87 protein-coding genes, 1 tRNA gene, 1 pseudogene, 1 riboswitch and 1 other annotated feature are annotated in these 100,039 nt (G+C 43.7%); of the genes and pseudogenes, 27 read left to right on the plus strand and 62 right to left on the minus strand.

All coding sequences use genetic code 11. The annotated features are described in order from the left end of the window. Nucleotides 1-46: 46 nt before the first annotated feature. Both NIE88_RS12840 and NIE88_RS12845 read right to left on the minus strand, forming a co-directional pair. A complete protein-coding gene (locus tag NIE88_RS12840) occupies nt 47-1,795 on the minus strand; it encodes a M3 family oligoendopeptidase (protein WP_253062647.1) in 1,749 nt (582 codons plus the stop codon). A gap of 284 nt (nt 1,796-2,079) precedes the next feature. Next, nucleotides 2,080-3,336, minus strand: coding sequence for an MFS transporter (locus tag NIE88_RS12845; RefSeq protein WP_253062649.1), 1,257 nt, complete (start codon nt 3,334-3,336; stop codon nt 2,080-2,082). Nucleotides 3,337-3,776: 440 nt separating this feature from the next. Here NIE88_RS12845 and NIE88_RS12850 point away from each other — a divergent pair, with 440 nt between their 5' ends. After that, nucleotides 3,777-4,655: a LysR family transcriptional regulator gene (locus NIE88_RS12850; protein WP_253062651.1), complete on the plus strand. Its 879-nt coding sequence runs from the start codon at nt 3,777-3,779 to the stop codon at nt 4,653-4,655. A gap of 104 nt (nt 4,656-4,759) precedes the next feature. Here NIE88_RS12850 and NIE88_RS12855 read toward each other — a convergent pair whose 3' ends face one another. Then, complete coding sequence (locus tag NIE88_RS12855) at nt 4,760-5,740, minus strand: YitT family protein (protein WP_253062653.1); 981 nt, start codon at nt 5,738-5,740, stop codon at nt 4,760-4,762. 418 nt (nt 5,741-6,158) lie between these two features. On the opposite strand from NIE88_RS12855, the gene NIE88_RS12860 reads away from it, so the two are divergent. From NIE88_RS12860 to NIE88_RS12875, 4 genes are all read left to right on the plus strand, one after another. Further along, nucleotides 6,159-7,064, plus strand: coding sequence for a DsbA family protein (locus NIE88_RS12860; protein WP_253062655.1), 906 nt, complete (start codon nt 6,159-6,161; stop codon nt 7,062-7,064). A gap of 186 nt (nt 7,065-7,250) precedes the next feature. Then, entirely contained in the window at nt 7,251-8,480 is a 1,230-nt protein-coding gene (locus NIE88_RS12865) for a DNA polymerase IV (protein ID WP_253062658.1), read from the plus strand. Then, nucleotides 8,477-8,842, plus strand: a complete 366-nt coding sequence (locus tag NIE88_RS12870; protein WP_253062660.1) for a YhjD family protein — start codon at nt 8,477-8,479, stop codon at nt 8,840-8,842. The genes NIE88_RS12865 and NIE88_RS12870 overlap by 4 nt, the downstream gene beginning before the upstream one ends. Before the next feature lie 78 nt (nt 8,843-8,920). Further along, nucleotides 8,921-9,091, plus strand: coding sequence for a hypothetical protein (locus NIE88_RS12875; RefSeq protein ID WP_253062662.1), 171 nt, complete (start codon nt 8,921-8,923; stop codon nt 9,089-9,091). Between the two features lie 53 nt (nt 9,092-9,144). Here the strand turns inward: NIE88_RS12875 and pepF are convergent, their stop codons facing one another. From pepF to mecA, 3 genes are all read right to left on the minus strand, one after another. After that, a complete protein-coding gene (gene pepF, locus NIE88_RS12880; RefSeq protein WP_253062664.1) occupies nt 9,145-10,959 on the minus strand; it encodes an oligoendopeptidase F in 1,815 nt (604 codons plus the stop codon). Between the two features lie 84 nt (nt 10,960-11,043). Then, nucleotides 11,044-12,273 (minus strand): competence protein CoiA, encoded by a 1,230-nt coding sequence (locus NIE88_RS12885; protein ID WP_253062666.1) that lies wholly within the window; start codon nt 12,271-12,273, stop codon nt 11,044-11,046. 188 nt (nt 12,274-12,461) lie between these two features. Then, the gene (mecA, locus tag NIE88_RS12890; RefSeq protein ID WP_253062668.1) at nt 12,462-13,163 is read right to left on the minus strand and encodes an adaptor protein MecA; all 702 of its coding nucleotides are present in this window, start codon (nt 13,161-13,163) and stop codon (nt 12,462-12,464) included. Between the two features lie 311 nt (nt 13,164-13,474). On the opposite strand from mecA, the gene NIE88_RS12895 reads away from it, so the two are divergent. Further along, nucleotides 13,475-14,158 (plus strand): TerC family protein, encoded by a 684-nt coding sequence (locus tag NIE88_RS12895; RefSeq protein WP_253062670.1) that lies wholly within the window; start codon nt 13,475-13,477, stop codon nt 14,156-14,158. 96 nt (nt 14,159-14,254) lie between these two features. Here NIE88_RS12895 and spxA read toward each other — a convergent pair whose 3' ends face one another. From spxA to NIE88_RS22450, 3 genes are all read right to left on the minus strand, one after another. Beyond that, entirely contained in the window at nt 14,255-14,650 is a 396-nt protein-coding gene (spxA, locus tag NIE88_RS12900; RefSeq protein WP_253062672.1) for a transcriptional regulator SpxA, read from the minus strand. A 311-nt stretch (nt 14,651-14,961) separates the two neighbouring features. Then, the gene (gene bcaP, locus NIE88_RS12905) at nt 14,962-16,380 is read right to left on the minus strand and encodes a branched-chain amino acid transporter BcaP (RefSeq protein ID WP_253062673.1); all 1,419 of its coding nucleotides are present in this window, start codon (nt 16,378-16,380) and stop codon (nt 14,962-14,964) included. 320 nt (nt 16,381-16,700) lie between these two features. After that, entirely contained in the window at nt 16,701-16,826 is a 126-nt protein-coding gene (locus NIE88_RS22450; protein WP_290446476.1) for a hypothetical protein, read from the minus strand. Between the two features lie 329 nt (nt 16,827-17,155). Here NIE88_RS22450 and NIE88_RS12910 point away from each other — a divergent pair, with 329 nt between their 5' ends. Further along, nucleotides 17,156-17,317, plus strand: coding sequence for a hypothetical protein (locus NIE88_RS12910; RefSeq protein WP_253062674.1), 162 nt, complete (start codon nt 17,156-17,158; stop codon nt 17,315-17,317). Nucleotides 17,318-17,348: 31 nt separating this feature from the next. Here NIE88_RS12910 and NIE88_RS12915 read toward each other — a convergent pair whose 3' ends face one another. From NIE88_RS12915 to NIE88_RS12935, 5 genes are all read right to left on the minus strand, one after another. Next, nucleotides 17,349-18,344: an ABC transporter ATP-binding protein gene (locus tag NIE88_RS12915; RefSeq protein WP_253062675.1), complete on the minus strand. Its 996-nt coding sequence runs from the start codon at nt 18,342-18,344 to the stop codon at nt 17,349-17,351. Beyond that, complete coding sequence (locus NIE88_RS12920; RefSeq protein ID WP_253062676.1) at nt 18,344-19,363, minus strand: ABC transporter ATP-binding protein; 1,020 nt, start codon at nt 19,361-19,363, stop codon at nt 18,344-18,346. The genes NIE88_RS12915 and NIE88_RS12920 overlap by 1 nt, the downstream gene beginning before the upstream one ends. A 17-nt stretch (nt 19,364-19,380) precedes the next feature. Further along, complete coding sequence (opp3C, locus tag NIE88_RS12925; RefSeq protein ID WP_253062677.1) at nt 19,381-20,391, minus strand: oligopeptide ABC transporter permease; 1,011 nt, start codon at nt 20,389-20,391, stop codon at nt 19,381-19,383. Then, a complete protein-coding gene (locus NIE88_RS12930) occupies nt 20,388-21,320 on the minus strand; it encodes an ABC transporter permease (protein WP_309247038.1) in 933 nt (310 codons plus the stop codon). Before NIE88_RS12930 ends, opp3C begins: the two co-directional genes overlap by 4 nt. 182 nt (nt 21,321-21,502) lie before the next feature. Continuing rightward, nucleotides 21,503-23,182 (minus strand): peptide ABC transporter substrate-binding protein, encoded by a 1,680-nt coding sequence (locus NIE88_RS12935; protein ID WP_253062679.1) that lies wholly within the window; start codon nt 23,180-23,182, stop codon nt 21,503-21,505. 280 nt (nt 23,183-23,462) lie between these two features. On the opposite strand from NIE88_RS12935, the gene NIE88_RS12940 reads away from it, so the two are divergent. Continuing rightward, a complete protein-coding gene (locus tag NIE88_RS12940; protein WP_253062680.1) occupies nt 23,463-23,849 on the plus strand; it encodes a DUF3899 domain-containing protein in 387 nt (128 codons plus the stop codon). Between the two features lie 274 nt (nt 23,850-24,123). Here the strand turns inward: NIE88_RS12940 and opp4A are convergent, their stop codons facing one another. From opp4A to NIE88_RS12965, 5 genes are read right to left on the minus strand one after another with little or no spacing between them, the layout of a single operon-like run. Next, nucleotides 24,124-25,881, minus strand: coding sequence for an oligopeptide ABC transporter substrate-binding protein (gene opp4A / locus NIE88_RS12945; protein WP_253062681.1), 1,758 nt, complete (start codon nt 25,879-25,881; stop codon nt 24,124-24,126). Between the two features lie 22 nt (nt 25,882-25,903). Then, entirely contained in the window at nt 25,904-26,812 is a 909-nt protein-coding gene (locus NIE88_RS12950) for an ABC transporter permease (protein ID WP_253062769.1), read from the minus strand. Between the two features lie 20 nt (nt 26,813-26,832). Further along, nucleotides 26,833-27,798 (minus strand): oligopeptide ABC transporter permease, encoded by a 966-nt coding sequence (gene opp4B, locus NIE88_RS12955; RefSeq protein WP_253062683.1) that lies wholly within the window; start codon nt 27,796-27,798, stop codon nt 26,833-26,835. A gap of 19 nt (nt 27,799-27,817) precedes the next feature. Continuing rightward, nucleotides 27,818-28,744: an ABC transporter ATP-binding protein gene (locus NIE88_RS12960; protein ID WP_253062771.1), complete on the minus strand. Its 927-nt coding sequence runs from the start codon at nt 28,742-28,744 to the stop codon at nt 27,818-27,820. A 1-nt stretch (nt 28,745) separates the two neighbouring features. Further along, nucleotides 28,746-29,699 (minus strand): ABC transporter ATP-binding protein, encoded by a 954-nt coding sequence (locus NIE88_RS12965; protein ID WP_253062773.1) that lies wholly within the window; start codon nt 29,697-29,699, stop codon nt 28,746-28,748. 358 nt (nt 29,700-30,057) lie between these two features. Beyond that, nucleotides 30,058-30,301: a binding site (T-box leader), on the plus strand. A gap of 62 nt (nt 30,302-30,363) precedes the next feature. Between NIE88_RS12965 and trpS the strand changes: the two genes are divergently transcribed. Then, a complete protein-coding gene (gene trpS / locus NIE88_RS12970; protein ID WP_253062685.1) occupies nt 30,364-31,356 on the plus strand; it encodes a tryptophan--tRNA ligase in 993 nt (330 codons plus the stop codon). 59 nt (nt 31,357-31,415) lie between these two features. Here trpS and NIE88_RS12975 read toward each other — a convergent pair whose 3' ends face one another. The 4 genes from NIE88_RS12975 to NIE88_RS12990 form a co-directional block, all read right to left on the minus strand. Beyond that, nucleotides 31,416-32,306 (minus strand): helix-turn-helix domain-containing protein, encoded by an 891-nt coding sequence (locus NIE88_RS12975; RefSeq protein ID WP_253062687.1) that lies wholly within the window; start codon nt 32,304-32,306, stop codon nt 31,416-31,418. A 243-nt stretch (nt 32,307-32,549) separates the two neighbouring features. Beyond that, a complete protein-coding gene (locus NIE88_RS12980; RefSeq protein ID WP_253062688.1) occupies nt 32,550-33,299 on the minus strand; it encodes a DUF3603 family protein in 750 nt (249 codons plus the stop codon). A gap of 201 nt (nt 33,300-33,500) precedes the next feature. After that, nucleotides 33,501-34,739 (minus strand): beta-ketoacyl-ACP synthase II, encoded by a 1,239-nt coding sequence (fabF, locus tag NIE88_RS12985; RefSeq protein ID WP_253062689.1) that lies wholly within the window; start codon nt 34,737-34,739, stop codon nt 33,501-33,503. Between the two features lie 81 nt (nt 34,740-34,820). After that, a complete protein-coding gene (locus tag NIE88_RS12990) occupies nt 34,821-35,756 on the minus strand; it encodes a beta-ketoacyl-ACP synthase III (protein WP_253062690.1) in 936 nt (311 codons plus the stop codon). Nucleotides 35,757-35,964: 208 nt separating this feature from the next. On the opposite strand from NIE88_RS12990, the gene NIE88_RS12995 reads away from it, so the two are divergent. Next, complete coding sequence (locus NIE88_RS12995) at nt 35,965-36,315, plus strand: YppG family protein (RefSeq protein ID WP_253062691.1); 351 nt, start codon at nt 35,965-35,967, stop codon at nt 36,313-36,315. A gap of 95 nt (nt 36,316-36,410) precedes the next feature. On the opposite strand, the gene NIE88_RS13000 is transcribed toward NIE88_RS12995, so the two are convergent. Continuing rightward, nucleotides 36,411-37,082 carry a Rossmann-fold NAD(P)-binding domain-containing protein gene (locus NIE88_RS13000; RefSeq protein ID WP_253062692.1) on the minus strand — a complete coding sequence of 224 codons (672 nt, stop codon included), beginning with the start codon at nt 37,080-37,082 and terminating at the stop codon, nt 36,411-36,413. A gap of 150 nt (nt 37,083-37,232) precedes the next feature. Continuing rightward, nucleotides 37,233-37,559 (minus strand): metal-sulfur cluster assembly factor, encoded by a 327-nt coding sequence (locus NIE88_RS13005; RefSeq protein ID WP_253062693.1) that lies wholly within the window; start codon nt 37,557-37,559, stop codon nt 37,233-37,235. 182 nt (nt 37,560-37,741) lie between these two features. Here NIE88_RS13005 and NIE88_RS13010 point away from each other — a divergent pair, with 182 nt between their 5' ends. Continuing rightward, the gene (locus tag NIE88_RS13010; protein WP_253062694.1) at nt 37,742-37,993 is read left to right on the plus strand and encodes a NifU N-terminal domain-containing protein; all 252 of its coding nucleotides are present in this window, start codon (nt 37,742-37,744) and stop codon (nt 37,991-37,993) included. Between the two features lie 117 nt (nt 37,994-38,110). On the opposite strand, the gene nagE is transcribed toward NIE88_RS13010, so the two are convergent. Further along, on the minus strand, nt 38,111-40,009 hold the full coding sequence (gene nagE, locus NIE88_RS13015; RefSeq protein ID WP_253062695.1) for an N-acetylglucosamine-specific PTS transporter subunit IIBC: 1,899 nt from the start codon (nt 40,007-40,009) through the stop codon (nt 38,111-38,113). A gap of 582 nt (nt 40,010-40,591) precedes the next feature. Between nagE and NIE88_RS13020 the strand changes: the two genes are divergently transcribed. Beyond that, nucleotides 40,592-42,514 (plus strand): S53 family peptidase, encoded by a 1,923-nt coding sequence (locus NIE88_RS13020; protein ID WP_253062696.1) that lies wholly within the window; start codon nt 40,592-40,594, stop codon nt 42,512-42,514. Nucleotides 42,515-42,666: 152 nt separating this feature from the next. Here NIE88_RS13020 and asnB read toward each other — a convergent pair whose 3' ends face one another. Further along, complete coding sequence (asnB, locus tag NIE88_RS13025) at nt 42,667-44,517, minus strand: asparagine synthase (glutamine-hydrolyzing) (RefSeq protein WP_253062697.1); 1,851 nt, start codon at nt 44,515-44,517, stop codon at nt 42,667-42,669. A gap of 214 nt (nt 44,518-44,731) precedes the next feature. On the opposite strand from asnB, the gene NIE88_RS13030 reads away from it, so the two are divergent. After that, entirely contained in the window at nt 44,732-45,328 is a 597-nt protein-coding gene (locus NIE88_RS13030) for a lysozyme family protein (RefSeq protein ID WP_253062698.1), read from the plus strand. 37 nt (nt 45,329-45,365) lie between these two features. Here NIE88_RS13030 and abc-f read toward each other — a convergent pair whose 3' ends face one another. From abc-f to NIE88_RS13045, 4 genes are all read right to left on the minus strand, one after another. Further along, nucleotides 45,366-46,982, minus strand: a complete 1,617-nt coding sequence (gene abc-f, locus NIE88_RS13035) for a ribosomal protection-like ABC-F family protein (RefSeq protein ID WP_253062699.1) — start codon at nt 46,980-46,982, stop codon at nt 45,366-45,368. 131 nt (nt 46,983-47,113) lie between these two features. Further along, complete coding sequence (locus NIE88_RS22830) at nt 47,114-47,242, minus strand: RAxF-45 family protein (protein WP_373689439.1); 129 nt, start codon at nt 47,240-47,242, stop codon at nt 47,114-47,116. A gap of 28 nt (nt 47,243-47,270) precedes the next feature. Further along, the gene (locus tag NIE88_RS13040) at nt 47,271-47,408 is read right to left on the minus strand and encodes a hypothetical protein (RefSeq protein WP_253062700.1); all 138 of its coding nucleotides are present in this window, start codon (nt 47,406-47,408) and stop codon (nt 47,271-47,273) included. 377 nt (nt 47,409-47,785) lie between these two features. Continuing rightward, complete coding sequence (locus NIE88_RS13045) at nt 47,786-48,646, minus strand: YitT family protein (protein WP_253062701.1); 861 nt, start codon at nt 48,644-48,646, stop codon at nt 47,786-47,788. 176 nt (nt 48,647-48,822) lie between these two features. Here NIE88_RS13045 and NIE88_RS13050 point away from each other — a divergent pair, with 176 nt between their 5' ends. Then, a complete protein-coding gene (locus NIE88_RS13050) occupies nt 48,823-49,350 on the plus strand; it encodes a hypothetical protein (protein WP_253062702.1) in 528 nt (175 codons plus the stop codon). An 84-nt stretch (nt 49,351-49,434) separates the two neighbouring features. On the opposite strand, the gene NIE88_RS13055 is transcribed toward NIE88_RS13050, so the two are convergent. The 6 genes and pseudogenes from NIE88_RS13055 to NIE88_RS13080 all read right to left on the minus strand — a co-directional run bounded on the left by NIE88_RS13055 (nt 49,435) and on the right by NIE88_RS13080 (nt 57,704). After that, complete coding sequence (locus NIE88_RS13055) at nt 49,435-49,899, minus strand: hypothetical protein (RefSeq protein ID WP_253062703.1); 465 nt, start codon at nt 49,897-49,899, stop codon at nt 49,435-49,437. 24 nt (nt 49,900-49,923) lie between these two features. After that, entirely contained in the window at nt 49,924-50,523 is a 600-nt protein-coding gene (locus NIE88_RS13060) for a TetR/AcrR family transcriptional regulator (RefSeq protein WP_253062704.1), read from the minus strand. A gap of 159 nt (nt 50,524-50,682) precedes the next feature. Further along, nucleotides 50,683-54,246 (minus strand): annotated as a pseudogene (gene nifJ / locus NIE88_RS13065) (pyruvate:ferredoxin (flavodoxin) oxidoreductase); the annotation flags it as partial. A 211-nt stretch (nt 54,247-54,457) separates the two neighbouring features. Further along, a complete protein-coding gene (locus tag NIE88_RS13070) occupies nt 54,458-55,627 on the minus strand; it encodes an ABC transporter permease (protein ID WP_253062708.1) in 1,170 nt (389 codons plus the stop codon). Then, nucleotides 55,614-56,756, minus strand: coding sequence for an ABC transporter permease (locus NIE88_RS13075; protein ID WP_253062710.1), 1,143 nt, complete (start codon nt 56,754-56,756; stop codon nt 55,614-55,616). Before NIE88_RS13075 ends, NIE88_RS13070 begins: the two co-directional genes overlap by 14 nt. 15 nt (nt 56,757-56,771) lie before the next feature. Continuing rightward, the gene (locus tag NIE88_RS13080) at nt 56,772-57,704 is read right to left on the minus strand and encodes an ABC transporter ATP-binding protein (RefSeq protein ID WP_253062712.1); all 933 of its coding nucleotides are present in this window, start codon (nt 57,702-57,704) and stop codon (nt 56,772-56,774) included. Nucleotides 57,705-57,883: 179 nt separating this feature from the next. Between NIE88_RS13080 and NIE88_RS13085 the strand changes: the two genes are divergently transcribed. Further along, the gene (locus NIE88_RS13085; RefSeq protein ID WP_253062714.1) at nt 57,884-58,954 is read left to right on the plus strand and encodes a sensor histidine kinase; all 1,071 of its coding nucleotides are present in this window, start codon (nt 57,884-57,886) and stop codon (nt 58,952-58,954) included. After that, a complete protein-coding gene (locus tag NIE88_RS13090) occupies nt 58,954-59,577 on the plus strand; it encodes a response regulator (protein ID WP_253062716.1) in 624 nt (207 codons plus the stop codon). Before NIE88_RS13085 ends, NIE88_RS13090 begins: the two co-directional genes overlap by 1 nt. Nucleotides 59,578-59,687: 110 nt before the next feature. On the opposite strand, the gene NIE88_RS13095 is transcribed toward NIE88_RS13090, so the two are convergent. From NIE88_RS13095 to NIE88_RS13125, 7 genes are all read right to left on the minus strand, one after another. Continuing rightward, entirely contained in the window at nt 59,688-63,092 is a 3,405-nt protein-coding gene (locus NIE88_RS13095; RefSeq protein WP_253062718.1) for an AAA family ATPase, read from the minus strand. Then, nucleotides 63,079-64,284, minus strand: coding sequence for an exonuclease SbcCD subunit D (locus NIE88_RS13100; protein WP_253062720.1), 1,206 nt, complete (start codon nt 64,282-64,284; stop codon nt 63,079-63,081). Before NIE88_RS13100 ends, NIE88_RS13095 begins: the two co-directional genes overlap by 14 nt. Further along, nucleotides 64,281-68,024, minus strand: coding sequence for a helicase-exonuclease AddAB subunit AddA (gene addA, locus NIE88_RS13105; RefSeq protein WP_253062722.1), 3,744 nt, complete (start codon nt 68,022-68,024; stop codon nt 64,281-64,283). Before addA ends, NIE88_RS13100 begins: the two co-directional genes overlap by 4 nt. After that, on the minus strand, nt 68,014-71,511 hold the full coding sequence (gene addB / locus NIE88_RS13110; protein WP_253062723.1) for a helicase-exonuclease AddAB subunit AddB: 3,498 nt from the start codon (nt 71,509-71,511) through the stop codon (nt 68,014-68,016). Before addB ends, addA begins: the two co-directional genes overlap by 11 nt. A gap of 202 nt (nt 71,512-71,713) precedes the next feature. Further along, entirely contained in the window at nt 71,714-72,004 is a 291-nt protein-coding gene (locus tag NIE88_RS13115) for a thiamine-binding protein (RefSeq protein ID WP_253062724.1), read from the minus strand. A gap of 24 nt (nt 72,005-72,028) precedes the next feature. Then, nucleotides 72,029-72,466 carry a peptidylprolyl isomerase gene (locus NIE88_RS13120; protein ID WP_253062725.1) on the minus strand — a complete coding sequence of 146 codons (438 nt, stop codon included), beginning with the start codon at nt 72,464-72,466 and terminating at the stop codon, nt 72,029-72,031. Nucleotides 72,467-72,508: 42 nt separating this feature from the next. Then, nucleotides 72,509-73,156 carry a phosphatase PAP2 family protein gene (locus NIE88_RS13125; protein WP_253062726.1) on the minus strand — a complete coding sequence of 216 codons (648 nt, stop codon included), beginning with the start codon at nt 73,154-73,156 and terminating at the stop codon, nt 72,509-72,511. Between the two features lie 114 nt (nt 73,157-73,270). Between NIE88_RS13125 and NIE88_RS13130 the strand changes: the two genes are divergently transcribed. Further along, the gene (locus tag NIE88_RS13130; RefSeq protein ID WP_253062727.1) at nt 73,271-73,717 is read left to right on the plus strand and encodes an OsmC family protein; all 447 of its coding nucleotides are present in this window, start codon (nt 73,271-73,273) and stop codon (nt 73,715-73,717) included. Here NIE88_RS13130 and NIE88_RS13135 read toward each other — a convergent pair. Continuing rightward, nucleotides 73,701-74,030: a DUF948 domain-containing protein gene (locus NIE88_RS13135; RefSeq protein ID WP_253062728.1), complete on the minus strand. Its 330-nt coding sequence runs from the start codon at nt 74,028-74,030 to the stop codon at nt 73,701-73,703. The genes NIE88_RS13130 and NIE88_RS13135 overlap by 17 nt on opposite strands. A gap of 180 nt (nt 74,031-74,210) precedes the next feature. Between NIE88_RS13135 and fabL the strand changes: the two genes are divergently transcribed. Together fabL and NIE88_RS13145 are read left to right on the plus strand one after the other, a co-directional pair. After that, on the plus strand, nt 74,211-74,966 hold the full coding sequence (fabL, locus tag NIE88_RS13140) for an enoyl-[acyl-carrier-protein] reductase FabL (protein WP_253062729.1): 756 nt from the start codon (nt 74,211-74,213) through the stop codon (nt 74,964-74,966). A gap of 147 nt (nt 74,967-75,113) precedes the next feature. Then, nucleotides 75,114-75,476: a nuclease-related domain-containing protein gene (locus NIE88_RS13145; protein WP_253062730.1), complete on the plus strand. Its 363-nt coding sequence runs from the start codon at nt 75,114-75,116 to the stop codon at nt 75,474-75,476. Nucleotides 75,477-76,211: 735 nt separating this feature from the next. Here the strand turns inward: NIE88_RS13145 and NIE88_RS13150 are convergent. Then, nucleotides 76,212-76,766 (minus strand): superoxide dismutase family protein, encoded by a 555-nt coding sequence (locus NIE88_RS13150; RefSeq protein ID WP_253062731.1) that lies wholly within the window; start codon nt 76,764-76,766, stop codon nt 76,212-76,214. A gap of 154 nt (nt 76,767-76,920) precedes the next feature. Here NIE88_RS13150 and mscL point away from each other — a divergent pair, with 154 nt between their 5' ends. Both mscL and NIE88_RS13160 read left to right on the plus strand, forming a co-directional pair. Next, nucleotides 76,921-77,382, plus strand: coding sequence for a large conductance mechanosensitive channel protein MscL (gene mscL / locus NIE88_RS13155; protein WP_253062733.1), 462 nt, complete (start codon nt 76,921-76,923; stop codon nt 77,380-77,382). A 200-nt stretch (nt 77,383-77,582) separates the two neighbouring features. After that, entirely contained in the window at nt 77,583-77,864 is a 282-nt protein-coding gene (locus NIE88_RS13160; protein WP_253062735.1) for a hypothetical protein, read from the plus strand. Here the strand turns inward: NIE88_RS13160 and NIE88_RS13165 are convergent. Continuing rightward, nucleotides 77,854-78,348, minus strand: coding sequence for an NUDIX hydrolase (locus NIE88_RS13165; protein WP_253062737.1), 495 nt, complete (start codon nt 78,346-78,348; stop codon nt 77,854-77,856). The genes NIE88_RS13160 and NIE88_RS13165 overlap by 11 nt on opposite strands. 219 nt (nt 78,349-78,567) lie before the next feature. Between NIE88_RS13165 and NIE88_RS13170 the strand changes: the two genes are divergently transcribed. The 3 genes from NIE88_RS13170 to NIE88_RS13180 all read left to right on the plus strand — a co-directional run bounded on the left by NIE88_RS13170 (nt 78,568) and on the right by NIE88_RS13180 (nt 81,056). Beyond that, nucleotides 78,568-78,843, plus strand: coding sequence for a YdbC family protein (locus NIE88_RS13170; RefSeq protein ID WP_253062739.1), 276 nt, complete (start codon nt 78,568-78,570; stop codon nt 78,841-78,843). A 265-nt stretch (nt 78,844-79,108) separates the two neighbouring features. After that, nucleotides 79,109-80,023, plus strand: a complete 915-nt coding sequence (locus tag NIE88_RS13175; RefSeq protein ID WP_253062741.1) for a 1,4-dihydroxy-2-naphthoate polyprenyltransferase — start codon at nt 79,109-79,111, stop codon at nt 80,021-80,023. A 100-nt stretch (nt 80,024-80,123) separates the two neighbouring features. Further along, nucleotides 80,124-80,251, plus strand: a riboswitch (FMN riboswitch). Nucleotides 80,252-80,453: 202 nt separating this feature from the next. Next, on the plus strand, nt 80,454-81,056 hold the full coding sequence (locus tag NIE88_RS13180; protein ID WP_253062743.1) for an ECF transporter S component: 603 nt from the start codon (nt 80,454-80,456) through the stop codon (nt 81,054-81,056). A gap of 79 nt (nt 81,057-81,135) precedes the next feature. Here NIE88_RS13180 and NIE88_RS13185 read toward each other — a convergent pair whose 3' ends face one another. Further along, the gene (locus tag NIE88_RS13185) at nt 81,136-81,231 is read right to left on the minus strand and encodes a YjcZ family sporulation protein (RefSeq protein ID WP_093673370.1); all 96 of its coding nucleotides are present in this window, start codon (nt 81,229-81,231) and stop codon (nt 81,136-81,138) included. A gap of 97 nt (nt 81,232-81,328) precedes the next feature. Next, complete coding sequence (locus tag NIE88_RS13190; RefSeq protein ID WP_253062745.1) at nt 81,329-81,841, minus strand: acyl-CoA thioesterase; 513 nt, start codon at nt 81,839-81,841, stop codon at nt 81,329-81,331. 446 nt (nt 81,842-82,287) lie between these two features. On the opposite strand from NIE88_RS13190, the gene NIE88_RS13195 reads away from it, so the two are divergent. Further along, nucleotides 82,288-83,262: a 3D domain-containing protein gene (locus NIE88_RS13195; protein WP_253062747.1), complete on the plus strand. Its 975-nt coding sequence runs from the start codon at nt 82,288-82,290 to the stop codon at nt 83,260-83,262. 235 nt (nt 83,263-83,497) lie between these two features. Here the strand turns inward: NIE88_RS13195 and NIE88_RS13200 are convergent, their stop codons facing one another. The 3 genes from NIE88_RS13200 to lplA all read right to left on the minus strand — a co-directional run bounded on the left by NIE88_RS13200 (nt 83,498) and on the right by lplA (nt 87,089). Next, nucleotides 83,498-84,601 carry a D-alanine--D-alanine ligase gene (locus NIE88_RS13200; protein ID WP_253062749.1) on the minus strand — a complete coding sequence of 368 codons (1,104 nt, stop codon included), beginning with the start codon at nt 84,599-84,601 and terminating at the stop codon, nt 83,498-83,500. Nucleotides 84,602-84,735: 134 nt separating this feature from the next. After that, a complete protein-coding gene (locus NIE88_RS13205; protein WP_253062751.1) occupies nt 84,736-86,001 on the minus strand; it encodes a M48 family metallopeptidase in 1,266 nt (421 codons plus the stop codon). 98 nt (nt 86,002-86,099) lie between these two features. After that, a complete protein-coding gene (lplA, locus tag NIE88_RS13210; RefSeq protein WP_253062753.1) occupies nt 86,100-87,089 on the minus strand; it encodes a lipoate--protein ligase in 990 nt (329 codons plus the stop codon). Nucleotides 87,090-87,292: 203 nt separating this feature from the next. On the opposite strand from lplA, the gene NIE88_RS13215 reads away from it, so the two are divergent. After that, complete coding sequence (locus tag NIE88_RS13215; RefSeq protein ID WP_253062755.1) at nt 87,293-87,943, plus strand: histidine phosphatase family protein; 651 nt, start codon at nt 87,293-87,295, stop codon at nt 87,941-87,943. A 48-nt stretch (nt 87,944-87,991) separates the two neighbouring features. Here the strand turns inward: NIE88_RS13215 and NIE88_RS13220 are convergent, their stop codons facing one another. The 5 genes from NIE88_RS13220 to NIE88_RS13240 all read right to left on the minus strand — a co-directional run bounded on the left by NIE88_RS13220 (nt 87,992) and on the right by NIE88_RS13240 (nt 96,694). Further along, the gene (locus NIE88_RS13220) at nt 87,992-90,877 is read right to left on the minus strand and encodes a YhgE/Pip domain-containing protein (RefSeq protein WP_253062757.1); all 2,886 of its coding nucleotides are present in this window, start codon (nt 90,875-90,877) and stop codon (nt 87,992-87,994) included. Between the two features lie 112 nt (nt 90,878-90,989). Then, on the minus strand, nt 90,990-91,562 hold the full coding sequence (locus tag NIE88_RS13225) for a TetR/AcrR family transcriptional regulator (protein ID WP_253062759.1): 573 nt from the start codon (nt 91,560-91,562) through the stop codon (nt 90,990-90,992). A gap of 97 nt (nt 91,563-91,659) precedes the next feature. After that, the gene (hemH, locus tag NIE88_RS13230; protein ID WP_253062760.1) at nt 91,660-92,616 is read right to left on the minus strand and encodes a ferrochelatase; all 957 of its coding nucleotides are present in this window, start codon (nt 92,614-92,616) and stop codon (nt 91,660-91,662) included. Between the two features lie 267 nt (nt 92,617-92,883). Further along, nucleotides 92,884-95,034 (minus strand): transglycosylase domain-containing protein, encoded by a 2,151-nt coding sequence (locus NIE88_RS13235; RefSeq protein WP_253062761.1) that lies wholly within the window; start codon nt 95,032-95,034, stop codon nt 92,884-92,886. Nucleotides 95,035-95,272: 238 nt separating this feature from the next. After that, nucleotides 95,273-96,694 (minus strand): amino acid permease, encoded by a 1,422-nt coding sequence (locus tag NIE88_RS13240; RefSeq protein ID WP_309247039.1) that lies wholly within the window; start codon nt 96,692-96,694, stop codon nt 95,273-95,275. Nucleotides 96,695-96,997: 303 nt separating this feature from the next. Here NIE88_RS13240 and NIE88_RS13245 point away from each other — a divergent pair. Beyond that, nucleotides 96,998-97,070: transfer RNA gene (locus NIE88_RS13245), tRNA-Ala, on the plus strand. Nucleotides 97,071-97,310: 240 nt separating this feature from the next. Here the strand turns inward: NIE88_RS13245 and NIE88_RS13250 are convergent. The 5 genes from NIE88_RS13250 to NIE88_RS13270 form a co-directional block, all read right to left on the minus strand. Then, nucleotides 97,311-97,499, minus strand: a complete 189-nt coding sequence (locus tag NIE88_RS13250) for a DUF4368 domain-containing protein (RefSeq protein WP_253062762.1) — start codon at nt 97,497-97,499, stop codon at nt 97,311-97,313. A 64-nt stretch (nt 97,500-97,563) separates the two neighbouring features. Beyond that, a complete protein-coding gene (locus NIE88_RS13255) occupies nt 97,564-97,872 on the minus strand; it encodes a hypothetical protein (RefSeq protein ID WP_253062763.1) in 309 nt (102 codons plus the stop codon). Nucleotides 97,873-97,999: 127 nt separating this feature from the next. Continuing rightward, complete coding sequence (locus tag NIE88_RS13260) at nt 98,000-98,416, minus strand: flavodoxin domain-containing protein (protein ID WP_253062764.1); 417 nt, start codon at nt 98,414-98,416, stop codon at nt 98,000-98,002. A 22-nt stretch (nt 98,417-98,438) separates the two neighbouring features. Next, nucleotides 98,439-98,807: a hypothetical protein gene (locus NIE88_RS13265; protein WP_253062765.1), complete on the minus strand. Its 369-nt coding sequence runs from the start codon at nt 98,805-98,807 to the stop codon at nt 98,439-98,441. After that, entirely contained in the window at nt 98,804-99,439 is a 636-nt protein-coding gene (locus tag NIE88_RS13270) for a TetR/AcrR family transcriptional regulator (RefSeq protein ID WP_253062767.1), read from the minus strand. The genes NIE88_RS13265 and NIE88_RS13270 overlap by 4 nt, the downstream gene beginning before the upstream one ends. Nucleotides 99,440-100,039 lie beyond the last annotated feature (600 nt).

Genomic DNA, 100,039 nt, shown 5'->3' on the forward strand with positions numbered 1-100,039 from the left:
GGATAAAGTTCTGGAACCGGGTGCTTTTGGTATACGTTCATTAACATTAATAACTGCTGTCATCAACCTGATCAAGCCAATCGGTTACAGCTTTAACAATCAATTCAACGCAGCCTTCTTTAAATGGCGATTCCAGGCCGGCTGCCCTTACCAATTCCAAAAATGATTTGCTTCCGCCCTGCTTGCACAAATTTAAATAGTCTTTCCATGCAGCATCATAATCTTCCTGTGATTTTTTCCAGAACTCAAACGCACATACTTGAGCTAATGTATAGTCAATATAATAGAACGGTGACTCATAGATATGTCCCTGACGCTGCCAAAATCCGCCATTCTCAAGGAATTCAAAGCCATCATAATCACGGTATGGCAAGTATTTCTTTTCAATAGCCTTCCATACCTGCTTACGCTCCGCCGGAGTCATTTCCGGATGTTCATAAACAACATGCTGAAATTCATCAACACTCACACCATAAGGAAGAAATAAGAGCGCATCGCTCAAATGTGAGAATCTGCGTTTATCCGCATCTTCTTTAAAGAACAGATTCATCCACGGCCACGCAAAAAATTCCATGCTCATCGAATGGATTTCAGCACCTTCAAAGGTTGGCCAGCGATATTCGGGTATATCACTATGTGTTGTGTAAACCTGAAACGCATGACCCGCCTCGTGTGTTAAGACGTCGATATCCTCCGACGTACCGTTAAAGTTCGAGAAAATAAATGGGGACTCATAATCAAAAATATATTCGCAATAGCCGCCTCCGGCCTTGCCTTTTGTTGCCAGCAGATCCATTAGGTGGTGATCAAGCATAAATTGAAAAAATTCTCCGGTCTCCGGTGACAGCTCTGCATACATTTTCTTCCCGTTTTCAATGATCCATTCGGCGGTTCCTTTTGGCGCTGCATTCCCAGTCGTGAATTGGAACGGAACATCATAGAACTTTAATTGTTCAACACCGATACGCTCGCGTTGACGCTCATACAGGCGGTTCGCTGCAGGAACCACATATTTGCGAATCTGTTCACGATAGTTTTTGACCATATCGCGGTCGTAGCCAATACGCGCCATTCGATAATAGCTGAGATCAGCATAATTATCAAAACCAAGCTTATGTGCGATCTCTGTTCTGATTTTAACCAATTGATCATAAATGTTGTCAAACTCCTGTTCATGATCAGCAAAATAACCGAAATATGCTTTAAGCGCCGCTCTTCTCACTTCACGATCAGGAGATTTCTGGAATGGAACCAACTGAGCCAGCGTACGCTCCTCACCTTGAAACGGAATTTTTGCAGCAGCAATTAATTTGGTATATTTGGATGCCCATTTGTTTTCTTGCTGCATCAGCGGAATCACTTCAGGCGAAAAAGATTTGAGCTGTGCTTCGGCAAGCGCAAAAAGCTGTCTGCCCCATCTCTTTTCCAGCTCCGCACGGAATGGTGAAGTGAGGAGCAATTTATAAAACTCGGTTGTTTTTCCTTCAAAGATCGGCGTCGTTTCATCGGCAAAGTCATTCTCATCCTTATAGAAAGGATCCTCCGTATTGATCGTATGCCTGATTTCAATGAGTCGAAACATTGTGTCCAAATGCATACGCATGCGATTGATTTCTTCAACTGCATGCACTGCTTTATCAAGTGTCTCGGCATTTTTAAATGCATCGAATGCTTTGTCAAATGCTTCCTCATATTTAGTGACATCTGGTCGTTCGTATTTATAGTTTTCAAAAACGGTCACTGCAAACACTCCTTTTTCAAGTCCTTCTTCTCTTTCTGTCTCATTTTTCCACATCCCACCTATTATATAAGGAAAACTTGGTGAAGCCAAGCAACAGCGAAGGCTGAACCTGAGTTGTGGCGGACAGGACGGCTTAATATCGAATGAGTCACCGAACGTACTTCCGTATGATCAGGACGTGAGCAGCGTTAGTTGAATAACCTTTATTTATCCGATCACTTACACTTGTTTCCTCTAATCTTTTTTCTTTATTCATTTTTGTAAAGAAAATAGAGACAAAGAACCCGGTGCACCGTTCCTTTCGGATTGAGCACCGGGTTCTTTCATGATCATGTTTATTAAATATGCTGTCCCGCAACTTTTTGGTGATGGTGGTTGTGATGATGAAGGCGGAAACGATGACATTCACCATGTGTTACTAATCTGCGTACATAGTAGCAGAGCAAAATGCCAATCAGGCAAAGCAAGGATATCGAGATGACGACTCCGCCCCAGCCATAGGACTCGAGAAACAATCCGCCTACAGGCCCGATTACACTTGATCCGACGTAATAAAACAACAGATAAAGTGACGAAGATTGTGCTTTCTCCCGCCTGTTCGCCAAAATGCCGACCCAGCTGCTTGCAACCGAATGTCCGCCAAAGAAACCAAACGTAAACATCGCCAGTCCGAAAATCTTCAGCATTAGCAATGAAGACATCGTAATTAACAGACCGCAAGCCATCAAAATCATGCACAGTGCAATCACTCCGGAACGACTGGTGTGATCGGAAAGCTTACCCATCCATGTTGAACTGAATGTACCGACAAGAAAAATGATAAAGACAAATCCGACCACAGTCTGGCTTAAATGATAGGGCTCTTCCATAAGCGGGATACCAAAATAATTATATACCGTCACAAAGCTTCCCATCAGGATGAATCCAATTAAGTAAAGGAAAACAAGCGCCGGTGATTCAATATTTTCGAGAAAGCCGGCTGTCGTTCTTTTAATAGATCCGCGTTTGGCATCAAAATGCTTGGACCTTGGAAGCAGCATAATGAATAAAGCACCCATCACAAGATTCACCAATCCTAAAATGGCAATTGCCGCATTCCATGAAAAAGTGTCACTGAGTGTTCCGACGATCAGTCGGCCGGCCAAACCGCCCAAACTGTTGCCGCTGACATAGATGCCAATCACATAGCCGAGTACTTTTTTGTCAAATTCTTCATTGATATAGGCCATCGCAATCGATGGGTAGCCGGCAAGCAGCGCGCCTTGTATAAAACGAACGGCGATCAAAAGTGGAAGGTATTGGATGAAACCAACAACAATAGACAGAACTGCTGATGAGACAAGCGCCAGTACCATCACTTTCTTACGATCATACATGCCTGAGGTAAATGAAACAAATAATAGAAAAATAGCCAGCGCGCCGGTCGCTGCCGACAAGGTCAAGCTTGCCATAGCCGGCTGCACATGAAATTGAGCGGCAACAACAGCAATAACAGGCTGCGTGCAGTAAAGATCGGCAAACATGATAAAACTTCCCAGAAACAAAGCCACTAATGTCTTTTTAAAGGCCTTGCTTTCCGGTGAAATATAATCCATGAAAAATTCCCATCCTCTCTGTTTCTCTTTGTAACATCCATACTATGACAATCCCCATTCATTGTCTAATAAATATTGTGAATGATATTCATGCATAAGGATTCATAGTCAACACATTCAATCACACCTATAAAACACATACGCATTACATCTGTGTGAATTCTGTGTGGAGGCAGGTTTGATCCATCAGGCCTGAGAATGACACGTCAACTGCTCGCCTGCTGCCGCGGGCTTCCCGCATTTACGCGTTTCACCTTTTGCTTTGCCGAAAATCATATGCTTTCAATAAAATGCTTTAATATCGGGATTTTTCACCATATCTATGTTAATATATGAATACGTATTTCAGTACCGATGCCGCACTCATGACGGCATCTTTAATTAGAAAGCGGTTATTACTTTGCTATTATTCCCCATCCTTTTTAGGAGTGATTCATTTTATGGAGTGGCAACAGATTGAATATTTTCAAAAGGTCGCCCAGCTTCAGCATATGACGCAGGCAGCAGAGGCACTGTCAATCTCTCAGCCCGCGCTCAGCAGGTCGATTGCACGCCTTGAAGAGGAACTGGGAATTTCTCTTTTTGAGCGGCAAGGAAGAAGTATCATTTTAAACCAATACGGCAAAGTATTCTTAAGACATGTCAATCGGATCTTAAAAGAGATCGATGACACAAAAAAGGAGATTCAGTCTCTGCTTGATCCTGAATACGGTGAAGTTTCATTAGGCTTTCTGCATACGCTCGGCGTGAATATGATTCCGAATATTCTTCGCGCATTTCAGAAAGAACACGCCAATACACGAATTAAGCTCTATCAAAACAACAATGTCTCGCTGCTCAGACAACTTCAATCAGGAGAAATTGATCTGTGTCTCGTGCATCACGCTTTTGATGATCCCCATATTCAATGGGAAAAGCTATGGGACGAAGAGCTTTTCCTCATGCTCCCGTGTACCCATCCGCTCGCGCGCAGAGAATCCATCACATTGGATGAAATCCAATCCGAACCGATGATTGCGATGAAAGAAGGCTACGAGCTGCGCAAGATTGCCGATAATCTTTGCCGAAAAGCAAATTTCACACCAATTGTTACATTTGAAGGCGAAGAAGTAACGACGCTTGCCGGTCTGGTTGCGGCGGGACTGGGCGTTGCATTGCTTCCAGACCAAAAAGATATTGATGACAGTAAGGTGGCCAAACTGCATGTAAAGTGGCCAAGCTGTTCAAGGCAGATCGGGCTTTCATGGTATGAAGACCGAGCTTTGTCTCCTGCGGCTGCCCACTTCAAACGCTTTGTCTTTACCCATTATCGAGAATGAAAAAGAGGAGGCCGCCCATCTGAGCGTTCTCCTCTTTTTCAATGCTGTGTTTCTTATTCATCAAATTTTCGTGAAGATCTGAATCAGGTTTTCCATCCACCAATTTATTTGACAGCCGACGTATTGAATAACTTCTGAAACCGCTCGTAATCCTGGGGCCCCAGTGTCTGCTCTACCTTTAAGGTATGTTCCCCATGCTTCATGGCTTGGATCGCCCGCTGCTGTTCCTCCGTGTGGAACGTGCCGATAATTTTATTTGTTTCAAGAATATTTGTGAATGCGTTCGGATCAATGCTTTTAATCAGCCGCTCCATTTTATACAATTCATAATGGCTGATGACCATCATCAATGTACTCTTTTTGCTGCCGGTAAATCCTCCGTACGACGGAATAACCGTCATTCCGCGGTCAAATTGATCCTGAATTGCTTCAATCAGCCGCTCCGACCGATCTGTGACCGTTATAACCGTCAACTTCTGATACTTTGTATGAATCATGTCAATGACGTAGCTGTTTACAAAACGTGAGATCAACGTATAAAGTGCGTACTGCCATTCATACACTGCACCGGCAATCACAATAATAATGCCGTTCAGAATCAAGAAATATTTACCTGATGATGCATTGCGATTATGCCTCGTTAAGAAAATAGCAATGATATCCAATCCACCTGTTGAAATACCGTATTTCAGGGCGATACCGACTCCGAGCGCGGAGATCATTCCGCCGAATATAGAATTGAGCAGAATATCTGAAGACAACGGGTGCACCGGCAGAATAGTCAAAAATAATGAGGTCAATAGAACAGTAATGAAACTGAATAGGGTAAAACTTTTTCCAACCTTATACCATCCAAGTGCGGCAATCGGTAAATTCAAAATAAGAATCAGCAGACCAATTGAAAGATGAAGATTAACCCCATCAAGCAGAATATCTGAAATCAATTGGGCGGCACCGTTTATTCCTGCCGCATAGACATGAGCCGGTACAAGAAACAGATTCATGCTGAGCGCACATAAAAAAGCAGCACAAACTGAAATACATGATTTTTTGATTAATTCACTAATGGAAAAAGCAGGTAACATATCGTTCTTCCTTTATTCACTTTATTTTTTCTTAGCTCCCCGGGTCTCAAATTATAGCACCTTCATTTACGGATTCAACCTTTGAAAACATTTTCCCAACACTTTCATTTATTAAACAAAACGCATTTTTCAAACAGTTCTGCCCGCAACAAAGCAGTGCCCGAATCTGATTAGTTGCCCTCAATGATCGGAACTTGTTACAATATAGAAAGTTTCAAGACGATGGAACCATAAAGATGTGCTTCCACCATTCAACGATTGAAATGGAAAGAATATAATAAAGGCAGGTTGACTTTATCAATAATGGATAAAGATATGATGAGATGGACACATGCGATTATCGGCACAGCCCATCTGAATCGGGCGTCATTTCTGATGATGCCGCCCTATTTAAAATTTCTTCCAGAGGTGGGATCCCATGACACGTTTTGAGAAAGGGTCCATATGTGAGGGAACACCGGGAAATGAGTCGTGTACATTAAGAGCCGGCAGGAAACGAACCTTCCAACGCGTTGAAATTTTAACATTTATTGATCCGCTTTGTCCTGAATGCTGGGGTTTTGAACCTTTACTTAAAAAATTTATTTTTCAATATCATGACTATTTTACATTTCGCGTTTTGTTAACGACAAACCATGACACGGTGAATCGCTGTCAATTCAACCGTGCAAAAAAAATCGCCGAGGAATGGGACAAATATGCCCGCCTGACCGGCATGTGCTGTGACAGTGACGTATGGCTGGAAAATCCGCCATCTCCCTATTCGATCGCTTATGCGATTAAAGCTGCCGAATTCCAAGGAGGCGCGGCCGGGCAGATTTTTCTTCGCCGTGTGCGTGAGCAGATTTTTCTCAGAAGACAGGGCTTGAATAAATTTGAAGAGCTGCTCGATGTCGCGCGGCTTGCCGGGCTGAATGAACAGGAATTTTCTAATGATTATCATTCCAGCCGCCCGATTAAGGCTTTTCAATGTGATCGCCGATTAGCTAATGAATTGGCCATTACCGAGCTACCAACGTTGGTTTTCTCGGCCCCTTGCAATGACTCTGAAGCCATTAAGGTAAACGGACATTATCCTTATTCCGTTTATGTGCAGATTCTGACCGAACTGTTGGGCGGACAGCCAGCTCCGGCGCCAAACATCCCGCTCAAAGATTATTTTCAGCAACAATGCTTTCTGACCACCCAGGAAGTCGTTGTCATTTATGATTTAACCGAAGAAGAAGCATTAAAGGAACTGCACAAACTGCAGCTGCAGCAAATCATCGAACCCGTTTCATTAAAAAGCGGCGAATACTGGTCCTATGTCAGGCATTCCGAATAACGACAAATCTGCTGCGTTGAATTTCACAGAAACAAATGGCCTTGTTCTAAAAAAGAGCAAGGCTTTTTCATTGCCTTGAATTATTTAATAAAACCATTATAACGAACACATGTTTTTATTTCCAGTTTCAAAAGAACACATGTTCGTTTATAATAGATCCATATCCAATTAATTGAGGTGTCCTACATGGATCGAGTAATCTTCCTGATCGATATGCAAACGTTCTATGCTTCTGTCGAGAAAGCAGACTTTCCGGAATTCAGAAACAAACCCCTGATCGTAGCAGGCGATCCGAAACAGCGAAGTGGTATTGTTTTGGCTGCATGCCCGATTGCCCAGCAATTCGGCGTACTGACGGCTGAGCCGCTCGGTCAGGCGTTGCTTAAATGTCCACAGGCAGTTATTCGGCTGCCGCGCATGCAGCATTACATTGATGTGTCTACATCCGTTACGGATTTTCTCAAAAAGTTCACCGATCTGGTCGAGCCCTATTCGATTGACGAACAGTTTATCGACGTGACCGGAAGTTTACCGCTTTTTGGTCCGCCGTGGATCATCGCTCGGAAAATTCAACAACGCATGCAGGAACACTTTGGCATCTATACCCGCATTGGAATCGGACCAAACAAAGTACTGGCCAAGATGGCTTGTGATCATTATGGGAAAAAGGACAAAACAGGAATCTTTGAGCTAAATGCCGGGAATATAGAAAAATATCTTTGGCCCCTGCCCATCGGCGGATTGTTCGGCGTTGGACATCGAATGGAACAACATTTCACCGGAATGGGAATTCGCCGAATCGGCCATCTCGCCCATTTTCCGCTCCCTTTACTGCGCAAGCGCTGGGGTGTGAACGGAGAACTGTTATGGCGTACCTCACGCGGTCTGGACAGTGCTCCGGTTTCCATGAATACGTTCACAGAACAGAAAGCGATCGGACACCACATGACTCTGCCGTACGACTATTCGGAAATACGCGACATTCGTGTGATCCTTCTTGAATTGAGCGAAGAGGTCGCTTATCGGGCCCGCAGCAGACATTATATGGGGCATGTTGTCTCCGTCGGCATTTCTGGAACTTTTCAGCACCATATCGGCTTTCAACGCCAAGTCAGGCTTCCCTTTGCGACAAATTTCGACATGGATATTTACCATGCGGCCAATCGACTTTTTACAGAGAGCTGGAACCGCCTTCCGGTACGAGCCGCCGCAGTGACGCTCAATGATCTTCAGCCGGTATCAGCCAGCTATCAACTGGATCTCTTTGCCCGCCTTGAAGAAAAGGCAAGATTGAATACCGCTGTGGATAAAATTTATCAAAAATATGGAAAAACAGCTATTTTTCGGGGTTCCTCACTCATGTCATCCAGTCAGCTGCGCGCACGGGCGGGTAAGATCGGGGGGCACTGCAAATGAATGGTTACCAGCGATTTCTGCCCGCCTCGGAGATGACCGAGAAAGAAACAAAAATTGTTGCCGAATATATGCTGCTGCCGCTCATTAGAACGTCATTTGAACATGATCGCAAAATTATCGCCCATGCGGACGTTAAATTCAAAACGATTTACTTGGAACTATTGGATGCCGTCATTACTCAGGTAACACTGGATCTGCGAAGAAATAAGCAAGAGATTTTCAGCAATCATATTCGCATGACCAGGCGTGGCTGGTTCAATTATGAAGTATACGTACGGGGCCGCCTATTTGAATTTGTCTATCAAAAGAGCTTGGCCATGGATTGGATTTACGAACGCGTACGCGGCTATCTCAAGCTCTAGCATTTTTTACTAGTGTTTCACATGTTTGCTCTCAAACCGGCATAGCATGATTTAAAGAAACTGCGAAGGGTGAATGCCATGAAGCTTGCTATTTTCTGTCTTCTGAGTGCTGGTACCGTTTTTTGTTTTTATTATTTTCTGCTTGGGCTGCTGCATTTAGAATCTCTGCTGCTTTCCGGGGCAATGCTTTTCGTGATTATTTTCTTCACGGTGTGCTTTCTGACTCGGCACCGGAGAGGGAAAGAATAAAGGCAAGAACCGAGGTTCCGGTCCTTGCCTTTATTCTTTCAATTTGTTCCGTTTCAGCTAAACAGCAAATGTTCGGTTTCATCCAGAACGTTGGCAAACACATCCATTGCCTGTTGAACCGGCTTAGGGTCCGTCATATCAACGCCTGCTTTCTTAAGCACTTCAATCGGTGAATCTGAGCTTCCTGATTTCAGATAGTTTTTGTACCGCTCAACAGCCGGTGCGCCTTCCTGCAGAATTTGCGAAGAAAGAGCTGAAGCAGCGCTGAAGCCTGTCGCATATTGATAAACATAGTAATTGTAATAGAAATGCGGGATGCGCGCCCATTCAAGACCGATTTCTTTATCAACGACAATATCCGTCCCAAAATAAGTTTTATTCAAGTCATAATAAGTTTTCGTCAAAAGATCTGCGGTCAACGCTTCTCCGGCGCGTGCCTTCTCATGAATAATGTGCTCAAATTCCGCAAACATCGTCTGCCTGAATACCGTTCCTTTGAAGCCCTCCAATTGATTATTCAACAGATAGAGTTTCCGCTTCTTATCATTTGTATTTTTAAGCAGATAGTGGTTCAGCAGCGCTTCATTGCACGTGGAAGCAACTTCTGCAACAAAGATTGAATAGTCGGAATATGGGTACGGCTGGTACGTACGGGAATAGTAGCTGTGCATCGAATGACCAAGCTCATGCGCCAGTGTGAACATGCTGTCAACATTATCCTGCCAGTTGAGCAGAATGTAGGGCATCGTGCCATAGCTGCCGCCTGAGTAGCCGCCGCTCCGTTTGTTTTGCGTTTCGCGCACATCAATCCAGCGTTTCTTAAAACCGTCCAGAATGACGTTCAAATAATCATCGCCAAGTGGCGCTAAGGCTTTAATGACAATTTCCTTCGCTTCATCATAAGTCACTTTAATCTTCGCATTCGGAACAAGAGGAGCATAGAGATCATACATATGAAGTTCATCAACATTGAGTGCCTTTTTGCGCAAGGCCACATATCGGTGCATCAACGGCAGGTTGTCATGAATCGTTTTAATCAGATTATCATAAACCGTTTCCGGAATATCATTACCGAACAAAGCCGCTTCCCGTGCCGACTTATAATGGCGTGCATTCGCATAGAACGTATCTCGCTTAATCTGCCCGCTCAAAGTCGATGCCAAGGTATTCTTAAATGCACCGTACGTCTTATAAATACCTTCGAACGTCGCTTTGCGTACCTGCCGATTTTCACTTTCCATGAGCGTCCCATAACGCCCGTGTGTAATTTCAACGTCCTCTCCGTCCTCACCCTTGATCGTTGGGAATTTCAGATCCGCATTGTTAAGCATACCGAACGTTGTCGATGAAGCGTTGGTAACCTCTTCGGCCGCCGCAAGAAGCGCTTCTTTTTCACTATCAAGCACATGAGGACGCGTCCGAATGATTTCATCAAGTGCATGGCGATAGAGCTGAAGATCCTTACTATCGTTAATAAAACCGTTCAGCGTCTGCGGGTCAATGGCTAAAATTTCAGGAACAGCAAAAGCTAACTTGCTCCCTGCCACTGCAACAAGATTGCCGGCGCGGTCATGAAGCGCCTGATAGGTTGCACTTGCTGTATCCTCATCTGATTTCATGTGTGCATAGACGTAGACCTTATATAAAAGTTCCGTCAGTTCATCTTGTTTCTTAAGGAACGCAAGTAATGTTTCGGCAGAATCTCCGATTTTCTCCTTAAACTGTTCCGCTTCAGCGATTAAATCCTTAATTTTTTGAAACGCATTCTCCCACGCATCCACATCAGGAAAAATTGCTTCGAGATCCCATATTTCCTCAACTGGAATATCCTCTCGTTTTGGGAGCGCAGTTGTCTTTTCACCAGCCATTGCGGCACCTCCATTGTTATTGCTTTTCCAAAAAATGTATCAATCATATCGTACTTCTTTTTCATCATTTACGCAAAATTTAGCTTATTCGTTAATTGGATTTAAAAGAAGTGATTTCTCCAGTCGCTCCAGTACACGCTGATCTTCCTCAAGCAATCGAGAAAGCAGCAGATCTTTTGGGGGCAGACCGATAAGCCGATAACGGTCATCCATTTTTTCAGCAACACGCAATCGAACCAGTTGCTCTAAATAGATGCTGACAAGCTGGTCTGCAGTTTTCAATGGACAAAGCGGAAGACAGCGAAGTTCATACAGCGCCCCCATCCCCCTCAATGCGGCTTCCTCAATAATTTGTCGGGGCATTACATAATGTTCAGGTTCAAGAACACCCATAAAAAGATAGACCCACATCTGCCACAGCAAAGGAGGATTCATAAGATGAATAAAGGAACAATGCGGCAGCCCGACAAAGGATGGATAACAGGCAAAATAGTGTCTTAATTGATAGGTTTGCGTCCGCAATACATATTCTTCATGTGTCATGCGATGAGGAACTGCCTGACGTTTTCTTCTTTTCGCTTCAAGCCAATAACGTTTGAACGGAGCAGGCAGAAATTTCTGTGGCGGAGAAATTAACTGATAAGGCCTGAAGTCTGAGAGTGTGTTGCTGTTTTCCTGGGAAATAAAATGTGTTTTCGAAAGTGGAGAAAGAATGTGAACACAGCGGATAAGCCGAGCAGAAGGATCATAAAAACAAACAAAATAAGGGGAAGAAAACGAATGTGTTTCGGGAAAGGTTCTTGATTGGCGAATCGCCATAGTAGTAAAACCGGATAAGCGAATCTTGCCCCGCTGCCGATGATAATGATCAGTGCCGATGACCCACACCGGCGTCATATGTGCGTCAAGATACCCTTTTGAACGCAAGATGAACGAATGCTCAGGGATTACACTGCATTGGTACTCAATGACGGTTGGTTCAAATCCCGGCAAATACAAATCTGGTCTCTGCCTGAGTGCGGGCAGATAATGTTCCAATTGTGGTGATCGTCCCGTATCTTTACACCAATGAAAGAGATCTTCTTTACCTGATACATGTGCGAAGGTTTCCGGTTCGCCATCTGCAAAACATGCATGATGCGGCTGGTGTGCAAAATGCCAACATCGTTTTGTACCCATCTTCAACCGCACCGGCGCCCGGCAAACAGGACAATAAAACCCATCAGTTTTCCCCATCCGCACCAGCTTTTCACGAGACCATATTCGGGTAATCAACGAAATTTGTTCAGCGTCTTTCGTTGACGCGATGAGCACAAAATCACCACCTATTTCTTTTATTTTTATGATTCGACAGAAATGATTGCCATTCCTTCTTATGTGTAAGAAAAATTCCGCACAATGAACAGGCATTCACCAATACTCAGCAGCCTCTTTGGAAAAAAGCAAAAGGCCTGCCATTGGCAGGCTTTTCAGATCATCTTTTATAGATACTTTGGGGAAACTTACGAAAGCAAGGGGAAATGAGATTTTATTGTCTGCAAGGCATGGTCCTTTATCAGTTCCTTCCCATATTCCATGAGAACATACTGCGTCATACTTGTATCAAGACCGAATTCAAGCATCTTGCTCAAGTCATCATCCTGACAATCATCTGATAATTCATCGGTGAATGTAATATTTAAATAATAGTGATTTTTGTACACATATAATGCGGTATCCATATCCTCATGCGGCTCAAAAGCGTGGCTGAGTGAAACCAAGTTCTCAAGATCATCGAATTCGATAATGAAGGAAATTGGCTGTGAATCTTCTTCGGCCTCATCATCCTGATCTTCGCCGTCCTTCATTGCCTCAGCCTCAGACATGTTCGATTGATCAGAATCCTGATCCTCGCGATCATTAATTGGAATATCCAAATGCTTATTTTCTGAGATCGGCAACTGAAGATTCGCCCCGTCCTTGGAAATTTGAGCACGGGTTACAATAATTTCCATACCCTTCTCAAGCGCCTGAACTTGAATCCAAAGCGGTCCCTCAAGTGAGAATGATTCCTGACTGTGCGCCTCATCCATCATTTGCCAGAAAAGTTCTTCACTTCGATCACGATTATACCAAATTTCCTCACGGTCAAAACCAAGATCTTCAATATCCAAATAACTGATGTAGAATTTCAGTGTGTTTTCGTTAATTCGTTCGATTTTCAACGCTATCTCTCCCTTCTTCATCACTAGTTATGGGAGTGACCAACTGCCAATGGGACAACATCGATCCTGTACCTCTATTGTATGATAAAACCTTCACTATTGAAATAAAAAGTGCTCCTTATTTCAAACATTCCGCACTTGCCTTCTTAGCATGCAAAATAAGTTTAATTGCTTCATTTTATTGATCGGGCAGATTATTTATGCAAAGAAAACAGCGGAGGCAGCCCATGTCTGTCAAACAGATTGACGGAATGATTCGGGACAAGTTTGCATAAGTTTGAACGGAGGCAGAGGAAAGGAGTTATCAACGCATGTCTTTTGATCTCAATACCCTGTTTTTTATTCTAAAAATTATTTTTATAGATATTATTTTGGGCGGAGACAATGCGGTCGTTATTGCGCTTGCCTGCCGCAGACTCGCAGAGAAACAGAGGAACGAAGCCATTTTTCTCGGTACCGGGCTTGCCGTCATTGTACGGATCTGCTTGACAGCAATTGTTGTATCCTTGCTGAACATCCCATTTCTGATGCTCGCGGGAGGCCTCTTCTTAATCATCATTGCCATCCGCCTAATGACAAACAAAGAAGAAAAACATAATGTTCGTGCAGGCACGTCGATGTTTGCCGCCGTCCAAACCATTGTACTCGCAGATGTCGTCATGGGTTTTGACAACATGCTTGCCATAGCCGGTGCTTCAAACGGTCATATCGGTTATATTGCTATTGGACTTATTTTTTCCGTCCCTATCATTGTTTGGGGAAGCAAGATGATTCTCATCGCCTTAGAACGCTTCCCGATTTTGATCTATGCCGGCGGCGGCGTTCTTGGCTATACTGCATCGGAAATGATTATGAGCGAACCGAAAACGCATTGGCTGTTTGAGAATTCTCAGCATTTGGTCCATTTATTTCCCATCGCCCTTATTGCCGCATTAATTATTATTAGCTGGCTGACCAATCTTTTTTCTTCAGCTCAAATTGCCGGTAAATCATAAATTTCGTCAAATAAGAACGGCCACGCGATGATGAGCGGCCGTTCTCAACATAAAGCAAACGGATGTCCTGCCGGACATCCGTTTGCTGCTTATTCTTTAATTAACCAAGCGTTGCGCTTCCTGAAGCTGGAATGTACGTACTTTTCTCGGAAGAAAGCGACGAATTTCATCATCATTATAGCCAACCTGCAGCCGCTTATCATCAAGCATAATCGGTCTTCGCAGCAATCCCGGATTGTCTTTAATCAATTCGAAAAGCTGCTGGATCGACATGGTTTCCAACTGAATATTCAATTCTTGAAATGCTTTTGACCGTGTCGAAATAATTTCATCTGTCCCATTTTCGGTCATGCGCAAAATATCTTTAATCTCTTCAACGGACAACGGTTCGGAGAAAATATTTCGTTCTCTGAAAGGTATATCATGTTCCTTCAGCCAAGCTTTTGCCTTCCTGCACGATGTGCAGCTTGGTGATGTATACAATGTAACCATAATTCGCCCTCCTTTGGATAATAGAAACGTTCTATTTCTCTAAGGCTTCTTTTATTATATAATAATTCTTATAAATTTTATACCCTTTTTTATATGAAAATAATTTCATATTTCATCATTATATGCGTCTTTTTTCACCTTTATTCGACAGCAAAATTATTTTCATTAGTTTTGCTCATTCTCATTTCGAACAATTACACACAAATTACAGGCTCATTAAGAAACAGCAACAAAGTTTAACAACACTCAAAAAAAAGAAAAGAAGACTATTCTTCTTTTCTAAAAAAATGATCTTTTTCACTTGAACCGCATTATCGGTTTTGTTTTTGCAACTTGCCGAGTTCGCTGTGCCTGAACCCGAAAAACAGATAAATAACTAGTCCGATACCAAACCAGATTAAGAAACGAATCCACGTCTGACCTGACAGATTAACCATAAGAAAGCCGCATGAAAGAACAGAAAGGAATGGAATCACATAGACCAGCGGAACCTTAAAGTTACGTTTGATGTCCGGTCGTTTCACACGAAGGACAACTACACCAATCGAAACAACAATAAATGCAAAAAGTGTACCGATATTTACAAGTTGAGCCAATTCATCAAGCGGAACGAGCGCTGAGAAAATCGTTGCCATAATCCAAGTCAGAAGAATACTGAATATCGGGGTCTTGGATTTCTTAGACAGCTTTGCAATTGATTTTGGCAGCAGTCCATCACGGCTGATTGCAAAAAACAGTCGGGTTTGACCATACATCATAACAAAAAGTACCGTAGTAATACCAAGAATAGCGCCGAGCGAAACGAATCCCGCTACCCAGTTCTGATGAACAAAGCGAAGGGCAAAGGCAACAGGATCACCAACATTTAATTCAGTGTATGGAACCATTCCTGTCAGTACGACCGAAACGGCAATGTACAGAACCATACAAACGCCTAATGACGAAAGAATACCGATCGGCATGTCTCGTTGCGGATTCCGCACTTCCTCAGAAGCTGAAGACACTGCATCAAAACCGATGTATGCCAGAAAGGCGGTTGCTGCCCCTTGTACAACACCGCCAAAACCATAAGGCATAAACGGCGTCCAATTAGACGGCTGCACATAGAATGCACCGACAATGACAAAAAGCAACACAACACCGATTTTTATAAGCACCATAATGTCGTTAATTCTACTTGATTCCTTAACACCACTGAGCAGAATTGTTGATAAAAGGAGCACAATTACAGTCGCCATCACGTCAACGTAAGTTCCCTTACTGGGATCAAACGCGGCGCTGATCGCGGTAGGCAGGTGAACTCCGAATCCCTTCAGCAGTTCCTGAAAGTAAGCAGACCATCCACTGGCCACAACTGAGCAGGCAAGACCGTACTCAAGAATTAAATCCCAACCAAGTATCCAAGCAAAGAGCTCACCGAAAACTGTATAACTGTACGTGTATGCACTGCCCGAAGCCGGAATCATCGAAGCAAATTCCGCATAACACAAAGCAGCGAATGCACACGCAATTCCTGACAAAATAAAAGATAAAATAATAGCGGGTCCCGCATTTTGTGCAGCAACAATACCCGTCATAACAAAAATGCCGGTACCGATCACCGCTCCAACGCCAAGCATGGTCAAATCGAATGCACCCATGGCTTTTTGCAGCCCGTTCTTGCCGCTCGCCTGATGAATGGTATAGTCCATAGGCTTTCTTCTGAATAACGCGCGAAACAAATGCCTCATCCTTAAAATCTCCTTCTGTATGTCCTTAATAACACAACTTAATGGGTTTTATTTATTCTTTTTTCAGAATCTTACCAATTTGATTTTTCTCTCTATTTTCCCACTAAGTCGTAAAAATTATTTTACATGTTACCTGATTCTATGTAAAGGTACTAATTACATTTTTTATTTACAGTATTTATTTCTCCTTCACCCAGATAAACCTCATCTCATTTCCCACTTCTCACGATCTAAATTTTTCCACCAAAAAGGACTTCTCAAAAAGCAAGAAGTCCACTCATTGTTTACAATATATCTATGTGGATAAGCCACCTAATACATCACGCCGGCAATTTCAAGTTCGATGACGGTGCGTCCTGTGACTTAGGCTGCAACTGTCCTAATGTCTCCTTCAACCATCTTCTGATTGAATTTTTGCGCCTCCGCCTGACTTCCTTCGGTTTCACCGATAATCGCCTCCTTAAATCATCGTATATACAAAGTTCTTTTCCCGTGATTCTTAACAAAAGAGTACCTGTCTCTCTTTATTCTCAACCCGTCATGCCTACTTGTCAAGGTAATTTTTTGACTTGTTTCCGTCGTCTGCCACTGCCAAGAAGACGTACCTTATACAACTTGAAATTCACATAGGCTTGTGATAAGCTTGGACATCAGTATCAACGAAACGCCGCACCCCAGCCACATGATGAAGAGGTCCTACAAAATCCTCTTTCTCTTATACTATACGTGAGAAAAGCAAAAAGTATTCAAAAATTACCCTAACGGAGTTGAGATCATGGCACGTCTCATAACAGTCATTCTTACCCTCACGCTCGTTCTGACTATTCTTTTGTATCATTTTTTCAATGTGCTGACTATGCCAATCATCACTATTTTGCTGCTTTTCACTGTCATCAGTTATTTTGTGCAGCTCTATACGACCCACAGAAAAAAATAACCTTGCGTTGCCATTCACGCAAGGTTATTTCTTAAGCTTTTTCAGTTTTCATTTCCTCATCATGAAGATGGCAAGCAACCCAGTGCCCTTCTTCTACCTCATGCCATTTTGGTCTTACTTTCGCACACACGTCCATTGCAAATGGACAACGTGTTCTGAAACGGCAGCCGCTGGGCGGATCAATCGGACTTGGTACATCGCCTTCCAGTATAATCCGCTCACGCGAACGCTCAATTTTAGGATCGGCAACCGGAATCGCCGACAGAAGCGACTGTGTATATGGATGAAGCGGATGCTCATACACTTCATCGCTAGTCGCAAGCTCGGCCATATTGCCGAGATACATCACACCGACGCGATCGCTGATATGCTTTACCATTGAGAGGTCATGGGCAATGAAAAGATAGGTCAAGCCTTGCTTCTCCTGAAGCTCTTGAAGCAGATTGACAACCTGCGCCTGAATTGAAACGTCCAAAGCTGAAATCGGTTCATCGGCAATGATAAAATCCGGATCAACAGCAAGTGCTCTCGCGATTCCAATCCGCTGCCTCTGACCGCCGCTGAACTCGTGCGGATAACGATTAGCATGCTCACGATTTAAGCCCACCGTTTCAAGCATCTCATAGACCCGCTCCATGCGTTCTTTTGGTGACTTAGCTAAATGGTGAATATCCAAACCCTCGGCAATAATATCTTTAACCATCATTCTTGGATTAAGTGAAGCATACGGATCCTGAAAAATCATCTGCATACGTTTTGATAATTTTTTCTTATCACTGTGATTTAGTTTTCCACCAACATCTTGATCGTCAAAAATGACTTCACCCTCGGTGGGATCATAGAGCCGAATAATCGTTCGCCCAGTTGTAGACTTTCCGCATCCAGATTCACCAACAAGTCCCAATGTCTCGCCTTTATATACATCAAAGGTTACGCCATCTACTGCTTTTAAAACATCATGTCGGGAAACATTAAAATATTTTTTCAAGTTTTTCACTTGAAGCAGTTTTTCTCTTTGTTCAGCCATTATGATTCTCCTCCCACACCAATCGTTGTCGGCGGATCTACTTTTGGTGCCCGTTCATCAAGCAGCCAGCAAGCGGCCTTCTGTGTAGCCGAAAGTTCTGTATACGCAGGCATATGCTCAGTACAAACTTTCATTGCATGCGGACATCTTGGTGCAAACGGACAACCCTTTGGCGGATTGCTTAAATCAGGAGGTGTCCCTGGAATGGCCAACAGTTTGTCTGTTTTCGCATGCAGCTTCGGCATGGAGGATAGCAGACCCCACGTATATGGATGTTTGGGATTATAAAATATTTCATCCAAAGTACCCGTCTCCACAATCTTTCCTCCATACATTACAGCAACACGCTGCGCCAAATTGGCTACCACACCTAAATCGTGGGTAATCAAAATAATCGCTGTTCCTGTTTTCTCCTGCAAATCGCGCATCAAATCAAGAATCTGCGCCTGAATCGTCACATCGAGTGCCGTTGTTGGTTCATCTGCGATAAGAATTTTAGGGTTGCAAGCTAATGCAATGGCAATAACAACACGCTGCCTCATTCCGCCTGAAAATTGGTGTGGATATTCATCCACACGTTTTTCCGGATTTGGTATACCTACCAATTGCAGCAGTTCAATTGCACGTTTTTTTGCATCATGCTTTGATAAGCTTTGATGCTTAATTAAACCTTCCATAATTTGCTTCCCAATTTTCATGGTTGGATTCAATGCAGTCATTGGGTCCTGAAAAATCATTGAAATTTCTTTCCCACGTACTTTTTGCATTTGCTTCTTGGAGTATTTAACTAGGTCTCTACCTTCAAACAAGATTTCACCAGTTGCAATTTCTCCAGGTGGATTCGGAATAAGTCCCATAACTGCTTTAGAAGTTACTGATTTACCTGAACCGGATTCACCAACAATTGCTAAAGTCTCACCTTTGTTCAGTTGCAGGCTAATACCGCGAACCGCTTGAACGTCTGCCCCAAATATATGAAAGATAACATTTAAATCTTTAATTTCTAATAGATGATTCATTTATTGCACCTCCCGTATTATCGACGCAGCTTCGGATCAAATGCATCACGAAGCCCGTCCCCCATAATATTGAAACAAATCAACAGGAGCGAAATAATAATCCCTGGATAAAGGGTCTGATATGGATGAATCTGTAGCATTTGATATCCGTCATTAATAAGAGAACCTAATGAAGCTTGAGGCTGGCGAATTCCTAAGCCAATAAAGCTGAGAAATGCTTCAAAAAAGATCGCATTGGGGACAGAAAACATTGTATTAATGATTATCATACCAAGTGAGTTGGGAATTAGATGTTTAAAAATAATACGTCCATCTCCAGCACCGAGTGTACGTGATGCAAGAACAAATTCTTGATTTTTTAACTTTAACATTTCTCCGCGAACAATTCGTGCCATGGAAAGCCAACTTGTTGCAAGAATGGCAATCGTTATTGTAATTAAACCTGGCTGCATTATTAGAATTAATAAAATGATCCACACAAGACTCGGGATACCGGCAATGACTTCGAGAATACGTTGTAGAGCATTGTCGACCGCACCTCCAAAATAGCCAGATACTCCACCATAAACAACACCTATAAGAACATCTGCTAGTGTAGCAATGAGAGCAATAATTAAGGAAATTTGGGTTCCCTTCCACGTTCTCGTCCACAAATCACGTCCAAATTGATCAGTACCAAACCAATAATTTTTTGATATATTCTTTTCCTTATAAATATCGACACCATTTTCATACCCACTGAATGCCGGCAGCCATGTTAATCCTTCAATTTTTGGCGGAAGGTTGGCACGTGACACATCCTGATTATCGATATCATATCCAAAGATATGGGGACCAATGAGCGCTAATAAAATAATGACAGTCAGAATAATCATAGACAACATAGCACCCTTATTAGTCAAAAAACGGCGAAGTGCATCTTTCCACGCACTCACACTTTTACCGCTAATCTTCTCACTTTCAGTGTCACTCAGATATGCTGGTACAAATAATTCTTTAGTAACTTCTGCATTAGATTTGGCTGTCATATTGATTTTCCTCCAGATACACGAATTCTCGGGTCAATGACGCCGTACAATACATCCACAATCAGAATAGTTACAATAAATAAACCCGCATATAATTCAGTAGTCCCCATAATCATTGGGTAATCATTGGTTACAATTGCGTCAACGAATTGCGACCCAATTCCTGGTATAGCAAAAATATTTTCAATAACCAGTGAACCGGTCACAACAGCAGACGTTAAGGGACCGATAACGGTAACAATGGGAATCATCGCATTACGAATAGCGTGTCTAAATATAACTGCATTTGTACTCAAACCCTTTGCCTGTGCAGTCACTATGTAATCCTGATTAAGTACTTCAACCATTTCTGTCCGCATAAACCGCGCAATTGTGGCCATAACACCAACACCGATAGAAACTACTGGCAACACATGAGTCATTGGGCCGCTCCATCCAATGACAGGAAAAATGCGAATCTGAACGGAAAAGAAATATTGCAGAATCGCGGCAAAAATAAAAGAAGGGATTGAAATAAATACTACAGCGAGCGTAACAGTTCCCCAATCAAGAAAACGCCCGCGATAAATGCCTGAAACAATACCAAGAAAAATACCCAAGACTGTTCCAAAAATCATTGATTCAAAACCTAGTTGCAAAGATATCGGAAATCTTTGAAATAAAAATTCAGTCACCGGCTGCATTCCATACTGAAATGAGCCGCCCAGATTTCCATGAATAAAATTCCACAGATAATGCAGGTATTGAATTGGTATCGGCTGATCCAATCCATAATAATGTTTTAATTGGTTTAATTGTTCAGGTGACAGACGATTGGCAAATTTGAACGGTGTACCCGGCAACATTTTCATTGCCAAAAAAGTTAATGTAATCACGACATAGAAAGTGACAATCATATAGCCCACACGTTTCAATATATATCGAATCACAGAATGCATCCTCCTACCTTAATATCTAAAATAATTCTATATAATGATTATGTGCCTGCCCATTTTACCACATTAAACTAATAAAAATTTTAACAAATTAATGGAAAGGAGAGTACATGCCAAAGCGACATATACTCTCCTTCCAAATCTAAAACATCAATCAGAAAAAGATGCAGCACATATTAATGCTTTAAGATATAAGCCTTCGCGAAGTCAAACTCTGGACCGTAAGAAGGTTGTGAATAGCCTTTAACATAAGACTTCTGCGACCAAGTATATCCCTGCTGGAACAGAGGAACGATCGGATATTCAGACATCATTAGTTCTTCTGCCGAAACCAAATCATTCCAACGCTTTGTCGTATCAGCGGTGTCTGTCTGCGCATCTTTAATCAGTCCATCAAATTTCTTATTAGACCAGCCGATCGTGTTCATTGGATTTCCGGTTGTCCACATATCAAGATAAGTCATCGGATCCTGATAATCTGGGAACCAGCCACTGAACGCAATATCATATTTGAACTCGTTGTTCAACTTCAAATAGTTTGCCCATGGCTGTTCATTCACATCAACAGTTACCCCTGGAAGATTTTTCTTGATCTGATTTGCGACATACGCATCAATTTGTTTTGCCTTGCTTGTGTCTTGGCTCAAGAAATTGATCTTGAGTGTTTTAATACCCAGTTCTTTCTTAGCTTTATTCCAGTAAGTTTTCGCTTCCGAAGCTTCTCCTGCTGAAAAACCATCCGGATGTTTTGAACGGAAATCCTTGCCATCAGGACCATTAACAAAATTCTTTGGAACAACATAGTTTGAAGGAACGGAACCATCATTCAGAATTGCTGAAGTCAGCCCCTGACGATCAATTGCTGCATTCAATGCTTTTCTCAAATTAAGATTTTTTAAATATTTGTTCGTTTTCTCGTTAATATATAAATAGTAGGTACCAGGATTTGTTGCAGTTTGAATTTCTTTTGGATATTGTTTCTTAAACTGGTCAATAAACTCCGCAGACAATTGAACAATGTCACTTTGTCCGGTTTTGTACATATTTATTGCAGTACCTGTTTCTTTTACAACTTTAAAGTTCACAGTTTGTAATTTAGTACTTTTAGCATTCCAATAATCTTTGTTTTTCTTGTATGTCCACCCAGTGCCTTTTTCCCATTTAGAAAGAACAAATGGACCGCTGTAAAGAAGTGTATCAGTGGAAGTAGCGTATTTATTTCCTTGTTTCTTTACAAAATCTTCACGCTGAGGCATAAATTGCGGTTGAGAAAGAATGCTATAAAAGAACGGTGGAGCTGCTTGTTCCAACGTAACTTGCAACGTCTTATCGTCCAGTGCCTTAACTCCCAGTTTTTCATATTTGCCATAGAAAGCTTTATTCGTAGAATCTTCAATTTTAGCCGCATTTTTGATTCCTACAGATGCAAATAGGAAATTATAAGCAGGCTTTGCTTTTGGATCATTCTGACGTTGCCAGCCATAAACAAAATCTTGAGCTGTTATAGGTTTTCCATCAGACCATTTTGCATCACGAAGTGTGAATGTATAAGTCTTCTTATCCGCACTTACTTTCGGTGCGCCTTTAGCCAAGTCCCATTCGAACTTATTGTCATGCATTCTTGTTAGACCAGCCTCAGTCATTTCAATAGCATTTGTTGAAGTTGTGTCTGTTGCAAGGTTAGGATCAAGCGTTGGGATGTCAGCATTAATTGACATAGTTAATGTTTGATCTTTGGCTAATTCTGAACTGCTCCCCTTTTCACTGTCCTTACTGCTCGAACTTCCGCAAGCAGAAAGAACCAGACTGAGTGCTAACACAAATGAAAGCACTAAAGACCATTTTGCTTTTTTCATAAAAGCAATAACCTCCCCTAAATTCGTTATCTTTGTTTAGGTGAGCTTCCTTTCTATTCTGAAAGTTCGACTCAACCTACAAATGCTATTATACAAGTTCTTTTTTCAATTTGCATCGTTTTTTTTTGGTTTTCATAGTTTTCTCAATTATGAACTGTCGATTTCATTGGTTTCATGGGGTTTTTTCATTTAAATTTTTTATCATTATGTTATATTTTCTGACAAAAACATTTGCATGTGATTGTTTCCTACTGTTAATATTGGCTGGGAGGGGATTTTATTGAAAGATTTTTTTACAACTTTTCGAATTTCATTTCCTGCTGTTGCATTTTTTGAACTGATCCTTGCTTTGTTTGCACAATTCTTTTATAAAGATCCTTTTTCGATTCGTTCTATCGTCGACGGATTATCAACGGTCAGTTTGCTGTTTTTCAGTGCCGGATTGTTACTCTTTGTTTATCAAGGCGGAGGATTTGATGGCGTGGTCTACAGTTTCAGAAGATTTGCCCGCAGTATTAGAAATAGACAAATCGGTGAAAACGATGCCGAGGCTCCGCTAGCAGAAATGAAGCATCATGATGGAAAAAAGCGTGCCTCAATCACTTGGCCGCTTATCATCGATAGCTGTCTTCTTTTTATTGCTTCATTGCTTCTTTCACAAATGTGAATTGAGCAGAATTATCGATGGATTGGCATTCGTCGGATAACACAACTATAAAAGCTCCCTGATTTGTCAAGGTTCAATATTAGTATTTTGTTCTTTTTCAGTAGCCCGAATACTTTACTATGCCTTCTTCAGATTTCCACCTCACGATTAACATATCTTTGCTCCGGTCCTTTCACAGACTTTCATCACGAAGTTAAATTATTCCTAATTAACTTTGCACATAAAAAAGAGCACTGCCTCATTTTGAGAACAGTGCTCCTTTTTAATTTTATTTTTATTTCACGGATTTATTGCTAGTAACGCTAACCTTATAAAATTTGGTGAATGGATCAATGGTCCAGTCTTTTACACGTTTGTTAACAGCATATGTCTGGTAACGGAAGAACGTTGGAATGACCGGTGATTCTTCTTTCATCAGTTCCTGCCATTTTTTATAAACCGATTTCCGATAATTCTTGTCAAACGCTTTCGGCGACAGACCTTCTGTCAACAGCTTATCATTCTCACTATTCGTCCAGCGTGTCATATCAAATTGAGCTGTTTTTCCATACAGACCAGACGGATCGACGTCGGTGCCAGTTGCCCATGCAGCAGCATACACATCAATTTTGGGATCATCTTTCTCAATATTGTCATAGAATGAGTTAAATTCTTGTAAACGACCGTTTAACAGCTTAACATTTAAACCAATTTTCTTCCAGCTTTGAATATAGTAATTAGCCAAGGGTTCAGCCACTTTCGAACCGCTCATTGATGAGAAGGTAATTGTCAATTTCTTGCCTTTAGGATCTTCACGAATACCGTCTTTATTGACATCTTTATAACCGGCTTCATCCAGCAGTTTCTTTGCTTTCTTAACATCCTGCTTAGCTTTTGGCAGACTGCTGTCATACCAAGTTGGGAAGGAAGGCGGAATTAGAGAGTTGGCTGGTTCGTACAGTCCGTTATACAGCTTATCGCCTATCTCTTTAAAGTTAATAGCAAGCCCCATTGCTTGACGAAGGTTTTTATTATTCATCTTGCTCTTAGGATTCATGATATTTTCGCCTTTTTTTGCATCCCATTTTCCAAGTTTAAAACCGATGTAGCTATATGCTAAATCATAGCTGCCCAAGATTTGATAATTCTTCCCTGTTTTAAGATCTGGGTATTGATCTACAGGAACGCTTGCTACATCAATCTCGCCCTTTTTCAATGCAGAAACGATTACCTTTGGACTTACGACCTTAATAATAACACTTTTAAGCTTCGGCTTACCCCTCCAATAATTGTCGTTTCTTACAAGTTCTACAGACTCACCAGGTACAATCTTTTTCACTTTAAAAGGTCCAAATCCAATAGGTGCTTTACGTACTTGAGTCGATTTAGCCATATCTTTGATGGCTACACCCTTGAAATAATGTTTTGGAAGCGGCGTTGTGTTTAATCCGGTAAGAACGGTTGGTGTCGCTGATTTAAAGGTGATTGAAACCTCCTTGTCATTTAAAACTTTAATACCAGAAATATTTTTTGCCTTCCCGTCATGATAGTCTTGGATACCGACAATTTGTTGAACTGTTCCATCATAGCGGACACCTGTATAGGCTTTATTCGCGATTACTAAAAATTTATATTCTAAATCCTGTGCTGTAACTGGCTTTCCATCAGACCAATTGACATTTTTCTTAATTTTGATTGTTATCGTTTTTTTATCTTTTGATAATTTATATGTTGCCGCCCCAGAATCATCAATCTCATAGTCTTTGTTCATACCAAGTAGTGACTCATCAAACCATTGAATAATTTCCCAGTCAGGCTGACCGTCATAGAATGTAGTGTTCAATGTTCCTGCAAACGGAGTATCTGAGACAAGTCCATAAGTCAGGACACCATCTTTAATTGCTTTTTTCTTATTCGTTGTTGTTTTCGGAAATTTACTTGCTTCTTCCTTTTTTACAACCTTGTCACTCGAACTGCCGCCACAGGCTGATAGAACAAGTGAAAGTACAAGAAAAATGGTAACGAGTAGCGATGGATAAGCCTTTCTTTTCATAAATTTTCTTCCCCCTTTTTTATTAGCCTTTCCTTTGTCTTGCATCGGTCGCACGCTTTAGCGCTTGACCGACAAAATTTATACATAACATCAGTACTAAAATAAGTACTGACGCAGGTACCCATACCCACCATTTATTTTGAATTGTATCCGCATCCTGAGCATAGCTAATTAAAGTACCAAGACTCGGTGTGCTTTCCGGTAGTCCAAATCCGAGAAAGCTTAATCCGGATTCAATCCCAATATTGCCTGCCAAATTAAGCGTCAAATTAACGATGATAATCGAGCTTAAATTAGGTAAAACTTCGCGTAAAATAATCTTCCAGTTCGGCGTTCCTAATGTCTTCGAGGCAGATACGTAATCAAGCTCGCGTTCGGCTAATGTCTTAGAACGAATAAGTCTGGCTTTTCCTGTCCATAGAAATGCGCTCATTACAAATATGAACGTCCACAAATTGAATTTGGGAACAATCGTCGCGCAAACAATTACGATCATAAGAAATGGCAAAACAAGAACAAAATCAATAATTCTCATGATTATATTATCAGCAATACCACCAAAATAACCGGCTATTAAACCGACTGTAAGACCGATGATACCTGTAATCAACGTGATAAGAAAACCAATTGAAAATGAATTCCGTGTTCCGATAATGAGCTGACCAAAAATGTCTCTCCCTCCTTGATCTGTTCCCAATAAATGATCTTCAGACGGCGGAGCGTTGATTTCCAGCAAATCAATTTTGACAATCTGATCCTGATTTAAAACAAGCGATGTAATATATACAGTACTTAACAATAAAATTAAAATAATAATCGAAGCCATAGCCAGCTTATCTTTAACCAATTCCCGCCCTAATATAGCAAGTGCAGACGGACTTTTTTCTTCCGAGTTCACAGGTTGTGTATTCAACGGTTCAATTAATCTCATCATGTTGTGTCCCCCCTTTCTTAATCAATACGAATTCGTGGATCAACCGCGCTTAAGATAATATCTGACAATAATGTTCCAAGTAGTGCGGCAAAACCGGAAATCATGACTAACGCACTAACAACTGTGAAATCACGCTGCTGGATTGAATCCAAAAAGAGCTGTCCCAAACCCGGATAACTATAAATTGATTCGACAAAGACCGATCCACCGATAAGTCCTGTTATGTCATAGCCCAAAAAAGCAGCGATCGGTAAAAATGAATTACGAAGGATATGCCTTGAATAAACTTTTGACTCTGGTACTCCTTTCGAGCGTGCTGTAGCCACAAAATCTTGTATTTTTGTATCAATGACTTCGTTCCTCAGAAATTGAATCGTTGTTGATGTCGCGAGCAGCGCACCAGATAATGTAGGCAGGACAAGGTGTGTAAACTTGCTGATAAAGTAATTTAAAGTACCTGGAACAGCCTGAGGATCTACACTTCCCCCAGATGGAAAAAGATTTAACTCAAATGAAAACAGGAACATCATTAAAATGGCAAAAATGAATAAAGGAGTGGCGTATGTAAAATATGTATAGCAAGTAACCCATTTATCCAGCCAAGAATTTGTCCAGCGCCCGCTTGCGACCCCGAAAGGAATTGCTATGGCATAACTGACAATCAGTGTTGCTGCCGCGAGCAATAATGTGTTCCAAAGCCTTTCACCAATTAAATCAGTAACTGGAATTTTATGCGTATAAGACATGCCTAAATCACCATGAATCGCATGATTAATCCAGCGAATATATTGAACCTGAATGGGATCATCCAAGCCTAGTTTTTGCCTTTGTTCCGCAATTACTTTAGGATCTGCATGCGCGTTCTCCAGCTGCCCACTTAAAGCATCACCTGGCATGGCTTTTGCCAGAGTAAAAATGAGTACACTTAAAATAAATAACTGGGGGATCATAATTAAAATTCGACGTAATAAAAACTTTAGCATCTTCAGTTACCCTCGCTTTCTACGGCAGCGCCACAAAATGTGTCGGTGATATTGCTTTAAGTTGATACGCCTTTCCGTCATTATCAAAGTAATTTTTATAGGATTTGTTATACTCATCATTTATTTGGTGGCGAATAGCGGATTGCTTCTCACGATGTGCAGGATCGATATTAGGAATAGCTGATATCAATCGTTTTGTATAAATATGTTGAGGATTCTCATAGATGTCACGGCTTAACCCCTCTTCTACCAACCGGCCCTGATACATGATGCCGATTCTGTCACACATGTGCCTAATGACACCCAGATCATGACTGATAAAAAGATAGGTTAAATTAAATTCTTTTTGAATGTCTTGCATAAAGTTCAAGACTTGAGCCTGTACTGATACATCCAATGCCGAGACAGGCTCATCTGCAACGATTAATTTCGGATTCAGCGTCAAAGCTCGTGCAATACCGATTCGCTGTCTTTGTCCTCCTGAAAATTCATGAGGATATTTATAAATAGAATCGGAGCTAAGGCCTACCCGTTCCATGTATTCTCTTGCAACCTTATTCTCCTCTTTACGAGAAAGATGTTCATAATTTCGAAGCGGTTCGGCGATGATATCGACAATTCTTTTTTTCGGGTTTAACGATGAATACGGATCTTGAAAAATCATTTGAATATCCTTACGAAGTTCGTGCATTTTGTGAGCACTTACACTCGTCAAATCCGTTCCGTTAAAAAGCACCTGCCCAGACGTTGTTTTGGTCAATTTTAGTAAGGCACGACCTGTCGTTGATTTGCCGCAACCAGATTCTCCGACAAGACCATATGTCTCTCCTTGCTCAAGGCGAATATTGATACCATCAACCGCTTTTACGTAATCAATTACCCGTTTAAAAAACCCACCTCTGATTGGATAATAGACTTTAAGATCCTTTACTTCTAGAAATGCCATATTATTTTTCACCCACCTTCTCGTTTGGAAAATAGAAATGTTTATAACATGAACAGCGAACCCAATGATTAGACTCAACTTCATGCATGACTGGATGGTCTTCATGATGAGAGGCATCAATCCAAGGAATACGCGGGCTAAATCTACAGCCTGATCTGGGAATATTTTGCAATGAGGGTACGATTCCTTGAATGACATGCAACCGGTCATCGTCGCTCGACGATGAGGGAATCGAGTTAAGTAAAGAACGTGTATAAGGATGCAGGGGATTGTTGAACAACTGCTCAACAGCAGAAAGTTCAACAATTTGTCCTGCGTACATGACAGCTACACGGTCAGCCATTTCCGAGACAACCCCGAGGTCATGTGTAATGAGAATAATACCTGTATTTGATTTTTTTTGCAGTGTTTTTAAAAGTTCCATAATTTGCGCCTGAATGGTTACATCTAGCGCCGTTGTCGGTTCATCTGCAATAACCAAAGCCGGTTCACATGCAATCGCAATAGCAATCACAACACGTTGACGCATACCGCCTGATAGCTCATGTGGGAATTGATTATACGTCAAGCGAGGATCCGGAATTCCGACTTGTTCAAGAAGATGAAGTGTCTTTTCTCTTTTCTCTTTTTTTGAAAAACTGGTGTGATAATTCATACTTTCTTCTATTTGTTGTCCAACACGCATAAGGGGGTTTAAAGCAGTCAATGGATCCTGAAAAATCATGCCTATGTCTTTGCCTCGTATTTTATTAAGTTGGGAGACTGATAAAGATAATAAATCCGTCCCCTGAAAATAGATATGCCCCTTAATCAGCGAACGCTCTTTATTATGTAAGCCCATTATTGATAAGGCTAAAGCACTCTTTCCACAGCCTGACTCACCAACAATTGCAAGTACTTCATTCGGAAACACATCCATAGTGATATTGTCAACAGCGGGATAGTAGCTATTCATAATTTTAAAAGAAGTGTTCAAATTTTCTAATTTTAGCAATTGGAAGCGATCCACATAAGTATCTCCTTTCCTTCAAAAAATTATGCTAAATTTATAATTCAGAAAAAAAAGTATTTAACATATTCGTTTGGTATAATTTACAACTTTTTACTCTTGTTTGCAAGAAGAAATTTTTTTCCCAACTGATTTCAAACATGCTAACCCGTTGCAATCACTGTACCCTTATCATTTATTTAATTCAAAATAATTATTAAAAGCTTCAGTCATATCATAAAAAAAGGCAATATTTTTTAGAATGATATTGCATTTGCTTTTCTTTTTATATTTGACTATAATATTCAGCAACAACAGTGAATATGAAGATGCAATGAAGAAGAAGAGTACCGGCAGAAAGTCTTTAGAGAGCTCGGATGTGGTGGAACCGGGTGATGGACTGCTTGGGAATGGACTTCTGAGCCTCAATCCGAACCTCGGCATTAACCCGTCAGTAGGCATTGACGTCTCCACACGTTATTGTGGTGATGATTCTTGTTAGGATCAGATTAAGCTGTTTCTGTTTCGCAGAAAAATTAGGGTGGTACCGCGGTCTATTCGTCCCTTGTGGATGGGTGGGCCTTTTTATATTGTCTAAAAGAAAAAGATAAAATTAGGAAGGTGACTTATTTTGGCAAAAATATTTTCCGGCGTTCAGCCGACCTCAATCCCAACACTTGGCAACTATTTAGGTGCAATGCGCAATTTCGTAACCCTTCAGGAAGGAAACGAATGCGTCTATTGTATCGTTGATGAACATGCGATCACCGTACCGCAGGACCCAAAGGAAATTCAAAAGAACATTCGCAATCTAGCTGCTCTTTACCTAGCTATGGGCATTGATCCACAGAAATCAATTCTGTTCATTCAATCCGAAGTACCTTGCCACGCACAACTTGGCTGGATCATGCAATGCACAAGCTATATGGGTGAACTGGAACGCATGACACAGTTCAAAGATAAATCAAAGGGTAAAAAAGCAATTCCGGCCGGGCTGCTCACCTATCCTCCGTTGATGGCTGCGGATATACTGCTCTATCAGACAAACCTTGTCCCTGTAGGTGCGGATCAGAAGCAGCACATGGAGCTGACACGTGACCTGGCTGAACGGTTCAACAATAAGTATGGTGAAGTATTTACAATTCCGGAACCTTACATTCCGCCCGTTGGCGCACGCATCATGTCGCTTCAGGAACCCGCGAAGAAAATGAGCAAGTCGGATTCAAATCGAAAAGCAACAATCTTTACATTGGACAATGAAAAAGACATCATCAAGAAAATTAAATCGGCGATTACCGATGATGAGGCATCCATCCGCTATGATCGAGACACAAAACCCGGAGTCTCCAACCTGCTCGATATTTTCTCCCTCTGTTCAGGACGATCCATTGACGACTTGGTCGCTGCCTATCAAGGAAAAGGCTACGGAGAATTTAAAACCGATGTTGCCGAAGCGGTCGTGAACGTACTGAATCCGATTCAGGAACGATTCAATGATCTGATTGAGTCTTCCGAACTCGATGACACTCTCGACAAAGGTGCGGAGAAAGCATACACGATTGCTAAGAGAACCCTGAACAAAGCAGAGAAAGCACTCGGAATCGGACGTCGAAACAAGCATTAATATTCTGACTAAGAACAGCCACTATGTGATGGATCGTCACTCGGTGACTGTTTTTTTATTTATAAAAATTTATGCTTGTTATTTTTTAATATAGTAGAATTTAGTACATCCTGAAGATAGTTGGCGTGTGTACTGGCCTGTGAAGCACTACCCAGATCAGTGAAAATTTTAATGGCTTTTGCCGCCATTTTTTCTCCACGTTGGCGATTTCCCATCTTAATTGCGTAAATCCCCTTCAAAAACATCAGTTTAATTTTCATGTATGCATCTTTCTCTTTATCCAGGGACTCATCCAGAAGAATAAGAAATGTGTTTGCTTCCGGAAGTCGGTTATTTTCGATTAAAGCAACAATCGTGTTAAGCAATATTTTTTGCTTCTTGATGTCACCTTTCCCCAGCGGATTATAGTCCATACTTTTTTCGTAAGCCATATGGGACAGCGCAATGATTTGATCCACAGGAAAACTGAACATTGAATTTGTATAAATCACCAATTCATAGTAACCCCACACATCCACATTTGAGAAATAATCACTCAGGATTTTAACCATTTTCAAATCCGGTTTTTTCTTGGAAATTCGCCGTATATACAGCTCGGCAATGATTGAAAAATGCAGATAATAATTTTTTCCTTCCATTATATATATTCTTTTTGTTCGATCTCGAAGAACCTGAAGCATGTGCAGATTATCTTCTCTTACATAGTCCTTCAGATCATCAAAAAATTTCTGAAAATGAGTAATCTCATAGTCATTATTCACGTAAAGAAACTCGTCCATCGACACATTTAATTTGTTAAGCAGGTTGAGAAGATGCGTAAACGAAATATCGCAATCACCGCGTTCAAAACGGGAAAGAAAAGCGACAGACACTTCTCCCTTTGCAAGCTCGGCCAACGTCATATTTTTCGTTTTTCGAATGTATCTTAGGGTAACTCCCGGATGATTCATAGGCACACCTTTTTTTAATATATTAAAATTTTTTGTTCGTTCATTTAGTTTCTTATGCAGGGATTCGCACAAAGACAATACGTTACGTCGCTCATCATAACTTGTATCTAAGTTATAGTTTATCAAAAATCACGGGACTATAAGCAAACAAGGTATTCAATTTCAAAAAAATTTATGATTTTGAATGAAGCAAGAAAAAAGATCAGGCAAATACCTGCCTGATCAATCTAAGTTCTGTGTTTTCTATTGCACTTTCGAGCCATGTTCCAGTTCCCATAGCTTTTCGAAATAAGACTGGCCTTTGATCATTCGCTCGCAAAGATCACTGTGCTTGTCCGACCATCCTTTTTTCATTCCTAAAATCAATCCCTGCCACGCCTCATCAAAGGTCATTCGACGGCTTTCACTATATTTGGTTGGATACCATTCTGTATACCAATAGCGCATTTCTTCGACATTTCCAGATGAATAGAGCTGATCAAGTGCCATAAACAGCAGTTGCTTCAGTTGTCTTTCTTTTCTTGTCAGACCAATCATACACTTGGGGTCTAGCGACAGCATATGATATTCCTTTTTTTGAAGACATCCGGCAGGGAGCGGATAATGGTCAATATCCATTTTTGTCGCTCTCTGCAGAATCGAACTCTCTTGTCTCGGAATCAGCCGACTCTTTCGCACAGGAATTGAATATCCCAAAGTATCAGCGACAATGCTGCGTTCTCCATCAGTCGCAATAAAACAATATTCAATAATCTCTCGTTGATTGTTTTTACAAATTACGCTTCGATTCCGAACATCCTTCAACAATTCTTGAGGAAGATCCTGCAAGTCGTTTTCAATGTAGTCAAGGAGTGGCTTTTCCACTTTAATCAGTGGAATCTGGTCAAGAAGCTCTATAAAATCATGCTTGCGCCATTCAAAAAATTCGCAAACATTATAGCCGTTCTCTTCACCCTCAAACCAATTTACCCAGATATCACTGACAATTTCCATGAGGCTCCATCTCCTCCGTTTGATTTGACAACATTATGGACATTATTGGAAGATTTTATTCGCCCAAGCATAATTTTTCACGAGTGCATCTCTATCACAACTGTATGCGCCAATCTACGAATCTATGTATTCTCTCAGGATCGTTATTACAGAACGAAAAAACGCCTGCGAATGAATCGCAGACGCTTTGTAAAAAATGATTCAGGCTTTAAATTTTTTAAATGCAAGTGTCGCATTATGGCCGCCAAAACCAAATGAGTTGCTTAACGCCACATTAACTTCTTTCTTCAGCGCTTCATTTGGCACATAATTCAAATCACACGCCTCATCCGGTGTCTTGTAGTTGATGGTTGGCGGAACAATTCCTTCTTCAATCGCTTTAATGCAAAGGATCGCTTCTACCCCGCCGGAAGCCCCCAGTAAGTGGCCGGTCATTGATTTCGTTGAACTGATTGCCAAATCATGGGCGCCGTCTCCAAACACGGCCTTAACTGCCTTTGTTTCTGTAGAATCATTGGCTTCTGTGCTTGTACCATGTGCGTTTACATAGTCCACTTGATCCGACTTCACAGCGGCGTCATCAAGTGCCATTTGCATCGAGCGGATAGCTCCTTGTCCATTAGGATCCGGACGTGTCACGTGAAACGCATCACTCGTGGCACCGTACCCTGCGATTTCTGCATAGATGTGTGCACCGCGTTTTTGAGCGGATTCCAGCGATTCAAGCAGCAATACACCCGCTCCTTCACCCATAACGAACCCATCACGATTTTTATCAAATGGACGGCAGGCTGTTTTCGGATCCGGATTTGTAGAAAGGGCTCGAGCCGAAGTAAATCCGGCAAAGGACATATTCGTAAGCGGTGCTTCACTGCCGCCGCAGAGGATTACATCGTTGTCTCCGCGTTGAATGGCTTTATAGGCACTCCCAATTGAATCCGTTCCTGTAGCGCAGGCCGTCACCGTACAGGAGTTGATCCCTTTCGTTCCTAGTAAAATAGAAACCTGTCCCGACGCCATATCCGGAATCATCATGGGAACAAAAAAAGGGCTTACACGACGAAATCCTCTTTCTATCGCGACACGCAGCTCTTTTTCGTAGGTTTCCATCCCACCAATACCTGACCCGATCCATACACCGGTACGTTCTGCGTTGGTTTCATCAATTGTATAGTCAGCGTCTTCAACAGCCATCTTTGCTGCCGCTACAGCAAATTGTGCAAAACGATCCATGCGAAGCGCTTCTTTGCGATCAACAAATTTTTCAGGATCAAAATCTTTGACCTCACCGGCAACCTTAGCACGGAAATCGTCAGGGTTCACACGTGTGACAATGCCAATGCCTGATTTGCCGGAAATAGCATTCACCCATGTTGTCGCAACATCGTTGCCAAGTGGTGTCACAGCTCCTAATCCGGTCACAACAACTCGTCTTTTCATTCAATTCTCTCCTTTTGCTAGGATTGGAACCTTTATAAAATAAGTAATAAATAAATAATGGCTATACGATTAAATAATCTGTTACTTGCCCCATTTTAACGTGAGTGCGCCCCAGGTCAGCCCCCCGCCGAAGCCTACCATCACAAGCACATCTCCATCTTTAATCTTCCCTTCCTCAAGCGCATCAATCAGAGCAAGAGGAATTGAGGAAGCGGAGGTATTGCCGTATTTCTGAATCGTTTTGATCATTTTTTCTTCAGGAATTCCAAGTCTCTCTCGTGAAGCTTCCATGATTCTTATATTGGCTTGATGCGGAATGAGATAATCAATATCTTCTTTTTTAAGACCGGCCTTTTCCACCACATGAACTGCCGATTCGCCCATTTGGCGAACAGCAAATTTAAAGACTTCCCGTCCATTCATTTTAAGGTACTTGCCGTCTTGATACAAATAAGAACCGCCGCTTCCGTCAGCGCCTAATTCAAACGACAAAATGCCCTTACCTTCTGAAACATTGCCGAGAACTGCCGCCGCAGCTGCATCGCCGAAGAGAACGGCGGTTCCACGATCATCCCAATTTGTAATTTTCGACAGTTTCTCAACACCGACAACGAGTACATGGCGAAGTGTACCATTATCAATAAACTGTTTCGCTGTAATCATTCCATAAATAAATCCTGAGCATGCAGCACTGATATCCATTGCAGGTATACGCCTTGCCCCCAGACGATCCTGAAGCATACACGCGACGGTAGGAAAAGGATGATCGGGTGTAACCGTTGCAACGAGAATTAAATCAATATCGAAAGCCGTCAATCCTGCATTTCTGATCGCTTGATTGGCAGCGGCGAATGCCATATCCGACGTATCTGTTTCATCGTCAGCGATTCTCCGCTCCTCAATTCCGGTTCTTGTCCGAATCCATTCATCGGAAGTATCCATGACTTTTTCTAAATCGGTGTTTGTAACCACACGTTCGGGAACAAACTTGCCCATTCCCAATATTCCCGCGGACATCCGCAAATCCCCTCTCAGATCTTAACAGTATATATAATAACTTGGTAACAATATAATACACTAAAAATCATTTGTCCAACAGGCTTCATAATAAAAGGAAAAGCGGCCTGTCTCTGCCCGGCTCATCGACTAAAGGCGAATGAATCACACATTCATCACTTTAAGGGCATAAGATATGATAAAGGCCAGATGTAAAGGAGGGAGACTCTTGATTCAACCTGCTCAAAATCCAAGAGACAGTCACTTTGACCCATTTACGTATCTGATGTTTGGTTCCCAAATTCCGCCCGTGCAGCAATCACAAACCTACCAACCGCCACAAGCATTCTATCAGAACAGCGGCTGGCAGGCAAGTGGAATGAACGTGCCGCCTGTGCAGCCAGTACAGCCAACGCAGCCCGCGCAACCCGGATTTTTAAAACCGTTTCTCGGCCAAGACGGCCACATTGATGTGGGCAAAATGGTAAATGGGGCAACGCAGCTGGTAAACGTCATTAATCAAACGGCACCGGCAATCAAACAATTGTCTCCGCTGCTCAATTTCTTTAAGAAGCCATAATTATTAAAGCAACAATAGTAAAAGAACCGTTCCGCCGAACGTACGTTCGTTAGAGCGGTTCCTTTTATTCGATCAGAAAGGAACTTAACCAATCATCACGTTGTTCTTTGCAGCCATTTCTTATAATCCTGCGGCAAAAGACTGCTGAGTTTTTTATTGATCGCAGCATTCGGGTCGAGTCCTTTCTTAAAATGAACAGCATCAAGACCCTCATGATCCTTTTTCATTAATCCAATAATCAACGCTGCTATAACTTCACCATCAGCCCTTTCAGAAATCAGGTTCAAGTCCGTCCGAAAAATAACTGCCTCTTTTCTCTTTATTTTTCGCAAAAGGTTAACAAAAAACAATTCCATTTCATTCGCAGCTTTTCCTCGGGCAGAAATCGGATGCGCCGGACTTTTCATCCATGTCTCCTCAGCACGTTCCCCACACACTTCCAATGAAGAAAGAAAAAGTACACGTTGCATTTGCGGCAAATTCACAAATAGGCGACGTATTCTTTTCTTCAACCGATCATTGCTTTCCCGATTTATTCGAAAGGTGTCGGCAAGAATAAGATACGTTCCTTCCGCCCGCTGCTCATCTCGTTCACACTGAAACAGCGCGTTGCGCCCCAAAAAAAGTTCGTTTTCTTCTTCACGATCCTTCTCTTCTTCGCTCGTCGCCGAACTAATGGAATAGACGCGAATTCCCGCGTCAAGCAGTCTTTCAGTAAGAAAAAAGCCAATAGACGAGAGTCCGCCAAACACCAATGCTTCTTCCATCAATTTACCCCCTGCTCCCGCACAAAAACATGCACATAAAAAGATATGCCGAGAATGATGCGTTCATCACCTGAGACGGTGTTAAGGTGAAACGCAAAAATACCGAAGCAGAATTTGCGTCCTGCTCCGGCCGATCATGCAGCAAATGGTTCATTCTGAAAGTCCAAGTGCAATTCGGGCATACCGCGACATGCGCTCCTTCGTCCACGGCGGATCCCATACAAAATTCACATCTACTTGATTTACTTCGTCGATCTCTCCAAGTGTGCGCTTAACGTCATAGGAAAGAGACGCAGACAGCGGACAGCCCATAAAGGTCAGCGTCATGGTTACAATTACATTGTTTTCTTCATCTATATCGACGCCATACACGAGCCCCAGGTTGACGATATCTACGCCTAATTCAGGATCAATAACATCTTCCAACGCCTCAAGTATGCGGTCTTTCAATTCTTCAGAAGAACTGTTCTCAGCCACTGCAAATACCTCCTTCCTCTTCGAACTTACGTTTAGTATAACTGAATATCCGGCCTATTTCATCTCTCAGATCGTCTCCATGTTGCCATTCCAGGATTCCTTTTATGCGATTTGTTCCCTCATGATATATAATGAAAAAAACGACATGATTCGATCACTTAATCATAGAAAGGAAAATCCAGATGAAATTGACCATGACGTCCACGCCAAACCCGAATGCATTAAAATTCACCGCTGAAGAATCTCTGTTTTCAAAACGGATCGAAGTCTTCAAAACGAATCAGACAAATTCTCCAATTTTAACAAAATTAATTGCAATAAACGGTGTCATCAGTCTTTTCGGTTTCAATAATTTTATCACCGTCTGCAAATCACCGGAAGCCTCATGGGATGATCTGCTTCCTCAGATTAACGCAGCACTTAAGGAATTATAGGTCGTTCTTCCTTAAATTAAAATCTGAGAATTCGTGTTTGTCATACGGGGGACTTTATGAATACAAAGAAAAAAAGTCTGCGCCGTCAAACACACAGACTTTTCGCTAACCGTTCAATTAATCAAAGGTGACAATATCTGATTCGTTCAGCGCCACATGTCCGCTCTTTTTAAGCACAACATGCTTTGATGGGTCAAGGTTTGTAAAGATTACAGGACTGATCAGCGAAGGAACTTTATCCTTAATTGCCTCAATATCAAAAGATATCAGTTTCTGCCCTTTTACAACGCCCTCGCCCTCCTGCACGTAATTGATAAACCCCTCGCCATTCAACGTGACCGTATCAATGCCGATATGAATCAATACCTCTAAGCCATCGCTTCCCGTCAAACCAATCGCATGTTTTGTCGGGAACACGCCGCTTACTTTTCCGTCAACTGGAGAAACAACCAGTCCTTCCTCCGGATCAATAGCAAAACCGTCGCCCATCATTTTTTCGGAGAAAACTTTATCCGGAACATCAGTAATTGACAGCAGTTTGCCTTTTATTGGCGCGCATACAGATTCTGCTCCGATCGTTACAGTCACCAGACTTGGCTCAGACGCCGTTATCCCAGTATCAGGAAGATCGGCAGATGATTGAACGAGTTTCTTCATTGCGTCTGCGACGAACTCCACATCGGTGCCAACGATAATCTGCAGATTCGTCTTATTTACTTTGACAACTCCATGAGCTCCGTGATGTTTCATTGCCGTACCATCGGCAATCTGCGAATCCGCAACCGTCAATCGGAGACGAGTCGTACAGTGATCAATGTTGGTAATATTTTCTTTGCCGCCGATATCTTTGATAAATCGAGCCGCCATCGCTTCATATTTATCGCCCGTTTCGCCAGCAGCGTTCGGATCAGGATTCGTCTCAATAAGATCATCGTCCTCACGACCGGGGGTCTTCAAATCGAACCATTTGATTGCAAAATAGAAAACAACAAAATAGATTGCCGCAAAGATAATGCCGACAAACAGTAACAGCAGTGGCTTTTGCGCAATTCGATAATTAATAATATAGTCGATTGCTCCTGCTGAAAAACTGAATCCGTCATGAATACCGAGCATATAAGTGACAGCCAGTGATAATGCGGTCAAAATAGCATGGATGACATAGAGTGCAGGCGCGAGGAACATAAATGAAAATTCAATCGGTTCCGTAACACCGGTGACAAACGATGTAAGTGCGATACCTGCGAGCATGCCGGTAACCGCCTTGCGTTTTTCCTTTTTTGCAGCGGCAATCATGGCAAAGCATGCGGCTGGAAGACCGAACATCATGATCGGGAAAAAGCCTGAGAGCAGCAGCCCGGCGTGCGGATCTCCATTGAGAAACCGCGTAATTTCACCGTGAAATCCTTTAAACGTACCGAATTCAAACCAGACAAGCGTATTTATAACATGATGCAGACCAAGCGGCAAAAGCAAACGATTTAAAAGTCCGTAAATCGCAGCACCAAAGACACCGGCATCATATAACCATGTCGCCAGATGTGACATGCCTGTCTGAACATACGGCCAGACATAGCCGAAAATAAATCCAAGCACGAGCATTGCCCCTGACGTCACAATCGGAACAAAGCGGCGGCCGCCAAAGAAAGCGAGCCAGTCAGGCAGCTTAATATTATGATAACGATTATAAAGCATGCCGGCAATGATTCCAGCAATGATTCCGCCGAGTACACCAAGATTTATCGTCTTATTCAGAGAAGTCGCACAGGCGCTGAGTACGAAAAAGCCCATCGCGCCGGCAAGTGCGGCCGCTCCATTGTTATCCTTGGCAAAACCTACAGCAATGCCAATTGCGAAAATTAATGCAAGATTTGAAAAAACCGCGTTCCCGGCAGCCGCAATGAACGGTATATTAAGCAGATCCGGCTGACCAAAACGCAATAATAAGGCCGCCGCAGGAAGCGCAGCGATTGGAAGCATGAGCGACTTGCCTATTCTTTGAAGAAAACCCAACATAATATCTCTCTCCCCTGTGATCAATAATAAAAATATGAGGTCATAAACGGCAAAAAAGCAAACCGTTTCTTACAAATCAATGCTCCCCCTCCTTTGATTTTTGTCATTGTTCTTCTACTATTCTGTCATTTTTGCATAAAAAGATCGGGTTGTCTAGACATTTAGTTAAATTATTTGTCAGATTAATTAACTTTATATGTAACTTTTTTTCACCTTATTAATTCTTATGCTGTATTCATCAGATTATTAGTTAATCGAGCAAACCATCCGAGCTCAATCTTTCCTATTCGTTTGCAGTAACCGCGTACACAGAATAGGGGGACTTATGTACCTTTTTTCACTTACCTTGATCAATCGTCTTTACTGTCTATGTTCATCCCATCGTTTTTTTGTGACATTTGTCCTATTTATTCTAGGTTTTTATTCCTATTTCTGCCAATTAAGCGCGAATAATGTCAAATTATTTTGAACATAGATGCTTAATCTATCAATCTATCTAGAGTATAATCAATCTTATTTAATAGAGATAAGGGAGCATCATCGTTCATTACAAAAAATAGATTACAGGGAGATGATTCATCAATGTTGAAAAAATGGGGCAAATTAGTCATTACTGCTTTTCTATCATTGCTACTTGTCTTTAGTTTGCTGCCGTCCTTTGCAGCTGCGGCATCCTCGAATAAAGCGGATCAGGAACTGACATCTGTCAAACAAGGAACCGGACGCTCCGTATTGGAAAATGCCGACTATTTCGGCGATCTTCCAGATGAAACGCCAGTTTCCGTAGATATCGTCTTAAAAGCCAACAATGAACGGCAGTTGCAATCCTATATAGCGAAAACGGTTGATCCGAGCAGCGCGTTCTATCACAAATACCTGAACGTCACTCAATTTAAAAAAGCATTTGGCGCATCAGACATCACGGTTAAAGCACTCACTCATTACCTGAAAAAATACCATATCCATTCCAAAGTGTACGAAAATAACCTGATTGTCTCCGCAAGTGGGACTGCCGGAGACTTCAACAAGGCTTTCAGCGTCACCATACGAAAAGCAAAATTCAGAGGTAAAAGCTTCCATGCAGTAAAAAAAGGACCAAAGCTACCCCGCTTTCTTGCGAATCATGTATTGGCGGTTCTTGGCTTAACCAACTATTCCGAGCTGACGCCTCGCGCAGTAAAACGGCCCCTTAAAATGACACCGAACGCAAGCGGTGGACCGCTCAATCTCGATCCTTCCGATCTTATTAAGCAGTACAATGTCAGCCCGTTGTATGATCAAGGGGCAACCGGCAAAGGGCAGACAATAGGTATCGTTACGTTAGCAGACTTTAACGCTGAGGATGCTTATAGTTTCTGGGAACAGGAAGGCATTGATGTTAAAGCAGATCGCATTCACAAGATTCTTGTCGACGGCGGGTCCGACTGGAACGGATATGAGGAAACGTCGCTTGATGTTGAGCAATCCGGGGCGCTTGCTCCACAGGCGGACGTTAATGTCTACATCGGACCGAACACAGACGCCGGGTTCGTAAACGCGTTCGCCACCGCAATTAATGAAAACAAAGCCTCACAGATCTCTGTGAGCTGGGGACTCAGTGAATCGGCAATCAGCGCCGCTATTAAAGATCAAACCGAGGATCCCGCTTACGCTCTTGTCTACAATCAGTTGTTTGAACAAGCCGCAGCTCAAGGCATTTCGATGTTCGCTTCCGCTGGGGATGCTGGCGCTTATGACGCCAGCCGCGATGTGGGCACCTACAATTTAGCAGTTGATAATCCGGCCGACAGCCCTTATATTACCGCCGCCGGAGGAACAACACTCCCCTGGTCCTATACAACGAAGACAGGGGTTCAAGTCAACGTTTCATCCGAACGTGCCTGGGGCTGGAATTATCTTTATCCCTATTTTGATTCGCTCGGTCTCGGAACGCCGGAAGGATGGGCAAACTATTACTTTGTCGGCGGGGGCGGGGGCTTCAGCAAGCTGTTCCGAACTCCTGATTATCAGAAAGGGATTGCCGGCGTCAATCGTTTTACAGCCGTTCAGCTCTGGCAGCCAAGTTCTGATTTTGGTTCGGTCACGCGGCTCAGTGATCCGAAGACTGTTACAGGGAGATCAAGCGGAAGAAATATGCCTGATGTATCGCTCAACGCGGATCCATATACAGGTTATAAAGTATTTCTCTCCGATCCTAATGCACCAGGCACAAATTCCGGATTCAGCACATTTGGAGGAACAAGTGTCGTGTCGCCGCAGCTTGCCGGCCTGACTGCGCTGATCAACAGTACGCAAAAAGGACGCATTGGTTTCTGGAACAGTCAAATTTATCGATTCGCCAAGCAAAAGAACTCACCGTTCCACCCGCTAAGCGCGACTGGAACAGAAAATACCAATCTCTATTACACTGGTACAAAGGGGACCATTTATAACCAGAGCACCGGACTCGGTACAATTGACGTTGCTTCACTTGCAAAGCATTTTAAGTCTCCTTATTCGCGCTGACCCACATTTCGAACCAGATCACAAATGAACACATGAGAATAACAAAGAACGGCTCAACCATCCTAACTTGGCGGAGCCGTTCTTTCTTTATTGGTTTTCATCCAAAATTATCTCTGATTTAAAAGCGTCGGCGAATGTTCTTTTGAATACAGTTATTGATCAAGAATGTTCACATTGTACGTCTTTAGCCATTCGTTCATTTGCGCCATATGGGCAATCAGCTGAGGACCGGACATCAACTGACCGAACCATGGCGTTTTAAATGAATTACCTTTCGTATCAATGAGTGCCTGCAGTTTCTGTTTGTCTACTAATTCAAGCAATGGCGAACTTGGCGTATCGACCACCTTCTGCAGCCATTTTGAGACAGCTTCCGTATACTTCGGATGATAGGTTTTCGGATACGGGCTTTTTTTGCGATAAAGCACATCATCAGGCAGATAACCCTTGAGTGCTGCGCGCAGAATACCTTTCTCATGACCGTCCAGCATTTTCATCGTCCACGGCACATTCCACATGTACTGGACGATTCGGTGGTCAGCAAATGGCACGCGTACCTCAAGGCTTGCACCCATACTCATGCGATCTTTACGGTCAAGCAATGCAGTCATAAACCAGTTCATGTTCAAGTAGAATAGTTCGCGCCGTTTCGCATCGATAACCGATTCGCCCTCGAGCTTAGGCGTTTCGGCAACCGTCTCGTTAAACCGTGCCATTTCGTATTCTTTAAGGTTTAATTTGCTTCCCCATTTGTCATTGAGCAGATCCTGACGTGCATTGATTGAACGCATCCATGGAAAGCCTTCTTTAGCCGATGTTTCTGGGCTGTGAAACCAAGGATAGCCTCCGAAGATCTCATCAGCGCACTCTCCGGAAAGGGCAACGGTAAATTCCTTGCGAATCCCCTCGCAAAGCCAGAGAAGTGAGGAATCAACATCGGCATAACCTGGCATATCACGAACCACAATCGCTTTTTTCAGATAAGAAACAAGCTGTTCATTATTAATAATGAGATTATGGTGTACCGTACCGAGGTATTTGGAAACCTCTTCAATGAAGGGCGCGTCACTATTCGGCTGGAATTTACTTGTTTTGAAGTAACGGTTATTGCCCACATAATCAATGGAAAAGGTATGCAATGGCGGACGTTTCTGTTCTTGAAAGTATTCGGAGGCAATCGCCGAAATACCACTGGAATCCAGCCCTCCCGACAGAAAGGTTGCCACCGGAACATCCGCATAAAGCTGACGTTTAACCGCATCCGTAACAAGATAACGCAGATGGACAATCGTATCCTCCAAACTGTCTGTATGAACATGGCTCGCCACATTCCAGTAACGCCATATTTTCATGCCGTCTTTCGTAAATGTGAATGCATGAGCCGGGCGAAGATCATGCATACCCAAATAGACGCCGTGTCCCGGCGTCCGCGACGGACCGAGTCCGAATACTTCATACAGCCCTTCGCGATCTATTTCCGGCCGTACGTCGGGATGCGCAAGAATTGCCTTCAATTCAGAACCAAACAGCAGTCTGCCGCCCGATTCCTTATAGAAAAACGGTTTGACACCCATGCGGTCGCGTGCACCGAATAAGGTCTCCTTGGCAGTATCCCAGACCGCAAATGCAAAAATACCATTGAAATGATCGACGCAGTTTTCCCGCCATTCAATATAAGCGGTCAGCAGTACCTCAGTATCTGAGTGCCCCTGAAAGGTGTAGCCCTTTTTTAACAGATCCAAACGAATTTCCTCAGTATTGTATAGCTCTCCATTGTAAACGAGTACGTACTCATGATGATTCACTGTTTTTTTCATCGGCTGACAGCCGCCTTCAGGATCGACAACGACCAGGCGTGCGTGCCCAAGCGCTGCATGCTCCGACACATAGGTGTTCAAATCGTCCGGCCCGCGATGATTCATCGTTTCAGCCATCCGTTTGATTGTCTTTCCCGCGCCGCGCAAATCCTGCCGCCAGTCGATCCAGCCTGTGATTCCGCACATTTCTCATGTCATCCTTTCTTGCCGCCATTGGGCATTAACCTCATCACATCTTATGCAATACTGCTGGGCACGTGAGCAATGATGCCGCTCATTCCCAGGTGCATTTCTGAACCAATGGCCGGAGAGAATCATCTAATTTTTAATAAGACGGTCGAAAAACGCTATTTTCATTGAAAAATATAATGAACGAAATGAAAAGGCAGAGGAATAACGGATGACCAAAATTATCAAATTAATCGTCTCTTCTTCACTGATCATCGCTATTTCTTTTGTGCTCCTCTATATCATTTCGAGTATGTATAGTCCACAGGCCGAGCATGTACCGCTTCTTAACGATCAGCGAGTCATCAGTCCGGAGGTTGAACAGTACCGTCCGATTATTGCTCAAACGGCCAAAGCGAATGGTGTCGAACAGTATACGGATATCATCATGGCAATTGCCATGCAGGAGTCAAAAGGAAAAGCTGTTGACGTGATGCAAGCTTCTGAAAGTCTGGGGATGCCCAGGAATTCCATAACTTCCCCGAAAAAAAGCATTCAGGCAGGGACTCACTATTTTAAAAAGGCATTGATACGATCAAACGGTAACCTTGAACTCGCGCTCCAGAGTTATAATTTCGGCCTCGGCTTCGTCGATTATGTCAAGGCGCGCGGCGGTAAATACACGCCGCAGCTGGCACGTCAGTTTTCAGAAGAGAAGTCTAAGAAACTCAACTGGGCCAATTACGGAGACCCTAAGTACGTCGAGCATGTGATGCGCTACTATACGAATGAAAAACAAAAACGCGCATTGACGAAAAAAAAGAATTAAAAGAAACCCGCGAGTGTGAGCACCTCGCGGGTCTTCTTTAACTTGTATGCGCGGATTCTGAAAAATGTTCCTCTCTCGTTAATCGGCCATTCTGAAGCCAATAAATCTTGTTGAAACACTTTGCCAGAAAATAACGGTCATGACTCACCGCAAGTACGGTACCCGAAAATCGGTTTACGGCTTCTTCCAAAATTTCGCGCGACTCAATATCCAAATGGTTCGTCGGTTCATCAAGAACAAGCACATTGATCTTTTTCATCATTAAGTCAGCCAGACGGATACGTACACGTTCTCCTCCGCTCAGTGAACCGACTTTGCGGAAAACATCTGATCCATAAAACATAAACTTCGCCAGTTCATGTCTTGCCTCTCCTTCGGTCAATTGGGCATGCTCGCGAAAGACATCAATCACGCGTCGTTCCTTTTCCGCCTCCTGCTCAAACACATGCTGTGACAGGAGCCCGATATTCAAGTTTGTCCCATGATGAATGGCGCCGTGAATCGGCCTCCATTTTCTGAGTAAACAGTTTAATAGCGTCGTTTTCCCGGCACCATTAGGTCCTGCGACTGCCACTCGATCGCGATAACGAATATCTAGATTCACATGTTCAAACAACGGTTTATGATTAAAACCTGCGGATAAATCCTTGCAGCTGAGTACGCGATTTCCCGTGCGGTTGCCATGCGCAAAATCAAGTGCCATCTTATCAGCCTCCATTTTCGGACGCTTCAGCCGTTCCATTCTGTCCAGCGCTTTTTCCATACTCTTTGCTCTTCGGTGCATGGCAGCGTTCGGCGGTTTTGCCTGATTGGCCCATTCTTTCAGTCGTTTAATTGCTTCTTTCATTTTCTTGATCTTCTTCTGCTGGTCTTCATAAGCAGCAAATTCATTCAGCAGCCGTTCTTGTTTTTCTTTAACAAAATCGGAGTAATTCCCCTTGTAAGCAATCATCTCGCCGTCATCAAGGTCAAGCACCTTATTCACGGTACGATCGAGAAAAAAGCGGTCATGAGAGACAAGCAGAACCGTTCCTTGATATTGCCTGATGTACTGCTCCAGCCACTCTAACGCCAGGATATCCAGATGGTTCGTCGGTTCATCAAGTAAAAGCAGATCAGGTTCCAGCAAGAGCTGAAGCGCGAGTCCGACCTTTGTTCGTTCGCCTCCGCTCAGCGAAGCAAACGGACGTCCCAACAGCGGCTTAATTTCAAGCCCTTCAGCAACTTGATCAATTTTATAATCTATTTCGTAGCCGCCCATTTCCTGAAACTGTTCTTGAACATGCGCATAATCTGCCAACAGCTTTTCAAGCCGCGCCTCACTCGCAGTTGCCAATGCCTTTTCCAGTGTTCTCATCTTTCTTTCTACTTTTCTACATTCTGAAAAAGCACTCATCAGTACTTCACGCGCCACACGCCCCTGCCCGTCGGGAAGCTGACGCAAATAGCCGATTGATGCGCCGTTTTTAATAGCGATCGCGCCTTGATCCGGCGTATCGATACGCGCGATTAAATGAAACAGGGTTGTTTTCCCGCTCCCGTTCGGCCCGACAACGGCAGCCTTTTCATTCTCCAGCACTGAAAAACTGACATCGTGCAGAATTTCATTTCCAGCAATATTTTTTCGTACATGATCTGCCTGGCATATCATCATTTTCAAGTCACTTCCTTATTTTTCTACATGCAAAAAATCCACAGGCGTATTTACCCATGGATGATTTCAATCTTGATTCAATTAAAAAAATAATTGAGTTCCGTTAGTGGGTCATGCGTCCATTCACAAAGCTATGCTGTTTTTTCTAAAAAAGGGCAGACTGATCCCTTGAAGAAAAATGCAGCAAAAATCGCGCGGATGATATAGAGAAATGACTTCAACTGAGCGCGACACTTCGTGATTAATGACAATTGACCCACCTCCTTTTCCTGCTTTATGAAAAGTTTATCAGATTGATCGGTTAAGCGCAACAACGGAATCAATTCCTTTTTCAATGCCGCCCTCCACTCCGCGGTCATAAAAAGAGTTCGGCCACTTGAGTACTTCTTCTCGGATTTCTTCCGGGAGTTCTTTCGCTTGGTCCATCAATTGATCCTCCTCTTTCTTGTTTAATTGAAGATAGGTTTCGAAAAATCCATTGATTATGCTTTCACGTGCTTCACTAGACGCATGCCGATCATCTGCCTGATAAAGGGTACCGAACCTGCACACGTTCCTTTTTGGAGTAGTTTATCCTGCTCATGAGCGCGGCAACGGAAGGATTATTGCTGCGTATGAATTTTCGCCAATTCATTTTAGCAAACTTAAGCTTTGATGAAACGGAGTATAAAAAAGCTCACTTTCATCTCCAAAAATCATCAAACAGGCAGTAAATGAGCGAGACATAACCTATAGTTTTATATGCCTTCAAAAAAAGCGGATTTCTCCGCTCCTCATTCACCCTTCATTCACGCGTTTTTCCATCAAGCATCCTTCTTACGTACAAACAACCCAAACACATCCGTCGTCTCGACAATATTGGTAAAGGCACGCGGGTCTACTTCTTTGATGATTTGCTTCAACCGATACAACTCATAACGAGTAAACACAATCATCAGCAAATCCTTATCCTTATTCGTATAGCCGCCCTTCGCCGATATTTTCGTAATTCCCCGATACATTTGGACGGATATCGCTTTTTGAAGTTCATTTGCTTGATCCGTAACCACCCATGCAGTCAGCTTTACATAACTTGTATGAATGGCATCAACGACACGGATGCTTACATAAAGCTGAAGCAACGTGTACAAAGCCCGGCGCCAACCGAACAGAAATCCAGCGGAAAGGATAATTACAGCATTAAGCGCGAACATGTAAAAACCGATCGGACGATCCTTGACGCGGGTCAGAATCATTGCGATGATATCCATCCCACCGCAAGAAGCACCGAATTTAAGTGTTATTCCCGAGCCAATCGCTTGCACCACGCCGCCAAAGACTGCGTTCAGCAAAATGTCATTGGTCAACGGATGAAGCGGGATAATCTCCATAAAGAGCGTTGTCAGAGCGACACTGATTGTGCTGTAAAAAGTAAAACGGCGCCCCACTTTAATCCAGCCGGCATAGATGACTGGGATATTCATTAAAAGGAGCAGAATCCCGGTACTTATATGAAAAGCGGTCGGCTCCAGCATTGAGTTAACGAGCTGGGCAATACCGGTAATTCCTCCGGCAAGCACCTTTGCAGGAATGAGAAATAAATTCAGAGCAGCCGCATTCAGCAGCGCCCCGATAATAACAATCAATAATACTTTGAATTCCTGATAGAGTGATATCCCTTTCATATTGTCGTTCCTTTCAGAATGGCAGCTGATGTTTATCTCTTCCACCAGACAAAGCTACCGATTCACCATGTATTATTAACAAATTAACACATGGTCAACCAATGCTCAAACCTTTTTATGCATCATTTTTGTAAAAGATGCACAAGCTAAGAAAAACTTAATTTGGAGGATCGTTTATGAAACGGACACGTTTGCTTCTTCTGCCCATCCTGATGCTTACGATGATGCTTCCACAAACCGGTCAAGCCACATCGGTCCACAATTCAATGGAGGCACCAGACCACAATTTCAAGCATCAGTGGCTGGTACAGGTTATTGACAAATACGCCCCCGCCGATCTTGCCCAGACGATGAAAAAGGATATGAATACACATCACCGCCTGATGGGTGAATGGCGCCAGAGCTCAGATTTCAAAAAACAGAAACAAAACTGCAAAAAAAAATGGGACAAACAAGCCAAGAAGATTCAGGCGATACAAAAAGAGCAGAAACAAGGAAAAATCTCAGCTGAGGAGGCCCATCAAAAAATTGCACGGCTGTTTCACCATGCTAAATTTGGCGGCCGCCATCACGCGATGCATCACCTGAGAGCCGCAATCCAAAAAAATGATCGGCAAGCAATTGTCAAAACGTTGGAACAGATGGATCATCACATTCAGCAAGCCAACAAACGCTTAACCAAAAAACTCGGTAAAACGGGCTGATCAAACAAAACCGCTATTCAAAAAACGGTGCAAATTCATCAGTTGAATTTACACCGTTTTTTATTTATAGGTTTACTCCCAACATTAAATGGAATAATGCTTTTTCACCGAGGGAAGTACAGTCACCGCTTGGATGGCTAGGCCAAGAAAGATGTAAAAAACATGGATAAACACAATGTCGTGCATAAGATAGGCTTCAATGGTAATCCATCCGATCAAAATGAAACCGATATAAAGCGAATGATTCCATGCAGCGGAGGCTGAAGCATCAAATCGAATACGTTCACCAATAAACATCGGCTTTTCGAAGATCAGCAGAAATGCGATATAGATCGGATAGACACCCAGGACAGAGAATAAGATGATACCCGGAATCAAAAATGAGTCAAAGACTGTGTACTTCAGCAGATATAACGGCATATGCAAAAGTGTACCGTCAGGCGACAAAATTAACGCACCGCCGCCAAACACTGCGCCAATTCCAAGAAAAAGTTGTAAAATGATCAAAATGAAGCAAGAAACGGTTTTTCCATTGTTCGTTCTGGTCATGATAAATCCTCCAATGCCTTGTTTTTAATTGCGAATTTCAAGTCCTCGAAACAAATAGTCTGCACTTGCCATCATCATGGCGGCCAGTTCGGCATGTTCTTCGGCTGTCGTGCAATGTGCATACTGCATACTGAGCATGAGTTGTTCATTGTTGAAAAGCGTTGCAATGAGCTCCTTCTCACATCCCTTGATTTTTCCCTTCCGCTCCATGAGTGTAAGTACTGAAACATAATAAGCGACATTTTCCCGAATAAGTTCTTTCTTAAATATCTCTGCGGCTTTTTCGTTATAGAAGTGTTCGGAAAAAATGATTCTCGCCATCTGTGTCCATGTTTTATTGATCTTCTTGCCATAAGCCCTGATCAAGGATTGAAAGAGTTCAACCGCATTCATTTGATCAAGCATCCGCTCAATTTGCACTAAGGGCGGACGAGACACATCCAGTGTTCGAGCAAATGTTTCACAAATATCATCCATGATCGCTTTTTTTCCGCTGTAATGGTTGTAAATTGAGCTTCCCTTTATCCCGACTCGTTCGGCAAGATCACGCATCGATACCCCATTAAATCCACTAATGGAGAAAAGCTCCAGAGCACAGGCAAATATTTTCTGTTTTGTCGACATAAGCATCACCATCACCTAACGATCGTTCGTTATCTTGATTATACATAAATATTTGTCTTCCAGTCAATTCCGATTCAAAAAATTTACAATTATTTAAAATTCAGCAAATGAAAAACCGTCCGTTCGATGTGAACGGGCGGCTAGAATCAATTATTATTTTTTCAATGCTGCAAGGCTCTCTTTGATTTTTTCTTCCTGTCCGGTTAATCGAGCGTAGTGGAAAAATCGTTTTTCCGCATCTTGCTTCGTCTTTTCAAATAATTGATCGGCGATTTGCGGATTCACCTTCTTCAAGGCAGAAAAACGTGTCTGTGTCATCATAAAATCAGTTAATTGATCAAATTGTGGCCGCTTAAAATCAAGCTGCATCGCTGGCTCTCCTTTGAGCTCACGCTCAGGATCATAGCGGTAAAGTGACCAGTATCCAGATTTGACAGCATCCGTTGCTTCTGCAAGCGCATGGGTCAATCCGCCGCGCAAGCCATGCGAGATACAAGGCGTATAGGCAATAACAACGGATGGTCCGGGATAGCGTTCCGCCTCCATCAGTGCCTTGATGGTCTGCATTTTGTTCGCGCCCGAGGCAATTTGTGCGACATAAACATGACCATAATTGATCGCCATCATGCCTAAATCCTTTTTCGCCGTTCGCTTGCCACCGGCGGCAAATTGAGCAATCGCAGCCGTCGGTGTCGCCTTCGACGATTGTCCGCCTGTATTGGCATAGACCTCATTATCCGTAATCAGTATGTTGACATCCGCACCGCTGGCAATGACATGATCGATCCCGCCAAAGTCAATATCATACGCCCAGCCATCGCCGCCAATAATCCATTGGCTTGTTTTAATGAAAAGATCACGTTCTTGATAAAGGGCTTCAAGCAACGGCAGATGTTCTTTTTCCTGAAGTATTCCAAATGCAAGTTGTTCCGCGCGTTTCCGCGTCGCTTCGCTTTCGTTCATCTGCTCGATCCATTCATTCATCAAACGCTTTAAGTGGTCACTGACTTCATCGCACTGCATGGCTTGTTTCATTTGCCCAGCCAGACGTGCACGCCTGGTATCACGCGCAAGTTTCATCCCGAGACCAAATTCAGCATTATCTTCGAAAAGGGAGTTAGACCAGGCAGGTCCATGTCCCTGCTGATTAGTCGTATAGGGAACAACCGGACTGGATGCTCCCCATATGGATGAGCAACCGGTCGCATTCGCGATCATCATCCGGTCGCCGAAGAGCTGTGTCAATAATTTTATATAAGGCGTTTCGCCGCAGCCGGAGCAAGCGCCTGAGAATTCCAGCAGCGGCTGTTCGAATTGGGATCCTTGAATCGTTGCCTTCTTCACCGGATTGGTTTTTGCCTTCAGGGTCATCGCGAAGGCCCAATTGACTGCCTGATCCTGCTGCGATTCCGCCGGCCGCATGAGCAGTGCTTTTCCCATCTTCGGACAGGCTTCAACACATAATCCGCAGCCGGTACAGTCCGCAACCGAAACTTGAATACGATAGTTCAGTCCGTCCGCGCCGCGCATGGTCCGACCAATAAAGCCTTCCGGGGCTTTCTCCATCTCTTCTCCATCGGCGAGGAACGGACGAATCGCTGCATGTGGACAAACGAACGCGCATTGATTGCAATTGATGCAGAACTTCGGATCCCATTCCGGGACCTGCAAAGCAACATTTCGCTTCTCATAGGCAGATGTGCCGAGCGGCATACTGCCGTCCGCCATATTTTCCTTGAGCAGCGTGCTCACTTTAATTTTGCCGCCCTCTTCGCGATTCAGCGGCTTCAAAATATTCATGACATAATCCGGCTGCCTCTTATCCGAACTTAGCCGCATTGACTTTGGCTTCATATCCACTTTGCCCCATTGCCGCGGAATCGTTACCTCATGAAGCAAGTCCACCGTTTGATTGATCGCGTCCACGTTCAACTGTGCGATCGTCATCGACTTGCGCCCATAAGTTTTTATGGCGGATTGTCGCAACCACTCAATGGCCTGATCAAAAGGAACAATATCGGTTAATTTGAAAAAAGCGGTCTGCATGATTGTATTAATTCTGCGCCCAAGACCGATTTTCCCGGCAAGCCCGATCGCATTAATTGTATAGAAACGAATGTTATGCTTAGCCAAATAACCCTTCATTGAATTTGGTAAATGAGCGTTCAATTGTTCATCGTCCCAGATCGTGTTGAGCAGGAACGTGCCTCCCGGCTTCAAACCCCTGAGCAGATCATAGGAACGTAAATAAGAAGATGTATGGCAGGCAATAAAATCCGCATGTGCAACCAAATAGGCCGATTTGATCGGCTGATCGCCGAAACGCAGATGAGAGATTGTCAGACCGCCTGATTTCTTCGAATCATAAGAAAAGTAGCCCTGAACACGGAGATTCGTATGATTGCCGATTAATTTGATCGACGCTTTATTTGCTCCGACCGTACCGTCGGAGCCGAAGCCCCAGAACTTCGCTTGAAAGGTCCCCTTTGGCGTCAAATCCAGACTTGGAAAAGCCGTAAGCGACAGGTGTGTTACATCGTCATCGATACCGATTGTGAATCGCTTCTTCAGATGCGCGCTGTCAAGATGTGCGTATACGGCTAAGATGTCCGATGGAGTCACATCCTTAGAACCAAGCCCATAGCGCCCACCGATAATGCGCGGATGGCGGACACTTTCATACAAGGCGCTCTGCACATCAAGAAGCAACGGCTCACCTGATGCGCCTGGTTCCTTTGTTCGATCCAGAACCGCAATCGTTTCAACGGTTCTCGGAAGCTTTTCCAGAAGCTTCTCCGTTGGAAACGGACGATATAAATGAATCGAAAGCAAGCCTACTTTCTCACCTTGTTCGGTCAGATAATCAATCGTCTGCTCTATGACCGAAGTTACAGAGCCCATTGCCACGAGCACACGGGTCGCATCCGACGCTCCATAGTAATTGACTAAATCATAATGCGTGCCTCTGAGCTTATTTATTTCATCCATATAATGAGCAACAATTCCCGAAACTCGATCATAATAACTGTTGACCGCTTCCCGCTGCTGAAAGAAGAGGTCGGGACTCTGGCTCGATCCGGTTGCTATCGGATGATTTGGGCTCATGCCTCTCCGGCGAAACGCGGCTGCCGCATCGTCATTGAGCAGTCGTTTAAAATCAGCATAATCAATCACATCGATTTTCTGAATCTCATGGCTCGTGCGAAATCCGTCGAAAAAATTGATAAAAGGGACCGATGCCTCAACGGTAGCGAGATGAGCAACGGCAGACAGATCCATAACTTCCTGAACACTGCCTTCTGCAAGCATGGCGAAGCCGGTAGCGCGTGTCGCCATGACATCTGAATGATCGCCAAAAATGCAGAGCGCATTGGAGCTGACTGCGCGCGCTGCAACATTAAAGACAGCCGGCAACAGTTCACCGGCAATTTTATACATATTCGGAATCATCAACAGCAGCCCTTGTGATGATGTATAGGTGGACGTAAATGTTCCTGTTTTTAATGAACCGTGAACTGCCCCGGATGCACCTGCCTCCGACTGCATTTCAACAACACGAACCGGACTGCCAAAGATATTCTTTTTGCCTTGAACGGACCACTCATCGACCATTTCGGCCATGGGTGAGCTTGGTGTAATTGGATAGATGGCCGCTACCTCGGTGAACGCATAAGATACATATGCGGCCGCCGTATTGCCGTCCATCGTTTTTTTATTGGTCATTTTTTCTCCCTCTCCATCAATTCGTGTAAATTGAACACGTCTCTGATAAAGCCGCTTATTTCTGAATGGATTCTTATCTATTTTAGCGCTTCATAAGCAGAAACGAGCAGATGTGCTGTGATAAAAATCGCACAATTTATAAAAATAAAGACCGTTTTCCGAAACGATCCGGAAAACAGTCTTTATAAACACCTTCATATTCATCAATCTGCTAGTTTGTTAATCGTCTCCTTTTTCCAATCACAAGAGATAATGCCGCAAATGCGACAGCAAAAACAAGCAGAATTGCCATACTGTAAATGATTGATGAAAGATCTGACCAGCCGAATTGAGTGAGTTTCGCGATCCGGGCATTGGCCTGAACATACCAATACGTCGGTGTAAAGCTGGCGATTTTCAATACGGTATCATTCAAGAACTCTTGCGGGACAAAAACACCGCTAATGAAACACGGTCCAAGTGTCAGTACATTGCACACTGCAGACATCGCATTAAGATTCTTCATCAGGTTGCCAATCAGATAGCTGAGACTGGCGACACATGCAGTGAAGATGGCCGAATTGATTAGAAAAAAAGTCATATTCTGCGTCGCAAAACTTTTTGAATCAAGGAAGAAACAAAAGACGACCAAAATTACCCAGGAAGCGGTGGCAAACAGTAAATTGGCTAAAATCAGCTGAGCATTAATGCTGCTCGCCTTCAGCGGCGAACAAAAATTCCGTCTGCTTAAGTCACGCTTATTGACTACAATCATGACTGTCGAGATTCCCATAATCAGAACGGCAGACAACGCATAGGCAAGGAAATTGAAATAATACATTGAAAAGCTGTTCGATGTTATTGCACGCTCATGCGCTCTTATTGTTACCGGCGTGCTTCCAGACAAATTTGTTTTTAATTGTTTGACTAATTGCTGCTGACTTGCTCCCGGCTCATGCTTTGCATAGATCCGTGCCAGATTCCAGTACTGATTCACATTGATGTCGACATAAGCATTTTCTGTGGAGTTTGGAACAACGGTCTTTTCCATCTGCATCGACCCGCCACTCAATACATCCTCTGTAAATCCCTTTGGAATGCGCAGAATGTACGTGACATTACGGAAAAAAAGTGCGTCTTGAAGGGCCTCCGTGCGGTCAGGCAGTTTGACGAAATCACTGCTTTTTGCTAACTCTTGACGAAAGCCTTCAGTTAGCGGCGTTTTTTCCTCGGAAATAAGCGCAATTTTCGCCTTTTCCTGTGAGAAGCTGCTGCTCTTTTTCTGTTCCGACATGGTGCTCATTGAGATGGTAATTGCAATCGCCAGAAAAATGACAATATAGAGCGAAATGGAGAGCCAATTTTTCCGGATAATTTTCATACATAGTTTAAATACTGGCATACTTCCGCCTCCTGACAATCAGATAGGTTCCGGCGCAGAAAAAGATAATGAAAAGAACCATCATGCCCATGTTCAGAGCGTAACGATGCAGCGAATCATAATAATAAAGTGCGTAAAACGCGTCGGTTAATAAATTGACCGGATTCAGCCAGGCAAGCGGCGGAACATACGTTGCAATAAGATATTTCATATTCATGTACATCATTCCGGCCAGAAATGAGCCGAGATTGGTCACTACGATTAAGCATGCAATTTTCAGCCCCTCACCCGCTTTAATCACCGCACCGATAAATGCGCCGAAGGATATGCCAAGCACACTGCCAATAAGTGCCGTTAATAGGACATAGCCCGTACGCTGACCGAAACTGATATTTAGGCCGAATTGCAGATAAGCAAGCAATATCATTATTTCTACAAAAAGAATAATTAACGCCGCACAGCTGCCGGCAAGAAAGGCCTCAAGTTTATGCACAGGGGCCATATTCACTCGCGCGGCACGATCCGTGATATCCGCTTGAATATCCGTAACTTCTTTCATTCCCCAAAAGCTGCCGTACAGACAAGCCATCGCAATCAACGAATAAAAATAGTTGAGCACGTTGTTCGGCTCCGCGCTGCCGCCGGAAACTTCTTTTGTATAGCTTCGCTGCTCGCCAACATCCTTAAGCAAACCGTTTTGCAACGCTTTCGGATTTTTTTTCGCTATATTTGTTACCGCGGAACTGCTCGTACGATACTGATCAACGAAGCTTTTCATAATGCTCTGACTGATTCCTGTTTCCTTCACGGTCAGCTTGATCTCTTCTCCGCTTGTATAATAGCCGTCAATTTTATCTTGCTTCAACCAGTTGTCCGCCTCGGCTTGATTTGATGCGGTCTTCAGATTAAATAACCGGTCTTTTCCCTTCGAAACACTTTGCATCACCATTCTTAATTGGGAATCCTGCTGATAGGCGCTGTCATTGACGACCGCCGCGTCAATCGGTTTAAAAGTTTCTTCATTGTTTAAATTACTAAATGCCATGTAAAAAAAGGTGCCAAGCAGAATCGGAAAGAGGAGTGTCCAGAAAACGAGCTGTCTGTCCCTGATCAAGCATTTAAAACGATAGATAAATATATGAGTAAACATTCGATTCATCTCCTCTCAATCACGAAGCTGCTTTCCTGTTATTTCAAGAAAAACATCATTCAACGTCGGCAGTTCGGAATAAATGCGGCCGAAGCCAATCTGGTGTGTCTTCAGAAAGTCAAGCACTGTCTCCAAATTATTTGTTCCTTTTCCCGACTTGATAATTAAGCGCTTATCGATGTGTTCAACAGAGACAATTCCCGGGAGCTCGCGCATCTGCCTTAGTTGCTCCGCATCAATTGAAAAAGCCTCAATAGTTATTTTCTCTCCAAGAGTGATCATGGCTTTTAATTCTTCGTTTGTACCGGAGGCGATTACGCGGCCTTTATCGATAATCACAATCCGTGAACAAAGCTGTTCGACTTCCTCCATATAATGAGACGTATACACAATCGTCGCACCTTGTGCATTTAAACGCTCAATGCCCTCAAGTATTTTGTTGCGGCTTTGCGGATCAACAGCTACGGTCGGTTCGTCTAAAATAATCAATTTGGGTTTATGCGCGATCCCGCAGGCGATATTCAATCGCCGCAGCAGACCGCCGCTCAATTTCTTAGGATAAAACTTCCGAAAATCGTCCAATTCGACAAAAGCAATCGCCTCTTCCACCAAACGCTTCCGCTCCGCCTTGTTTCTCACATAGAGGCCGCAGAAATAATCGATATTCTCATACACGGTCAACTCATCGAATACGGCGACATTTTGCATGACAATGCCGATGTCGCGTTTGATGTCATATGCGTCAGGAGCCATCTTCCTGCCGAAGATTTCGACCTCACCTTTGTCATAGCTGAGAAGCGATAAAATGCAGTTAATCGCCGTGCTCTTTCCGGAACCATTCGGTCCAAGCAATCCGAATATTTCTCCTTCTTTAATGTCTAAAGACAAATGATCCAGTGCGACAAGTTCCCCGTATCTCTTCACTAGATTCTTCACATGAATAATCAATGGTAACAGCTCCTCTCCAACTGTACTCAGTGTAATGGAACAACCGCATCGAGGTAAGTGTCGTTGATCATTAACTATCATGACAATTGTCATCATTCTCCTCGCACGCGATTGTACAAGTACGAAAAAAATGGTTAAATGAAAACAGCACATGCATCATGAATGGGAGACGGACGGTGATGGTGAACCATATTGTCAATAAGCTAACCCTGCTTGCCTGTTGTCTGGCCTTTTACCTAACCGGCAGGACGTTCACTGATGATGTATTGCCTGTTCTTCTGGCGATTATTTTTACCTGTCTATTAAGTTATGTCGAAAAGGAACATTTACGCATAATCCTGACCGCTGCGTTTACACTGTGCAGCTTGCTTCTGCCATGGACGTGCGTTTTCCTGCCGCTCATCTGCTATGACATGCTTTTTTCAAAAAAACAGTGGGTTTGTTTTCTGTCATTGGCTCCGTTCCTGCTCTTCTGGTCCGATGCCGCCGTAGCCGTTGATATAGCTATTTGCGCGTTATTCCTTCTCTCGGCGTTACTGAAGTACAGAACAGCGATCGTTGAACAGTTGAAGAATGATTATTATGAATTGCGTGACACAACGCAGGAAATGGCGTTGCGTTTAAAGAAACAAAATCAGGACCTGCTGAAGAAGCAGGATAATGAATTAACCATGGCAACACTTGGCGAGCGTAACCGAATCGCAAGGGAAATTCATGACAATGTCGGCCACTTGCTGTCGCGTGCACTGCTGCAGATCGGCGCCTTTCTCGCCGTGAAACAGGATGATCAGACAAAAGAAGCACTCTCTACTTTAAAAGATACCCTTTCTGAGGCGATGGACAGCATTCGAACGAGCGTTCATGACCTTCATGACGAATCCATCGATTTGCGGACTCAAGTCATGGATTTAGTGCATAAATTTACCTTCTGCCCGCTTCGTCTCGATTATTCAGTTCAAAATAAACCCGGCAGTAAACTGAACTACGCATTGATTACAATTGTGAAAGAAGCCTTGTCCAACATCGTTCGTCATTCCGATGCGAGTCAAGCCGAAATTAGACTTCGCGAGCACCCTGCGTTCTACCAATTAATTATTTCTGACAACGGATCGACGCGAAATGATAAACTTGATCAAGGGATCGGCCTGAAGAACATAAACGATCGTGTTGAAGCTTTTCACGGGCTTCTCAATATCGAAATAAAAAAGGGATTTAAACTGTTTATTTCGATCCCAAAGAAAGGAAATTGATGATGAATGTCCTGATTGTGGATGATGATCGTCTTGTTTCTTCTTCACTTAAAACCATTCTTGAGGCAGATCCTATGGTTCATGTCTCCAGTGTGGGCAACTCCGGATCGGAAGCCGTTGCCCTTTATCACAAACTTTGCCCCGACATTTTACTCATGGATATCCGAATGGACGGAATGACGGGAATCGATGCCGCCAAGATCCTGCTTGAAGAGGATTCCAAAGCCAAAATTCTTTTTTTGACAACCTTTTCGGATGACGATTATATTGTCGAAGCGCTTCGCATCGGCGCTAAAGGTTATATTTTGAAACAGAATTTTGAGAGTATCGTTCCGGCGCTGAAGGCCGTGTTCAGTGGTCAGGTCGTGTTCGGCGACGCCATTGTCAGTAAATTCCCCTCATTAATGAAACCTAAAGAACAGCCGAACTTCAGTCGATTTAAGCTGAGCGAGCGCGAACTTGCAATCATTGAACACGTTGCAAACGGCAAATCAAACCGAGAAATTGCGCAGAAACTTTTTCTCAGTGAGGGTACGGTACGCAATTACATCAGCATCATTCTGGAAAAACTGGCGCTGCGTGACCGCACTCAGCTTGCCATTTTTTACTATAAACACCTTTGAAAAAATAACTGATTTCATATAAAGAAACCTAAAGGCGGTTCGGCATTCAAAAAATGAATACCAAACCGCCTTTTTCAGATTTTCGTCGCTCAATGCACTTTATATGTACCCTAGATCATCTCCATGTGTACGCGGCTGCCTCTTCCCGATGGGATCGCAGGCGAAACAATTAATCGCCGCGGCAGTCGTTCGCGCATCTCAGGCACGTGACTGATAATGCCAATTGCCAAACGACGCATATGCAGCTTTTCAAGAGCAGTAACCACTGTATCAAGAAGATCCGGATCAAGCGAACCAAATCCCTCATCAAGAAAAAAGAATTGCAGCGGAACATTGCCGCGGAGCTGAATCTGTTCTGAAAGAGACAAAGCCAAGGCAAGCGAGGTTAAGAACGTTTCCCCGCCGGATAATGACGCCACCGGGCGATAGACACCTCCATTGCCATTGTCCCGAATAATGAAACCGCCCTCCTCATCTACTTCAAGCACGTAGCGGTTATGCGTCAGTTCACCGAGCCGTTTTGACGCGGCAGCGCAAACCTGCTGAAGCTGCTCCTCCGCGACGAATTCTACAAACGCGTTGCCGCGGAACACGCGCTGCAGCTTCTCATATTGGTCGGAAGCCTTCTGATTCTTCTTTCGTTCAGATTCCAGCTTAAGAAATAGTTTGTGATTTTTCTCTAAGTTTTCGCGTTCTTTTGTCGCAGCACCAACACTTTTTATCAATGATTGCACCTTTTCTTTCAGTTCTACCCACTGTTGCCGCAGCTCATCCAGCTGGGCTTTTGAAACCGATTGATTGCCCAGTTTCTCAGAAATGGACTGAATTTCAGAAGAAAGCTTTGTTGTCTGTTCTTCATAGCTTGTCAGATCTTCAGACAGTCTGACCCGCTCGTCATCGTTTAAATGCGCTCTTTGCACATGATCTCGCTGATCAAATTGGGAAGCTGCGAGCCGTTCCTCCCATTTTGCGCTCGCTGATTGATGTGTCTTCACTGCCCGATCCTCACGCGCAGAAGCATTTGCACATTCTTTATCCATACGATGGTATGTTTCCATTGCGGTTTGGGCCATGTGCTCTGCCGATTCCATTTCCTGTTTCAATCGACTCATTTCCTTTTCGGAATCGAGCGCCAGTTGATTCAGCGGCATATCTTCACTTAATTCCAGCGCGTGTAATTGCTCACGCCACTGATGCAAGGATTTCTTTGAAGCTTCCTGCCGGCCGACCCACTCGCTCCGCTGTTCGTCAAGACCGCGCACGATCTCCTGATCTTGATCTACTTTCTGTTCAAGCTGGCTGAGCGCTTTTTTCATTTGCTGCACTTCCACGTGCAAGTGCTCCGCTTTTTGATCAGCGCCCCGGATTGCGCTGGCTTGTTCCTGCACTTTATCAAATGATGAAAAACGGGCATTCCATTCCTTTAACTGCACATCACGTTCCTGTTTTTTTTCGATTGCCTGCTTTTTAAGAGCGGTCATTTTTTCTTTGTACATGGCAGCTTGAGTATCACACTTCGAACGCTGAGATTCAATCATACGTGCACGTTCAAGCTGCGTCACCAGTTGATCGGCAACGTGCAGCTGATCCTGTTCCTCCTCTTTAACGGCAAGCATGATTTGATTAAGTAGCTCCTTGATACCCAGACGCCCCCATTCTGCAAAATCAATAGATAGGGACGCGTCATGGATTTCATGTCCGGACGGCACTGCCGCTTGCACAGAATCTGAAAATGCTTTCGCCTGCTGTTCTAGTTGTGCCGCGCAAATCCTGGTTTCCTGCAGCTGATTGATCAGAAATTCCGTCGTTTTCTGATAGAAGTTCTTCTTCGCGTCAATTTCCGCATCCGACAACAGCATATCTCCCGCTTCGGGACTCGGATGGTGAAGCGACCCGCATACCGGACATGGCTCTCCCTCACGAAGTGCGGCCACTAATTGCAGCGACAAATTATGGCGATTGATCCGTTCACGCTCTTGCTCGACTTTTTTATTTTGCACGTCGACGAATGCTTGTGCTGATCGGATAAGCCGGATTGTATCAACAGTGCGATTATAAATTTCCTGATTCTGCTTAAAAAGCAATAAATCTTTTTTATTTATTTGTGTCTGCTCGTTTTCAAGTCGGTTGATTTCTTGTTTGCATTTTTCAAGTGCGTCACGCAGTTGAAGCCATTCACCGCGTTTTTCGCCAAGATAACCATCTAGTGAATCGATCTCTTTCTTTTCTTGCAGCGCTTGTTGAATGAGTGCCCGCCTGTCGCTTGACACCTCCAGCGTCGCCAATTCGCTCTCTTTTATTTGCACATTCTTCTTCAATTCATTTAAGCGCTGCTGTTCTTGTGCTAATGCCGTTCGTGCCTTGTCTCGGCTCTGCTCAAGGTTGTTTTTGGCTGACTGGAGCTCTCGCAAAGCATTCCATTCACTCTTGAGCTGACTTTGAATCGACGCGCCCTGAAGAAATTTTTGCCTTCTCTCATCAAGACTTGGCATCTTCTCTTCTGAATTTTTCTTTCTGTCCTCACGTTTCTTTTTTGCCGCCTCAAACTGTGCCTTTGCGTGCTCGAATCGACGGCGCGCTTCCGCATGTTCATCTCTTGCTTTTGTTGTATCCAGTTCTGCGTCGCGCAACGCGTCCAAATAAGGCATTAATTTATCTGCTGCTTCGCTTCGGCTAAGCTTGATCTTTATTGCTGCATATTTATCTTTTTCCTGCATTAATTTCTGCAGTGCTTGCGCTTTTGCTTTCTTGTCTTCAATCATGCTGCGGATCTGCTCAAATAAATGCTTCTCAGCTTCCACTTTTTCAAGATTGGTCCGTGATAGAGTGAGTTTGCGCTCAATCTCAGTGCATCGTTTGATTGCTGCATGAACCGCTTCCTCAGATGCATCACCAAGCATTGCCTGCTTCTCAGATACAATCTGCAGCCATTGTTTCCGCTCGTCAAATGCCCGTTTCAGGCGTGCGGATAATTCATCACCGTACCGTTCAAGATGAAAGAGCCGTTGGAGCATCTTGCGACGATCATTGCCTTTAAGTGTCAGGAACTCAGCGAATTTTCCTTGAGGCAGCACAACGGCACGCGTAAAATCATCATGGGTCAATCCAAGAATCTCTTGTACGGAACGCGTCAAGTCGCGTTCCTTATCAGCAATCACTTCATTGACTGCGCCCAGTTTAAGCAGACGGCAGCTTGCCAGGCGGAGTCCGCCGTCCTTTGTCCGCTTATAGCTTCGTTCTGCGCGGTATTGTTCCGTTTCATCTCCCGACAGTTCAAAGGTGAAACCGACCGACATTTGTTGTTCAAGCTGATTTAAGATTCCGGATGTGTTATTTGCCGCACGCTCTACCGTTCCATAAAGTGCAAGCGTTATTCCATCCAAAATCGTTGATTTTCCGCTTCCTGTCGGTCCGAAAATGCCAAATAATCCGTCCGCGCACAGCGCCTCAAAGTCAATATGCTGTTCCTCACGAAAACTGTTCAATCCGTTTAACGTTAATTCAATCGGCTTCATTCGGAATCCTCCCCGCCGCAACCTCACGTGCTGCCTCATCCTCATCAATCAGCTGCATGAATAAACGAATAAGATCCGCACCCGGCTCAGCGCCGTCTGTCTGTTTTTTATAAAATCGAATAAAAAGTTCATCTATGGGCAGATTTGAACGTTCTGAACGCTCTCTGTCTGCTTCAATACCACTGTATATCGGTCGTATGGTGACGATCATCGGCCGTGCCTTGCGGAGCGCCTGAATATCATGCATGCTCATCGCTTCATCAAGGCGAATTTCCAGATCAATCCACGCCTCAGGATCTCGCCCTTCTTCAATCCACTGATGCACCTCTGATAAGCCATTCTCCGCACGCCAGCGAGTCAGCGGATGCCCCGATTTAAGTTCAACCTCGTTTACGGCAAGTGCTGTGCCGGGCGCGCCGTCAAGAATCGTAATGGACTTGGAACGGCCGGCTTCTGAAAAGCTGTACGCCAGCGGAGATCCTGCATATCTTGCAGGAACCGGGGAATCCAATAAGCTCTGCGGGCGATGCAGGTGTCCGAGTGCGACATATTGAGCCGAATGAGGAAAGGCAGAAGGGTGGACGGTATAAGCGCCGCCTACTTGAATCGGACGCTCGGAATCAGATTCTTTTCCTCCCGCGGCAAAGAGATGGGTCATCAAAATGTTCACCGCATGCTCATTAAAAGACTTAGCCTGCATGTGAAAAAGCTGGGCAAGACGTTCGTTATAAGCAGCCTTAATCATGTCTTCATCGTTCATTTCACTGAGACATTCATTTAAACGCGATTCGGAAGGATATGGGACACACCCGAGAACAAGGATCTCATCTGTTCTTTTGATCGGTATGGCCAGCGGTCTGAGCACAGGTCGCCCAACAATCGATATCCCCTGTCTTCCGGCGAGCGGCTTAGAAGCCTCCAGCCGCTCCGGACTGTCATGATTGCCGGCAATGATCAGGACCGGCCGCTTTCCGCCAAGCGACAGCCGCTGCGCGGTATCATAAAAAAGTGCTTCACTTGCAGCAGGAGGATTAACCGTATCGAAGACGTCCCCTGCCATCAGAATCGCATCAACGCTTTCATCATCGGCAATCGAACAGATTTCATCCATCACCTGTTCTTGTTCCGCATCTCTGGAACGCCCTTCAAGACTGCGTCCAAGATGCCAGTCTGCCGTATGCAGCAGTTTCATGATCGATTCCTCCCATATGTTAAATCGATAAAGCAATCGATATCAAAAGCGTAAAGGCCGACAAGCACAACCTTCTGCTTCCAAATCTGTTCAATAGCCCTTTGATACAGGCTGAGCTGTACCCCATAACGCTGTTTCAGTTCGTTCATCGCCGATTCGCGATCAGGAGAGCGCCCGGAAAGGTGATCGGTTTTATAATCAAGAAGAATTAATCCGTCTTTGTCTTCAATAATACAGTCGATAACACCTTGAACGAGTACCGATTCCTGATGATCCCCTCGATTCCATGACGGATAAACGTTGTCAGTCGCTAAAGCAAGGCTGAACGGGCATTCGCGAACGACTTTGTTTGCCGTCACCATCTTTTCCCCAATCGGTGTCCGGAAAAATCGCTGTATTGCTTCATAATCAAAGCTCTGTTCCTGAACATTCGTGATCACTTCTTTTTCAACAAGCGCTCGTCCTTGTTCCTGAAGCTGTTCTCGATAATCGACTTTCTTTAAATCAAGGTGCTGCATAAACAGGTGAAGCGCGGTACCTCGTTCCGTTGCGGAAAGTTCTGATTGCTGCAGAAATTGAGGACGGTCTCTGCCAATCGGTGAAAAACGTTCCGGATCACTGAGCAGGTGATCATCCGTCCCGTCGCTAAAGTAATCCTGCTGCGCTTTTATTTCGGTGACCGTCTGTTTCGCCATTGAAACCGTTGCCTTTAAATCGGGATAGACCCACTCCAGACGCTTTGCGACTTCATCCTGAAAACCTGAATGTGAAACAACTGCTTTTCCTTGTTCAAGGCGCTGCAGGCGTTCGCGATTCACAGCCAGACGCCGGTCTTCATCTTGGGCTAGTCCCGATGCTGCGATAATCTGCACGATCCATGAGGACGAGTCTTCCGTTACCGTCTGCTTGTCCGGCCGCTCCTCAAGCAAGTCATGCAGAGCTTCGGCAGAATAATGGCGCGCCACCGCTGGCAGAACCCAATCAAAGAAGGTTGCGGCAGACGCTCGCATAGCTTCCGGAAGCAGCCACTCCTGGTTTTGCAGAACGGGCCTGACTTTCTCTATCTGTTTTTGTGCGTCTTTAACCGTTCCGATCAGGATCAGTTTTTCTTTCGCCCGCGTCACCGCAACATATAAAATACGCAATTCTTCAGCAGTCGCGTCCGCTTTCATTCGTTCTTTGATTGTCAAATAGGGCAGAGTCGGGACACTTGTCCGCATATCGGGATTGATCCATTTCGTCCCGAATCCCAGATCCTTGTGCAGAAGCGCTGGTTCGGCCGCATCACGCATATTGAACCGTTTGTTCATACCCGCAACGAAAACAATCGGAAACTCCAATCCCTTGCTTTTATGGATCGTCATAATTCGAACAACATCCTCCTGCTCACTAAGCGCCCGCGCTTCTCCAAGATCACCGCCGTTTTCTCTCATTCTTTCAATAAATCGCAGAAAACGGAACAGTCCGCGAAATGTCGTTTTTTCATATTGGCGCGCGCGATCATAGAATGCTTTCAGATTTGCCTGGCGTTGCGTGCCGCCGGTCAATCCACCGACATAATCGTAATAACCGGTATCACGATAAATCTGCCAAATTAATTTGGCGACCGAATGATTTTTAGAAAAATCGCGCCACTCATCCAGTTTTTCAAGAAATACATTCACTTGCCGCCTTATCGCATTTTGCTCCTGTTCTTCGGCATAACGTTTCAAAGCATGATAAAAACCTGACTCACGATCCGCCATCCGGATGGCGGCCAAATCTTCCGCATTTAACCCGATAATCGGCGAACGCAGAACTGCCGCAAGTGGTATATCCTGCTCCGGATTGTCGATCACTTGCAAAACCGACAGCATGACCGACACTTCTACTGTGTCAAAATAGCCCTTGGATAACTCTGCATAGGCAGGAATGCCACGGCGTCCAAGCACATCTTTCATAACCGCCGCGGATGTACTTGCAGAGCGCAGCAGAATCGCCATATCCCGATAACGGACTTTGCGCATTTGTCCGGAAGCACGATCCAAGACTTGGTAAGACGGGGAGCTTCCGTCGCCGATCATCGCCTGAATGCGATCACCGATCGCGCTCGCTTCCAGCTCCGAAGCATCCAGATCATCCGTACTCCCCGAATCTCCGTCTTCAGCAACCGCGCGATTAATTATTTCCAGATCAATCGGACGGTTCTCCTGAGGATAATTCGCGCCGCAGCGCAATTCTGCTGCTGCATCATAGGTTACACCGCCGACCGACTCGTCCATAGTTTGCCGGAAAAGAAAATTCGCACCGTCAACAATCTCCTGCCTGCTGCGGAAATTGTTCGACAGATCAATCACTTGTCCGTCGTTTTCCGATCCGGAAAACTGTTTATATTTTTCAATAAAGAGTCCCGGTTCGGCTAATCGAAATCCGTAAATACTCTGTTTCACATCGCCAACCATGAAAAGATTGCCCCCGCTCGCGCTGTCTTTCGTAATTAATTGAATAATCGTCTCCTGAACGCGGTTGGTATCCTGATATTCGTCGATCATCACTTCATCGAAGCGCGCGCGGAACTGTTCGGCAACAACCGACGGAATCTCACGTTCCGGTGAAGCTCCTTCGCCGCGCAAGACGGTCAGGCACTCATGCTCCAAATCGGAAAAGTCGAGAACCGCTTTGCGGCGTTTTTCCTTTTTAAACTGTTTGGCAAACGCCTTTACAAGTTCAATAATTAAATCAACAGAGGGTGCCATATCACTTAAATCGTTCAGACATTCCTCTGATGAGCGCGAAAACCATTGCTGCTGCAACTCAGCGACCACGGCTTTAATCCGATCGCGTATCGCCTTGACCTGATCCTTGAGCGCCGGATCAACCGCTTTGCCGCGAATCGCCTTCAACTTGCTAAAAGACACAGCCAGACACACCGAACGAAGCGTCTCCCAATCTGAGTCTGACTGAGATTCAATACGTCGCAGTGCCGCCAAATCTTCAGTCAAAGTTTCCGTATAGGCTGCCGGTCCGCCTAGCTCCCCGCACAGCTGTATCGCATTCTGAAGACTATGAATCAATCCCGAAACGGTTCGAAATAATGACTTTTTCAAATCGGATAGCCAATCGAATTGATCCACCCCCCTCGCATCATCCACCCTATATGCGTCTGCCATTTGATCCAACCAATGCTCTGGCCATGGATGACTCATGGAGAATTCATAGATACGCAAAAGCAGCTGATTCAGCGCATCATCGCTTCGGTCACTGGAATATTGGTCGACCAGACGGTAAAATTCCGGATTATCTGCCGCATAATAATTTTCAAGGAGATCATCCAAAACCTCCTCACGCAGCAATCCCGCCTCCGTTTCATCAAGCAGACGAAACCCAGGATCAAGATCAAGAAAATAATAATACTGCTTAACAACCGACATACAAAAGGCATGCAGGGTCATAATTGATGCCTTGCCGAGCAGTCCCTGCTGCCTTCGCAAGAATAAATGATCAGGTTCATCAGCCAAGCGCTTGTCGAGCGCCCGCCCAATTCGTTCACGCATTTCGGACGCCGCTGCTTTTGTAAAGGTGACAATCAGCAAATCATCGATATTCACATGCTGATCCGTCAGCTTCCGAATGATCCGTTCGACAAGGACTGCTGTTTTACCGGAACCCGCCGCAGCAGCGACGAGCAAGTCATGACCGCATTCTGTAATTGCTCGCCATTGCGCGTCTGTCCATTGTGTCTCTTTTGGTTTAATGCTCATCCGGTTTCTCCTCCAACTTCGCCAATTTGTCTAAGACGTCCTCATCCTTCATCTTTTTCAGCAAACGATACTGATTCCCCGGCTGCGACTGATCAAATCGGCACACGGGACGAAAAGGGCAATAAGTACAGGGCACCTGCCCGTTCATTTTATAAGGCGTGATTGACACGTCGCCATCAATAATTTTGCACCCAACATCCGTCATAATCTCGCGTGTGTAACGCCGAAGTGCCTCGAACTCCTGCATGCCAGCCAGCGAAGAACTCTTGTAGAAATCGCCGTTCTTTTTAATGCCAAACGGAGCAATTTCCGAAAGATTCCCCTCCGCGGTTTTATCGGTCAGAAGCAGTGCATCTTCATCTTCAAGAAGCAGACCCTTCATTTTAAAATGTTTATAGAGTTCACGTTCCAGCTGATCCTCGGACAGCTTCCCGTCCAGATTCAGGACAGGATTATGCACATGAAAATAGAGCACACCTGCCGGATCTGCTTCCGTACTGAGCCATTGTTTTGAATACGTAATAATGACGTCAAGATAAGTCAGCATCTGCAGCGCAAGCCCGTAAAAAATTTCCGATAAATCGAGATTTTTCGAGCTTGATTTATAATCGATAATCCGCAACAATAATCGGCCTTGTTCGTCTTGGGCCTGATCCACACGATCAATACGTCCGACAACATCCATTCTCGCCCCGTGTTTTAAAGGAAAACTGAGTGGGGGCAACGGTCGGCCGGGACCGAAAGGGAGCTCCAGACTTACCGGAGAAAAGCCGCTGGACAATGCGTGGCGGTGAAGGACGCGCGCCACACGCGCGACAACCTGGGCCAATTTATGCTGCAAGTATCGATAACGGTTTGTGCTGGTCAGGATTTGCCGCTGCAGATTCGGTGCCAGTTCATTGACGGTATCCGCCGCCAATTGATCACATTCCTCAGGAGACAAGTCCTTCCAGTCGCGATTTTCCTTCATGATCTGAGCGGTCATCTGTTTAATCGCTAAATGAAAAAGCTGCCCGATATCCGGTGCGGCTAATTGAAAAACATCGCGTTCTTTGAGATTCAGCCCATAAGACGCGAATTGTGAAAACGGGCACGCGTTGAACTTCTCCATTCGAGAAACACTCGTTTGGATCGTCTGCCCATATAAGGCGAGTGCTGAATCCGGGCTGAGGTGCTCATCGTTGCGCGCAAACAAACCGGACAATGCCATATGCGCCGCACTGCCCCACTCGCGATTTACGGTAAACCAGTTATACGCGTCCCACCATAGTTCTGCAATCGGATAACCATTTTTCCATTGGCGAATTTGAGCGGAAAGAATGCTGACTGTTTTTCTCGGTGCATTGATAAATGCAAGCTGCTGCTCATCCTTCAAGGTTCTTGGTTCCGCTGGCGCCAGCTGCAGCTGCAAATCCGGGTAAAAATGCCGAAGTCTGGAAATGAGCGGGGACGGCCGCAGTGATTCACCGTCTTCAGAGGCAAGCGGATAAGAAATAAAAAGACGATTTTTTGCCAAGGTCAGTGCGCGGTAGATCAGTTCGTTCTCACCGGCGATCTGTTCCGATTCACCATCGGCTACCGTAACGCCTTCATCAAGCAGCAATTCTCGATCTTTCCCAGAGAACAGTCCTTGATCGGTTGGCTTGGCCGGCAGTACCCCCTCGTTCACACCCAGAAGGAAAACATGCTTCATTTCCGATGAGCGCATCCGATCTAAGCTACCGACCAGTACTTGATCCAATGCCGGAGGAACCATCGCAAACTCCAGTGCGTCGAATCCCGTATCTACGACCTTTATAAACAGATCGAGCGGCATTTGTTCGTTCCCCGCTGTTTCCACACACTGATCAAGCAGATCAATGACTGCTTTCCATGCCTGCCCATGTGCCGTTGCCTCAGAAAGTTTTTGTTGCTGTTCTGCAGTTCTTGCCAAGCGATCCAATTTTTCGGGAATGGCCATGTCGATTAAAAAGTGGTAAAGCGCTTCGCATTGTTCGGAGACACGCGACGCTTTCCTCAATTGCCGTTCTAAAGAATCAATCGGCCGGGCAATAAGCATGCGGTATTTATTGATTGTCTTCTCTGCTCTTTCTTCATTCGCTGATTGTGCTCGCGTTTGCTCCTCAAGTCCTTTGTAAATCCGATAATGCCACGGTTCCTCATCTGTCCACTTTTTTCCATAGTACCCACGTGCGATCACATAGTTTTCCAGTTGATCCATGCCTTCGCGCGCTTCCTTTAAATCCAAAGCAAATGGAATCAGAAAATCAGTCTTCACGCAGCGGAAAATTGGCTCATAACGCCAATTTTGCTGAATTGTTTCCAGCACCGATCGGATAAATTCAATCAGAGGATGGTGTCTCATCGAACTTTTCTGATCAATAAAAAAAGGGATCTGATAATCTTCGAAAATCGTTTCGACAAGGTCACGATAGTCATCCAGATTACGGACGAGTACCGTCATTTCACGGTAACGGTCACCTTGAGCACGCGCGCAGTTAATGATATTGCGGGCGGTCTGCTCCACTTCCTCACGGCGATTTGCCGCTTCAGTCATGACAACGCCATCTGTTTCCCGACTCGCTTGAAAAGGATATTGTCCGAAATGAAGGCAGATATTTTTCAAGGCCTGTGACTGATGCCTTAACATCTCTTTTTTAAATACAATCGGTTCAACCGGCAGTTCGTTCAATTCTGCTCGTTCTCTGAGCTGCAAGAATAAAAGTGCGGGATGGCGAAACACAGAAAATTCATCCGGTGCCCGATCATAGATCCGATCCGCCCCTAATGCAATGGTGACACGTCTGCACGTTGTCATCAGTCGCTCGGCAACCAGCATTTCCTGCGGTGTCATGGTCTGAAAACCGTCAATCCAGACGTCTGCCTGTTTCAGAAAATCAGCGTAATCGATTCGATCCACCATCAATTTTAGATAATCTTCACTATCAATATACTTTCCTTCCAGAGCCTGGCTGAATGATTGATAGATGAGCGACAAGTCATGAAGCTTGTCCTTCAGAAGCAACCGATCCGCACTGTCTCCTTTAAGCTGTTCTGCTTCAGCAACTATTTCTCCCGGTTCAAGACAAAATCGTTTAAATTCAATCAATGTATCGCCAAGCAGATCGTAAAAACCGTTCTGCTGAGAAGCCTTTTGAAACAATCGAAGTTTCTGTTTATTCTGTTCAACAATTTTGCGAAGCAACATCGACACACCGGTTGCATTCAAATGTTTTCGCGTCGCTCCGCCGGCCTGCTGCAGGACGCGCAGCGCAAGTCTGGGCATGCTGTATACATTCAGCCGAGTCATCCCGCCGAGTCCCGGAGTAGATGCCAGTGCGTACTCCATGCTGAACGTCATGTGCTCGGGAACCAAATAAATGAGCGGTGTCCCATTGGGCTGTTCACGCAGATGGCTGCGGATTTCAGCCAGGCACATCGCCGTTTTTCCCGTTCCTGGCCGCCCCAATACAAATCGGACAGACATCGTCCTCACTCCCGTTCTCAATTTTTGTGCAAAGGTTCACAGATCATCAATTATTTCTTTGATTCTATTAATCTGATTATAGCACACAGAGAACATTTGTTCTTTTCATTAACCTTGCTATTATTCGCTGCACCTAAAGTAAAAGCCGCAGGGTAAATTTCTGCGGCTTTCACTTTCCCTATTCACTTTAGATCCAACACCATTATTTCCGATATTTTCCTACTTTTTCTTCGATCGATGTACCTTGAGGCCGGAAATGGATTTTCACCTCGGCAGCTACTTCATCGGCACCCGCTTCAACTGTTGCATACACCGTTTTCTTTACGACATCAAGCAAAACGTCGAGTTCGCCTTCAAGAATCGTTTCAAGTGCTGTTACCTCATACTTGACCCCCGATTCCTGGATCACTTTAATTGCTTCATCAACCAGACCATACGTGTCCTTTTCTTTTGAAAAGGGAAGAATCTGAAGCCCTACATTGCTGATTGGCATGAGAAAATCCTCCTCAATACTGATTTACGCTTCGTCCCAAACCTTTACTGTCTTCATCACATCGCCGTTTCGCATTTTGAGTACCGTATCGAGTCCGCTCGTAACTTGCCCGAAAACAGTATGAATGCCGTCTAAATGCGGCTGCGGTTCATGAACAATGAAAAATTGACAGGAACCGGTATCCCTTCCGGCATGCGCCATCGATAACGCTCCTGCAACATGCTTATGCGGATTGCCATCTGTCTCGCATTTGATTGTGTAACCGGCATCGCCCATCCCGGTTCCTGTCGGATCGCCGCCCTGGCTGACAAAACCCGGAATCACACGATGAAAAGTTACTCCGTCATAGAAGCCGGAGTTCGCTAATTTTTCAAAATTAGCCACCGTATTCGGTGCTTCCTCCGGGAAGAAATCAATAGCGATCACGTCGCCGTCAGCCATTGTAATTGAACCTTTTTTCATAAATATCCTCCGCTCTGGCACCATTTATCGGCGCGTTTTCTCTCAACGTTTTCTATTATATACAAAAATAAGAACAATCGCTGATATTCCGACGAAAAAGCCGCCCGCACAATAGCCCGCGAAAATATCCGTAAAATAATGGACTCGCAAAAAAGGACGGCTGAATCCAATCAGCAAAATCATCGCCAGACCCAGCGTCACCCATGCAATCCGAATCCATTTTGATTTAATGAGCGGAAGAATAAGCAAAATCAGCAAGCCATACACAGTGGATGCATTCATCGCGTGCCCACTTGGAAAACTATAGCCCGTTTCATGAACAAGATGGTGAAATGGCGGTCGATCCCTCATCACCCAATTCTTCAGCACACCATTAACTTCGCGTTCAATCAGAAAAACCAATGGCAGCAAGATCAAAGAGAAGATGCGTTTACGAAAAAATAAATAAATCATAAATAAAGCAATAATTAAGAGCAGCAGCCTGCTTGAGGCGAAATCAGTGAAGTTTGAGAAGAACAGAATCAACGCCGATATCCTAATCGGGTTCAAACCTTGAATGAGTTCGCGATCCAATGCCTGAACAGCAGGCTGTCGTATGGCAATAACCAAAATAAGAAAAAGCAAAACACAGGCCATGCTGAACCATAACCATGGAATGATTGATTTTTTTTCGTTTCCTGTCACTGCCACAATCGTTTCCTCCCAATCTTAAGCATGATCCGTTGCAGAATGTTTGAATTATGCTACGATAACAGAGATCCAGTGCATGTCTCTCTTTCATTCATAGCTAAGGGGATGAACTTTATGACAGATTTTCATTTTGAACTGAATGGTTCATGGTCAGGATCCTGGGACGGCGAGGGTAAAATCCAGACAAACGGTTTATTATCTGCGATATCGGTTGATCGGGCCATGTCAGGCAAGGGTGTCGGGACAAACCCGGATGAACTGTTAATCAGCGCGCTTGCCTCCTGCTACATGATCACCCTGGGTATTCGATTAAAAAAAGAAAAGGTCACTTATCGTCATATCGAAATTCAAACAAAAGCGACGGTTACCAAAAAAGGCGGCCTTCATTTTGAAAAAGTCACCCATTACCCGACAGTTTATTTAACCGAACCCATCTCGGATGCACTTACGGAGCACCTAAACACCTGTATCCACAAAGCGGAACAGGACTGCGTCATTGCTAAAGCAGTTAAAGGCAATGTGGCTATTAGCGTTGAGCCGACGTTTATCGGCGAACCTTAACTTGAGCACTATGCACCAATGCCTTTGCTTTATAAAAAGCAATTTGGGCAGAAAGCAGCGACTGTTTTGCTTGACGCACTGCATCTTTGAGCTTGCCTTTTTTTTGAGTAATATCCGATTGAATGCGTGAAAGGTTGCGTGTCAGCTCATCTTTTTCTTTTAAGATTCCTTCCGCCTGATCTTGCAAGCTTGCACCGGTCTTTGAAATTTTCGCAATGGATCCATTCATCAATTTTACCGTCTTCACGGCAGAAACAATAAATGCAATGATCGAAACCGCAGCAAGTGCGAGGCTTAAATAGACAATAATCATTGGAAATGCACTCCATCCCTTCTTACAGTAGTTGCCCTAAATGTATCATACCCTATTACAGGCAAAAGATCAGGGACAACGATTCGGCTTCAATTATTTATATTGTCCTTCTTTCAGACCTTTTGCTATACTGAATTCGATTTGTTTTAAATCGAATGGATTCTTTTAAAGGAGATTAAAATGGAAAATAAAGTGGCATTAATTACAGGCGGAACCCGCGGTATCGGCAAATCTATAGCAGAAAAGTTTGCGCAGAACGAATACAATCTAGTTTTAAATTATGCACGTAAAAGCACAAATGCTGAGCAAACGAAGGAAGCCATTGAAAGTCGATATGATGTCTCTGTCCAGATTGTGAAAGCAAATATCGGCGAACTTGAGCAAATTGACCGGCTCTTTGATGCGGCTGAATCTGCATTCGGTCGACTCGATGTCTTCATCAGCAACGCGGCGTCCGGCGTTCAACGTCCGCTTATGGACATACAGGAAAAGCATTGGGACTGGACGCAGGACATCAATGCAAAGGCTTATTTATTCGCAGCCCAAAGAGCGGCAAAACTGATGAATAAGACAGGTGGCGGTCACATTGTCGCGTTATCAAGTCTCGGCGCAGTCCGCGCACTGCCGAACTATGTGGTCGTGGGCGTTTCAAAAGCAGCTGTTGAAGCACTCACTCGTTATCTGGCCGTAGCGCTGGCGCCAATGAATATTACAGTGAACACCGTTTCGGGGGGCGCTGTTGACACAGATGCATTGAAGCATTTTCCAAATCGTGACGAGTTGCTCGATCAGGCAGCGAAGCGCAATCCCGCCGGACGGATTGTTGAACCTGAGGATCTCGCCGAAGCAGTGTATTTCCTCTGCACACCGGCAGCATTCATGATCCGCGGACAGACAATCACAGTCGACGGAGGGCTTTCTTTGCTTGCGGACTAAAAAATATTTTGATGCTGTAATGATACGTAAATCTATAGATGATCGCCTGTTTTCATCGAAAAGCAGGCTTTTTTTATTCTTTGTTTTTGCCTGTGACTATGGCACAAGGTATACTATGATCAAACTAAATCGATTGGAGTGCATTTATTGAGTGTAAAAGAGCGGAAAGAACCTTGCGCCTTAACTCAATTACGCAGCTTGTTAAAAAGGCTCCCCAAGAATCATCCTAAATTCGCTGCATTGTCGAACGAAGAAACAAAAAGAACAATTGGTTTCAAAGGCGAGAAAGCATTGGATTACTATTTGGAATTCAATGACAAAGACAGAAACCACATTTATCACAATTTGAAAATCGCTATCAGTCATTCTTTATGTCAAATCGACACGCTCATCATCAACCGTTCATTCATACTCATTATTGAAATTAAAAATATTAGTGGTATTCTATTTTTTGATTCAACGCATCACCAATTGATTCGGACACTATCAGTTAAACCAATGGATGAATAATTTACACTTTCCTCACTTACCGATCATTGATTTAGTGACAATAAGCAATCCCTCCTCCTCCTAAAAAATGCTCCTGATGATTTACTTGTCCCTCAAAAAGTTTGTCACATGCATCAACTCCCTGCCCGGGTTCAAGTATTAGAAAATGAACACAGCAGGAAGATCATTTCAATTTCTAAATGCGATGAAATAGGCCAAAGATTGTTGGATTGTCACGTTTCTTCACGTGTCAACATTTTCACACGATCTGCGATTAAAAAGGATGTGCTGCGCAAAGTATCCTATGCCCTTCATGCGAGGCATTACCTATGAAACAAAAATACAACGGATGGATCTGTTCACAATGTGGATTTTATTCAAAAGATGCTCATGTGAGTGCCTTAAATGAATACTTTCTTATCATTTCCTCCACAATCACCGGCCAAGAGTTCCAAGCTTGGATCAACCTCGATTCTCGCAAAACAGCACTCCGGCTTCTAAATGCTTTGAATCTTCAAGTCTCACGAGGTAATCGGCATAAAGTTTTTCATGCACCAGCACAATTGTATGAGGATTAACCGTTATCTTTTGTGATCGGCCATCTGGCCCGTTCTGTCTCGACTTTGTCCGGATCAGTCGTTTTCTTGTCCGTGTCGTTGCTCCGATTGTCCGGTTCAGCAGCTCACTTGTCTGGCTCCCAATTAATAAAGTCTAAAAAAAGATGAACCGGGCAGCAGTGCGCCGGTTCATCTTTTTTTATTTAATAACACCGCATAGTATCCGGTCTCCTGAATTTCCAGAGGGATCTGTCATCTGGTCATCGCCTCTTTCATGAATAATTAGGGCGGAACCGTCTGCATCCCTTAACGAATTTGGTTTTCCCTCTTGCAAGGTGACCATCGAATTGAACAGTACTGTTTTTACATGACCATGACTGTCTGCAAAGATATTCATCATATCTCCTGCATGAGGTCCTTTTGGATTTTTCAATCCATGCTTTTTATGTTCAGGATTAAAGTGGCTGCCGGCAGACATGAAATCCGGAGGCGTGCAGCTGCCGTATTCATGAAAGTGAATGGCATGAATACCAGGTGTCAATCCATCCGCCTCCAGTTCGATACGAACACCTTTTGGTGTCTCGGTTAATGTTGCCGTGCCCATTTCTTCATTTTTTGCATTGATTAACGAAACAATCAGCTTCCCGCCGTGGATATCCTTAGCGTTCGCTTTCATTTCGGGATAGTGCTCATAAGCGATCATTGACAACGCGACAAGCCCGCAGAGCAGATAAATAAATTTTCGATACTTCACCCGAATCAGCCTCCTAACCATAGGATGCACCGATTCATTCTGTTTTACTCTAAAAAGGAACAGAAAGATTTCTTTAAAAAAAATGACGGAAATGCTATGATTTTATTTGTAATAATTATAAATTTCAAAGAAAAAATAAAAGAGGAGGGAACCCTTGAAAACAATAAATGAATTTAAAAAATTTTTAGCAAGAGGAAATGTGATTGATCTTGCTGTAGCCGTAATCATTGGAGCCGCCTTCGGACAAATTGTCAGTTCTCTTGTTAAAGATATCGTGATGCCGCCAATCGGTTTGCTGCTTGGAAAGGTTGATTTCAGCAATTTATACCTTAATTTATCCGGCCATGCATACAGTAGCCTCAGTGCGGCTCAGAAAGCTGGAGCTCCAACTATTAATTACGGACTCTTTATTAACAATGTCATCAATTTTCTCATTGTCGCAGCGGTCATTTTCTTTGCGATTAAGATGCTGAATAAGGTAACACCAAAAAAAGAAGCATCGACAAAGAAATGTCCGTACTGTCTGTCGTCCATTCCAATCAAAGCAACAAAATGCGCAAACTGCACAGCTGATCTTCCGGATGATCCAAATGAACAGGTTGTTCATTCTCACTAATAAAGAGCTTCGGAATTGATTTAATTCTGAAGCTCTTTTTATTTTGGCGATGTTAAGCAAACGCGTTGTATCGTGACAAACAACAACATCTTCTAACACAGCTTTCCTTAAAAAAAAATACATTTGAACATCTATTGTTACTTTCATTATGTATAATGAACAGTGGTAAATGAAACTCGAATAAAGGTTGATGTCGTCCTATGAATCGTTTGACCGTACTGGGCATACTACTGATTGTCTGTGGATCTTTGTTTTTTTTCTGTAGAAAAAAATTATTATTGCCGCGCAGCATGCAGCATCGAATTAAAAAACCGCATCGTTTTATTCTGACCATCAGTATCATGCTTCTGCTCGCCGGTATTTATTCTGTTTTAGCGCCTGTCCTGACCGTTATGATGGGCGCCGATTACTGGATTCTTTACTATGCAGGACTTCTTGGCTGTATTATGCTTCTGATCCTGTTTCTGCTTCCTAAATCGTGACAGACTCCGGTAACGGTCGAATTTCGTATTTTTCAATGACGTCTCCATTAAATGTACAGTGGTAGTCTGCAGGATCGCAGCCTTCCACATCAAACACGCGTCTCATAAAAAGACGGACAGTTGGGACTGTCCCGAAATTGTTTTCCGCCAAAATCCAAGAGACCTCTTTCATTGCAAGAATTCCTTCACGGGTTGCACGCGGCAGATCGCTCAATTCATCAGGCGACACATTGGCAATGAACACATACATTCCTTTCGCGGGCTCAGTGTCCAGATTCCAGGTGACAATTCCGCGAAAAATCGGTGAGGCTAATTTTATACCTGTCTCCTCCCACACTTCACGTATGGCACAGGCCTTTGGGGACTCCCCCGGTTCCAATTTCCCGCCAACACCATTCCATGCGCCTTGCCAAGGTGCCTTTTGACGATTAATCATCAGTACCTTCCCTTTATACCTCAAGAAGGCTAATGTATACTTTAACATTTACAGATCTCCCCCCATCGAGAACTTTTCTTTTCTATCAGCCTACCTTTACACCGATGATTTGTTAATATTCTTATAGTATACCAAACATGTGATCAAATGATGAACAGCATCATTTCAACAAAGGATTATCTGACAAAAACAATTGACAGAACACTTGTTTGCTTATAAACTATTATCAGAACATTTGTTCAAAATAAAATGTAGAGGTGACATCGTATGGCAGATTCAAATTCAGAAGTAACCTTCAACATCATCGAGCACTTTGGCGTTCTTGCTACGGAAAACAGCGGTTGGACAAAGGAATTCAACTATGTCAGTTGGAATTCCCGAGAAGCAAAGTATGATATTCGCAGTTGGGCTCCCGATAAGACAAAAATGGGACGAGGCATTACGCTGACCGGCATTGAATGTGACAACCTTAAAGGCTTGCTGAATAAACATGGTTCTCAATTCACAAATCTTTCCGAAACAAGTCAAACTGCACAATCGTAATATATAAATTTTCCTCAGTTTTTCATGCAAATTTTCCTCTTTGTCTTTCTTAACTCACCCATCTTCAGCGTATTTGTGTATTCCTTAATTTTGAACCTTTTTCCAGGTCCATCGTGTTGACACCAACCGCTTTATTCCATAAACTGAAAAAGAAAATAGTGTCGAATTGGTGACAATTTTAGAAAAGCTCGTCCTTTCAATCTATGAAACTAAGGAATGAGTTCAAAACAGGAACACATAAGATCTTGTAGTGGGAGAGATAACGATGGGGGAATTAGCACCCGAAAGAAATACCGGATTTAAAAAATGGTGGTCTATGCTTCGGCCGCACACATTATCTGCTTCTTTTGTCCCGGTTGCATTGGGAACCGCACTCGTACTTCCGGTGAAGACTCCAGATTTAGCTATGTTTGTTGCAATGCTGGTCGCTTCGATGCTGATCCAGATTGCAACCAATTTATTTAATGAGTATTTTGATTACAAACGAGGTCTGGACAGCGAGGAATCAGTCGGGATCGGCGGAAGTATTGTCCGTGACGGATTTCATCCGAAGACCATCCTTCGACTGGCTTTCACGCTGTGCGGCGTTGCCATGTTGATTGGCATTTTTATCTGTGCAAACAGCAGCTGGTGGATTGCTTTGGCCGGTTCATTGTGCATTCTCACGGGCTATCTTTACTCCGGCGGTCCTTATCCGATTGCTTATACACCTTTCGGCGAGTTAATTTCCGGTCTGTTTATGGGCGTATTCATCATTTGGATCTCCTTCTTTATCCAGACGGAAACGTTGACTTTGAATTGCGTACTGATCTCGATACCGATCGGCATATTGGTTGGCGGTATTAATATGGCAAATAATATACGTGATCTTTCCGGGGATCAGCAGAAAGGCAGACGAACACTGCCGATCTTGCTCGGCCGGCCCAGAGCAATTACATTGCTTGCGGGTCTATTCACCTTTTCTTATATCTGGATCTTCGGATTAATGATCCTAGGAGTTGAATCAGCCTGGATGCTACTCGTATTCGCCAGCCTTCCAAAGGCAATTCAAGCGACCAAACTGTTTCGCAGGAAAACGAAAGCCATTCAGATGATGCCGGCAATGAAGGCAACGGCGCAGCTTCAAACCTTATTCGGTATCCTTTTGTCTCTTGGACTCGTGCTTGATTACTTTATTTGAAAAATTCGAGATCATCTGATTTGCACCCGGATAAAAAATGAAGCCGATTCTATTGCTGTACCGATTAAATTATTGTATAATACACTTGCAGTTAAATAAAATGTTCCTTCAGGGCAGGGTGTAATTCCCGACCGGCGGTATTGGCAACAAGTCAGAGTCCGCGAGCCGAAAGGCAGATCCGGTGAGAAACCGGGACCGACAGTAGAGTCTGGATGAAAGAAGGATGATGCGACAGTGTTTTCGTGTTTTTCGCATTGTATTCGTTGCGCTTTGCGCATCGATTTTGTTGAGCCCAAAGGAATATTCCTTTGGGCTTTTTAATGCGTCCAGAACAGGAAAATCCTGAAGATGTCCGGTTTTTATCGCTAACCGGATTTGTTCTGAGAATACTGCGCATGATCCCCAATACTACATTTATGGGGGTAATTACATGAACACATCTTTGAAAAAGTTGGTACTGATTTCATTACTGTCCGCACTTGGTTTTCTGATTATGCTGATCGCTTTTCCAATCCCGTTATTTCCGGTATTTTTAACCATGGACTTCAGTGATCTTCCCGCATTGATCGGTGCACTTATTCTTGGGCCAGGGGCAGGCATTGCTATTGAGGCGCTCAAAAATATTCTGCATGTCTTGCTGACCGGATCGCTTACTGTTGTTCCGGTTGGTGAATTTGCCAATTTTACTGCCGGATCACTTTTCATTTTAGTCACATGGGCATTCTATCGTCGTAAATCAACATTTGGGTCACTTCTGCTTGGTATGCTGTCGGCAACCGTGATCATGACTGCAATTATGTCCGTTCTAAACTATTATTTGATCTTTCCGGGATATGCGCTGTTTCTCGGGTTCAGCATCGACGCGACTGTTGGCATGGCGCAATCCGCAAACCGGAGCATACACAGCCTGCTCACTCTGATTGTTTACGGAGTCATGCCGTTTAATCTACTTAAGGGTGCTATGCTCACGTTAATTATGATTCCGATCAGCCAGCGGCTAAAGAAATTTATACAAAAACGTATCGCAGCATAACTATAGAGAAACAGAATACCCGTGGAACTGGTTTCCACGGGTATTCTGTTTCTCCAATGTGCTCTTTTACTTCGAATCATTAATAAACGTAGGCTGTACCTACAATGATCAACAAAATGAACAGAACAACGATTAACGCAAAGCTGCCGCTATATCCACCGCTTGGTGCACCCATATCGTCACTCGCCCCTTCACATATATTATTGAGCACGTGTCCTTACTCAACACTACATGTTATGCTTAGGGCGCAAATTGGTGTGGACACAAGACAGTTATTCCCAAGGCCTCTTCAGTGTCAGCTCTGCGGTAAATTTTTTCGTTTGCTGCCTGCGCTTTTTTCGGTTCAGATAACGGCCTTCCGCACTTTCAAAAAGGAGCTGCTCCTCTTCACTCTCTGGTATTACTTTAGGAACTGCAGTCGGCTTTCCATGATCGTCAAGTGCTACAAAGGTCAAAAAACACGTCGTACATAATTGACGGGCGCCGCTTCTAAGATTTTCATCAATTATTTTGACGAATACTTCCATGGATGTATTGTGACTCCAAGTTACGAGTGCCTCTAAGCAGACCGATGAACCGGTGTAGATCGGCCGCAGAAAATCCACCGAATCAATGGAAGCTGTAACGACTAGGCTACGTGAATGACGCGTTGCCGCAATCGCAGCAATATTGTCTACATACATCATAAGCTTCCCGCCGAAAAACGTCCCATGGTTGTTCGTATCATTGGGTAATACATGTACTGAGGTTACCGATAATGATTCTCTAGATTTCTTTGCTTGCATCGTTCTCCTCCATTTCACGACCATCGATAATAAGAATGACACCTCTGATCAGGACATATTCGACATGACGTGCACCTATCAGAGAAGTTGCCATTCTTATTTAAAACTACCTACTTCTAATACATCATAACTCTTCTCAGCTTTTTTTGCGTTCACTTATTCCGAAAGAAATACAAGGTTTCTGTCGCAAGGTCTGCGATGAATCATTGATTTGGACAAGATTCTTCTTTATTTCCAATTGATGCAAGGACATCGTTCCCTTTTTCACTAAAAAATAATAAATAAATTAGCGAAAAATGTATTGACAAAATGATTAATCACGTTCTCATGTTACATAACTGTAATGTGGCTAAAACACGCCTGAGACATTCAACGTCTAGAATAACCCTTGGATGTTAGCCATGGATTCAGGCCATGGCTTGATCACCTAAGGAGGTTTTCACTGAATGAATATCATTAAAAGGCTGACGGCAATGACGAGCTTAACGGTATGTCTCGGTGTGCTCACACCAACGACCATTGTTTTCGCCAAAACGAACAGTACAAATGATAATCACATCATGAAAAGTAATGATTCTGAGCAATCGCATGCCATTGGTTTTGCAGCAAACGCTTCGGGCAGTCAATCAGACAATCAGGAAATCAATATAATTTTCGGAAATAGTTTGCTTCAGCAGGGCGATTCCGGTCCGGAGGTTGCGAAGCTGCAAAATGAATTGCGGCAACTTGGCTATTATGGCGGAGAAGTCGACGGTGTTTTCGGTGAGCAGACCTACGATGCCGTTCATGCTCTAGAATCCGACCGTCAGGATTCAGAAAGCGGTATTGTCGGTTCAGACACCAAAACTGCTCTCTACACCATTTACCGGAACACGGATGAATCCAAACAAAATCAAAAAAAACTTGTTGAAATTAAAATTCAGGAAAAAAAGAATGCAAAAGAGCGTGCGCGAAAGGCAGCGGAAGAAAAAGCAAAAAAAATAGCTGAAGAAGCCGCTCGGCAAGCAGCAAAAGAAGATGCGAAGAAAGCTGCCGCAAAAAAAGCTGTTGCTGAACGGGCAAACGCAAGTGCAGAGAAAAGGCCGCAAGTGACGACTACTTCTTATAAACCGTCAAACTCGCAGCCGGCCGCGACCGCCTCAAAAGGTAAATCAATTACTGTTGAAGCAACGAGTTACTCGCTTGGCGGACATTCGGCTACAGGAATTGATTTCAGTAGCAATCCAAATGCTAAAGTGATTGCTGTTGATCCAAGTATCATCCCTCTCGGATCACGAGTCATCATTCCGGGTTATGGTGTCTATATCGCCGGAGACACAGGCGGCGCTATTAGGGGAAATCGGATTGATGTCCATTTTGCATCTCGTGATCAGGCACTTAATTTTGGACGCAGGACCATAACGATTACTGTTCTTCAATAAAATGAGGAAGCTCAAAAACTTGGCTGGTATGTTCAGCCAAGTTTTTTTATTCGCTGCTTTTGATACCTACGGCAGATATTCAATCGAAAGCCGTACAGCCCCCTTCACCATTGAGTCATCAGAATTCTCACGCATCGCCTGCTTCCGCCTGCCATAGGGAAGCTGCACCGAGTCTCAACTGATTGTTTATGATGCCAAAAACACCGGTGAGCTTTTTCACCATGGAGAAGGCATGCTATTTTTCAATTTGATAATGAATTTGCTGTTTTTCTTGATATTTTTCCAGCCCGAGGTCAACAAGTTTTTCAATTAATTGATGGTATGGGAGACCTGTGTGCTGCCAAAGCAGTGGAAACATGCTGAATTGCGTGAATCCGGGCATCGTATTGACTTCATTAACAATCACACGCTGATCCTTTTCGCGAATAAAGGCGTCGACACGTGCCAGCCCTGAAAGATTCAATGCGGCAAATGCACGTTTCGCCATCTCTTCAAGCTCCGCCTTCACTTTATCCGGCAAATCTGCGGGAATCACTAATGTGCTGTTTCCTTCGTGATATTTCGAATGATAGTCATAGAATGCTGCATTCTTCGTAATAATTTCACCAGGAACAGAAACAAGCAAATCATGATTGCCGATGATGCCAATCTCGACTTCGCGCCCGGTAATTCCCTCCTCAACAATAACCTTCGCATCATAAAGGAAAGCCTCCGTAATTGCTGCCGAAAGCTCGGTCTCGCTTACACATTTGCTGATCCCAACACTTGATCCTCCGTTCGCCGGCTTTGTAAAGCATGGATAGCCGATTGAATTTTTCACCTTAAGTATCATTTTCGGTGCATCATTCTCCCAATCAAATCGAGTAACAGATACATAATTCGGACCGGGAATATCGTGAGCACTGAGTACATCCTTCATCATCACTTTATCCATAGTGACGCTTGATCCTGAAACGCCGGAACCGATATAGGCCATGTTCAACAGTTCAAACATACCTTGGACGGTCCCATCCTCTCCATTTGGTCCATGAAGCAACGGAAAGACAATATCCGGACGTCCGGCTGCCACACCTGTAGGAGCCGACGGTGCGAGCCAATGTTCTACAGTTGATTCCGCAGCATCATTATCCTTAAGAAGTAATTGATTTTTGTACGCAATTTCCCCTTTGATTTCCTCACCGACAATCCATCTTCCATCTCGTTTAATGTAGACAGGGAGTACTCGATATTTTTTTTGATCCATCGCATTAATTACGGAGAAAGCCGTAAGCAATGAAATTTCGTGTTCTGTCGACTTTCCACCGTATAAAACTGCGACTGTCGTTTTCTCATTTTTCATTATAAATTCTCCAATTCTATAGCTGTGATGAAAACGCAGTAATCAATGTAAAGGTTACCATTCAACAGTTACTAAGTTTAGCATCATTCAATCAAAAGAAAAGCGCTTTCTATAATTTTTATTCGAGCGTACGGTTACTTATTGATTTTTACATGCTCTAAATAAATGATACGCTCAAGCATGGTTGGGTGATCATACTGAATCCATTTCACCAGTGCCGGAGGGTTCATTTCACTGAGACTTGATACAGACAGTTTCTGAAAGGAAGAAATAGCTGCTTTTTTATTCTGAGTCATTTCAATCGCATATTCATCTGCTTGATGTTCAAAATGACGAGAGACCATATTTTGAACCGGATCGCCCGCAAAGGACAGGAGCGACAAAATCAACAGCAGCATGGGCAATGCGGAAAGATCGCCAGGATGAACAATTTTCATTTTCGTCCCCCAGCGCACGCTTGCCCATAAATGCACCTTTGCAGCGATCCACAGCGTAATCAGCAAGCCGATCAGCGCCGCTGCTGTTCCCCAAATAATGTGATGCATGACATAATGCCCCATCTCATGCGCCATGATAAAAAGTACTTCAGCATGACTGAGCTGATGGACCGTCGTATCCCACAGCACAATACGCAGATGAGAGCCAATCCCATTAACATAGGCATTCATTGCATTGGTCTCATTCGACATATCCACCTCATAGACATTATGTGCCGGAATACCTGCCTTCGAGGCCATTTGAAGAATTTCCGACTTAAGTTCGCCGTCCTGAAGGCTCTGAAAATGATTATATAATGGATCAATAACTACGGGCTGTAAATACATGATAAATAAAATAAAGGGAATCGAAAGCAGCCATGCCGGAAACCACCAATTTTTCGGATAGCGGCGAATCAGGAAAAAGACTGCACTCATTGCGATAAAACCGATCAATGTTCCAATCGCGGTACTGATACCTTGATCCTTCAGCCAGTCTGAAAGCGGCTGAACAGAAATCCCGTAATGAAGCGAAAGCCGGTAGGAGGCAAATTCTACAGGCAGGAAAACCAATGCGGAAATAACTGCTAACCCGACGTAACAAAGGAACATCTGTACAATAAATAACGAGGAGAAACGCTCCGAACACTTTCTCAGCCACAATGAGAATCCGCCGATCAGGACAAACAGATAGACACCCCACTCCAGCGGTATGGAAGCAAAGGAAAGAAAATGCCGCCAAGCATTGAAGCTGCCGCTTTCCGCCAGCTGGCTCCTGTTCATGAACAAGGAGGGATCAGCCGCAGTCCCCCTCATATCCGCCGGTATACCTGACTTCGACCAGACAAAAAAATAAGCGGCCATCACAAGAAGATAAACGGTATATAAAGCGATAAACCATCCGATCACTTTTTTTCTCTTCAAGAAGGACCCTCCTCTTCTGCAATACTCACGATTATCCGTCTTTTAATCGGGACGGGCTACTATCAATTTAGTCCTGGCGAAGCTTGTTTAGAACACATTTAGAAAAGAGCTGCGAGCAATTCTTCTTTTCCCAATTTTCCGAAATAATGATGACAATCGATTGACGCCAATTTTTCAGAAAGGACAGGCCGATCATATTTTACCCCAATCAATAATTTTTCAAATTCGCGGACATCACCAGCACCGAAAAAGTCGCCGAAAACAGAGATTTGTTCAATTACGCCTTTTTTTACATTCATGCGAAAGTCCACACGCCCTCCTGGGAAGCGTTTTGCTTTACGCAGATTAAATTCAGGCGATTTCCCATAAACCCAGTCCCAATTGCGGTAGCGTCGTTTGGCAATATTGATAATATTTGTCCAGTCCTTGTCAGTCAGCCGGTACTTAGGTATGTGGTCTTCGCCTTCAAAAATATAGTGGAGCAGCTGTGCCTTAAATTGGTGAATATCCATATCTTTTACCAAATGCTCACGAATATTGGTCACTCGGCTGCGCACCGACTTAATTCCTTTTGATTCATATTTCGCCTTATCCGGACGCAGCGCCTGTGACACATGGCCTAAATCAACATCAAACAGTAGCGTTCCATGGCTGAAAATCCGCCCTTGAGTGACGAACTGAGCATTGCCCGAAATTTTTTTCCCGTCAACAGTGAGATCATTACGGCCCTCAAGTTTCGCATCGACACCCATATGATGCAGTGCACGAATCACAGGTTCCGTAAATTTCCTGTAGTTATTAAAACTGTCGCCATCGTCCTTGGCGATAAAACTGAAGCTTAAGTTGCCCGGATCATTGTACACGGCACCTCCACCGGACAAACGGCGGGTTACCGTAACCTCATTCTTTATAATATAATCCATATTAATTTCTTCCACTGTATTTTGATTGCGTCCAACGATGACTGTCGGAGCCATCCGATAGAACATTAAATAGGTTTCATCAATCGATAAATACTTTAGCGCATATTCCTCAAGGGCGAAATTAAGCGTTTGATCAAGCATATCGCGATTATTCAAGTAGATCATTTTCAATCTCCTCTCTCAGCTTTTTTAGGTTCTTTTTTTTCATCTTAATTCCCTTTGTGATTCACGTCTAGCAAGAGCATGTAAGCAGATACAAGTTCCTGCGCGTTACTTTACAAGAATGAGTGAATCAGGTAATCTAAAATAGATTGATTTTAATAGAATGATTAAAAAGCTTCGAAAGGATCAATAATGGGAGGATATGAATGAAAACCATTTATTTCGTGAGACATGGGCGGACGCTCTTTAATCAGCTTAGAAAAATGTCAGGCATTTCCGATACACCGCTGACGGATATCGGCGAGCAAAAGGCTGCTGATCTCGGTGAACTCTTTAAGTCACAGGGCATTTCTTTTGATGCTGTTTATACAAGCGACCTTGGGAGGACAAGACGGACATCCAGACTCATCCTCGATCACTCGTTAAATGCCGATCTTGTACCGACCGAAACAAAAAATCTGCGTGAAGTGAGCTTCGGCGAGTTCGAAGGCGACCAGAATGATATGGTGTGGAAAGCGGTCGGTAAGATATCGGGAAATTCGGCACTAAACGGCGACTCACCGGACGAACTAAAAATCAATTTGCTAGAAACACTGAAAAAAATGGATACAACCGGGCTGGCCGAAAGCTATGACGATGTGAAAGAGCGAATACGCGCCTTCCTCAGTGTGCTGGCGCACAGTGAAGAAGAGACATTCCTAGTAGTCAGCCATGGTCTTTATATCAGTTGTCTTATTTATATGTTGTCCGATGAGAAAATACATGTTTCTTCTATTGAAAATACAAGCGTAACAAAACTTTTCTTTGAAAACGGTGTGTTTAAAATCGCTTATATCGGTCGTACGGAAAATCTATGATTAAAAAAATGCCTTCAGGACGTAATCCTGAAGGCATTTTTGTTTCAGTTATTCAATTGGTGTTCCTTCATAATTATTTGCTTTTATTCTTTTATGCGTCACATGAAATTTAATCGAGAACGTCACTATACTTAAAATCAAACCAATGGCAACAAAAAGCCATAGGACGGATGTATTCTGAACCAGCATTTGATGCTGATTTCCGTCAATGATATTGCGGAAGCCATTGACACTGTAGGTCATCGGCAAGATATGCGACACAGACTGCAGCCATTTCGGTATCAGTTCAATCGCATACGCGCCTCCGCTTGTTACAAGCTGGAAAATTAGAATCACGATGGCGACAAAGCGTCCCTCATTGTTGAACGAACCAGCAAGCCATTGAATAAGGGCCATGTAACTCATACTCGTAAGTATACTGAAACCAATGAAAGCCAATGGATGATCGACCTGCAGCCCAAGTCCTTTCAAGACGACAACATCAATGAGCAGCGCTTGACCGATCGACATAAGCAACGTGATGAAGAACTTACTGAGTGCAATATTCCACCCGGAGGTTGCCAGTCCGGCCGGCTTGCCGAGATCGTAAATAATTGTCAGAAGCAACGCCCCAACATACAGGCCAAGAGAAATAAAGTACGGTGCAAACCCGGAACCGAACGTATCAACCGACTGATTCGAGCTGTCAATCGACGTCACCGGTTCCGCGAACTTCGTCGCATGAGCATTATTTGTCGGCGTCTTCGCAAGCTCCCCGTGCGCATCAGCAAGATTTGTGCCAAGCTTCGTATTGCCGGAATAAATTTGCTGCGCTCCATTTGAAAGCTGATTGATTCCATTGAACAGCTTCTGCTGACCTAATCCGGCACTCTTTAAGGCTGTTGCCAGTTTATTCGTACCGCTGCTCAACGTATTTGCACCATTGCTAAGCGTGTTTGCGCCATTGGCAAGTGAATGTGTGCCGTTAGCAAGCGTTGACGCTCCGTTGGCTAAAGTAGAAGCTCCACTGGAGAGTGTTGATGCGCCACTGGCTAGAGAGGACGCTCCGCCATTTAAAGTTGAAGCACCATTCGCCAAATCAGCAGCGCCGCCGGAAAGTGTTGATGCTCCATTAGCCAGAGAAGAAGCTCCGCCGTTTAATGCAGTTGAATTTTCATTTAATTTATTTAAACCATTGGACAATTGACCGGCACCATTTGAGAGTTGATTAATGCTCGACGCAATCAATGGAATTCCATTCTTCCCTGCCAATTGAGAAGTACCCTTGGCTAATTGCTGAGCCGCTCCGTTCAGCGTCAATCCGGTTGATGGATCTTTTTGATTTAACCCGGATACGATACCGCTTTTTATTTGGGAAGCGGTCTGGTTCGCAACGTTCGGAGCCACTTGTTGAGCCGTTTGTGCCGCCGTTGTGCTGATCGTTTGTTTTGTTCCATCAAGCAAAGAAGGATTGATTTGACTCGCCAGCGAGTCAGTATTGCTGTTAATTTGACCAGAAAGTGTTGAAGCTGTCGATTGTGCAGTTGCATCAATCAACTTAGATAGATCGTCAGCAGATATAGAACCTCCTGATTTTCCAATAATTTGCTTAATTATTTGAGTAAGAGCCGGATCATTTTTTAATTGATTTGCTAACTGATCTTTGGCTTGCTGCGTTGCCATTGATTGAGTAATTCCTTGTGTTACGCTTTTCGCAATATTGTCTGCTGATTCAACTGTTTTCTGTTTGAGTCCATTGTTTTCTGCGTTTTGAACGGCTTGTTCTCCAATTTGTTTGGCATCAATTGTCTTACTCGCACTTTGTCCAATTGCCTCCGGATCAATTGATGAACTGAGTTTTTGTTGCAGTTCACTGATCGATGAAGCAAATTTTTGCATTCCTGTATTCAGCTGATTCACTTGACGGACAAGGTTCTGATTCTGTATGCCACTGTTCAGTTGATTCAATCCACCAGACAGACCAGACGCTCCAGGAAGCAGTTGGTTGCCTACAGCGCCTGTATACTGATTGATTCCCTGATTAAGTGTATTGGCACCGTTGCTCAAACTTTTTGCGCCGCCGCTTAGCGTGTTGGCGCCATCGTGAAGACGGCCGGAGCCGTTGCTGAGCTCTGAAGCACCGCTTGCAAGTTTCCCAGCGCCGTTGCTCAATTGCGAGTTACCAGAAGCCAGTTGTTTGGCACCGTTATTGACTTTCGAAGTACCTGTTGCAAGCTGGGCGGCACCATCGCTCAACGCTGAAGCCCCATCCGCAAGTTTGTCGGCACCGCTTTGCAGTTGATCAGTCCCATTCATAAGAGACTTAAAGCCGTTCTTCAGCGTTTTCAATCCATTGACTTCTTTTTTGCTTCCCTTGGCGAGCTTATTCGATCCCTTCGCCGCGTCATCCAGTCCATCTGTCAACTTGTCGAGTTGCGTATACATGGATTTGGCGTAGGTTTTTGTAATTTCGTTTGATACACGCGTTTTCAACTGTTTTACACCAGCGTCCGCCATGCGCGATGCGATAAAGTTATAATCCGCATTAATTCGGTAATGCAGATTCGCAGGTTTAAGCTGATTATCCGTCAGAGTGGTCGCATTCTTTGAAAACGAAGCGGGAATGCGCACCGTCATGAAATAGTGGTTATTCTTAAATCCATTCTCCGCCTGCTTCGCACTGACAAACTTCCAGTCAAAGTCGTTATTCTTCTTCAGTTTTTTTACAAGATCCTCTCCGGCATTCAAATGCTTGCCTGAGATAACTGCGCCGTCATCTTGGTTGACCACAGCTACAGGAAGATTCCCCGTCTTCCCAAATGCGTCCCAGAATCCATAAAGGAACATGCCTGCATAGAGGAGCGGAACACACATGACCGCCAGCATCACAACAATGTTGTGCGGTTTAGCGGCAATTGCTTTCAGTTCCGCGACAATCAAGTGAATCACATTCATAAACTACCCACCTTCTTTAATTCTAGATTCCCAGTTTCCCATCTTTGCTTTTTCTCATTGACTAATTCAGTCATTTGGTCATTTATTGTCAAAAAAATAACAGCCGAAACCATTATTTTTTTAAACCGTGAACTAAATACAATTCAAACAAGTCGGCAATTTCCTGACTGGAGAGCGGACTGTGATGCATTTCCCAATCAAAAACCAGAGAAATATAAAGGCGAAGAATGACAAATGCGGTCACTTTAGGGTCGCATGCCTTAAGCTCCCCTTTGGCTGCCGCCTTGCTGATAAACTCCTCCATAAATCCGAGAATCGCATCTTCAATGTCGGCAAGTGCTTTTTCCGCCTGGGCAGTGCCAACTTCCCGAAATTCCTGAGTCAGCTTGATCGTCAATTGATGTTCTTTACGCAATTCGAGCATTGAGTAGAGCGCCCGATGAAGATTGACAAAAAAACTGTCTTCATCATGAATGGCATTGGTCGCGATTTTCTTAATTCGTTGAATAAATTGATTCATAATCTCATAGAACAATTCTTCTTTGTTCGTAAAAAAAGTATAAATCGTTCCCTTGCCGACATCGGCCAAGCGGGCAACCAGATCCATGGTCGTCGCTTTATATCCGAACGAAGCAAAGGTTTTTTCCGCCGCACGAATAACTTTTTCTTTTCGATCCACAGCCATAGTCATCACCATTTTCAAATTATGACCAAATGACCAAAATAGTCATTTTGTTTCAATAAGCATTTTATCACGAGTGAACGACTCTGACAAGAAGAAATCATCCTTTTGCTGTCAGAGACACATGAGAACGGCAGGCGGCCAATACCGCCGATGCCAGCGCTTCGATAAAGAGCGGATCGGTGTCAGGCATCTGCGGACGATGGTAGCTTGCGCCAAGGGATTCAACAAGTGCACGGCATTCTTGATCATTGTCGTAAAGTACCTCCAGATGTTCGGCAACAAACCCGATCGGACAGAAGATAAAATGTTTATAGCCTTCTTTTTTGTGGAGCAAGCGGATCTGATCGAGGACATCCGGGCCAAGCCACGGATCAGATGTTTTTCCCGCGCTCTGCCACGCCTGAGCATAGTTCTTTATCTTTGCGGCATCCACAATCGCTCTTGCTGTCTCCTTTATTTGTTGCGGGTATGGATCGCCATTTTTGAGTATTTTTTCCGGAAGGCTGTGTGCAGTAAAGAGAACAACGGTTTGATCACGTTCATTCTCCGAAATTTCTTTAAAAGCAGAAAGCACAGCTTGCCTCCAAAAATGAATAAATTGAGGTTCATGAAACCAACTCTTAATCGATGTAATGGTAATTCCGCCGAGTTCCTCCGCCTTCGCTTGAGCACGATCAATATAAGACTGAACACTAAAGCGAGAATAATGCGGTGCCAAAGCCAAAGAAACAGCCTCATCAATGCCGTCACTGCGCATCTGAGTCACTGCATCTTCGATAAACGGATGAATATATTTCAAACCAAGATATGTGTGAAATTCATTGTTCGTTTGCATTGCGTTTAATCGTTCAGCAAGTGCGTCGGCTTGCTCGCGCGTTAATCTCGCTAATGGGGAGGTCCCTCCAATGGCTCCATAGCGACGAGCAAGGTTTTCTATTTGCTCGTCACTCGGTTTTCTCCCGTGCCGAATCGCTGTGTAATAAGGAATGATATCTTCTTTTTGATACGGTGTGCCATAAGCCATTACGAGCAAACCAATCTTTTTTCTACTCATTTGTATACAGAACCCTTCATTATCTTTTACTGATCTGAAATCAATAAATCACAGACATTGATACTTCGACGAACACATTATTTACACATGCTCTATTTTATATCTTTTGATGATAAATGACGAGAAATCCGCAACGTATCGGAGTCAGATTAAGCTTTTGTATCTTTGAATTCATTCGAAATCAAAACGTTTAAATAGATAAAAAAACGGCAAAAGAGAATTTATTTTCTCCATACCGTTTTTATTTGTGTTCTTTTACAACTCTTGTCAAATCTTGGAGAACCAGTTAAGTTCAACCGAAGGAGATGCCGTTCCTGTTTTTCCTGTCTGTGAATTATAAGGAACAACATAGTAATTCTCTTTGCTCATTGGATTGACAAAGTCAATTCGATATGTGTTTTTCCCTTTAACTTCCCCTTTTAATGTCTTCTTTCCATCCACTTCAACATAAATACGATAAATCATTCGTTTATCGGAGCTTCCGTTCCAGCTAAGCTGGAGGGCAGGAAGCGCGTACTTGCCAAGAACACCTTTCGCGCTTAACTGAGTCACTGCTGTCAAACGTATGGGATGATCCAAGTCCGTCACATTTTCAGGCTTTTCAAAGGCCAGTTTGCGTTCCTTAGGCATGCTGTTGATCACCGATTGATACAATCTGACCGCGTCATTACTTGAACCGGTCAGATATTGATCCTTAATCGTCTTGTCATATCCAATCCAGACAGCCCCCACCACGTCGGGCGTATAGCCGACAAACCATAGATCACGCAATCCGTTTTTCGTGTACGCCGTTGATCCTGTTTTTCCGGCAATCTCGGCCTGGCTGTACCCCGCCCGGCCTGTCCCGTTTTTCATAACCGATTGAAGCATGCGAGTCATATACCAAGCCGTTTGTTCTGAGAAAATTTTCTTGGTTGTCGGTTTTGCCCCACCTATTTTTTTCCCCTGATGATCGTAAATTGCCTGAATAAAATAGGGCTCGGATTGGCTGCCTCCATTATCAAAAGCTGTATATGCAGAAGCCATTTGCAGAGGCGAAACGCCTTTGGACAAGCCGCCGAGCGCGATTGCCAAACCGTTATCCGAAAGGTTGATTCCCATCTTCGACAAATAAGACTTGCTTTTTGAAATGCCGATTTGGTTGAGAAGCCAAACCGCAGGCGCATTTTGTGAAACGGTAATGGCGTCATACATCGTCATTTCACCACTATAGCGGCCGCTGTAATTTGTCGGCTGATACTTGCCATAAGCAACTTTCTTATCTTGAAGCATTGAGTAGGGCTGATACTTGCCCGAATCCAGTGCGGGTCCATAGACTGCCAAGGGCTTAAAGGCCGATCCCGGCTGTCGCTTGACATTGACTCGGTTGTAGCTGCCGCGAACATAATTTCGACCGCCCTGTACCGCAAGTACGCCACCGTTTTTATTCATCAGGATGAAGGAGCCCTGCGGCGTTTGATTTGGGTTGCTGCCTTGAAAATAAATGTTGTTCTTAAATGCATTATAGGAGGAGGATTGTGCCTCCCGACTCATCGGTACGACTATTTTATAACCGCCGCGGATCAAGTCATCGACTCCAATGTGATATTTTTTTGCTGCCTCTTCTTTAACCAGATCCATATATGAATCAAATTCAGGATGCGTTTGAATCTTATGCACATTAAGTCCCAGGGTTTTGCCTTTCAGCCGCACCGATTGTTCCGCAGTTAAATAACCGTTTTTCTCAAGTAAAGAGAGGACCAGATTACGCCGTAGCAATGCTTTCTTCGGATGCAGAATTGGTGAATAGCCGTTCGGTCCCTTTGGCAGTGCTGCGAGAAGTGCGGCTTCTTCTTCAGTCAACTGGCCGACATCCTTGTTAAAGAAAAATTCGGACGCCATTTGAATGCCGTAAATTCCGTGACCAAAATAAACTTGATTTAAGTACATTTCCAAGATTTGTTTCTTGCTGTATTTTCGTTCAAGACTGACCGCAATTGCCGCCTCTTTGAATTTTCGAAACCATGTCTTTTCATTAGAAAGGTAAGCATTTCTTGCCAGCTGCTGCGTAATCGTACTTGCCCCTTCTGCTTTATCCCCTGCCATAATATCTGTCACCAATGCGCGCATGATGCCGCGAAGGTCAATACCTGAATGCTTATAAAAACGCAGATCTTCCGTCACAATAAACGCATTCTGCACTTGTTTCGGAACCTTTTTTAATGCAACGGGATCGCGATTTTCTGCATAAAGCCGCGAAAGTTCATGTCCTTGCTCGTCAACCACTACCGATGTCCTGCTCATCACCAATTTTTCATCATCTGTATAATGATTGCCGAGCAGAAGGACGAAAAAATAAAAGAGAAGCCCGACGATCGCCGCACCTATTATAAAATAAGCTGCTTGGAACAGGCGCGTGTACAGTTTTTCCCTGCTCATTCGTCTTCCCACCTTTCAAACAACCGTTTAACTCGATATTATGTAGTCTTTACAATATCTCATTACACATTAGCAAAAAATACAAATAACCGATCATTTTACAAAAATTTTTGACAGGATCACGCATTTTTTATTACCACCTCATCTTATTAAAAGAAGTGAAAAAAATCCCCGCACACATTAAAACATGTACGGAGATTGGAAAAAATCATGATTGATTAAAAGTCTCACTGCAAGTTTACACGCTTTTACTCGATTCCGCAGGTTCGCCATTTCGAAGCGTGCTGTGGTGATAGCTGTAAGCAAAATAAACAATCAGCCCGAGCACAAACCAAACGACAAATCGGATCCATGTTGCCGGCTGCAATCCTGATATGAGATAAGCACAGGAAAGAATACCAAGAATAGGGGTAACCGGGAAAAACGGAGCCTTAAAGGAACGTTTCAGATCCTTGCGTTTATAACGAAGAACAATCGTTCCAGCGCAGACAATAATAAAAGCGATTAACGTACCGATGCTCACCAGTTCCGACACGATGCTGATCGGGAAAAAACCGGCAGTCAGGGCGCAGACTGTGGCAACAATGGTCGTTGATACTGCGGGCGTCTGATGCTTTTTACTTACCCCGCCAAGAACTTTGGGAATAAGACCGTCTCTTGCCATCGCAAAGAAAATTCGAGATTGGCCATACATTAGAACCAGACATACGGAAGTAATACCGCAAATCGCGCCAACAGAAATGAGTGCTGCTCCCCAATGAATACCGATTAAATCAAGAGCGTATGCAACCGGAGCATTGTGGCCGGCCGCAGTCTTATAAGCCGTATATTTAACGATTCCGGTTAGAATGGCAGATACAGCGATATAGAGTGCCGTACAAATCAAAAGCGAGTAAATAATTCCTTTAGGCATGTTTTTCTGAGGATCACGTGTCTCTTCAGCGGCAGTCGACACCGCATCAAAACCAATGTACGAGAAGAACACGACAGCCGCACCGGAAATCACACCATTAAAGCCGTAAGGCATGAACGGTGTCCAATTTTCCGGTTTGACATGCCATACAGCCAGCACAATAAATAGCAAAACGACAGCCACTTTTATAATGACAATAACACTATTCACACCTGATGTATTTTGTACACCGCTTATCAGCAGCCAAGCAATCAAGGCAATGACAACCATCGCCGGTATGTTAATGACACCGCCCTCAAACGGCGAAGTGATAATCGCTTTCGGTAAATGAATGCCTATATTATTCAGTAAATTGACAACATAACCCGACCAGCCGATGGCGACAGTCGCAATACCAACAGCGTATTCAAGAATTAAATCCCAGCCGATAATCCAGCCCCAAATTTCCCCCAAACCCGCATAACCATACGTATACGCGCTGCCTGCGACCGGAATCATCGATGCAAATTCCGCATAACAGAGTGCGGCAAAGCAACAAGCGAGTCCAGCAAAAACAAATGAAAGAACAAGTGCGGGACCGCTCAGGTCGGCAGCAGCAACACCGGTCAAGACAAAAATGCCGGTGCCGATAATGCACCCAATGCCGAGCAGAGTCAGATCTCTGGCGCCTAATGTTTTCTTCAATCCCTGCTTTCCCTTTGTTTCGGCCACCAAGTTGGCAATTGGCTTCGTTTTAAAAATACTCACAACCAACGTCTCCTTATTTTGAATTAAAAAAAATTTCATAGACAATTATAACTCTAATGTCAGGAAATGTGACGTGAAAAATAAATATTTTATTAAAAAATTTAAACATTTTATTGACATAAGATTTTCAATTTGGTAATATTTTAAAATTTCGTTTATTTTTTGACATAATCTTTTTAAAATCAAGAATAGGTGTTAAAATAAAAGTTTTCAAAATAAGTGATCCCCTTATATCAAAATTTTTTATAAATAGGGTTGACCAATCATTTCCCTGGCAGTATAATCGTTGTCGTGATCATTTATGGGGCATTAGCTCAGCTGGGAGAGCGTTGCCTTCGCATGGCAGAGGTCAGGGGTTCGATCCCCCTATGCTCCATTAACCGCGCTGTGAAGTAAAAATTGCGCAGGTTCCAGTTCCATCCATAAACTCATTTTTATGTAGTTTTAGACCGCTTATCATGAGTTGTTTTGACAATTCAGGTAGGGGGTTTTTAGTATGTTAATTAGTATGGCACGTGGCACGGAAGGAAAAATCACATGATGAAAATTATAAAACCTCTCGTTTGGCCGTCCTTAGTAAAACAGTATTTGAACGAAGTATGGCGTAGCGTAAAAGCTATGCCATTTCTTCATGTATCGGGTTATTCAGTTCCGGCAGAATCCCTACTAAATCATTCAGGATAGTTGGTGTAAGCCCCGTTAAGTCTGTGTACTGTTTGCACTTGCGAATAAACCGTTCCACATCCTCGGTACGCTGTTCCTGTTCGTCCAACTCGCCTTGCCACTGTTCCAGCTTGCTTTCCAAGTCGGCCTGTTCCGTTTCGTAATCGTTGACAATTCTCCAAAACGAATATCATTTAATTTTCCGTTTACATTATCCTCATACATCCGCTTAAATAGCTTGGATAATTCAGTATACGCGGTTCAGCTTGTGCAATCTGTTTGTACTGTAGGGCGGTTTGCTTTTTGCGGTCAGCTGTATGTTTGGCGTTTATTTTGTCCCGGAATATATCCTCATGCGCCGTTACAAAGCTGGTGACATACTGCAAATGCCGGAGCACCATTTCTTCCAGAACAACAGCACAGATAAAATGCGTGGGGCAAGCTTCCTCACCCTTTTTTCTCAAAATGGAGCAAACAAAATGGTCTTGTCGTGCCCGCAGATTGATTTTAGCCATAAAGCGTTCCTCCATTTCGATTTTTAGGGTTCGTGAATCGAAATGGGAAGGGCGGAGAACGACAGCGGAACTGGACTTCGGGCCAAGTTGGCCCGAAGTTAATAGATATCGCTCCAAACTAATCGTTTCATAAACTGTTAATTATTGATTTTGCAAACTGCTCGGCTTTTTTTATATCATCAGAATTGGGACGGCCTGTACGCAAAATCATATAATGTCCGGGGCAATGATATTCTTTTTCTGACACATTAAGCCCTTGCGCTTGAAGATATTTTTTTGTCTTTTCATAGGCCGATTTAACTATGGCTGCGGTGCTAAATACTACAACCATTTTGATACTCGTTGGATTTAGGGTCGAGATATATTCTTTCAGTTCCGGGTCAATATCAAAAGCATATATGCCTGTTCCTAAAAATAATATATCGACTTCGCCTTGTAGCGGCTCATGGATTGACTTTGCGGATATCCCTACTTGTTTCGCAATAGCATTTGCAATTTTCTTTGTATTACCTGATTTTGAATAATAACGCACTTCAACATTCATAGAACGCCCTCTTTTCAGCTATCTATTTAACTACCAATGGTGCAAGCCTACCAATAATCGACTTTATGACAATGCAGCCAGCAACTACAAAAAGCGCAATTTTGGAGTCATAAAGGATGGGGATTTTCCATTTGAATAGTTGTGTTGCTGTTGTAAGTAATGCGATTGTCCCAAAGATGTACCCCAAAATGGTGAGCGGGTGAGCAGGTACATTGCTGATAAATTTGCCGATTGTTGGCATAATCATGCACATTGCAAATCCGATTACGCCCAAAGTAATAACAGCCGACCTCGGCCCATTAATGAATAATAGTTGCTTGCCAGATAGTCCTGCATAAACAATCAGGCTGGTTATAAACCACTCTGCTGCTAATATTCCAATTTCTTTCATTGTTTATCACTCCTTAAATAGATTTTATTGAATATCGTAATATGTCTTTCTAAAAAAGATAAAGCTTCTTCATATTTTTCGGGCTGATTGTCGTATTTTGATAACAGCAAATACAAAGGTGAATAAAACTGCAAGGCCATTACCATTGGATCAGCATCAACATAAACCCCATCATTTATTAAATTAGTGAACACGCCTGATATATAATCTAAGCCCTTGTCTATTATCAATTCCCTAAAAAACTTGCTTGTCTCCGAATTTCTATACTGTTCCATTGTCAACATTCTACGCAGTTGCGAGCCATACTCTGTTTTAAGATAGAACTGAAACATTGTAATGCTGATACGGAATAATTCCTCTCTTACATCATTTTCTCCTGAAAGAATATTGGCCCTGTTTTCAGAGGGAATAAAAGTAGAAACTTCCTCTTGATAACGACGCTCAATGTCTTTGAGAATTGAGTCAAAAATGTCTTGTTTTCCGCTATAATGTTTGTAAAGGGCGCTCTCCCGTATTCCGATTTCTTTTGCTATGTCACGGATACCAATTCCATCATAACCTCTTTCAGAAAACAATTTTAGTGCAACTGTCAAAATAACTTCCTTTGTATCCCGTGTTTCGTTTTTTGGCATAATAACCTCCATCAATAAATATGGTGATCGTTTGTTCACTTATCATTATAGTGAACAAACGATCACTTGTCAAGAAGGGAACCAAATTATATGCTTACCTGTTATTTATGAGCATTTCGAATCTCTCCGCTAACCAGACCAGCAAAGTCAAGCCTTTTTGAATCAAAAGTAATAAAACAAAATGAACAGGATAACCGAAGCCGCTATGATTTAGTGGCCTAAAGTGATAGCTTGATTTGTTGTCGGCTGGCTCACATTAGGCCGCTGTCCTTAATTTGCAGCCTTTGCATGGATACAAATAAGCATAATAAAACATGGCAACATTCCTCCTAATGCCGCCATGTTTTATAAAAGGGGCGCGACTAATTAAGTCTTCCATATACAGAGAACAGCGGCTATGAAGCCGCAAATTCTGTTCTCTTTTTAGTATAATATTTGCCCTCCAATCAGTAAATTCATTTAACTCTTCCTAACTTATTAGGACAGAAAAAGCAAAAAACAAGCGTATCGCTCATAGCAAACGATACACCTGTTTTAGACATTTTACTTGATAGTAGCCCATAAACAATATAGTTTTCTTATACTGTTTTATGACGGACT

Origin of the sequence: Sporolactobacillus shoreicorticis, from assembly GCF_024125445.1 — a bacterium.
GTDB lineage: Bacteria > Bacillota > Bacilli > Bacillales > Sporolactobacillaceae > Sporolactobacillus > Sporolactobacillus shoreicorticis.

What these genes read in the sequence shown, in the direction of transcription:
- NIE88_RS12840 (WP_253062647.1), bottom strand. Translation starts at nt 1,795, where the DNA reads ATGTGGAAAAATGAGACAGAAAGAGAAGAAGGACTTGAAAAAGGAGTG.
- NIE88_RS12845 (WP_253062649.1), bottom strand. Translation starts at nt 3,336, where the DNA reads ATGGATTATATTTCACCGGAAAGCAAGGCCTTTAAAAAGACATTAGTG.
- NIE88_RS12850 (WP_253062651.1), top strand. Translation starts at nt 3,777, where the DNA reads ATGGAGTGGCAACAGATTGAATATTTTCAAAAGGTCGCCCAGCTTCAG.
- NIE88_RS12855 (WP_253062653.1), bottom strand. Translation starts at nt 5,740, where the DNA reads ATGTTACCTGCTTTTTCCATTAGTGAATTAATCAAAAAATCATGTATT.
- NIE88_RS12860 (WP_253062655.1), top strand. Translation starts at nt 6,159, where the DNA reads ATGACACGTTTTGAGAAAGGGTCCATATGTGAGGGAACACCGGGAAAT.
- NIE88_RS12865 (WP_253062658.1), top strand. Translation starts at nt 7,251, where the DNA reads ATGGATCGAGTAATCTTCCTGATCGATATGCAAACGTTCTATGCTTCT.
- NIE88_RS12870 (WP_253062660.1), top strand. Translation starts at nt 8,477, where the DNA reads ATGAATGGTTACCAGCGATTTCTGCCCGCCTCGGAGATGACCGAGAAA.
- NIE88_RS12875 (WP_253062662.1), top strand. Translation starts at nt 8,921, where the DNA reads ATGAAGCTTGCTATTTTCTGTCTTCTGAGTGCTGGTACCGTTTTTTGT.
- pepF (WP_253062664.1), bottom strand. Translation starts at nt 10,959, where the DNA reads ATGGCTGGTGAAAAGACAACTGCGCTCCCAAAACGAGAGGATATTCCA.
- NIE88_RS12895 (WP_253062670.1), top strand. Translation starts at nt 13,475, where the DNA reads ATGTCTTTTGATCTCAATACCCTGTTTTTTATTCTAAAAATTATTTTT.
- spxA (WP_253062672.1), bottom strand. Translation starts at nt 14,650, where the DNA reads ATGGTTACATTGTATACATCACCAAGCTGCACATCGTGCAGGAAGGCA.
- bcaP (WP_253062673.1), bottom strand. Translation starts at nt 16,380, where the DNA reads ATGAGGCATTTGTTTCGCGCGTTATTCAGAAGAAAGCCTATGGACTAT.
- NIE88_RS12910 (WP_253062674.1), top strand. Translation starts at nt 17,156, where the DNA reads ATGGCACGTCTCATAACAGTCATTCTTACCCTCACGCTCGTTCTGACT.
- NIE88_RS12915 (WP_253062675.1), bottom strand. Translation starts at nt 18,344, where the DNA reads ATGGCTGAACAAAGAGAAAAACTGCTTCAAGTGAAAAACTTGAAAAAA.
- NIE88_RS12920 (WP_253062676.1), bottom strand. Translation starts at nt 19,363, where the DNA reads ATGAATCATCTATTAGAAATTAAAGATTTAAATGTTATCTTTCATATA.
- opp3C (WP_253062677.1), bottom strand. Translation starts at nt 20,391, where the DNA reads ATGACAGCCAAATCTAATGCAGAAGTTACTAAAGAATTATTTGTACCA.
- NIE88_RS12935 (WP_253062679.1), bottom strand. Translation starts at nt 23,182, where the DNA reads ATGAAAAAAGCAAAATGGTCTTTAGTGCTTTCATTTGTGTTAGCACTC.
- opp4A (WP_253062681.1), bottom strand. Translation starts at nt 25,881, where the DNA reads ATGAAAAGAAAGGCTTATCCATCGCTACTCGTTACCATTTTTCTTGTA.
- NIE88_RS12950 (WP_253062769.1), bottom strand. Translation starts at nt 26,812, where the DNA reads ATGAGATTAATTGAACCGTTGAATACACAACCTGTGAACTCGGAAGAA.
- opp4B (WP_253062683.1), bottom strand. Translation starts at nt 27,798, where the DNA reads ATGCTAAAGTTTTTATTACGTCGAATTTTAATTATGATCCCCCAGTTA.
- NIE88_RS12960 (WP_253062771.1), bottom strand. Translation starts at nt 28,744, where the DNA reads ATGGCATTTCTAGAAGTAAAGGATCTTAAAGTCTATTATCCAATCAGA.
- NIE88_RS12965 (WP_253062773.1), bottom strand. Translation starts at nt 29,699, where the DNA reads ATGAATAGCTACTATCCCGCTGTTGACAATATCACTATGGATGTGTTT.
- NIE88_RS12975 (WP_253062687.1), bottom strand. Translation starts at nt 32,306, where the DNA reads ATGAATCATCCGGGAGTTACCCTAAGATACATTCGAAAAACGAAAAAT.
- NIE88_RS12980 (WP_253062688.1), bottom strand. Translation starts at nt 33,299, where the DNA reads ATGGAAATTGTCAGTGATATCTGGGTAAATTGGTTTGAGGGTGAAGAG.
- fabF (WP_253062689.1), bottom strand. Translation starts at nt 34,739, where the DNA reads ATGAAAAGACGAGTTGTTGTGACCGGATTAGGAGCTGTGACACCACTT.
- NIE88_RS12990 (WP_253062690.1), bottom strand. Translation starts at nt 35,756, where the DNA reads ATGTCCGCGGGAATATTGGGAATGGGCAAGTTTGTTCCCGAACGTGTG.
- NIE88_RS13000 (WP_253062692.1), bottom strand. Translation starts at nt 37,082, where the DNA reads ATGGAAGAAGCATTGGTGTTTGGCGGACTCTCGTCTATTGGCTTTTTT.
- NIE88_RS13010 (WP_253062694.1), top strand. Translation starts at nt 37,742, where the DNA reads ATGAAATTGACCATGACGTCCACGCCAAACCCGAATGCATTAAAATTC.
- nagE (WP_253062695.1), bottom strand. Translation starts at nt 40,009, where the DNA reads ATGTTGGGTTTTCTTCAAAGAATAGGCAAGTCGCTCATGCTTCCAATC.
- NIE88_RS13020 (WP_253062696.1), top strand. Translation starts at nt 40,592, where the DNA reads ATGTTGAAAAAATGGGGCAAATTAGTCATTACTGCTTTTCTATCATTG.
- asnB (WP_253062697.1), bottom strand. Translation starts at nt 44,517, where the DNA reads ATGTGCGGAATCACAGGCTGGATCGACTGGCGGCAGGATTTGCGCGGC.
- NIE88_RS13030 (WP_253062698.1), top strand. Translation starts at nt 44,732, where the DNA reads ATGACCAAAATTATCAAATTAATCGTCTCTTCTTCACTGATCATCGCT.
- abc-f (WP_253062699.1), bottom strand. Translation starts at nt 46,982, where the DNA reads ATGATGATATGCCAGGCAGATCATGTACGAAAAAATATTGCTGGAAAT.
- NIE88_RS13040 (WP_253062700.1), bottom strand. Translation starts at nt 47,408, where the DNA reads ATGGACCAAGCGAAAGAACTCCCGGAAGAAATCCGAGAAGAAGTACTC.
- NIE88_RS13045 (WP_253062701.1), bottom strand. Translation starts at nt 48,646, where the DNA reads ATGAAAGGGATATCACTCTATCAGGAATTCAAAGTATTATTGATTGTT.
- NIE88_RS13050 (WP_253062702.1), top strand. Translation starts at nt 48,823, where the DNA reads ATGAAACGGACACGTTTGCTTCTTCTGCCCATCCTGATGCTTACGATG.
- NIE88_RS13055 (WP_253062703.1), bottom strand. Translation starts at nt 49,899, where the DNA reads ATGACCAGAACGAACAATGGAAAAACCGTTTCTTGCTTCATTTTGATC.
- NIE88_RS13060 (WP_253062704.1), bottom strand. Translation starts at nt 50,523, where the DNA reads ATGTCGACAAAACAGAAAATATTTGCCTGTGCTCTGGAGCTTTTCTCC.
- NIE88_RS13070 (WP_253062708.1), bottom strand. Translation starts at nt 55,627, where the DNA reads ATGCCAGTATTTAAACTATGTATGAAAATTATCCGGAAAAATTGGCTC.
- NIE88_RS13075 (WP_253062710.1), bottom strand. Translation starts at nt 56,756, where the DNA reads ATGTTTACTCATATATTTATCTATCGTTTTAAATGCTTGATCAGGGAC.
- NIE88_RS13085 (WP_253062714.1), top strand. Translation starts at nt 57,884, where the DNA reads ATGGTGAACCATATTGTCAATAAGCTAACCCTGCTTGCCTGTTGTCTG.
- NIE88_RS13090 (WP_253062716.1), top strand. Translation starts at nt 58,954, where the DNA reads ATGATGAATGTCCTGATTGTGGATGATGATCGTCTTGTTTCTTCTTCA.
- NIE88_RS13095 (WP_253062718.1), bottom strand. Translation starts at nt 63,092, where the DNA reads ATGAAGCCGATTGAATTAACGTTAAACGGATTGAACAGTTTTCGTGAG.
- NIE88_RS13100 (WP_253062720.1), bottom strand. Translation starts at nt 64,284, where the DNA reads ATGAAACTGCTGCATACGGCAGACTGGCATCTTGGACGCAGTCTTGAA.
- addA (WP_253062722.1), bottom strand. Translation starts at nt 68,024, where the DNA reads ATGAGCATTAAACCAAAAGAGACACAATGGACAGACGCGCAATGGCGA.
- addB (WP_253062723.1), bottom strand. Translation starts at nt 71,511, where the DNA reads ATGTCTGTCCGATTTGTATTGGGGCGGCCAGGAACGGGAAAAACGGCG.
- NIE88_RS13115 (WP_253062724.1), bottom strand. Translation starts at nt 72,004, where the DNA reads ATGCCAATCAGCAATGTAGGGCTTCAGATTCTTCCCTTTTCAAAAGAA.
- NIE88_RS13120 (WP_253062725.1), bottom strand. Translation starts at nt 72,466, where the DNA reads ATGAAAAAAGGTTCAATTACAATGGCTGACGGCGACGTGATCGCTATT.
- NIE88_RS13130 (WP_253062727.1), top strand. Translation starts at nt 73,271, where the DNA reads ATGACAGATTTTCATTTTGAACTGAATGGTTCATGGTCAGGATCCTGG.
- NIE88_RS13135 (WP_253062728.1), bottom strand. Translation starts at nt 74,030, where the DNA reads ATGATTATTGTCTATTTAAGCCTCGCACTTGCTGCGGTTTCGATCATT.
- fabL (WP_253062729.1), top strand. Translation starts at nt 74,211, where the DNA reads ATGGAAAATAAAGTGGCATTAATTACAGGCGGAACCCGCGGTATCGGC.
- NIE88_RS13160 (WP_253062735.1), top strand. Translation starts at nt 77,583, where the DNA reads ATGAATCGTTTGACCGTACTGGGCATACTACTGATTGTCTGTGGATCT.
- NIE88_RS13165 (WP_253062737.1), bottom strand. Translation starts at nt 78,348, where the DNA reads ATGTTAAAGTATACATTAGCCTTCTTGAGGTATAAAGGGAAGGTACTG.
- NIE88_RS13170 (WP_253062739.1), top strand. Translation starts at nt 78,568, where the DNA reads ATGGCAGATTCAAATTCAGAAGTAACCTTCAACATCATCGAGCACTTT.
- NIE88_RS13175 (WP_253062741.1), top strand. Translation starts at nt 79,109, where the DNA reads ATGGGGGAATTAGCACCCGAAAGAAATACCGGATTTAAAAAATGGTGG.
- NIE88_RS13180 (WP_253062743.1), top strand. Translation starts at nt 80,454, where the DNA reads ATGAACACATCTTTGAAAAAGTTGGTACTGATTTCATTACTGTCCGCA.
- NIE88_RS13185 (WP_093673370.1), bottom strand. Translation starts at nt 81,231, where the DNA reads ATGGGTGCACCAAGCGGTGGATATAGCGGCAGCTTTGCGTTAATCGTT.
- NIE88_RS13190 (WP_253062745.1), bottom strand. Translation starts at nt 81,841, where the DNA reads ATGCAAGCAAAGAAATCTAGAGAATCATTATCGGTAACCTCAGTACAT.
- NIE88_RS13195 (WP_253062747.1), top strand. Translation starts at nt 82,288, where the DNA reads ATGAATATCATTAAAAGGCTGACGGCAATGACGAGCTTAACGGTATGT.
- NIE88_RS13200 (WP_253062749.1), bottom strand. Translation starts at nt 84,601, where the DNA reads ATGAAAAATGAGAAAACGACAGTCGCAGTTTTATACGGTGGAAAGTCG.
- lplA (WP_253062753.1), bottom strand. Translation starts at nt 87,089, where the DNA reads ATGATCTACTTGAATAATCGCGATATGCTTGATCAAACGCTTAATTTC.
- NIE88_RS13215 (WP_253062755.1), top strand. Translation starts at nt 87,293, where the DNA reads ATGAAAACCATTTATTTCGTGAGACATGGGCGGACGCTCTTTAATCAG.
- NIE88_RS13220 (WP_253062757.1), bottom strand. Translation starts at nt 90,877, where the DNA reads ATGAATGTGATTCACTTGATTGTCGCGGAACTGAAAGCAATTGCCGCT.
- NIE88_RS13225 (WP_253062759.1), bottom strand. Translation starts at nt 91,562, where the DNA reads ATGGCTGTGGATCGAAAAGAAAAAGTTATTCGTGCGGCGGAAAAAACC.
- hemH (WP_253062760.1), bottom strand. Translation starts at nt 92,616, where the DNA reads ATGAGTAGAAAAAAGATTGGTTTGCTCGTAATGGCTTATGGCACACCG.
- NIE88_RS13235 (WP_253062761.1), bottom strand. Translation starts at nt 95,034, where the DNA reads ATGAGCAGGGAAAAACTGTACACGCGCCTGTTCCAAGCAGCTTATTTT.
- NIE88_RS13255 (WP_253062763.1), bottom strand. Translation starts at nt 97,872, where the DNA reads ATGGCTAAAATCAATCTGCGGGCACGACAAGACCATTTTGTTTGCTCC.
- NIE88_RS13260 (WP_253062764.1), bottom strand. Translation starts at nt 98,416, where the DNA reads ATGAATGTTGAAGTGCGTTATTATTCAAAATCAGGTAATACAAAGAAA.
- NIE88_RS13265 (WP_253062765.1), bottom strand. Translation starts at nt 98,807, where the DNA reads ATGAAAGAAATTGGAATATTAGCAGCAGAGTGGTTTATAACCAGCCTG.
- NIE88_RS13270 (WP_253062767.1), bottom strand. Translation starts at nt 99,439, where the DNA reads ATGCCAAAAAACGAAACACGGGATACAAAGGAAGTTATTTTGACAGTT.